This is a genomic window from Streptomyces viridochromogenes DSM 40736 (genome assembly GCF_000158955.1).
Classification (GTDB): domain Bacteria; phylum Actinomycetota; class Actinomycetes; order Streptomycetales; family Streptomycetaceae; genus Streptomyces; species Streptomyces venetus.
The window spans coordinates 5386989-5480035 of record NZ_GG657757.1 but is presented as its reverse complement, the minus strand read 5'-3'; the positions used below and the strand labels follow the sequence as shown (position 1 = coordinate 5480035).

74 protein-coding genes, 2 pseudogenes and 1 riboswitch are annotated in these 93047 nt (G+C 72.4%); of the genes and pseudogenes, 27 read left to right on the top strand and 49 right to left on the bottom strand.

Annotated elements, in window-relative coordinates; all coding sequences use genetic code 11:
- Window positions 1-8: 8 nt before the first annotated feature.
- Window positions 9-863: a bifunctional methylenetetrahydrofolate dehydrogenase/methenyltetrahydrofolate cyclohydrolase gene (locus tag SSQG_RS24210; RefSeq protein ID WP_003992469.1), complete on the bottom strand. Its 855-nt coding sequence runs from the start codon at window positions 861-863 to the stop codon at window positions 9-11.
- Window positions 864-1143: 280 nt separating this feature from the next.
- Here SSQG_RS24210 and SSQG_RS24205 point away from each other — a divergent pair, with 280 nt between their 5' ends.
- The 4 genes from SSQG_RS24205 (at window position 1144) to SSQG_RS24190 (ending at window position 4897) form a co-directional block, all read left to right on the top strand.
- The gene (locus SSQG_RS24205) at window positions 1144-1737 is read left to right on the top strand and encodes a hypothetical protein (RefSeq protein ID WP_003992468.1); all 594 of its coding nucleotides are present in this window, start codon (window positions 1144-1146) and stop codon (window positions 1735-1737) included.
- A gap of 131 nt (window positions 1738-1868) precedes the next feature.
- Window positions 1869-2615 carry an FHA domain-containing protein gene (locus tag SSQG_RS24200; RefSeq protein ID WP_003992467.1) on the top strand — a complete coding sequence of 249 codons (747 nt, stop codon included), beginning with the start codon at window positions 1869-1871 and terminating at the stop codon, window positions 2613-2615.
- Window positions 2612-4174 (top strand): protein kinase domain-containing protein, encoded by a 1563-nt coding sequence (locus SSQG_RS24195; protein WP_003992466.1) that lies wholly within the window; start codon window positions 2612-2614, stop codon window positions 4172-4174. Before SSQG_RS24200 ends, SSQG_RS24195 begins: the two co-directional genes overlap by 4 nt.
- A gap of 129 nt (window positions 4175-4303) precedes the next feature.
- Window positions 4304-4897, top strand: coding sequence for an ALF repeat-containing protein (locus SSQG_RS24190; protein WP_003992465.1), 594 nt, complete (start codon window positions 4304-4306; stop codon window positions 4895-4897).
- Window positions 4898-4991: 94 nt separating this feature from the next.
- On the opposite strand, the gene purH is transcribed toward SSQG_RS24190, so the two are convergent.
- Together purH and purN are read right to left on the bottom strand one after the other, a co-directional pair.
- A complete protein-coding gene (gene purH, locus SSQG_RS24185) occupies window positions 4992-6554 on the bottom strand; it encodes a bifunctional phosphoribosylaminoimidazolecarboxamide formyltransferase/IMP cyclohydrolase (RefSeq protein WP_003992464.1) in 1563 nt (520 codons plus the stop codon).
- The gene (purN, locus tag SSQG_RS24180; protein ID WP_039933522.1) at window positions 6551-7189 is read right to left on the bottom strand and encodes a phosphoribosylglycinamide formyltransferase; all 639 of its coding nucleotides are present in this window, start codon (window positions 7187-7189) and stop codon (window positions 6551-6553) included. Before purN ends, purH begins: the two co-directional genes overlap by 4 nt.
- Before the next feature lie 324 nt (window positions 7190-7513).
- Here purN and SSQG_RS24175 point away from each other — a divergent pair, with 324 nt between their 5' ends.
- Window positions 7514-8317 (top strand): hypothetical protein, encoded by an 804-nt coding sequence (locus tag SSQG_RS24175; protein WP_003992462.1) that lies wholly within the window; start codon window positions 7514-7516, stop codon window positions 8315-8317.
- A gap of 16 nt (window positions 8318-8333) precedes the next feature.
- Here the strand turns inward: SSQG_RS24175 and SSQG_RS24170 are convergent, their stop codons facing one another.
- Window positions 8334-10013 carry a DUF6350 family protein gene (locus SSQG_RS24170; RefSeq protein ID WP_003992461.1) on the bottom strand — a complete coding sequence of 560 codons (1680 nt, stop codon included), beginning with the start codon at window positions 10011-10013 and terminating at the stop codon, window positions 8334-8336.
- A gap of 96 nt (window positions 10014-10109) precedes the next feature.
- Between SSQG_RS24170 and SSQG_RS24165 the strand changes: the two genes are divergently transcribed.
- Window positions 10110-11228, top strand: a complete 1119-nt coding sequence (locus tag SSQG_RS24165; RefSeq protein ID WP_039933521.1) for a helix-turn-helix domain-containing protein — start codon at window positions 10110-10112, stop codon at window positions 11226-11228.
- 72 nt (window positions 11229-11300) lie between these two features.
- On the opposite strand, the gene sucD is transcribed toward SSQG_RS24165, so the two are convergent.
- The 6 genes from sucD to SSQG_RS24135 form a co-directional block, all read right to left on the bottom strand.
- Window positions 11301-12185: a succinate--CoA ligase subunit alpha gene (gene sucD / locus SSQG_RS24160; protein ID WP_003992459.1), complete on the bottom strand. Its 885-nt coding sequence runs from the start codon at window positions 12183-12185 to the stop codon at window positions 11301-11303.
- Between the two features lie 21 nt (window positions 12186-12206).
- Window positions 12207-13388, bottom strand: coding sequence for an ADP-forming succinate--CoA ligase subunit beta (gene sucC, locus SSQG_RS24155; protein WP_003992458.1), 1182 nt, complete (start codon window positions 13386-13388; stop codon window positions 12207-12209).
- Window positions 13389-13905: 517 nt separating this feature from the next.
- Window positions 13906-15321 carry a hypothetical protein gene (locus SSQG_RS38305; RefSeq protein ID WP_158681097.1) on the bottom strand — a complete coding sequence of 472 codons (1416 nt, stop codon included), beginning with the start codon at window positions 15319-15321 and terminating at the stop codon, window positions 13906-13908.
- 224 nt (window positions 15322-15545) lie between these two features.
- Window positions 15546-16715, bottom strand: a complete 1170-nt coding sequence (locus tag SSQG_RS24145) for a VWA domain-containing protein (protein ID WP_003992456.1) — start codon at window positions 16713-16715, stop codon at window positions 15546-15548.
- A 142-nt stretch (window positions 16716-16857) separates the two neighbouring features.
- Window positions 16858-19341, bottom strand: a complete 2484-nt coding sequence (locus tag SSQG_RS24140) for a DUF5682 family protein (protein ID WP_039933520.1) — start codon at window positions 19339-19341, stop codon at window positions 16858-16860.
- A 94-nt stretch (window positions 19342-19435) separates the two neighbouring features.
- Entirely contained in the window at window positions 19436-20566 is a 1131-nt protein-coding gene (locus tag SSQG_RS24135; protein WP_003992454.1) for an ATP-binding protein, read from the bottom strand.
- A gap of 145 nt (window positions 20567-20711) precedes the next feature.
- Between SSQG_RS24135 and SSQG_RS24130 the strand changes: the two genes are divergently transcribed.
- A complete protein-coding gene (locus tag SSQG_RS24130; protein ID WP_039933519.1) occupies window positions 20712-22067 on the top strand; it encodes an SWIM zinc finger family protein in 1356 nt (451 codons plus the stop codon).
- A 142-nt stretch (window positions 22068-22209) separates the two neighbouring features.
- Entirely contained in the window at window positions 22210-23835 is a 1626-nt protein-coding gene (locus SSQG_RS24125; protein WP_039933518.1) for a DUF5691 domain-containing protein, read from the top strand.
- Between the two features lie 404 nt (window positions 23836-24239).
- Here the strand turns inward: SSQG_RS24125 and SSQG_RS24120 are convergent, their stop codons facing one another.
- On the bottom strand, window positions 24240-24656 hold the full coding sequence (locus SSQG_RS24120; protein ID WP_003992450.1) for a cobalamin B12-binding domain-containing protein: 417 nt from the start codon (window positions 24654-24656) through the stop codon (window positions 24240-24242).
- Window positions 24657-25246: 590 nt separating this feature from the next.
- On the opposite strand from SSQG_RS24120, the gene SSQG_RS24115 reads away from it, so the two are divergent.
- Together SSQG_RS24115 and SSQG_RS24110 are read left to right on the top strand one after the other, a co-directional pair.
- Window positions 25247-26110, top strand: a complete 864-nt coding sequence (locus SSQG_RS24115) for an esterase/lipase family protein (protein ID WP_003992449.1) — start codon at window positions 25247-25249, stop codon at window positions 26108-26110.
- 140 nt (window positions 26111-26250) lie between these two features.
- On the top strand, window positions 26251-27903 hold the full coding sequence (locus SSQG_RS24110) for a M23 family metallopeptidase (protein ID WP_003992448.1): 1653 nt from the start codon (window positions 26251-26253) through the stop codon (window positions 27901-27903).
- Between the two features lie 52 nt (window positions 27904-27955).
- On the opposite strand, the gene pcrA is transcribed toward SSQG_RS24110, so the two are convergent.
- Entirely contained in the window at window positions 27956-30436 is a 2481-nt protein-coding gene (pcrA, locus tag SSQG_RS24105) for a DNA helicase PcrA (protein WP_003992447.1), read from the bottom strand.
- A gap of 290 nt (window positions 30437-30726) precedes the next feature.
- Window positions 30727-30898: riboswitch (cyclic di-AMP (ydaO/yuaA leader) on the top strand.
- An 8-nt stretch (window positions 30899-30906) separates the two neighbouring features.
- Between pcrA and SSQG_RS24100 the strand changes: the two genes are divergently transcribed.
- Window positions 30907-32076, top strand: a complete 1170-nt coding sequence (locus SSQG_RS24100; RefSeq protein ID WP_003992446.1) for a C40 family peptidase — start codon at window positions 30907-30909, stop codon at window positions 32074-32076.
- A gap of 131 nt (window positions 32077-32207) precedes the next feature.
- Entirely contained in the window at window positions 32208-33143 is a 936-nt protein-coding gene (locus SSQG_RS24095) for a tellurite resistance/C4-dicarboxylate transporter family protein (protein WP_003992445.1), read from the top strand.
- On the opposite strand, the gene SSQG_RS24090 is transcribed toward SSQG_RS24095, so the two are convergent.
- A complete protein-coding gene (locus SSQG_RS24090; RefSeq protein ID WP_003992444.1) occupies window positions 33121-33474 on the bottom strand; it encodes a hypothetical protein in 354 nt (117 codons plus the stop codon). The genes SSQG_RS24095 and SSQG_RS24090 overlap by 23 nt on opposite strands.
- 424 nt (window positions 33475-33898) lie before the next feature.
- On the opposite strand from SSQG_RS24090, the gene SSQG_RS24085 reads away from it, so the two are divergent.
- A complete protein-coding gene (locus tag SSQG_RS24085) occupies window positions 33899-34966 on the top strand; it encodes a C40 family peptidase (protein WP_003992443.1) in 1068 nt (355 codons plus the stop codon).
- 10 nt (window positions 34967-34976) lie between these two features.
- Here the strand turns inward: SSQG_RS24085 and SSQG_RS24080 are convergent, their stop codons facing one another.
- Window positions 34977-35720 carry a LuxR C-terminal-related transcriptional regulator gene (locus SSQG_RS24080; RefSeq protein ID WP_003992442.1) on the bottom strand — a complete coding sequence of 248 codons (744 nt, stop codon included), beginning with the start codon at window positions 35718-35720 and terminating at the stop codon, window positions 34977-34979.
- Window positions 35717-37012: pseudogene (locus SSQG_RS24075) on the bottom strand (PspC domain-containing protein). Before SSQG_RS24075 ends, SSQG_RS24080 begins: the two are co-directional and overlap by 4 nt.
- Before the next feature lie 178 nt (window positions 37013-37190).
- Between SSQG_RS24075 and SSQG_RS24070 the strand changes: the two are divergent.
- Both SSQG_RS24070 and SSQG_RS24065 read left to right on the top strand, forming a co-directional pair.
- Window positions 37191-38675 carry a PspC domain-containing protein gene (locus SSQG_RS24070; protein ID WP_003992440.1) on the top strand — a complete coding sequence of 495 codons (1485 nt, stop codon included), beginning with the start codon at window positions 37191-37193 and terminating at the stop codon, window positions 38673-38675.
- Window positions 38662-38904, top strand: a complete 243-nt coding sequence (locus SSQG_RS24065; RefSeq protein ID WP_003992439.1) for a hypothetical protein — start codon at window positions 38662-38664, stop codon at window positions 38902-38904. Before SSQG_RS24070 ends, SSQG_RS24065 begins: the two co-directional genes overlap by 14 nt.
- Before the next feature lie 66 nt (window positions 38905-38970).
- Here the strand turns inward: SSQG_RS24065 and SSQG_RS24060 are convergent, their stop codons facing one another.
- The 3 genes from SSQG_RS24060 to SSQG_RS24050 form a co-directional block, all read right to left on the bottom strand.
- Window positions 38971-39495, bottom strand: a complete 525-nt coding sequence (locus SSQG_RS24060) for a DoxX family protein (protein WP_003992438.1) — start codon at window positions 39493-39495, stop codon at window positions 38971-38973.
- 104 nt (window positions 39496-39599) lie between these two features.
- A complete protein-coding gene (locus SSQG_RS24055) occupies window positions 39600-40880 on the bottom strand; it encodes a hypothetical protein (protein ID WP_003992437.1) in 1281 nt (426 codons plus the stop codon).
- 373 nt (window positions 40881-41253) lie between these two features.
- The gene (locus SSQG_RS24050; RefSeq protein ID WP_003992436.1) at window positions 41254-42048 is read right to left on the bottom strand and encodes a class II aldolase/adducin family protein; all 795 of its coding nucleotides are present in this window, start codon (window positions 42046-42048) and stop codon (window positions 41254-41256) included.
- 190 nt (window positions 42049-42238) lie between these two features.
- Between SSQG_RS24050 and SSQG_RS24045 the strand changes: the two genes are divergently transcribed.
- Window positions 42239-42712 carry a pyridoxamine 5'-phosphate oxidase family protein gene (locus SSQG_RS24045; protein WP_003992435.1) on the top strand — a complete coding sequence of 158 codons (474 nt, stop codon included), beginning with the start codon at window positions 42239-42241 and terminating at the stop codon, window positions 42710-42712.
- Between the two features lie 30 nt (window positions 42713-42742).
- Here the strand turns inward: SSQG_RS24045 and guaA are convergent, their stop codons facing one another.
- The gene (guaA, locus tag SSQG_RS24040) at window positions 42743-44323 is read right to left on the bottom strand and encodes a glutamine-hydrolyzing GMP synthase (RefSeq protein WP_003992434.1); all 1581 of its coding nucleotides are present in this window, start codon (window positions 44321-44323) and stop codon (window positions 42743-42745) included.
- Between guaA and SSQG_RS43730 the strand changes: the two genes are divergently transcribed.
- Complete coding sequence (locus SSQG_RS43730) at window positions 44244-44933, top strand: chorismate mutase (RefSeq protein WP_338117287.1); 690 nt, start codon at window positions 44244-44246, stop codon at window positions 44931-44933. The genes guaA and SSQG_RS43730 overlap by 80 nt on opposite strands.
- Before the next feature lie 530 nt (window positions 44934-45463).
- Here SSQG_RS43730 and SSQG_RS24030 read toward each other — a convergent pair.
- Window positions 45464-46594, bottom strand: coding sequence for a hypothetical protein (locus SSQG_RS24030; RefSeq protein WP_003992432.1), 1131 nt, complete (start codon window positions 46592-46594; stop codon window positions 45464-45466).
- Between the two features lie 215 nt (window positions 46595-46809).
- Here SSQG_RS24030 and SSQG_RS24020 point away from each other — a divergent pair, with 215 nt between their 5' ends.
- On the top strand, window positions 46810-47793 hold the full coding sequence (locus SSQG_RS24020; protein WP_003992431.1) for an LAETG motif-containing sortase-dependent surface protein: 984 nt from the start codon (window positions 46810-46812) through the stop codon (window positions 47791-47793).
- 176 nt (window positions 47794-47969) lie between these two features.
- On the opposite strand, the gene SSQG_RS24015 is transcribed toward SSQG_RS24020, so the two are convergent.
- The 7 genes from SSQG_RS24015 to SSQG_RS23985 form a co-directional block, all read right to left on the bottom strand.
- A complete protein-coding gene (locus SSQG_RS24015) occupies window positions 47970-49757 on the bottom strand; it encodes a GMC family oxidoreductase N-terminal domain-containing protein (RefSeq protein ID WP_039933514.1) in 1788 nt (595 codons plus the stop codon).
- A 106-nt stretch (window positions 49758-49863) separates the two neighbouring features.
- On the bottom strand, window positions 49864-51492 hold the full coding sequence (locus SSQG_RS24010) for a succinic semialdehyde dehydrogenase (protein WP_003992429.1): 1629 nt from the start codon (window positions 51490-51492) through the stop codon (window positions 49864-49866).
- A 144-nt stretch (window positions 51493-51636) separates the two neighbouring features.
- Window positions 51637-53241, bottom strand: a complete 1605-nt coding sequence (locus tag SSQG_RS24005; protein ID WP_003992428.1) for a serine/threonine-protein kinase — start codon at window positions 53239-53241, stop codon at window positions 51637-51639.
- 150 nt (window positions 53242-53391) lie between these two features.
- Complete coding sequence (locus tag SSQG_RS24000; protein ID WP_039933512.1) at window positions 53392-54633, bottom strand: serine/threonine-protein kinase; 1242 nt, start codon at window positions 54631-54633, stop codon at window positions 53392-53394.
- A 105-nt stretch (window positions 54634-54738) separates the two neighbouring features.
- Entirely contained in the window at window positions 54739-56430 is a 1692-nt protein-coding gene (locus SSQG_RS23995) for a serine/threonine-protein kinase (RefSeq protein ID WP_003992426.1), read from the bottom strand.
- A 165-nt stretch (window positions 56431-56595) separates the two neighbouring features.
- Window positions 56596-59097: a protein kinase gene (locus SSQG_RS23990; RefSeq protein WP_003992425.1), complete on the bottom strand. Its 2502-nt coding sequence runs from the start codon at window positions 59095-59097 to the stop codon at window positions 56596-56598.
- A 153-nt stretch (window positions 59098-59250) separates the two neighbouring features.
- Window positions 59251-61293 (bottom strand): serine/threonine-protein kinase, encoded by a 2043-nt coding sequence (locus tag SSQG_RS23985; protein WP_003992424.1) that lies wholly within the window; start codon window positions 61291-61293, stop codon window positions 59251-59253.
- Window positions 61294-61442: 149 nt separating this feature from the next.
- Between SSQG_RS23985 and SSQG_RS23980 the strand changes: the two genes are divergently transcribed.
- Entirely contained in the window at window positions 61443-62486 is a 1044-nt protein-coding gene (locus SSQG_RS23980) for a serine hydrolase domain-containing protein (RefSeq protein ID WP_003992423.1), read from the top strand.
- Between the two features lie 28 nt (window positions 62487-62514).
- On the opposite strand, the gene SSQG_RS43535 is transcribed toward SSQG_RS23980, so the two are convergent.
- Window positions 62515-63699 (bottom strand): glycerol-3-phosphate dehydrogenase/oxidase, encoded by a 1185-nt coding sequence (locus SSQG_RS43535; protein ID WP_003992422.1) that lies wholly within the window; start codon window positions 63697-63699, stop codon window positions 62515-62517.
- Window positions 63700-63808: 109 nt separating this feature from the next.
- A pseudogene (locus SSQG_RS43530) lies at window positions 63809-64174 on the bottom strand (FAD-dependent oxidoreductase); the annotation flags it as partial.
- Window positions 64175-64497: 323 nt separating this feature from the next.
- On the opposite strand from SSQG_RS43530, the gene SSQG_RS23970 reads away from it, so the two are divergent.
- Window positions 64498-65706 carry a nucleotide sugar dehydrogenase gene (locus tag SSQG_RS23970; protein WP_003992421.1) on the top strand — a complete coding sequence of 403 codons (1209 nt, stop codon included), beginning with the start codon at window positions 64498-64500 and terminating at the stop codon, window positions 65704-65706.
- A gap of 285 nt (window positions 65707-65991) precedes the next feature.
- On the opposite strand, the gene SSQG_RS23965 is transcribed toward SSQG_RS23970, so the two are convergent.
- The 4 genes from SSQG_RS23965 to SSQG_RS23950 form a co-directional block, all read right to left on the bottom strand.
- Window positions 65992-67116, bottom strand: coding sequence for a GuaB3 family IMP dehydrogenase-related protein (locus SSQG_RS23965; protein WP_003992420.1), 1125 nt, complete (start codon window positions 67114-67116; stop codon window positions 65992-65994).
- A 105-nt stretch (window positions 67117-67221) separates the two neighbouring features.
- Complete coding sequence (gene guaB / locus SSQG_RS23960) at window positions 67222-68724, bottom strand: IMP dehydrogenase (RefSeq protein ID WP_003992419.1); 1503 nt, start codon at window positions 68722-68724, stop codon at window positions 67222-67224.
- A gap of 162 nt (window positions 68725-68886) precedes the next feature.
- Window positions 68887-69474, bottom strand: a complete 588-nt coding sequence (locus SSQG_RS23955; RefSeq protein ID WP_003992418.1) for a sigma-70 family RNA polymerase sigma factor — start codon at window positions 69472-69474, stop codon at window positions 68887-68889.
- 535 nt (window positions 69475-70009) lie between these two features.
- Complete coding sequence (locus tag SSQG_RS23950; RefSeq protein WP_003948568.1) at window positions 70010-70621, bottom strand: response regulator transcription factor; 612 nt, start codon at window positions 70619-70621, stop codon at window positions 70010-70012.
- 380 nt (window positions 70622-71001) lie between these two features.
- On the opposite strand from SSQG_RS23950, the gene SSQG_RS23945 reads away from it, so the two are divergent.
- Window positions 71002-71331, top strand: coding sequence for a WhiB family transcriptional regulator (locus SSQG_RS23945; RefSeq protein ID WP_003992417.1), 330 nt, complete (start codon window positions 71002-71004; stop codon window positions 71329-71331).
- A 75-nt stretch (window positions 71332-71406) separates the two neighbouring features.
- Here SSQG_RS23945 and SSQG_RS23940 read toward each other — a convergent pair whose 3' ends face one another.
- Window positions 71407-72303, bottom strand: coding sequence for a LysR family transcriptional regulator (locus SSQG_RS23940; RefSeq protein ID WP_003992416.1), 897 nt, complete (start codon window positions 72301-72303; stop codon window positions 71407-71409).
- A gap of 80 nt (window positions 72304-72383) precedes the next feature.
- On the opposite strand from SSQG_RS23940, the gene SSQG_RS23935 reads away from it, so the two are divergent.
- The 3 genes from SSQG_RS23935 (at window position 72384) to SSQG_RS23925 (ending at window position 74738) form a co-directional block, all read left to right on the top strand.
- Window positions 72384-73052 carry an MOSC domain-containing protein gene (locus SSQG_RS23935; RefSeq protein ID WP_003992415.1) on the top strand — a complete coding sequence of 223 codons (669 nt, stop codon included), beginning with the start codon at window positions 72384-72386 and terminating at the stop codon, window positions 73050-73052.
- Window positions 73053-73146: 94 nt separating this feature from the next.
- Window positions 73147-73920 (top strand): SDR family NAD(P)-dependent oxidoreductase, encoded by a 774-nt coding sequence (locus SSQG_RS23930; RefSeq protein WP_003992414.1) that lies wholly within the window; start codon window positions 73147-73149, stop codon window positions 73918-73920.
- A gap of 110 nt (window positions 73921-74030) precedes the next feature.
- Entirely contained in the window at window positions 74031-74738 is a 708-nt protein-coding gene (locus SSQG_RS23925) for an ester cyclase (RefSeq protein ID WP_003992413.1), read from the top strand.
- Between the two features lie 229 nt (window positions 74739-74967).
- Here SSQG_RS23925 and groL read toward each other — a convergent pair whose 3' ends face one another.
- The 3 genes from groL to SSQG_RS23910 form a co-directional block, all read right to left on the bottom strand.
- The gene (gene groL, locus SSQG_RS23920; protein ID WP_003992412.1) at window positions 74968-76593 is read right to left on the bottom strand and encodes a chaperonin GroEL; all 1626 of its coding nucleotides are present in this window, start codon (window positions 76591-76593) and stop codon (window positions 74968-74970) included.
- 115 nt (window positions 76594-76708) lie between these two features.
- Complete coding sequence (gene groES / locus SSQG_RS23915; protein WP_003974211.1) at window positions 76709-77017, bottom strand: co-chaperone GroES; 309 nt, start codon at window positions 77015-77017, stop codon at window positions 76709-76711.
- A 226-nt stretch (window positions 77018-77243) separates the two neighbouring features.
- Window positions 77244-78122 carry a polysaccharide deacetylase family protein gene (locus tag SSQG_RS23910; RefSeq protein WP_003992411.1) on the bottom strand — a complete coding sequence of 293 codons (879 nt, stop codon included), beginning with the start codon at window positions 78120-78122 and terminating at the stop codon, window positions 77244-77246.
- Window positions 78123-78285: 163 nt separating this feature from the next.
- Between SSQG_RS23910 and SSQG_RS23905 the strand changes: the two genes are divergently transcribed.
- A complete protein-coding gene (locus SSQG_RS23905) occupies window positions 78286-79455 on the top strand; it encodes a THUMP-like domain-containing protein (RefSeq protein WP_039933509.1) in 1170 nt (389 codons plus the stop codon).
- A gap of 3 nt (window positions 79456-79458) precedes the next feature.
- On the opposite strand, the gene SSQG_RS23900 is transcribed toward SSQG_RS23905, so the two are convergent.
- From SSQG_RS23900 to SSQG_RS23885, 4 genes are all read right to left on the bottom strand, one after another.
- Entirely contained in the window at window positions 79459-80739 is a 1281-nt protein-coding gene (locus SSQG_RS23900) for an RNA polymerase sigma factor (protein ID WP_003992409.1), read from the bottom strand.
- A 47-nt stretch (window positions 80740-80786) separates the two neighbouring features.
- A complete protein-coding gene (locus SSQG_RS23895) occupies window positions 80787-81143 on the bottom strand; it encodes a YciI family protein (protein ID WP_003992408.1) in 357 nt (118 codons plus the stop codon).
- Window positions 81144-81271: 128 nt separating this feature from the next.
- Window positions 81272-82327, bottom strand: a complete 1056-nt coding sequence (locus SSQG_RS23890) for an LCP family protein (RefSeq protein ID WP_003992407.1) — start codon at window positions 82325-82327, stop codon at window positions 81272-81274.
- A gap of 163 nt (window positions 82328-82490) precedes the next feature.
- A complete protein-coding gene (locus SSQG_RS23885) occupies window positions 82491-83558 on the bottom strand; it encodes a LacI family DNA-binding transcriptional regulator (RefSeq protein WP_003992406.1) in 1068 nt (355 codons plus the stop codon).
- 185 nt (window positions 83559-83743) lie between these two features.
- Here SSQG_RS23885 and SSQG_RS23880 point away from each other — a divergent pair, with 185 nt between their 5' ends.
- Window positions 83744-86056: a glycoside hydrolase family 3 N-terminal domain-containing protein gene (locus tag SSQG_RS23880; RefSeq protein WP_039933508.1), complete on the top strand. Its 2313-nt coding sequence runs from the start codon at window positions 83744-83746 to the stop codon at window positions 86054-86056.
- A 9-nt stretch (window positions 86057-86065) separates the two neighbouring features.
- On the opposite strand, the gene SSQG_RS23875 is transcribed toward SSQG_RS23880, so the two are convergent.
- From SSQG_RS23875 to tsaB, 4 genes are read right to left on the bottom strand one after another with little or no spacing between them, the layout of a single operon-like run.
- Entirely contained in the window at window positions 86066-86323 is a 258-nt protein-coding gene (locus SSQG_RS23875) for a hypothetical protein (RefSeq protein WP_003992404.1), read from the bottom strand.
- Complete coding sequence (gene tsaD / locus SSQG_RS23870) at window positions 86320-87417, bottom strand: tRNA (adenosine(37)-N6)-threonylcarbamoyltransferase complex transferase subunit TsaD (RefSeq protein WP_003992403.1); 1098 nt, start codon at window positions 87415-87417, stop codon at window positions 86320-86322. Before tsaD ends, SSQG_RS23875 begins: the two co-directional genes overlap by 4 nt.
- Complete coding sequence (gene rimI, locus SSQG_RS23865) at window positions 87410-87904, bottom strand: ribosomal protein S18-alanine N-acetyltransferase (protein WP_425315020.1); 495 nt, start codon at window positions 87902-87904, stop codon at window positions 87410-87412. The genes tsaD and rimI overlap by 8 nt, the downstream gene beginning before the upstream one ends.
- Before the next feature lie 8 nt (window positions 87905-87912).
- A complete protein-coding gene (gene tsaB / locus SSQG_RS23860; protein ID WP_003992401.1) occupies window positions 87913-88566 on the bottom strand; it encodes a tRNA (adenosine(37)-N6)-threonylcarbamoyltransferase complex dimerization subunit type 1 TsaB in 654 nt (217 codons plus the stop codon).
- Window positions 88567-88834: 268 nt separating this feature from the next.
- Here tsaB and SSQG_RS23855 point away from each other — a divergent pair, with 268 nt between their 5' ends.
- Window positions 88835-89389, top strand: coding sequence for a hypothetical protein (locus tag SSQG_RS23855; protein WP_003992400.1), 555 nt, complete (start codon window positions 88835-88837; stop codon window positions 89387-89389).
- Between the two features lie 57 nt (window positions 89390-89446).
- Here SSQG_RS23855 and SSQG_RS41915 read toward each other — a convergent pair whose 3' ends face one another.
- The 4 genes from SSQG_RS41915 to alr form a co-directional block, all read right to left on the bottom strand.
- Complete coding sequence (locus tag SSQG_RS41915; protein ID WP_167545796.1) at window positions 89447-89614, bottom strand: hypothetical protein; 168 nt, start codon at window positions 89612-89614, stop codon at window positions 89447-89449.
- A gap of 144 nt (window positions 89615-89758) precedes the next feature.
- Complete coding sequence (tsaE, locus tag SSQG_RS23850) at window positions 89759-90277, bottom strand: tRNA (adenosine(37)-N6)-threonylcarbamoyltransferase complex ATPase subunit type 1 TsaE (RefSeq protein ID WP_003992399.1); 519 nt, start codon at window positions 90275-90277, stop codon at window positions 89759-89761.
- A complete protein-coding gene (locus tag SSQG_RS23845) occupies window positions 90246-91499 on the bottom strand; it encodes an alpha/beta fold hydrolase (protein WP_003992398.1) in 1254 nt (417 codons plus the stop codon). The genes tsaE and SSQG_RS23845 overlap by 32 nt, the downstream gene beginning before the upstream one ends.
- Window positions 91500-91705: 206 nt before the next feature.
- Complete coding sequence (gene alr, locus SSQG_RS23840) at window positions 91706-92869, bottom strand: alanine racemase (protein WP_039933506.1); 1164 nt, start codon at window positions 92867-92869, stop codon at window positions 91706-91708.
- Window positions 92870-93047 lie beyond the last annotated feature (178 nt).

Sequence of the window (93047 nt, the reverse complement as noted above, 5' to 3'; positions counted from 1 at the left end):
CGCCCCGCTCAGCCGACACTGCGCTCCGCCGCCTCGACCACGTTGACGAGCAGCTGGGCGCGGGTCATCGGGCCGACCCCGCCGGGGTTCGGGGAGATCCAGGCCGCGACCTCGGCCACGTCGGGGTGGACGTCACCCACGATCTTGCCCTCGGCGCTGCGGGAGACGCCGACGTCGAGGACGGCCGCGCCCGGCTTCACGTCCTCCGCGCGGATCAGATGGGCGGAACCGGCCGCGGCGACGATGATGTCCGCGCGCTTGAGGTGCGCCGACAGGTCACGCGTGCCGGTGTGGCACTGGGTCACCGTCGCGTTCTCGCTGCGCCGCGTCAGCAGCAGCGGCATCGGCCGGCCGATGGTCACACCACGGCCGACCACCACGACCTCGGCACCCTTGATCTCCACGCCGTAGCGGCGGAGCAGGGTGAGGACGCCGTTGGGGGTGCAGGGCAGCGGCGCCGGCTCGTTGAGGACCAGCCGGCCGAGGTTCATCGGGTGCAGGCCGTCCGCGTCCTTGTCCGGGTCCATCAGTTCGAGGACGCGGTTCTCGTCGATGCCCTTGGGCAGCGGCAGTTGCACGATGTAACCCGTGCACTCCGGGTCCTCGTTCAGCTCGCGCACGACCGCCTCGATCTCCTCCTGCGTGGCGGTGCCGGGCAGCTCCCTCTGAATGGAGGCGATGCCGACCTGCGCGCAGTCGCGGTGCTTGCCGGCGACGTACTTCTGGCTGCCGGGGTCGTCCCCGACGAGGATCGTGCCGAGGCCGGGCGTGACGCCCTTCTCCTTCAGCGCCGCCACGCGGGCGGTCAGATCGGACTTGATCGCGGCTGCGGTGGCCTTGCCATCGAGAATCTGGGCGGTCATGGCCCCATCCTCGCGGATGACCCCGCCACGGTTCCAATCCGGCCGCAATCCGGGCACCAGGGTGTCCGTCCTCACGTATCCACCCAAGATCAGTGATGTTGCACTTGCACAACACATCGGGAATGCGGCTGGACAAGCCCGTCAGTGGTGCAGAACGATGACATGACAAGTGCCGCGGGCAGTTCAACGGGGGGACGGTCGCAAACTTAAGAACTCTCCTCCGTGCGGATGCCCCGCGTCGTCCCCGCACTAGAGAAAACCCAACGGAGGAAAGTTCGCCATGAGCTACGGCGACCCGAACAACCCCTACGGCGCGCCCCAGGGCCAGCAGCCGCCGCAGCAGCAGCAGCAGCCGGGCTACGGCTACCCGCAGCAGCAGGGACAGGCGCCCGGTTACGGCTACCCGCAGGCCCCGCCGGTCTCCCCCTACGGGGCCGGCCCCGCCGCCCCGACCACGATGCCCGGCTCGGTTGGTGCGGCCCGCGTGATGATGTGGGTCATCGTCGGCCTGCAGGTCATCGGCGTGGTGCTCTTCGCCTTCGCCGCCGTGGCCCTCAACGCCGCGAAGGACGACGAGTCCCTCCAGGACAACACCGCCTTCCAGGACCTGGTCGGCCAGTCGACCGGTGTGCTGTGGGGCTACGTGGTGTTCGGCGTGGCCTGGCTGGTGTTCGCGGCCGTCCTGGCGACGAAGTTCAAGAGCGGCGGCAACGGCGCCCGGGTCACCATCCTGGTCTTCGCCATCATCACGGCCGTCCTCGGCCTCTACCCGTTCGTCATCGTCGGCCTGGTGCACACGATCCTGGCCATCCTGGTCGCGGTGTTCGTCGGCAACGCGAACGGCAAGGCCTGGTTCAACCGCCCCAAGTACTGAACCGACCGGGCGAGCGGACCAGTTCACGCCAATCACACCCAAGGGCCGTGTCTCACCCGTACGAGGGGGGCACGGCCCTGGTGCGTCGCCCTAGTCTGACGTCCGTAGCTGTCAGGCACGGGGAGAGCACCTTGTACAGCATCATCGTGGTACCTCCGCCGACCACGGAGGACGAACCGAACCGCCGCCAGATCAGACTCGCGCCCGGCGAACGCCTCACTTTCGGCCGGTCCGCGCACGACAACGACCTCCACATCACCCACGACGGTGTCTCCCGACGGGCCGGCGAGATCACCGCGCACGGCGCCTTCTGGATCCTCAGCAACCTCAGCCGCGAACAGACCTACGTGGTGGAGAACCCGGAGGGCGCGGGCGAACACGTCAAGGTGGCGCCCGGCCGGCTGGACGCGCCGATCCCCTTCGAGTTCTCGCGGATCGTGCTGCCCGCCGCCGGTGACCTGCTGACGCTCCAGGTGTGGGCGCCGCGCCACGACTACCTCAGCGGCACGGGCGGCCTCGACGGCAGCACCACCGCACCGGCCTTCTCGCTCGACCGCAGCAAGCGCTACTTCGCGGTCCTGGCGGCCCTGTGCGAACCCCGCCTGCGCGGCACCCCGCACGCCCCGGTGCCGACCGTCGACCAGGTCGCCGACCGGCTGCGCGCCGCCTGGCCGGCCGCGTCCCGTACGTCGGTGCAGTGGAACATCGACTACCTCGCCGTGAAGCTTCGCCTCAAACCCGGCCCGGAGAGCGCGGACCCGGGCCCGCGGCTGAACGGCAAGAAGGAGTCCCTGGTCTCCCTGGCGCTCCGCTTCGACCTGGTCCGCGAGGACGACCTGGCCGTGCTGGCCGCCCCGCCGGGCAGGGTGGCCCGGTGACCGAGCCCTACGCCCTGCCCGTGCCGAAGGGCTACAGGGTCGGCGTCTGGGAGGTGCGCGAACCCCTCGCGACCGGCGCGTTCGGCAGTGTGTACGCGGCCCGGCGCATCGGGGGGAGCACGGAGCTGCCCCCGACGGCCGCCCTGAAGTTCCTGCCCACCGGCACGGCCACGCCACGCCGGCTCAGCCACCTGCGGGACCTGATCGAGCGGGAGGTCGAGCTGTACCGGCGGCTGAGACATCCGCGCTTGGTGCGGATGTACGAGACGCTGACGGTCGACGACCCGGACCGCCCGGAGCTGGACGGCGCCACCGTCCTCGTCCTGGAGCGGGCCGAGGGCTCCCTGTCCGCCCTGCTCGCCGCGACGCCCCGGCCCGAGGCGGGCCCCGCGCTGCTCGCGCAGATCTGCGAGGGCCTGGCCCAGCTGCACGACGCCGGGTGGGTGCACGGCGACCTGAAGCCGGCCAACGTGCTGCTGATGGCCGACGGTTCGGTCCGCCTCGCCGACTTCAACATGGCGGCCGAACTGGAGGGCACCCACGCCTACACACCGGCCTTCTCCACGCCCGACTACACCCCGCCCGAGCTCCTGTGGACCGAGATCGGTGAACGAGGCCGCCGCATCCGCCCGTCGGCCGACGTGTGGGCCTTCGGCGTCCTCGCCCACCTGGTCCTCACGGACACCTTCCCGCTGCCCGGCGCCACCCCGACCGCCCGCCGCGACGCGGCCGCCGCCTACGCCCGCGGCACCGACGAACTGCGCCTGTCGCCCGAACTCCCCGACGAGTGGCGGCAGATCGCGTCCGCCTGCCTGACCCGCACCCACGAGGACCGCATCACCGGCGACGCCCTGCTGCGCCGCGTCCGGGCGGCTGCCGCCGGCGTCGCTCACCGCCCCTTCCGGCTGCCCCTTGCGCGCCCGGCCCGCCACCGCCTCCGCCGTACTCTGGCCGCGGTGGGCGCGGCGTGCGCCGCCACCGCCCTCGCCGCCCTCGCCTACGGCATCAGCGTCTGGGCCGACGGCACCCACGGCGGCAGCGGCTCCGGCGCGACCGCGGACGTCTCCGCCGCCGACTACGGCGCCTCCGAGCTGCGCACCGACCGGGGCATCCCGCCCGCCTACCGTCTGCTGATCGTGGAGACGGCGCACGACTGCGGCCGGCGGGAGGTCACTCCGGTCCTGATCGCCGCCATGCTGAAGGTGGAGAGCGACTTCGACCCGGACCTCTCCGACCCCGCCAACGACGAGTACGGCATCGCCCGCTGGACCCCGCGCGTCCTGCGTTGGTGGATGAACGAGGACGGCACACCCGGCGAGACCGTCCCGCAGCCCCCGTTCCCGCCCGCCGAGTCCATCCCGGCGATGGGCCGCTACCTGTGCTGGATCGCCCCGCGCCTGGAACCCGAGGCACGCGGTGACCGCCGGGTGCTGATCGCCGCCGCATACCGGACGTCGTACAAGACGGTGAACAAGGCGGGTGGCGTTCCCCCGCGGACCCGCGCGTACGCCGACCGCCTCGCGCGCTACCTCAAGGAGTACACGGTTCCCGGAGGCTGAGCGGCGGTGGTCGGAAAACGCGCTGCTCCGCGCGGCGGGAGATGTGAGGATGTCCGCACCCCCGGCCCGGGCATCCGCCCCACGCCGCCGGGATCGCCGAACTCCTCCTACCTGAAGGCAGGTTCACATATGAGACGCACCGCCGGTGCCCTGATAGTCGCCGCCGCCCTGACGCCGGCCCTCCTCCTCGCCACACCGGCCGTCGCCGCCGGCCCGGCCTCCTCGGCCCCCGCGGTGACGGCCGCCGCGGTGACGGACGGCACGCCGGTGGACGAGATGTCGGAGGACGATCTCCGTGTCGCGATCGCCCGCATCCTGGCCGACCCGGACTCCGGCCGGGGCGTCAAGCGGGAGGCCAACAAGGCCCTCGACGGCACCGTGGAGGACATGCGCGCCTTCCTGAAGACGGGCTACCGCCTCGCCCAGGCCGAGGACGACCGCGTCGCCATCGTCCGCATCCTCGCCGACCCGGACTCCGGCCGGGGCGTCAAGCGGGAGGCCAACAAGGCCCTCGACGCGAACACCCCGGAGGCCCTGCGCGCCTTCCTGGAGACCGGCTACCGCCTCGCCCAGGCCGAGGACGACCGCGTCGCCATCGCCCGCATCCTGGCCGACCCGACGATCAGCGACGCGCTCCGCGCGGCCGCCGAGGAGGCCATCGACGGCACTCCGGAGGAACTGCGGTACTTCCTGGAGGTCGGGCGCTACGAGGTCGACGGCTGAGACGGCTGAGCCGTACGGAGCGGGCCGGCCGTGTCGCCGGCCCGCTTCCGCCGTCAGGGGACGTCGTCAGAGGAACGCCGTCAGGGAAGCGCCGTCAGTGGAAGAAGTGGCGCGTCCCGGTGAAGTACATCGTGACGCCGGCCTTCCGCGCGGCCTCGACGACCAGTTCGTCGCGGACCGATCCGCCGGGCTGGACCACGGCCTTCACACCGGCCTCGGTGAGGATCTCCAGGCCGTCGGGGAAGGGGAAGAAGGCGTCGGAGGCCGCGTAGGAGCCCCGCGCACGCTCGGCGCCCGCCCGCTCCACCGCCAGCTTGGCGGAGTCGACGCGGTTGACCTGACCCATACCGACACCCACCGAGGCACCGTCCTTGGCGAGCAGGATCGCGTTGGACTTGACGGCCCGGCAGGCCTTCCACGCGAAGGCCAGCTCGCTCAGCTCCTCGGCGCTCAGCGCCTCTCCGGTCGCCAGCGTCCAGTTGGCCGGGTCGTCGCCGTCGGCCTGGAGCCGGTCGGTCACCTGGAGCAGCGCGCCGCCGTCGATGGGCTTGACCTCGACGGGCGCCGAAGGCCCCTCGGGGCAGCGCAGCACACGGATGTTCTTCTTCTTGGTGAGGGCCTCCAGCGCGCCGTCCTCGTAGTCCGGCGCGACGATGACCTCGGTGAAGATCTCCGCGACCTGCTCGGCCATCTCCTTGCTGACCGGGCGGTTGACGGCGATCACGCCGCCGAACGCCGACAGCGGGTCACAGGCGTGGGCCTTGCGGTGCGCCTCGGCGACGTCCGAACCGACCGCGATACCGCAGGGGTTGGCGTGCTTGATGATCGCGACGGCTGGCTCGGTGTGGTCGTACGCGGCACGGCGGGCGGCGTCCGTGTCCGTGTAGTTGTTGTACGACATCTCCTTGCCGTGCAGCTGCTCGGCCTCGGCGAGGCCGCCGGTGCCCGAGACGTACAGGGCCGCGGGCTGGTGCGGGTTCTCGCCGTAGCGCAGGGTGTGCTCGCGCTCCCAGGTGGCGCCGAGGAAGTCGGGGAACTCCGACTCGTCCACGGGCGCGTAGGAGGAGGCGAACCAGGAGGCGACGGCGACGTCGTAGGCGGCCGTGTGCTGGAAGGCCTCGGCGGCGAGCCGCTTGCGGGTGGAGAGGTCGAAGCCGCCGCTCCGCGCGGCCTCCAGCACGTCGGCGTACCGGGCCGGGCTGGTGACGATCGCGACCGACGGGTGGTTCTTGGCGGCGGCCCGGACCATCGACGGACCGCCGATGTCGATCTGCTCCACGCACTCGTCGGGCGAGGCACCGGAGGCGACGGTCTCGCGGAACGGGTAGAGGTTGACGACGACGAGGTCGAACGGCTCGACACCCAGCTCGGCCAGCTGCCGCTGGTGGTCCTCCAGGCGCAGGTCGGCGAGGATGCCCGCGTGGACCCGGGGGTGCAGGGTCTTGACGCGGCCGTCCAGGCACTCGGGGAAGCCGGTGAGCTCCTCGACCTTGGTGACGGGGACGCCGGCAGCGGCGATCTTCGCGGCGGTGGAGCCGGTGGAGACGAGCTCGACCCCGGCCTCGTCGAGCCCGCGCGCGAGCTCCTCAAGACCGGTCTTGTCGTAGACGCTGACGAGCGCCCGGCGAAGGGGCCGCTTGTTGCTCTCGGCGGTCACTGGATAACTACCTTTCGTCCCTCAATGCGATAGCCGTTGCGGGCGATCCGCCCCACGACCTCGACGAGCAGCCTTCGCTCGACTTCCTTGATGCGCTCGTGCAGAGCGCTCTCGTCGTCCTCGTCCCGGACCTCCACCACGCCCTGCGCGATGATCGGGCCGGTGTCGACGCCGTCGTCGACGAAGTGGACGGTGCAGCCGGTGACCTTGGCGCCGTACGCGAGCGCGTCCCGCACGCCGTGGGCTCCCGCAAAACTGGGCAGCAGGGCGGGGTGGGTGTTGACGAACCGCCCGCCGAACCGCGCGAGGAACTCCTTGCCGACGATCTTCATGAACCCGGCGGAGACGACGAGGTCGGGTTCATGGGCGGCGACGGCCTCGGCGAGGGCGGCGTCCCACTCCTCGCGGCCTTCGTAGTCCTTGACCCTCCGCACGAAGGTCGGCAGTCCGGCGCGCTCGGCGCGGGCCAGTCCCTCGATGCCCTCGCGGTCGGCGCCGACGGCCACGATCTCGGCCCCGTACGCCTGCGCGCCGACGGCGGTGATCTCATCGAGGAGCGCCTGCAGGTTGGTGCCGGATCCGGAGACCAGCACGACGAGGCGCTTGGCGCGCGGGGCCACGGGCTTGGCGGCCACGGTGGGGGCCTTTCTCGGGGGAGCGTCTGTCCGGGCGGCCGACGCTTGACGTGGGGCGTGGCGTTTGTACATTCATACGAATGCTTCGCGCCCCCGGATACGGGGAAGCCTACGAACCGGTCGACCGTCAGCAACGATACCGGCACTCCGGACGGCCCCCACGGGACGGGGGCGCGGCCGGAAGGTAGCGTCTGGGCGGAGCCGGTTCGGGAACGTCGTCCGGATGTGGTGCGTTCAGAAGGTGACGGACCCGGACGACACCTTTCAGTCCCGTTCACTCGCCTGTCCCTCGCTCCTACTCACCAACGGGAAGACGCTCACTTGATGCCGGACCGCAGCCTGCGACTCCTCACGTATCCCCCGCTGTCCGCACAGGGAGGGAAGCGCGGCGCCGTGCTGCTGCGGGAGCGCCCCAGCTCGCCGCCCGACGCGCCTTCCGGCGGTGACCGCGGGGACGGGCGGGGGCGCGGCTCCCAGGAGGACAACCCGTTCGCCCCGCCGCCCGAGGGCACCCCGGACCGGCCCTGGCAGCCGCGACACCCGTCGGGCGACGACTCCCAGGACGGTGCGGGGCAAGACGGCTCCCGAGGTGACGGCGCGGGCGGCCGCTCCCCGTGGGGCGGTCAGTGGAGCGACCGGCAGCCCGGCCGCTCCTCCGGCGGCTTCGGCGAGCGCCCGCGCGGCGGCCCCGAGGGGCAGGGCGGTCCGCAGGGAGGCTCGAACCCGCGCTGGGACCCGACGGATCCCGCCCAGCGCCGCGCGCGCTACGCCCTGCTGTCGGGCATGTGGGCCTTCTTCTTCGCCCTGTTCAGCTGGCCGTACGTGGCGCTGCTGCTCGGTGCGCTCGCCCTCTACTGGGGCATCAGCTCCCTGCGCGCCAAGCCCCGCAGGCCCGACCCGGACTCCCCCGCCCCCGAGCAGCACGGCCGTCCGCAGACGACGGCGGCGGTGAGCGGCCTGGTCACGGCGTCTCTGGCCATCGCCCTGGTCGCCGCGACCTTCACGGCCCAGCTGGTCTACAGCGACTACTACACCTGTACGAACGACGCCCTCACCAACGAGGCCAAGCAGTCCTGCACGCATCTGCTGCCGGACGAGCTGCGGGGGCTGCTGGGGACGAACGACTGACGGGTCTCCGCCGCCCTCAGAGACTGTCCCGCTCGGGGGCGTCGTCCGGCGCGGGCAGGAAGCCGTACGACTTGGGGCCCGGGTCGGCCGGCAGGAAGTCGTACGGTTCGAAGTCGGTGTCGTCCCGCGCGTAGGGCTCTTCTTGTCGGGAGTCCGAGGTTCGCTGTGCCGTGCCGCCGCCCGGCAGCGGGGTACCGCCCGCGGGGGTTCCGGTGCGTTCGAACCGGTCCCGGCCGTGGCGTGAGCGCTCGCGGGGTCGACCGCTCCGCTGGGCGCCGCTCGCAGGCCTCCCGTCCCGTCCCCCGGCCGTTGCCGACCCCTCCGTCCGGGGCGCCCGGCACCGCCAGGCCCGTACTCCGAGTGCCGTCGGGACCGCCACCAGCACCAGCCAGGCCAGCGCCGCCGCCCCGACCTGCCACCACACCGGCCCGAGGCGGGCCAGTACGGCGACCCCGAGCGGCCCGCCCGACAGCGCGGCGAGACCGGTGAGCACGGCCGCGCACAGCACCGCGGCCAGTCCGGCTGCCCGAGCGGTGCGCCACGGAGACCAGACGGCACCCCGTCCGCCGCCGGGCCGCGTCCCGCCGCGCTCCCCCGCGACCGCCCCCTTCGCCACGACCCGGCCGACGACCACCCCGGCGACCACCGGCACGACTCCGGCCACCCAGTGCACCGGCTGCCCCTCGCCCGCCTCCGGCACCGCCGCCAGCAGCGGAAACGGCGGCAGGAGCGGCGCCGGGGCGGAGGACAGCGGGCTGACGACGTGACCGGCGCCGAGGGCGAAGCCGGGGCCGAGGGCGTAGGCGGCACCCCACACCGCCGCGTTCGGCAGCAGGGCCGCGCACAGCAGCAGCACGGCGACCCGCCCCGACCACCCCTCCGTCAGCGCCAGCAGCGATCCCTGAGCCGTCGCACCGTGCCCCACCAGCGACACCGCCACCAGCATCACGCCGCCCCCGAGGAGCACCGCGAGCCCGGCCGCCACGGCCCGGGTGGCGACACCCGGGCGTCCGTCGGGGCCGACCACCAGCGGCCGTACGCCCGTCGGCAGCACGCCCAGCAGCCGCCGCAGCGGACCGCCCGGACGGCCGTACGCCGACCACACGCCCGTCCCCGCCGCCACGACGGCGACCAGCGGGACGCACACCCCCACCCACACCCACGACGGCCGCAGCGCACCGCCGGCGGCGTACAGGGCGGCGAGCGCGGCGACGGTGACGTACCCGAGGACGACACCCGTCCACGCCGTACGGGCGGGGACCGGCGGCGGCCCGGGGAGTACCTCGACGGCCTCGAACTCCTCGCCGAAGCGGTCGTCCGCATCCCCCCGCCCGCCGTCGGCAGTGTCCCGCGCCGCCCGGTGCAGCAGCCAGACCGGCAGCGCGAGCAGCAGCAGGGGCGGGATGCCCACGGGGGTGGCGGCGCCGGAGAGCGTGTCGGTGCGGACCAGCTCGGCCCCGTGCGCCAGCAGCCACAGCGCCGCCGCGACGTGCATCGCGCCGCCCGGCCCGCTGTCGGGATAGGGCGAGCTGATCCACAGCAGCAACACGAGCACCGCGAACGAGGCGAGCCCCAGGCCCGCCGCGACCGCACCACCCACGAGGGCGTCGACCAGTCCGGGCGAAGGGGCGCGCAATCGGGTGAGCAGGGGCGACGGCGAACGTCGGCGAGCGGTCATCTCGATCACGCCCGCCATGCTCCCAACGACACGCGCTTTCACGTCGTAACAGACGAACCACCGTTGTGTCGCCCAATATACGTTTATGTACTTTTCCGTACGGAGGGGCGCCCCGTGACGCAGAGCCCTGCCCTCCCGCTCCCCCCGCCCGACGAGCGCCGACGCCTGCGCGAGGCCGCCTCGTTGACACGGGCTCAGCTGGCTTCCCGGGTGGGCGTCACCAGCGAGACGGTGCGCGGGTGGGAGACCGGCCGCTCCACGCCGCGCGGCCGGAAAGGGAGGAGGTACGCGAGGCTGCTGAAGTCACTGGGCGCGGGAAAGGAACTGACGACCTCCCACATCTTTGCCGCCGGCGCTGACGGTCCGGCACGACGGCGTCGTGGCTGGGTCCGCGCCCGCGCCGTGGGCCCTCGGCGGTACGGCGACGCCGCCGACGCCCTGACTCCTGATCAGGCCTTCGACGCGCTGTACTCCTTCTGCGCCCCCGCGCTCGTCCGGCAGACCTACCTGCTGACGGGCCGCCGCGAGCTGGCCCGGGAGTCGGTCGAGCGTGCCTTTCACATCGCCTGGCAGCGGTGGCCCGAGGTGGCCCGCGATCGCGACCCGGCGGGGTGGGTGCGCGCGGTGGCGTACGACTGCGCCCTCTCCCCGTGGCATCGGTTCCGCCTCCGCCACCGGCACCCCGAACCACCGCCCCCCGACGCGTTCGACCGCGCGCTGATGGACACCCTGCTGAGACTCCCGCCCTCGTACCGCCGCACTCTGCTGCTGTACGACGGAGTCGGTCTCGGCCTGCCGGAGACCGCGGCGGAGACGGAGGCCAGCACCCGCGCGGCCACGAACCGGCTGGTGCACGCGCGTGAGGCGGTCGCCGAGCGACTGCCGGAACTGGCGGATCCGGAGGTGCTTCACTGGCGGCTCGTCGAACTGGCCTCCATCGAGCGGCTGCGGGCCGCCAAACCGCTGGTCGTGCGGCGCAGCGGGGAACGCCGGGCCCGCCTCTGGACCCGGGCCGCCATCGCCTTCACGGTGGCCCTGATCGGGACCACGGTGCTCACCGTGCGCACGGCCCCGGCCCGCTACGAGCCCCCGGTGCCGGCCGGGGAGACTGTTCAGGGCGTGCCCCCGCGGGTCGCGCCCGGGCCGCTGTCGGAGAAGGAGCAGAAGCTGCGGAAGAAGCTCCGCAAGGAGCAGCAGCGCGGGCCGGACCGGTTACTGCCGCAGCCGAGTTGACGGCGGACCGCGCAAACAGCGGTGGGCCCGTCCCCTTCGAGGGGACGGGCCCACCAGTGGTCAGGCAGTCGCTCAGCCGGCGAGGATCTCCCGCGCCAGCTTGGCCGTCTCGGTCGGCGTCTTGCCGACCTTGACGCCGGCGGCCTCGAGGGCCTCCTTCTTCGCCTGGGCGGTGCCGGAGGAGCCGGAGACGATGGCGCCGGCGTGGCCCATGGTCTTGCCCTCGGGCGCGGTGAAGCCCGCGACGTAGCCGACGACCGGCTTGGTCACGTTCTCCTTGATGAAGGCCGCGGCCCGCTCCTCGGCGTCGCCGCCGATCTCGCCGATCATGACGATCAGGTCGGTGTCGGGGTCGTCCTGGAAGGCCTTCAGCGCGTCGATGTGGGTGGTGCCGATGATCGGGTCACCGCCGATGCCGACGCAGGTGGAGAAGCCGATGTCACGCAGCTCGTACATCATCTGGTACGTCAGCGTGCCGGACTTCGAGACCAGACCGATGCGGCCCGGCTTGGTGATGTCGGCCGGGATGATGCCGGCGTTCGACTGACCGGGGGTGATCAGGCCGGGGCAGTTCGGACCCACGATGCGGGTCTTGTTGCCCTTCTTGCCGGCGTAGGCCCAGAAGGACGCCGTGTCGTGCACCGCGATGCCCTCGGTGATGACGACCGCCAGCGGGATCTCGGCGTCGATGGCCTCGACGACCGCGTCCTTGGTGAACTTCTCCGGGACGAAGATGACCGAGACGTCGGCGCCGGTCTTCTCGATGGCCTCCTTGACGGAGCCGAAGACGGGTACCTCGGTGCCGTCGAAGTCGACGCTGGTGCCCGCCTTGCGGGGGTTCACGCCACCGACGATGTTGGTGCCGGAAGCCAGCATGCGCTTGGTGTGCTTCTGGCCCTCGGAGCCGGTCATGCCCTGGACGATGACCTTGGATTCCTTGGTGAGGAAGATAGCCATGGTGTTGTGTGACCTCGTCCCTTACTTCGCGGCAGCAGCCAGCTCGGCGGCCTTGTCGGCCGCGCCGTCCATGGTGTCCACGCGCTGCACGAGCGGGTGGTTGCGGTCGTCCAGGATCTGACGGCCGAGCTCGGCGTTGTTGCCGTCGAGACGGACGACCAGGGGCTTGGTGACCTCCTCGCCCTTGCTCTCGAGGAGCTCCAGGGCCTGCACGATGCCGTTGGCGACGGCGTCGCAGGCGGTGATGCCGCCGAAGACGTTGACGAAGACGGACTTGACGTCCGGGTCGCCGAGGATGATCTCCAGGCCGTTCGCCATGACCTCGGCGGAGGCGCCGCCGCCGATGTCGAGGAAGTTGGCGGGCTTGACGTTCTTGTGGGCCTCACCGGCATACGCGACGACGTCCAGGGTGCTCATCACGAGACCCGCGCCGTTGCCGATGATGCCGACCTCGCCCTCGAGCTTCACGTAGTTCAGGCCCTTGGCCTTCGCTGCGGCCTCGAGCGGGTTGGCCGCCTCCTTGTCGTGGAGCTCCTCGTACTCGGGGTGGCGGAACTCGGCGTTCTCGTCGAGCGACACCTTGCCGTCGAGGGCGATGACGTCACCGGAGGCGACCTTCGCGAGCGGGTTGACCTCGACGAGGAGGGCGTCCGACTTGACGAAGGTGTCCCACAGCTTGATCAGGACGTCGGCGACCTTGTCCGCGACCTCGGCCGGGAACTTGGCGGCGGCCACGATCTCCTGGGCCTTGGCCTTGTCGACACCGTCGATGGCGTCGATGGCGATCTTGGCGACGGCCTCCGGGCGGGTGGCCGCCACCTCCTCGATCTCCATGCCGCCCTCGACGGAGGCGATGGAGAGGAAGGTGCGGTTGGCACGGTCCAGGAGGAAGGAGACGTAGTACTCCTCCAGGATCTCCGGAGCCGTCTCGGCGATCATCACCTTGTGGACCGTGTGGCCCTTGATGTCCATGCCGAGGATGTTGGTCGCATGCTCGACGGCCTCGTCGGTGGTGGCGGCGAGCTTCACGCCACCGGCCTTGCCACGGCCGCCGACCTTCACCTGGGCCTTGACGACGGACTTGCCACCGAGGCGCTCGGTGGCTGCGCGGGCCGCCTCAGGCGTGTCGATGACTTCACCGGCCAGCACCGGTACATCGTGCTTGGCGAAGAGGTCCCTCGCCTGGTACTCGAACAGGTCCACGCGCTTCCGTCCCTATCAGTGATCTCGCGGTTCGTTGTCTGCGTGGGCGTGCCGCGAGGGCAACGTGACGTCCGCCGTCTGTCAGTCACAAGGGAGGCGCACACGGTGTCCGAGCGCGCGGCATGTCCGTCTCGCAGGTTATCGCTGCTTGCAGGAGGCCCCTAAATCGAGGGTCACACCTGAGCGGTGATACCTGTCACATGATGCCGCGCTCTCCGGCACGGCGTGCCTGGGGTGAGGGGCCTCACCGGGCTGGGGTTGACCCGGTGAGGCCCGCCGAACACCCCCGAAGGAGCACGAAGGTCCAGCTCAGGGCCCTGCTCTTCGGGGTGTGGGTCGGCTGGTCCCCACCCCAATGGGGACCAGCCGGCCCGATCCGCGAGATGTGGCCTCAGGCGAGCGACGGCTTTCGATCGCCCTGGGCTGATGGCTCGCGGAGTCGGTGGGGTGAGGGTGCGGTGGGCACCCTTCGCCGGTGCCGCTGCCGTCGGCTGCGGGGAGCGGCGGTCCGTCCGCGCTAGCCGGGGAAGAGGGGGATGTCCCGGTGACTGTCCCGGGTGCCGGCCGCGTGGGAGCGGGCCGCGGCATCGGGCACGAGCCTCAGCGGCACGCGCAGGCTCAGGGTGACGGCGTGCGCGTCGCCGTGGCGGGGGGCGCCGTTGTCGACGGTGGCCCGGTTGCCGAGCGTGCCGTCGGGGCGGTCGGGGTGCGCGGGGGCGCCCGGGGCGTGCGCGCTGTGGGCGGCCGACGGGTCTGCGGACGGGGCGGCGTTGCGTGCCCGTCTGTCGCGGTGCGAGAGGTTCACGAGGTATGCGCCGCCAGCACGGGCGGGACGGTGCACGTCGCCGTGCGCCGTGGCCTCCGTCCCGGCATCGGCGCACTCCACCGCGGTCGCCGCCGGGTCGGCCGAGGCGGGCACGTCGGCCGACGGTGTCGTCACCCGGCCCGGGGCCGGGTCGTACGTGACCGGGGTGGGGAGTGGGACGGCCGGGAGATCAAGCCGGCCAGGGGCAGGGGGCTCTCCCTGGTGAGGGGCCTCAGCCGTGGGAGGCGCGGGCAGGAGGCCGGACAACGCGGGGAGTTCGACGAGCGACGGCAGCTTGGGCAGGACCGGCGGGTCCGACAGCACCGGCAGCTTGGGCAGGACCGGCGGGTCGGGCAATACCTGCGGGTCGGGCAGCGCGGGCAGCTTGGGCAGGAGCGGCGGGTCGGACAGCACCGGCAGCTTGGGCAGGACCTGCGGGTCCGACAGCACCGGCAGCTCGGGCAGGACCGGCGGGTCGGGCAATACCTGCGGGTCGGGCAGCGCGGGCAGCTTGGGCAGGAGCGGCGGGTCGGACAGCACCGGCAGCTTGGGCAGGACCTGCGGGTCCGACAGCACCGGCAGCTCGGGCAGGACCGGCGGGTCGGGCAATACCTGCGGGTCGGGCAGCGCGGGCAGCTTGGGCGGGACCGGCGGATCGGACAACACCGGTACGTTGGGCGGCGGCGGATCGGATGGGGCCGGCCGCGTCGGTGGCTCGGGGAGCTGCGACGGGGAGGGCGACGACGGTTCCTTGGTCCGTGCCTCTCCCAGCCCCCGGCCCGCGGCCTCCCCGGCATCACCGACCACCCGCACGCCCCGCTGCCCCACGGCTTCCAGGCTGTGCCCCCTGCCGGCCCGCTCGGAGACGGGCCGGACATCCGCCGGCCCCCGCCGGCCGATCGGGGCGTGCGCGTCGGGCCGGGCCGGGGACCGCTGGTCCGTGACGACCCGCCCCACCGCGCTGTCCGTCAGGCCCCGCACACCCTCCGCCGCGGACGCCCGCTCACCGCACAGCAGCCCGATGACGAGCACCCCGCCCACCAGCAGCACCACTTGGAGGGCACGCCGCCCGGCCGCCGTGCGCAGCATGCGCAAAGCGGCACCGGGCAGGGCTGCTGACCAGGTCAAGAAGGGGAGCTTCCTCCCGTGCGACGGAACAAGCGCGGAGCGCTCCACACGTCACGAGCAACGCGTCGGCCCACCGCGGTACTGCCCGGCGCAGCACGACGCACCGCCGAGCAGGCGCCGATCCTCGCACGGGAGTGCGCCGGTTGCGCAAGCCCTTGCGAACCGATGGGGCGTCATGTCCGTTTTGCTGCCCCCGAGTCGGACGACGACGCGCCTTCGGCTCGTCACGCCGCGTCCGGTATCGGCAGCGGCCGCTTCTCGATCGCCGCCGCCATCACCTCCGGGAACAGATCGGGCGTACAGGCGAACGCCGGTGCCCCCAGGGCGGCGAGCGCGGCCGCGTGCTCCCTGTCGTACGCCGGCGCCCCCTCGTCCGAGAGCGCCAGCAGCGTCACGAACTGCACCCCCGACGCCTTCATGGCCGAGACCCGCTTGAGCATCTCGTTCCGGATCCCGCCCTCGTAGAGGTCACTGATGAGCACGACCACCGTCTCCGCGGGCCGGGTGATCTGCGATTGGCAGTAGGCGAGCGCACGGTTGATGTCCGTGCCGCCGCCCAACTGCGTCCCGAACAGGACGTCGACGGGATCGTCGAGCTGGTCCGTGAGGTCGACGACCGCCGTGTCGAAGACGACGAGTCGCGTGCAGATCGTCCGCATCGAGGCGAGCACCGCTCCGAACACCGATGCGTACACGACCGATGCCGCCATGGATCCCGACTGGTCGATACAGAGGATGACCTCCTTCTTCGTGGACTGGGTCGCCCGCCCGTACCCGATGAGCCGCTCCGGCACGATCGTTCGGTACTCGGGCAGGTAGTGCTTGAGGTTGGCCGCGATGGTGCGGTTCCAGTCGATGTCGTGGTGGCGGGGCCGGTTGATCCGCGCACTGCGGTCGAGGGCACCGGTGAGGGTCGCCCGGGTGCGGGTGGCGAGCCGCTTCTCGAGATCCTCGACGACCTTGCGCACGACGGCCCGTGCCGTCTCCTTCGTCGTCTCCGGCATGGCCTTGTTGAGCGACAGCAGCGTTCCGACGAGATGCACGTCGGCCTCCACGGCCTCCAGCATCTCCGGCTCCAGCAGCAGCGTGGCGAGACCGAGCCGGTCGATGGCGTCCCGCTGCATGACCTGCACGACGGAGGACGGGAAGTACGTCCGGATGTCCCCGAGCCAGCGCGCCACGGACGGCGCCGACGCTCCGAGCCCCGCCGAACGATCCCGGCCGCCCCGCGAAAAGTTGTCCCCCTTGCCGTAGAGGGCGGTGAGCGCCCCGTCCATCGCCGCGTCCTGCCCCGACAGGGCGCAGCCGGTGCCGTCCGCCGCGTCACCGCCGAGCACGAGCCGCCACCGCCGCAACCGCTCCTGCGCCGGGTCCGTCCCCACCTCGGGCGTCATCCGTGTCCTCCCCTGCTCAGCCGTTCCCACAGTGGGATCACCGGCACGGTCGTGGCCGGCCGGCCTTCCGCTCCGGGTCCGTTCCTGACGGCGCCCTCCCCCGCCGTCACCCTCGTCGCCGCTTTCCTCGGTCCATCGGTCGTCATCCGGTAACCCCCGCCAAGTCCTCGCCTGCCGTCTCCGCCACCTCGTCCAGTCCGAGCAGCAGCCGCACGACCGGCAGCACGGCGTCCGCGCGCTCCTGGTCGAGTTCTGCCGCGAAACCGGGTATGCCGGAGCCGGCCGGTGCCGCACCGCCCCCGGCTGCCGGTCCACGCCGGACCAGTTCGCCGAGGGTGCGGCGCACCCCGGGTTCGTACGCCGAGAACGTCCGCCGCAGCAGGGGCAGCACGTCCGTGAATGCCTCCGCCGGCACCCCGGTCAGCCACGCGTCGACCAGGCCGAGCAGCCGCTCGTCGTGGACCAGGAGCATCCCGCCGCCGGAGCCTCCTCCGACGAAGCCCTCGATCCACGCGGCGGCGTCCGCGGGCGGCGTGCCCGGGGAGAGGACGAGCCCCATGAGCCGCGCCGCCTCCTCCTGCGTCAGCTCCCCGTCGTCGAGCAGGAGCCGCACGGCCCGCCCCCGGATCACGCCGGGCACGGTGTCCCGCGCGCACAGCACACGCAGCACCGACTGCCACCGGGTCCTCAGACGGCCCTGTGCCGCCGCGGGGGCGTCCCCCAGAAGCCCCACGGCCCCGTGCACGGCGTCGACATGACGCCGCATCTCCTCCGCCGCGTCCGCGTCGAGCGCGGCGCACGCCGGGGGCAGGCCGACGAAGACCCGCTCGGCCAGCCCCGCGGCGACCTCGCCCAGAGCCCCGGTGTCCGTGCCGCGCACATCGCCGTAGCGCAGGGAGCGGACCAGGGCCGGCAGCGCCTGGGCGAGGTGGCCGACGTCCGCGTCGAGGGCCGCCCGGTCGGCGAGGATCCGCATCACCGTGGGCAGCGCCTCGGGCAGTTCGGCCAGCAGGCAGCGCTCGGCGAGCGCGGTGACGTCGGCGAGGCCCCGCGCGGCGACCGCGTCCGCCTCTGCCTTCGCGGTCGCGGCGGACAGGACGGTCGTCCCCCACACTCCGGCCTCGGCGACCCGCACGGACAGCTCAGGCTCCCAGCGCAGCCGCCAGGTCTCCCGGAACGTGCCCGTGCTGCCCCGCGAGGCGGCCGGTTCGCCCCAGGCGATCCCGAGCAGCCGCAGCCGGTGCAGCAGCCCGCTGCGGGCGGCGTCGGTCTCCTTGCGCAGGTCGAGCTCCAGCTCCCGTTCCAACGCCTCGGGTTTCAGCCGCAGGCGGCGCTGGAGCCGGGCGAGGTCCCGCTGCAACGGGACCGCCGGTGCCGTCGACGGCACCTCCCCCAGCACGTCCCCCACGACCAGCCGGTCCCGCACCAGCGCCAGCGGCACGTCCGAGCCCTCGCACATCACCGCCCGCACCGCGTCGGTCGTCTCGCTCAGGCCGGGCAGCGGACGGCCGCGCATCGCGGCGAGCGTCTCGGCCAGCCGCACGGCCTCGATGACGTGCGCGGAGGAGACGATCCGGTCCTCGGCACGCAGCAGTCCCGCCACCTTCGTCATCCACCGCTCGACCGGCCGGTCCGGGGCGCTGAACAAGTGCCCGTACCAGCCCGGCGATTCGATGCCGGCCCCGTACCCGCTGGCCCGGGACAGCCTGCGGTGGGTCCATGGCACCCAGGTCATGTCCGTCTTGACCTTGGCCAGTCCCTTCAGCAGCGCCCGGTCGGCGGCGACGGTGGTCTTCTGCCGCAGCGCGGGCACGTGCCAGGCCCCGCAGACGACGGCCACACCGTCCTCGAACTCCCGCTGCGCGGCCCGCACCTGGAGCCGCATGTAGGCCTCCCGCACCAGGTCCCGGTCGTGTCCCCCGCTGCCGTAGGTCTCCCGCAGGGCCGCCATGGCCTCCTCCAGCACGGTGAACGGCGCGAGCGCGTCCCCCTTTCCCGCGCCCCGGTGCTCCACGACGTCCTCCCACCACCGCTCCGGGTCGTCGTAACCAGCGGTCCGCGCCAGCACACCGAGCGGATCGATCCGCACGTCGTCAGGGTCAGGGGCGGAATCGGGAGTGGGGTCGGGCGCGGAACGCGGAGTGGGTACGGGCCCGGTGTCGCCCGCGGCGGGGTCGGTCGCGGTGTCGCCCGCGGCCTCGGCCTCGGCGGTGTCGGCGTCGGCCTCGGCGTCCAGGGGGCGTTCACCCACCACTTCCGCCTCGTCCTGCTGCCTCCCCCAGGCCAGCGTGTGCGTGGCCGGCAGGTCGATGAAGCGGGCCGGGACGTCGTGCTCCAGGGCCCAGCGGACGGCGACCCACTCCGGGGAGAACTCCGCCAGCGGCCAGAACGCCGAGCGGCCGGGTTCGTCCACCGCATGGGCGAGCAGGGCGACCGGTGGCCGCATCTCCTCGTCCGCGGCGAGCGGAACCAGGGTGTCGGCCTCCGGCGGCCCCTCGATCAGCACGACCCGCGGCCGGACCTCCTCCAGCGCCGCCCGCACGGCCCGCGCCGACCCCGGCCCGTGGTGCCGCACCCCGAGCAGCAACGGCCCCGCTCCGGCCCCCCGCCCCACAGCACTTGCCATGCTCGTCACTTCCTCCCCCTCTCATCCCTGACGTCCCAGCCGATCCCGCCGCCAACCGCCGTCCCGCCGCCCAAGGGCCCCCGCCCCCTATCGCTCACACGCTCACCTCCCGGCAGGCCCGGTAGAAGTCCTTCCAGCCGTCCCGCTCACGGACGACCGTCTCCAGGTACTCCTGCCAGATGACCCGGTCGGCCGCCGGGTCACGGACCACCGCGCCGAGGATGCCCGCGGCGACGTCGCTCGGCCGCAGCACACCGTCACCGAAGTGGGCCGCCAGGGCGAGCCCGTTGGTGACGACGGAGATCGCCTCGGCCGTGGACAGCGTGCCGCTGGGCGACTTCAGCTTCGTCCGGCCGTCGCCGGTGACGCCGTCGCGCAGCTCACGGAAGACCGTGACGACACGGCGGATCTCGTCGAGGCCGTCGGGCGCGGCCGGCAGGTCGAGGGACCTGCCGATCTGGTCGACGCGGCGCGAGACGATGTCGACCTCGGCCTCGGGGCTCTCCGGCAGGGGCAGCACCACCGTGTTGAAGCGGCGGCGCAGGGCGCTGGACAGGTCGTTGACCCCTCGGTCCCGGTCGTTGGCGGTGGCGATCAGGTTGAAGCCGCGGACCGCCTGCACCTCCTGGCCCAGCTCCGGTATCGGCAGCGTCTTCTCGGACAGGATCGTGATGAGCGTGTCCTGCACGTCCGCCGGGATACGGGTCAGTTCCTCGACGCGGGCCGTCATGCCGTCGGCCATGGCCCGCATGACGGGGCTGGGCACGAGGGCGTCACGGCTCGGGCCGTGGGCGAGCAACCGCGCGTAGTTCCAGCCGTACCGGATGGCCTCTTCCGGTGTGCCGGCGGTGCCCTGCACCAGCAGCGTGGAGTCGCCGCTGACCGCCGCGGCCAGGTGCTCGGACACCCAGGTCTTCGCCGTGCCGGGCACGCCGAGCAGGAGCAGGGCGCGGTCGGTGGCGAGCGTGGTGACGGCGACCTCGACGATGCGGCGCGGACCCACGTACTTCGGTGTGATCACCGTGCCGTCCGGCAGCGTGCCGCCGAGCAGGTACGTGGCGACGGCCCACGGCGACAGCTTCCAGCGGGCCGGGCGCGGACGGTCGTCCTGTGCGGCCAGCGCGGCGAGTTCACCGGCGAAGGCGTCCTCGGCGTGCGGTCGCAACGTATGTGTCGATTCCGCCTCCCCCGCTTCGACGGACGTCGACTCAACGGACACAGTCATGGCAAAGTCCCCCTCCAGCTCAGCCGGTTCGGATCTGGCATCCACGTTGCACCACACCACTGACAATGCGTTCTGACCTGCGAAAACGCTCTGCCGGGACGGCTCGCGGACCCGATTGTCAGTGGTGGGATCTACCTTCGGTGACATGACTCAGCAGGGGGTGCGCTGGACCGCGGACCAGGTGCTGGCACTGGCGCCTGACACCGCGTCACGCAAAGCGGGAAGCAAACTCGGCGCGGCGGGGCCGTGGTCCGAGGCGGGGAGTTCCGACGAGGGGACGGTGTGGGGACTGTGCAAGGGCAGCGGAAGCAAGCCCTATCAGACGGTGGTCGACATCGCGGACGCCTCCGGGCCCGCGTACAAGTGCAGTTGTCCGAGTCGCAAGTTCCCGTGCAAGCACGCCCTCGGCCTGCTGCTGCTCTGGGCCGGCGGCGACGGGGCGGTGCCACGGGGGGAGGCGCCGGAGTGGGCCGGCCAGTGGATAGCGGGGCGGCGCAAGCGCGCGGAGGAGAAGAGGTCCGGGGAGAGTCCGGGTTCGCCGTCCGGGTCCGCTGATCCGGAGGCGGCGCGGCGCCGGGCGGAGCGCCGGGCCGAGCGGGTCACGGCGGGCGCGGTGGAGCTGGAGCAGCGCCTGGCCGATCTGCTGCGCGGCGGCCTGGCGACGGCGGAGCAGTCCGGGTACGGCCTCTGGGAGGAAACGGCGGCCCGGATGGTCGACGCGCAGGCGCAGGGCCTGGCCGGCCGGGTCCGGGAGTTGGGTGCCATCCCGTCCACGGGACCGGGCTGGCCGGTGCGGCTGCTGGAGGAGTGCGCGCTGCTGCATCTGCTCGGCCAGGGCTGGTTGCGCCGCGAGCGGCTGCCGGAGGGCCTCGCCGCCACGGTCCGTTCCCGGATCGGCCTGCCGGCCTCCGCGGACGGCCCGCCACTGCGGGACCGCTGGCTGGTGCTCGCCCAGTACGACACTGCGGACACACGCCTGACGACCCGCCGGATCTGGTTGTACGGCGCCGACTCCCACCGCACGGTGCTGCTCCTCTCCTACGGCGCCGCAGGCCGCGCCCCGGAGCTGGCACTGCCGGTGGGCCTGGCTCTGGAGGCCGAGGTGTCCTCCTTTCCGGGGGCCGGGCAGTTGCGAGCGGCGTTGGGCGAACAGTTCGCACCACCGGCACCGGCGGAGACACGGCCGCCGGGTGTGACGACGTCCCAGGCGGTGGCCCGTTACGGCGACGCCCTGCGCGACGATCCGTGGCTGGAGTCGGTCCCGGTGACGCTGGACCGGGTCGTGCCCACCCCGGACGGCGACTCGTGGCAGCTGGCGGACGTCGACGGGGACGCGGCGTTGCCGCTCACGCCGGCCGCGCGGTCCCGGCCCGGTCTGTGGCGGCTCGTCTCCCTGTCGGGCGGCGCCCCGGTCAGGGTCTTCGGCGAATGCGGCCACCAGGGTTTCACCCCGCTGACGGCCTGGCCCGAGGGCCCGGGCGAGGCGGTCGGGCTCTGCTGAGCACGTGCCGCCGACGGCAGCGCTCTCGCCCCTTCGGCCCAACTCGCACTTCTCACGAATGCACGCATCTTTCAGGCATCACGGGACAACCGATCAGGGTGAGTCTTCAACCACCCCCGGGCGCCCCGCGGAAAGGACCCGTATGAACAGGACTTCCGCTCCTGTGGACGCGCCCGCCACGGGCGCCTGGGAGGGGCTCGTCACTACAGCACTGCTGGGCACGGACCGGCGTACCCCGCCGGGCACCGGGCCGGGCCAGGAGGCGCCGGTGGCCCTGCTGGACGCGGCGGCCGTGGAGACCGTACGGCGACGGGCCGGTCTGCGTCCGGCGCGGGCGGCGGAGCGTCCGCAACCGGCCCCGGAGGATTCACGTCCGCCGCTTCCGCCGGCGGCCGCCCGCAGACTGGCGATGCTGCTGGCCGATCGTCCTGGCGCATCCGGCGGCGGACGCCGGGGCACCGCGCCCGACCTGATGGAGCTGCTGCCCCAGTGGCTCGCGGCGGCGAACGCCCATGGTTTCGCGCCGCCTCCGCAGGTGCTGCCCGCGCTGCTGGACGCGGCCCGGGGGCGGACCGACCTGCGCCCGGCGGCGCTGCAGTTCGCAGGTCCGAGGGCCTTGTGGCTGGCGCGGCTGAACCCGGACTGGCGGTTCGCCCTGCGCTCGACACCGGGCGGCGGAGCGGCCCTGCCGCACCTCAGGGACGACGGAAGCATCCGGCAGTTGTGGCAAGATGGCCTGTTCGCCGAACGGGTCGCCCTTCTGTCCGCCCTGCGCTCCCGCGAACCCGCCGCCGCTCGGGAACTGCTCGCGACGACGTGGGCGACGGAACGGGCCGAGGACCGGCTGATGTTCCTGGACTCGCTGCGCACGGGCCTGTGCCCGGACGACGAGCCGTTCCTGGAACAGGCCCTGACCGACCGCAGCCGCAATGTCCGGGCGACGGCGGCGGAATTGCTGTCGGCGCTACCCGGTTCGGCGCTCGCCGCGCGGATGGCGCTCAGGGCGGAGGCGTGCGTGGCGATCGACCGCACACTGAGCGCTCCGGCCATCGCCGTCGAGGCGCCGCACGAGTGCGATCCGGGCATGGAGCGCGACGGTGTCGTGGCGAAGGCGCCCGCGGGCCGGGGTGAGCGGTCGTGGTGGTTCGGCCAGCTGGTGGAGGCGGCCCCGCTCGGAACCTGGTCGCCGCGGCTGGGCGGGCGGACGCCCCGGGAGATCGTCGCGCTGCCGGTCTCGGACGACTGGCAGGGCGAGCTGCACGCGGCGTGGTGCCGGGCCGCCGTGCGTCAGCGGGACGCCGAGTGGTCGCGCGCCCTGCTGGGAGAGCCCTCGGCGCCGGAAGCGGGCGGTCCTGGCGCGGTGTCCCTGGCGGAGCGCGCCAAGCTGCTCGGCACGCTGGACGCAGCCGAGCGGGCCGAGTGGGTCGCCGGTTTCATCGCGGCGCACGGACTGTCCGAGGCCTTCCAGCTGCTCGGGGTGTGTGCGGTGCCGTGGGCGGCGCCGCTCGGCCGGGCGGTGGTGGACGCGCTCAACATCGCTCGGGACGCGGGGAGTTATCCATGGAGTTTCAGCGGGGTCATGGGCCTGGCGGAACGCTGCCTCGACCCGTCCGAGGCCGGCCGTCTCGACGCGCTGCTGGCCGTACCGGACGACGAACCGGAGAACGCGTCGCCCGGAGCCGGCGGCTACTGGGCGGAGTCCTTCCAACGCCTGTCCACGACACTGCGGCTGCGCGCGGCGATGACCGAGGAACTGCGCATGCCGTAGCTCCGGCCGACACACCCACCGACGCCCGCCCCGACCCGCCCGGCGCTGGGCCGGTAGCCCCGTGGGACCACGGGCCCGTCACCTCGGTGAGCCGGGGGCCTGTCACCACGATGGACCCCGGACCCGTCGCCCCGGTGGGCCGCGCGCCCGTCACCGCGGCCCGCCGCGGGTCCACCACCCGGCTCGGGCCCTCTGCCCGGCCCGGCCACACACCCGTCACCCAGCCCGGCGCCCCGGTCGGCGGCACGCAGTTCGCCCAGCCCGGCGCAGCGCCCGCCACCCCGATCGGCGACACGCCCGTCACCCAGCCCGGCGCCACACCCGCCACCCCGGTCGGCGACACGCCCGCCGCCCCGGCCGACCGCAGCCCTGCCGGCCCGTCCGCCGGAAGCCTGCTCCGGCGCCTACGCCTCAGCCGGCTGCCGGGCGTTGGCGCGGACCCAGTCCACGATCGACGCGGTCGTCGCGCCGGGCGTGAAGATCTCCGCGACGCCCTTCTCCTTCAGCAGCGGGATGTCCCCCTCGGGGATGATCCCGCCGCCGAAGACCAGGATGTCCTCGGCGTCCCGCTCCCGCAGCAGCTCGATCACGGCGGCGAAGAGCGTGTTGTGCGCGCCGGAGAGGATGGAGAGGCCGATCGCGTCGGCGTCCTCCTGGAGCGCGGTGTCGACGATCTGCTCGGGAGTCTGGTGGAGCCCGGTGTAGATGACCTCCATACCGGCGTCGCGCAGGGCCCGCGCGATCACCTTGGCCCCGCGATCATGGCCGTCGAGCCCCGGCTTGGCCACCACCACGCGGATCGGACCGGCTGCCACACCCATCACTGCCTCCATGAAGCGATTACATCCATCCGTACCGACAAGTACCGCACACATCGCGCAAGCGGTACACGCCGCACCGCACGGACACCCCGCCCCGAACCGTCCGGGCAAGTGAACGAACGTTATCTCCAGCATCCCGCAACCGGCAGTTTCGCGGTGCGGAGCGAGGGGGAAATCACACGCAGGGACACGTTCGCCGCGCACCGTTCCGAGCTTCCGCGGCATCGGTGCCGCGCTCTTCCGCGGCACACGGACCGCATCGGGACCGAGCGCAAGGGGAGCCGCGACGAGGTCGCCGTACCACCGCCCCACCCACCACGCACAGCGGCGGTACGGCACTTCGGCGAGGGCACGCGGGACACGCAGGGCACGCGCAGCACGCAGGGCAGACACGGCGCAACAGCGGGGAGCCTCGTCGCCACACCGACAGGGGACCCCGTCGCTTCACTGGCGTCACACGCGCCACACGGCGCGCTCCGTCCCCGCGGCTCACGCCGCTCGCGCGGTCGTCGTCGGCCGTCTTCGCAGCTGCTTTCCACGAGGGCACACGGGGGGCTGTGGCCCTCACGCGTGCCGACAGGAGGTCGGCCATGAAGGTCACCGGGGCCGTTCTGCCCTTTCTCCCGTTCTGCCGGCGTCTGTTGCCGAGCCGGCCGGCCGGACTCTCCATGGCGCTGCTGAAGGCCACCGCCCTGGAGATCGCGATCCTGGCCGGGCATCTCCTCCTCTATCCCTCCGGCATCGCCCAGGAGCGACGGATCCCCGCCCCGGCACTGCCCACGGACGGCACCGCCCAACTGCCGACGGAGGCCAAGCCCCCGGTCGTCCTGCTGCACGGCTTCATCGACAACCGCTCGGTCTTCGTCCTGCTGCGCCGCAGTCTCGCCCAGCACGGCAGGCAGCGGATCGAGTCCCTCAACTACTCGCCGTTGACCTGCGATCTGCGCGTCGCGGCCGAGCTGCTCGGCCGGCATATAGAGGAGATCTGCGAACGCACCGGCGCCGAGCAGGTGGACGTGGTCGGGCACAGCCTCGGCGGCCTGATAGCGCGTTACTACGTGCAGCGGCTCGGCGGGGACAGCCGCGTCCGGACCCTGGTCACACTCGGCACGCCGCACTCCGGAACCCGGGCGGTGCCCCTGGCCGACGCGCACCCCATCGTGCGCCAGATGCGCCCCGGCTCACCGGTGCTCGAGGAGCTCACTCGACCGGCGCCGGGCTGCCGCACGCACTTCGTCAGCTACTGGAGCGACCTTGACACCGTGATGGACCCGGTGGAGACGGCCCGCATCGACCATCCCGATCTCTCGGCGCAGAACGTACGAGTGACGGGCATCGGCCATCTCGCCCTGCCCGTGCACCCCACCATCGCCAACGGCATACGGCAGGTCCTCGACACGGCACGCCCGGGTGAACCGTCCACCGGCCACGCCGACGGTCTGACGGTGGCCTGAAACCACCCACGCCACCGTCCACGTCCCGCCGCACGGACTCGTCATACAACCGACGCTCAGCACTCCAGCCCCGATCAACCTCGAACAAACTTCGAACACAGGGCCAAACCCGCGCCCGCAGTCCGCCAAAACACGGCCGAATGCCCGTTTCCTGTGCGCGCGAAACCTGCCGAAGATTGTCGTGCCCGCGTACCGCCGGGTACAGTCGCCGCACTGCTCTGGCAGCCCCTGTTGTCGAGGCGAAAGAGAAGTTGGTGAACGACCGTCACCCGTCGGGGACCATGACCCCGGCTCCGGCTTCCGACGCCGACTCGGCGCACTACGCGTCGTACGGCACCCAGGAAGCCCAGTACGGCGACTTCACCACGTACGGCGACTACGCCGCCACCGGTTTTGACGCCACAGGCACCGACGGCAGCGGTTTCGCCGCCACCGGCCACACCACCGCAAGCTTCGCCACCGACCCCCTCTTCGGCGATCTGCCGGACAGCGGTCATCACACGGGCGCGTACGACACCGGCCACTGGCCCACCGGCACCCACGAGAACGTGCACTACGACGCGTACGCGGCCCAGCACCACGCCGCCGCCTACGACACCGGCGTGTACGACACGACGAGCTGGACGACCGGGCAGCCGCTCCCGGTCATCCCGCCGCAGGCCACCTCCCCGGACGCGACCGGGCAGTGGGACACCGGCGCCTGGCATCAGCCCGACCAGTCCGGCAACCCGGCCGACCAGACCCAGCAGTGGGACTGGGGCACGCAGTCCTTCGACACCGGCGCCTACGACGCCACCCAGTGGAACGCCGACGGCACCGCCGCGGCGGCCCCCGAGGCGTACGAGCAGCACGGCGAAGCCTTCGACCAGCTCGAGACCGCGACGTTCGAGCAGGTCGGCTACGACGAATCCACCGGTGCCCTCCACCTCGACCCCGCCGCGGACGGCGGTGAGCCGGCGACCACCGGTGAACTGCCCACCGTGGCCCCCCTCCTGGACGGCCAGGAGGAGGCCACCCCGCCCCCGGGCTCACGGACGGCCTCACGTGCCGCGTCCCGTTCCCGCCGCCGTACGCCCCCCAAGCGGTCGGCGCTGATGACCATCGCGGTGCCCTCCGCATGCGTGATGGGTGTCGCCGGGATCGCCGCGGCCTCCGTCGGCAGCCTCACCGAGGACAGTGCCGCGGAGGCGCACACGACCGCGGCGGACGCGCAGCCGGTCAAACCGGCCGCCGCCAACAACAAGCTCGACACCCAGCTGAAGAGCCTCTCCGCCGGTGCCGACGACTTCGCCGACCGGGCCAGCCGTACGCAGGAACGCATCGACCTCAAGGCCCAGCAAGCGGCCGAGCGGAAGCGGGCGGCGGAGGAGGCGGCCCGCAAGGAGCGGCTGCGCCCGAAGTTCGCCATGCCGGTCGCCCGCCACGGACTCAGCGCCCAGTACGGCCAGGCCGGCATCAACTGGATGTCCCTGCACACCGGCATCGACTTCCCCGTCTCGTACGGCACGACCGTGATGGCCGCGACCGACGGCACCGTCCGCACCCAGTGGAACAGCGCGTACGGCAACATGCTGATCCTGACCGCGAAGGACGGCACGGAGACGTGGTACTGCCACCTCTCCACCTACACGGTCCCCTCCGGCACGTCCGTGAAGGCGGGCGATCCGATCGCCCGCTCCGGCAACTCCGGCAACTCGACCGGCCCTCACCTGCACTTCGAGGTGCGCCCGGCCGGCGGCTCGCCGATCGACCCCCTCCCGTGGCTGCGCAGCCACGGCGTCGACCCGACGTAACGTCTCGGCAGCCCCCGCCGCGAGTGCGAGCGGGGGCCGGCATCCGACCGGGCTAGAGCTTCTCCACCGGCGCGTACCGCAGCAGTAGCCGCTTCGGTTTGGTGTCCCCGAAGTCGATCGTCGCCTCGGCGTTCGCGCCCGTGCCCTTGACCGCGACGACGGTCCCGAGCCCGAACTGGTCGTGTGTGACACGGTCCCCGGCCGCCAGCGCCACGACCGGCTTCTCGGAGGTCCGGCGCGTGGCGAAACCGGAGGCGCCCGACGCCGACGAACGCGAGCGGGACGACGACAGCGAGGCCGCCACGGCCGAGACCGGGCCGGAAGACGCGGGCGCGGTCGCTCCCGTCCGCTTCCACTCCAGGTGGGCCGGCGGAATCTCCTCCAGGAACCGGGAGGGCGGGTTGTACGACGGCTGGCCCCAGGCGCTGCGCATCGTCGACCGCGTCAGGTACAGCCGTTCCCGTGCGCGTGTGATGCCGACGTAGGCCAGGCGGCGCTCCTCCTCCAGCTCCTTGGTCTGGCCGAGGGCGCGCATGTGCGGGAAGACGCCGTCCTCCATGCCGGTGAGGAAGACGACCGGGAACTCCAGGCCCTTGGCGGTGTGCAGGGTCATCAGCGTGATGACGCCGTCGCCGTCCTCCTCGTCCGGGATCTGGTCGGAGTCGGCGACCAGGGCGACCTGTTCGAGGAAGTCGGCCAGGGTGCCCTGCTCGTCTTCGCCGCGCTCCTGCTCGAACTCCATGGCGACGGCGGCGAGCTCCTGGAGGTTCTCGATCCGGGTCTCGTCCTGCGGGTCGGTGGAGGCCTGCAACTCGGCGAGGTACCCGGTGCGTTCCAGCACGGCCTCCAGCACGGTGGCGGGTCCGGCGCCGGACTCGACGATCGTGCGGAGGTCCTCCATCAGCGCGTTGAACCGCCTGACCGCGTTGGTGGAGCGCGCGGCCATGCCGTACGCCTCGTCGACGCGCTTCAGGGCCTGCGGGAAGCTGATCTTCTCGCGCTGGGAGAGGGCGTCGATCATCGCCTCGGCGCGGTCGCCGATGCCCCGCTTGGGGACGTTGAGGATCCGGCGCAGCGGCACCGAGTCCTCCGGGTTGGCCAGCACGCGCAGGTAGGCCAGGACGTCCCGGACCTCCTTGCGCTCGTAGAAGCGGACACCGCCGACGACCTTGTAGGGCAGGCCGACGCGGATGAAGATCTCCTCGAAGACACGGGACTGGGCGTTGGTGCGGTAGAAGACGGCGACGTCGCCCGCCTTCGCCTCGCCCGCGTCGGTCAGGCGGTCTATCTCCTCGGCGACGAACTGCGCCTCGTCGTGCTCGGTGTCGGCGACGTATCCGGTGATCTGCGCGCCGGTGCCCGCGTTGGTCCACAGGTTCTTGGGGCGGCGGGACTCGTTGCGCTCGATGACCGCGTTGGCGGCGCTCAGGATGGTCTGCGTGGAGCGGTAGTTCTGCTCGAGCAGGATCGTCGTCGCGTCCGGGTAGTCCTCCTCGAACTGGAGGATGTTACGGATCGTCGCCCCGCGGAAGGCGTAGATCGACTGGTCGGCGTCACCCACCACGCACAGCTCGGCGGGCGGGACGTCCTCCGGGCCGGGCGGTACGTCGACGGGGTGCTCGGTGGTGCCGACGAGTTCGCGGACGAGGGCGTACTGGGCGTGGTTGGTGTCCTGGTACTCGTCCACCAGCACGTGCCGGAAGCGGCGGCGGTAGTGCTCGGCGACGTCCGGGAAGGCGCGCAGCAGGTTGACCGTCGTCATGATCAGGTCGTCGAAGTCGAGGGCGTTGGCCTCGCGCAGTCGCGACTGGTACATCGCGTAGGCCTGGGCGAGGGTCTTCTCGAAGCCGTCGCTCGCCTGCGCCGCGAAGTCCTCCTCGTCGATCAGCTCGTTCTTGAGGTTGCTGATCTTGGCGCTGAACGACTTCGGCGGGAAGCGCTTGGGGTCGAGGTCCAGATCGCGGCAGACCAGGGCCATCAGGCGCTTGGAGTCGGCGGCGTCGTAGATCGAGAAGGAGGAGGTGAAGCCGAGCTTCTTGCTCTCCCGTCGCAGGATGCGCACGCACGCGCTGTGGAAGGTCATCACCCACATGGCGTTCGCGCGCGGGCCGACGAGCTGCTCGACGCGCTCCTTCATCTCGCCCGCGGCCTTGTTGGTGAAGGTGATCGCGAGGATCTGGCCCGGGTGGACGTCCCGCTCGGCGAGCAGGTGGGCGATGCGGTGCGTGAGCACGCGGGTCTTGCCGGAGCCGGCACCGGCCACGATGAGCAGCGGGGAGCCGGAGTGGACGACGGCGGCGCGCTGGTTGTCGTTCAGCCCCTCCAGGAGGGCGGCGGTGTCCACCACCGGGCGCGGGGCGCCGTCCCGGTAGTGGGTGTCCCGGTCCGGCGGCACGTCGAACTTCCCGCCGAACAGATCGTCCGGAACCGGCTCCGGTACGTGATCGTCCTCGGGCGGCGGCGGGGGCTCGTCCGCGGGGCCCCGCTGGGCCTGGAGGTCCGCCAGGAAGCTGTCGTCAAAGAGGCTGCTCATCGCTCTCCGAGTCTAGGGCGCCCCACTGACAGCCCGCCGCCGCCCTGTGAACATCGCCGAAACGACCCCCTCGTCACCCTTCAGGACCGGCCGATCACGCCCCGCGACGATCCCCATAATTCCGGATGATTCGCAATCAATCCCCACCAGTCGATCACTTTCAGCAACGCTCCGGGATAAGGTCACGAAAATGTATCGGGCATATCACCCATCAACCTTCACAGGGGCCACACGAGTTGGCTACCGTGCGGGCAGGCCGCACGACCCCCACCGGCGAACGTCGCCGGGCCGCGCGGCCTCCGCCGAGTCCGGTGTGCCGTAGCGGCAGCCGGAGCCGGGGACCCACCGAGACCTTGGGGTGAATCGGCCCGACTCCCTTCCCGGAGATGGCCGTAGGGCAACCCTTCCGAACCACCCGCCCGAACCCGACAGCTAACCCGGTAGGCGGAGCATGGAAGGAGTCGCCTCCCTTGGCGTCGCACCGCAAGTCGCGTCCCTCCGGTACGCGCGTAGCAGGCATACGGACCCCCGCCCTCGCGACGGCGGCCCTCACCTCCGTGGCCCTGCTGTCCCAGTCGGCCAACGCCGCCCCCACGGCCGACGACAAGCCCAGCCTGGAAGAAGTCGAGAAGAAGGTCGACGACCTGTACCGCCAGGCCGAGTCGGCGACCGACAAGTACAACGCGGCCAAGGAGAAGACCGCGAAGCAGCGCAAGCGCGTCGACAACCTCCTCGACGACGTCGCCCAGCGCACCCAGAAGCTCAACGAGGCCCGCGAGGAGCTGGGTTCCTTCGCCGCCGCCCAGTACCGCACCGGCGCCTCCGCCCCGGACACGGCGACGTTCCTGCTGGCGGACACGCCGCAGGACTACTTCGACCAGACCCAGCTGATGGACCGGATGACCGGCCGCCAGAAGGTGGCGGTCGACGACTTCGTCACCCAGCGGTCCGAGACGATGAAGAAGCGCCAGGAGGCCACCGAGAGCCTCGCGACGCTCACCGAGTCGCAGGGCGACCTGAAGACGGCCAAGTCCACCGTCCAGCGGAAGCTGGCCGACGCCCGCGAGCTGCTGTCGAAGCTGACGGCCGAGGAGAAGGCGCGGCTCGCGGCGATCGAGAAGAAGAAGCAGGAAGAGGCCGCCCGCAAGGCCGAGGAACTGGCCCGGCAGCAGGCGGCGCAGCAGAAGGCTCGGGAGGAGGCCGCCGCCCAGCAGCAGGAGAGTGGTTCCTCGTCGTCCTCGGGCTCGTCCTCCTCCTCGGCCCCGGCGGACTCCTCGTACGGCACCAAGGCCGACAAAGCACTCGCCTTCGCCCGTGCCCAGATCGGCAAGCCGTACGTGTGGGGCGCCATCGGCCCCGAGTCCTACGACTGCTCCGGCCTCACCCAGGCCGCCTGGAAGGCCGCGGGTGTCACCCTGCCGCGCACGACCTACGACCAGGTCAACGCCGGCACCACGGTCTCCCTCTCCCAGGCGCAGCCCGGTGACCTGGTCTTCTTCTACGACGACGTCACCCACGTCGGCATCTACATCGGCAACGGCATGATGATCCACGCCCCGAAGCCCGGCGCCTACGTGCGCGAGGAGTCGATCTACTACGACGGCGAGTCCGCGATCCACAGCGTGGTGCGGCCGGCCTGAGAGGTCCTGGTTCGAAGCCCCGACCCGAGGTCCCGCTTCGACGTCCCGGTTCGAGAGGTCTCCTACGTTTTTGAGGGGCACGCGCGCGTGCCCCTCTCGTAACGCGCGCGGCGCTCTCTAGCATCGGCGCTATGTCCGGCCCCTCCCCCTTCGCCACCTTGTGGGCGATGTACGCGCTGGCGACCGGCACACTGTCGGTCGGTCTCGACTCGGCGGGGTACGAGGTCCTCTCCCGTATTTCCCTCCTCCTGGCCTGCGGGGCCTGGCTGGTGTCGGTCGCCGACGTCCTGCGGCGGACGACCTGGCGGACGGAGACGCCGGCCGCGGTCACCACCCTGGCGGCGACCGCCGTCCTCGGCACCGCTTTCTCCGCGGCCGGCCGGCAGGCGCTCGCCGAGGCGTTGCTGGCGGTCGGCGCGCTGCTCTGGGCCGCTCTGCTCGTCGTGGAGGACAAGGAGCGGGGCGGGAGCGCGTTCCTGCGCTGTGTGGTCACCCAGGGGCTCGCCGTGCTCGCCGCCACGCTCGCCGCGGTCGTGTCGGCGGCCTGGCTCGCGCAGGCGGCCCTGGTGGTCTTCTGGCTGGGGCTGCTGCTGTGCGGCCTCGCCCTGCCCCGTTCCGACCCACGGCAGGTGGCCAGGGGGGCCGGGGACCACTGGCTGGCCGGCGGCGCACTCGCCGTCTCGGCCCTCGCCGGGGCGAAGCTCCTCAGTGCTGACAGCGCACGCCTGTATCTGTGGAACGACGAGAACCGGAGCGTGCTGCGCACGACCACCGTCACACTGCTCGTGCTCGCACTGACCTGCTGCGTCGCCCTGCTCGTCGCCGAACTCGTGTGGCCCCGGCACCGCTACGACGTGCGGCGCTGGGCGACCGTGTTCGGCGCGGCCGCGTCGGCGGCCGCCACCCTCGCCGTCGCCGCCGCCCTCGACGTCACGTGGCTGGACGGCCTCGGGGAGGCACTGCTGTGGATCGCGGTGGCGGCGTGGCTCGGGTGCGCCGCCTGGACGGTCACCTCGGCGCGGGCCGGCGACCGGCCCGGCGGGGTCAGGTCCAGAGCACGGCGATGAAGACGTTCGCCGCGGTCAGAGCCCCGACCAGGCCGAACAGGCCCTTGTCCACCTTCTCGTCGTCCCGCTTGACGTAGACCAGGCCGAGGATCACGATCAGCAGGGCCAGCTTCACGCCGATCTTCACGTTGTTCACGGACTGGTCGTCGGCCTGGTTGAGGCCGACCAGGATCACCCCGGTGACCAGCATCGTCAGCGCGCCGTGCAGCATCGCGGGGGTGTAGCGGGCGGTGCCCTCGCCCATCGCCTTCATCTGGGTGAGGAACCCGCCCAGGAGCGACGCGATGCCGATGATGTGGAGGCCGACGACGAGGTGGATGAGTATGTCCATGAGGCCGGAGCCTAATGAGGGGCCTCGGAGCCGCCCGACACCGGCCCGTCTCCTGCATATATGCGCCCCATAGCACCCGGCCGCCGTCCTCCGCCCGTGATTTCGGCGCATCGGTCATCACGCTGAGTTAAGTCGACGGCGCCAGGGCGAGATCACGACCGCATACGGTCACCGTCGGTCCTCTCGGGACACTTCCGCGCACCCGCCACCGGCCCGCCGCAGTGAGGTTTAGCGTCCTCCCCCAGGTGACCGGCTCCCCACCGCCGCCCGGGCCAGGGGCGGCAGTCGGGCACCACCGCCGAAAAGGTCCGGCGGCGGTCCGCTTCCCCTGTGCGGGCCGTCGCCGGACGCGCAGGCCGCCCGTCCGCTCCCCCAGGCGGCCGCACGCACCCACCGGCGGTCGAGGAAAGGACGTGGCCTCCAGGTGGCAGCGCACCGCAAGCCCCGCCAGCGCTCCGCGAGCGGCAACACGGCCCGTACGGCCGCCACGATCGCTCTCGCCGGCGCGGCGACCGCGACGGCGTTCGACGGCACCGGACACGCCGAACCGGAGCTCACCCCCGGTCAGGTCAAGTCCCGGGTGGACGAGCTGTACCGGGAGGCGGAGGTCGCCACCGAGAAGTACAACGGCGCGAAGGAGAAGGCCGAGGCGGCAGGGCAACGGCTGAAGGACCTCCAAGACCGTGCGGCCCGCAAGGAGGACCGGCTCAACACGGCCCGCGAGGCCCTGGGTTCCGTCGCCGCCGCGCAGTACCGCGAGGGCGGCCTCGACCCCGCGCTGCGGCTCGCCCTGTCCGACGACCCCGACCGGTATCTCGAGAACGCCGAGTTCGTCGAGCGGACCGGCAACCGGCAGAAGGCCGCCGTCTCGCGGGTACGGCGGCAGCTCCGCGAGATCGAGCAGCTGCGCGGCGCCGCTCACATCGAGCTGACCTCGCTGAAGTCGCGGCAGCAGGAGCTGAAACGGCACAAGAAGACGATCAGCGCCAAGCTGGGCTCCGCACGGCAGCTGCTGTCCAGGCTCAGCGCGCAGGAACGTTCCAGGATCGGTGAAGCGCCGGGCACGAACCGCGCCTCACGTTCCTCGACCGGCCCGCGCGACAACCTCGCGGCCCCCGGATCCGCCGCGTCCCTGGCACCCAACTCCCGCGCGGCCGCCGCCGTGTCCTACGCCTTCCAGAAGCTCGGCAGCCCCTACGTCTGGGGCGCGACCGGCCCGAACGCCTTCGACTGCTCGGGCCTCGTCCAGGCCGCCTACCGCTCCGCGGGCGTCTCGCTGCCGCGCACCACGTACTCCCAGATCGACGCCGGCCGCCGCGTCTCCCGCTCCGAACTCCTCCCCGGTGACCTGGTCTTCTACTACGCCGGCATCAGCCACGTCGGCATCTACGTGGGCAACGGCCGGATGATCCACGCCCCGAACCCCTCCGCCCCGGTGCGGGTCGCACCGCTCGACGAGATGCCGTTCGTGGGAGCCACGCGGGTGGTGTGACCGGGGCAGGTCACACCAGCCGGCGAGCCGTCGCCCACCGCGTCAGCTCGTGCCGGTTGGAGAGCTGGAGCTTGCGCAGGACCGCCGAGACATGCGACTCGACCGTCTTCACCGAGATGAACAGTTGCTTGGCGATCTCCTTGTACGCGTAGCCCCGGGCGATGAGCCGCAGCACCTCCCGCTCGCGCTGGGTGAGGCGGTCCAGGTCCTCGTCGACCGGCGGCGCGTCCGTGGAGGCGAAGGCGTCGAGGACGAACCCGGCCAGCCGCGGGGAGAAGACCGCGTCGCCCTCCTGCACCCGGAAGACGGAGTCGACGAGATCCGTGCCGGTGATCGTCTTGGTGACGTACCCGCGTGCCCCGCCGCGGATCACACCGATCACGTCCTCCGCCGCGTCCGACACGGACAGGGCGAGGAAACGGACCGGCTGCTCGGTGTCGGCCATCAACGCGGCACAGCGGCGCAGCACTTCGACCCCGCCGCCACCGGGCAGGTGCACGTCGAGGAGGACCACCTCGGGCCGGGTCGCCGTGATGACCGTGACCGCCTGGTCGACGTCCGCGGCCTCGCCGACGACCTCGACACCCGTCTGCTCGGTCTGCCCGATCTCGGCCTGGACGCCCGTACGGAACATCCGGTGGTCGTCCACGAGGACCACGCGCACGCGACGCCCGCCGGTGCCGCCGCCTGTGTCCACGGGCCCGGCCGCCTCCGCCGGTCCCGCCGTACCGTTCGCCTCGGTCGGGTCGCTCATGACGTCTTCTCCGCCCTCTCCATCTCCAGCTCGACCTCCGTGCCGCCGTCCGGCACCGCGCGAAGTCGCGCGGTCCCGCCGTTGCGCTCCATGCGGCCGATGATCGATTCTCTGACACCCATCCGGTCGGCGGGTATCGAGTCGAGGTCGAAGCCGGGGCCGCGATCCCGGACGGACACGAAGACCGTCTTCCCCTCGACCTCGGCGTAGACCTGTACGGCGCCGCCCTCGCCACCGTACTTGGCGGCGTTCACCATCGCTTCTCGCGCGGCCTGCATCTGTGCGCCGACCCCCTCGTCGAGCGGGCAGTCGCCCACGACCACGACCTCGATCGGCACGCCGTGCTTGTCCTCCACCTCGGCCGCGTTGCGCCGCACGGCGTCGGCGAGGGTGGTGGGCTCGTCGGCCTCGTCCTTGCCGGTGCCCTCGGGTTTGTAGAGCCAGGTGCGCAGATCGCGCTCCTGGGCGCGGGCGAGGCGGCGCACCTCGTTCGCGTTCTCCGCGTTGCGCTGGATCAGCGTGAGGGTGTGCAGCACGGAGTCGTGCACATGGGCGGCGACCTCCGCCCGTTCCTGAGCGCGGATACGCATCAGGCGCTCCTCGGAGAGGTCCTGCGTCATGCGCACGAGATACGGCCCGGCGAGGAGCGTTATACCGACGAGGACCGCGAGCGCCGCCTGGAGGACGGAGCCGAGGTGGGCGGCGGAGCCCTGCAGGACGAAGATGCCGGAGACACCGGCCGTCACCAGCAGCACCCCGCCCACGGCACGCAGCAGCGTGACCGTGCGCCGGCGGCGGCCGACCTCGACCCAGCGGGCCCGGCGGGCGTTGTCCGCCTGCCGCCAGACCAGGGCGACGCCCGCGCCTACGAGCACGGCCGGCCACAGGTAGGCCCGGGCTCCGCCGCCGAGGTTGACGTTGCCCACGAAGACCATGGCCACGACGACCATGAGGAGGAGGGCCACCATCTGGCCCTTGTCCGGTCTGCGGGCGACGAGTCTGCGGCGGCCGTCCGGCGAGGTCTCCGTGGTGACCAGCGACGGCGGTTTCTGGGTCTCGACTCCGCCGACGCCGAGCGGGACGAAGAACCAGAAGGCGGCGTACAGCAGCGCACCGAGGCCGTCGGCCATGAAGAGGCCGACGAAGACGAGCCGGACCCAGATCACGGGCAGCCCGAGGTGCACACGGCGAGCCCTCGCGCGACCCCGCCGAGCCAGCGTCCGTCACTGCTGCGGTAGAGCTTGCGCGGCGGCCGCGGTTCGGGCGAGTGGCGCTGCTGCGGCTTCCGACATGCCATTGATGGTCACACGGCCGGAAGACGGGAGCATCAGGGTCGACCCCGGAGACTCCCCTGATCTCCGGGAACCGGCCCGTCGCACGCTTCCCGAGCCGTCCCTCAGGGCCGATATCAGGGTCCGGCCAGGGTCATTCCGACTCCCGTCGCGCCACCGCGCCCGTCACCATGGACCCATGACCGATCACGAGCACGCCGCGACGGGTCCGGGACCCGGCTCCGGCCCGCGCCCCGCACCGGGCGCCGGGCCGCAGGGTGCCGCGCCCGCCGCGGGCGCCGCGCCCACGGACTCCCCCGCGCCTCCACGCGCACACGGGCGGGCGGACGCGGGAGAAGAGGGGGGAGCGCCCGACGCGGCAGACCCGGCCGGGGACGTCACCGCGTCCGGGCTGCCCCGGAAGTTCCGGCGCGATCGCCGTCACAAGATGCTGGCCGGTGTCTGCGCCGGGCTCGGGCGGCAGTGCGACATGGACCCGGTCATCTTCCGGATCACCCTCGCGGTGCTCTCCGCCACCGGCGGCATAGGTCTCCTCTTCTACGGTTTCGCCTGGCTCTTCGTCCCGTACGACGACGAGGACGAGAACGAGGTGCGCAAGCTGCTGACGGGCCGCGTCGACGGCCAGGCCCTGACGGCCGTGCTGTTCGCGCTGGTCGGCTGCGGGGTGTTCCTGACCCTGCTGAACAACGGCGGGGTGCTGACCTTCGCCGTCGTCCTCTCCCTCCTCCTCGCCGGCGCGGGTTACTGGTCCCGCAGGCGCGACGCCCCCGGCCCGGACCCGCTGGCCGCCCAGGCGGCCGCCGACGCGCCGCCGGAACCCAAGGCGCCGCCGGTGCCCGCCGCCTTCCCCTCCTGGTGGCGCGACCCCATCGTCAAGGACGGCAGGCACTTCGGCGGCACGGGCTACCTGTGGGGCCCCCGCGACTACCGCGATGTCGACGTCGCGGCAGCCATCAACATCAGCCTCGGCCTGGTGCCCGGCACCCGCGAGGACATACCCGCCCCGCACACCCGGCCGCCCAAGCCTCGCGGGCCCCGCTGGATCGGCGGCTGGATCTTCCTGCTGGCCCTGTTCGCGGGCCCCATGGGCACGAGCCTCACCTGGGACGAACGCCCGCTCGGCACCAGCCTGCAGACCGGTCTGGCCTGCGCGCTCGCCGTCTTCGGCCTGGGTATCGCGGTCAGTGCCTTCCTGGGGCGGACAGGCGCGGGCTCGATACTCCTGGCGATCATCACGGCGGGTCTGCTCGCCGGTTCGGCGGCACTGCCCAAGGACATCGGCACGCAGTGGAACCGCACGACCTGGCAGCCCGCCACGGTGGCGGACGTACGGGACCGGTACGACCTGGGCACCGGCGTCGGCACCCTGGACCTGACCCGGCTGGACCTGACCGGACAACAGACCGTGACAACGGGGGCCGACGTGGGCGTGGGCCGGGTGAAGGTGCTCGTGCCCGAGGACGTGACCGTGCGGCTGAACGTCGACGTAGGGGTCGGAGACCTCCAGCTGCCGGGCGACGACCCGAAGGACGTGGACGTGAAACCGGGCCGGCACAAGGAGATGACCCTCTCCCCCGCCGAGAACGTCAAGAAGACCGGCACGATCGACCTGGACCTCCAGGTCGGCATGGGACAGGCGGAGGTGACCCGTGCTGCGTCATGAGCTCCAGCCCGGAAAGCTGGTCGCCGGCGCGGTCCTCACCGTGACGGGCGTCCTCTACGCGGGTGACGCGGGCGGCGCCTGGGAGATCCCCTGGTTCGTGGCGATCCCCCTCGTCACGGGCGGGCTGTGCCTGGCCGGCGCGGTGGCGTTCCTGACGGGCCGCGTACGCCGGCGGCGCACGGCGGGCCGTACCCCCGTCGAGGAGCCGGGCCCGGACGCGGCCGCCTGACTCCACCCGGCACCACCTGCCACCACCTGACGGCGAGCCACGTCCGACGGCTGCCGTCGGGCTCTGTCAGTAGCCCGCCCTCTGCCGTCGTCGCGACCGCAGTGCGGCATCGAGGGAGAACACGGGGGCGCCCGCCAGGAGGAGGGGAGTCCAGGCCATGAGGTAGGCGAGGTCGTTGCCGTAGTAGTACGGATCGGAGGCCCAGCTCACCGTGAGCCACAGGCTGAGGGAGATCAGTGCGCCGCCGAATGCGGCCAGTCGGGTGAGCAGCCCGAGCAGGGTGCCGATACCGACGGCCAGTTCTCCGAAGGCGATGGCGTAGCCGAAACCGACGGGGTTCTTCAGGGAGAGGTCGACCAGGGCGGGGATGGCGGAGGAGTCGCGAACGGCCCGCATCATGTCGCCGATCGAACCAGCACCGGCGTCCTTCATGAAGGCGCTGTCGGTGAGTTTGTCCAGGCCGGCGTAGATGAAGGTGACGCCGAGGAAGATACGCAGAGGGAGGAGGGCGTAGCGGGCGGCGCTGTCACGCCAGCCGCCGCCGCCTTGATAGTAGGAGGAGTGCGTGTCCGTCCGCATACTGTGAGTCATCGCCGCTAGCCGCCTCTCGCCCGCCGATGCCGAGACCCCTCAGAGAACCATACGTATGACGAACCGGACCCGCTCAATCCTGCTGCTGCGGCTTTTTCTTACTGTCACTCCGTCACATCGACCGCGTAACGGTTCGTCTCGGCTCCGGCCGCCGTGACCACCTGCACCTCCACCCGCCCGGGCTCCACATCCGCCGGCACCGGCACCGTCAGCAGGGTGTCCGTCGGGTTGCTGAAGCCGCCGGGGACGGGCACCAACGGCACGTGGACGTGGACCGTGCCGACCCGGACGACCATTCGGGCCAGCCGGTCGGCGCCCTGCGCACCCGGCGGCACGAACCCGGCGCCGCGGATCTCGATGTCGTCACCCGTGCGGATCGGCCCGTCCAGGTCGCCCGCCTCGCGTGACCGTACGACGGAGAGGATGACCGGCCGGCCGCCCTCCGCGTACTTGCCGGCCAGGTACGTCATGGCCGACACCAGGACCACCACCGCCAGTCCCCACGGCAGGTCGGGCAACTGGTCCGGCCGCCTGGCCAGCCGTACCGCCACGAAGACCAGGGCGACACCGCTGATGACGACGTACTGGATGTCGGCGAAGGTGCCGCGCCCCGCGTCGTCGGTCAGCAGGTCGGCCGCTCGCGGGCGGTCGGCGCGTACCTTCTGCAGCCGTTGTGCCAGCACCCGAAGGCCGACCACACGCCGTACGAGGACGGCGACCCCGCACACCACGGCCAGCACGGTCACCAACCCGGCCCCGCGGGCGAGTTCCAGCCCGGAGACGAGCGCGTCCCGTTCCCCGTGCCGGGAGGCGGCGGCCAGCCGTCCCGCCAGGACGAGCACCGAGTAGGCCACGAAGAGCACCCACGCCGCGGCGACCGTACGGGAGGTGGACAGACGGTGGTCCTCACCGATCACGGGTGCGAGCGCGCCGCCCTTCGCGCGGTGGAACCACGACGCCGCCGTCAGCACACCGGCGACGGCCAGCGCGGCGGCCAGCCCGGCCGTGCGGGCCGCCGTCCAGCCCGCGCCGACCGCCGTGAGGGACTGCCCCAGCAGCAACAGCACGGCGGCCGCCCAGACCGCGGCCGTGGTGCGGCGCCACAGGCCCGTCAGCCAGGCCCGGCCCTCGGCACGTCCGCGCTCGGCGACGAGTCCCGCGGACTCCGCCAGCTCCTCCGAGACCCACTGGCGGGAGGCCGAGGCGGAGTGGGCCACCGCGGCCGGCAGGCCCTGCCCGGCGGCGAACTCGTCGCGTCTGCGCAGGAACGCGGCGACGGCCCGTCGATGTCCCTCGCGAGCCCCGTGCGGGCAGTCCCCGCAGGCGCACCCGCCTCCGTGCGCCCCGCCGGGCGCATCACCGTGCCCGCCCGGGTATCCGCTCACAGCGCCACCGGAGTACCCACCGGCGTACCCACCGCCAGGGCCGCCGGCGTACCGGCCCGTATAGGCGCCGACGCCCGTACTCGTACCCGTGTCCGCGTACGCACCCGCATCCGCGCCGCCCTGTCCCGCCTCGCGCACCGCCACGCCCGACGCCCGCCTTCCCGCGACCCAACCACCGCCGGCCTTCCGGACCCCGGAAACACCGCTGTGCAACTCCCGTGCGACGAAAGCGAATTGTGCCCTATACCACCCGGTCCACGTCCGTCCCGAGTGGTCAACACGGGTGAAGTTCGACGTGCCGTGTTGACCCGGCTGCCGGAATTCCCTTATGACCGAGCTCGTCCAGCGTGACCACAACGTACGTCTGCGCCGCCTAGCCCAGCAGGTCCGGCTCGCTGCGGCTGACCTCCTGCCACATCGGCTGGTAGTTGATCCACGCCACCAGGTCGCCGCCCAGCTGCTCCCGCGTCGCCACCGCCATCCGGTGGTCGATCCGGACCGGCCGCCCGGCGGCCTGCGCCGTCAGCTGTACCTGGCAGGAGCGTTCCATCGACACGAACCACCAGGCGGCCGCGTCCACCGAGTCGCCGACGGTCAGCAGCCCGTGGTTGCGCAGCACGAGCGCCTTGCGGGAGCCCAGCACGGCCGCGATGCGCCGCCCTTCCTCGGCGTCGACGGCGACGCCGGTGTACGAGTCGTACAGGGTGTGGTCCTCGTAGAAGGCGCAGCTCTCCTGTGTGATCGGTTCCAGGAGCTCGCCGAGGGCGGAGAGCGCCCGGCCGTGCACCGAGTGGCAGTGGGCGACGGCGACGACGTCGGGGCGGGCGGCGTGCACCTGGGCGTGCACGGTGAACGCCGCCTGGTTGACGTGGTAGGCGCCTTCGACGACCTGGCCGTCCTGGTTGGCGAGCACCAGGTCGCTCACGGTGACGTGCCGGAAGGGCATCCCGAAGGGGTTGACCCAGAAGCAGTCGGTGAACTCCGGGTCGCGGGCGGTGATGTGTCCGGACACGCCGTCCTCGTAGCCGAGGCGCCCGAAGATCCTCAGGGCGCCCGCGAGCCGTTCCTTGCGGTGCCGGCGTTCGTCCTCGACCGACTCGTGCATCGGCGGCATCGCGAACCGCAGCCGGTCGGTGGGCAGGGGCAGGGGCGGGGTGGGCCCGTGCATAGGTCCTCCAGCGTCGTTCCGCGTACGGGGCGGAAATTACCGTCGGTGAGGCCGGGAAGAACAGAACCGTTTCGTAAAGATGGAAACGAGCGCCCCCCTTGAGCACCCACGCATACCCGTGTGCCCCCAAGCTCCCGGACCCCACGAATAGCCGACAGTGGATGTCGGGTTTCGGCGCCAGACTCTCCCCATGACAGCGAACTGGGCGACCTTCGTCACCGCCGAACCCGAGCTGGCCGGCATCGTCGAGAAGCGCTTCGGCGCCTACACGCACCACGTCCTCGCCACGCTCCGCAAGGACGGCTCGCCCCGCACCACCGGCCTGGAGGTGCGGTTCCTGGGCGGCGAACTGTGGTTCGGCATGATGCCGGACTCGCTCAAGGCCCTCGACCTGCGCCGCGACCCGCGCTTCGCGCTCCAGGCGAACCCCGGCGAGGGCACAGGCATGGGCGGGGGCGACGTCCGCATCGGCGGCCGGGCGATCGAGGTCGACGACGCGCGGACGAAGGCCCGATACGCCGAAGAGGTGGAACCGCCGGAGCCGTTCCACCTCTTCCGCACCGAGCTGACGGAGGTGGTGCGCACCTACGTCGAGGACGACACGTACCTGGTCGTCCAGGTCTGGAAGCCCGGCACCGCCCTGCGCACGATCAAGCGCACTTAGGGACCCTGGGGGCCCTGAGGGCCCCGGGGCCTACTCCCACTCGATCGTCCCCGGCGGCTTCGAGGTCACGTCGAGGACGACGCGGTTGACGTCACGCACCTCGTTGGTGATCCGGGTGGAGATCTTCGCGAGGACGTCGTAGGGGAGGCGCGACCAGTCGGCCGTCATGGCGTCCTCGGACGAGACCGGGCGCAGGACGATCGGGTGGCCGTAGGTCCGGCCGTCGCCCTGGACGCCGACGCTGCGGACGTCGGCGAGCAGGACCACCGGGCACTGCCAGATGTCCCGGTCGAGGCCGGCCGCGGTCAGCTCCTCGCGGGCGATGGCGTCGGCCTCGCGCAGCAGGTCCAGGCGCTCCTTGGTGACCTCGCCGACGATCCGGATGCCGAGGCCGGGGCCGGGGAACGGCTGGCGCTGGACGATCTCGTCCGGCAGGCCGAGCTCCTGGCCGACCATGCGGACCTCGTCCTTGAAGAGCTTGCGCAGCGGCTCGATCAGCTTGAACTCGAGGTCCTCGGGCAGGCCGCCCACGTTGTGGTGGGACTTGATGTTGGCGGTGCCGGTGCCGCCGCCGGACTCGACCACGTCCGGGTAGAGGGTGCCCTGGACGAGGAACTCCACCGCCGGGCCCTGGTCCGCGATGATCTCGGCCTGGGCCTGCTCGAAGACCCGGATGAACTCACGGCCGATGATCTTCCGCTTCTCCTCGGGGTCGGAGACCCCGGCGAGCGCCTTGAGGAACCGCTCCTCGGCGTCCACGACCTTCAGCTGCACGCCGGTCGCGGCCACGAAGTCCTTCTCGACCTGCTCGGTCTCGCCCTTGCGCATCAGGCCGTGGTCGACGTACACGCAGGTCAGCTGGGAGCCGATGGCCTTCTGGACGAGGGCCGCGGCGACGGCGGAGTCCACGCCGCCGGACAGCCCGCAGATGGCGCGCCGGTCGCCGACCTGCTCGCGGATGGCGGCGACCTGCTCCTCGATGACGCTGCCGGTCGTCCAGTTCGGGGTGAGACCCGCGCCCCGGTACAGGAAGTGCTCCAGCACCTGCTGTCCGTGCGTGGAGTGCATCACCTCGGGGTGGTACTGGACGCCGTAGAGCTTCTTCTCGTCGTTCTCGAAGGCGGCCACGGGCACGACGTCCGTGGAGGCCGTGACGGAGAAGCCCTCGGGAGCGGCGGAGCAGGCGTCGCCGTGCGACATCCAGACGGCCTGCTCGGCGGGGGTGCCCTCGAAGAGGGTGGAGGACACCTTGGAGACGTGCAGGCCGGTGCGGCCGTACTCGCGGGCGCCGGTGTTGTCGACGGTGCCGCCGAGGGCCCGCGCCATCAGCTGGAAGCCGTAGCACATGCCGAAGACCGGGACGCCGGCCTCGAAGATCTCGCGGTCGAGGCTCGGAGCGCCTTCCTCGTACACCGACGAGGGGCCGCCGGAGAGGATGATCGCCGAGGGGTTCTTGGCGAGCATCTCCCGGACCGGCATGGTGCTCGGCACGATCTCGCTGTAGACCCGCGCCTCGCGGACGCGACGGGCGATGAGCTGGGCGTACTGCGCGCCGAAGTCGACGACCAGAACGGTGTCGGCGGCGCTGGCAGCGGGAGTCGCTGATGACACGGGGTGCCTTCCGGCGGTGGGGCGGGGGTCTTGTGCCACCCGATTCTACCGGGGTGCCACCGGGCGTTTTCCGGGCGCCGGGGAACGGGGCCGTCTCAGGATGCGAGCCGTGTTGGACACCTTTGGGGCGCGGGGCATACTTGCCCCATGCTCACGCACCAGACGTTCGTCTTTACCTATGGCACCCGGCCCGCCGGCTGCCATGGTCGTGCTGCTTGAGCATCTGACAAGCGACTTCCCAGGCGCCCCGGGCCGACAAGGCCCGGGGCGTCTGTCGTCGTCCGGGCCTTGCCGCTCCGGGGCACCCCCGACGAGCAGGGAGACCCTGATGAACGCCACCGACGTGACCGGCGCCCGTACCCCCGAGGCCGCCGACGTGATCACCGGCGCGCGGGAGCGCATCGACGCGCTCGACGACCGGATCATCGGCCTGATCCAGGAACGGGCGGCGGTCTCCGCCGTCATCCAGGACGCCCGGATCTCCTCCGGCGGCCGGCGCGTGAACCTCTCCCGCGAGATGGAGGTCCTCGGCCGCTACAGGGAGGCGCTGGGCAAGCCGGGCACGGCCCTCGCGATGACCATGCTGGAGCTGTGCCGGGGCAGGATCTGACGTCAGGGCCGACCGGCGGGGACAGAATCCGCGTTCCCGGGACAGACGTACGCACCCCCCTCACCCGTACGGCGCGTGACCGCCCCCGTGCCGCCTCGTTGGTCCCGGTGTCCGCGCCAGCCAGGCGCGGGCCCGAGAGAACCACGCGTGGCTCGCTGGAGTGATGAGACGTACGGATCGCTCCGTGCGTCGTGGGACCTCGCTCCAGGGAAGTGACCGGACGGCAGGGGACAGCAGCCCGGTCACCAAGAGAACGGCCGGCTCCGGGGACGCCCGGAGCCGGTCGGCGGACCTTGCAAGAACGCACGAGGCCGGGTCGGACTGCCAGAACTCGAGACCAGCGGCGCAACCCCCCGGCGCCGCTTCCCGGCACCGGCGCAGCCCTGACGTCGGTGCTGATCAGAGGAAGGGCCCCGCGGCTCCATGCCGCGGGGCCCTTCGCTCCGCGTCGGCCGTCGTCATTCGCTCCGCGTCGGCCGTCGTCGTTCGCTCCGCGTCGGCCGTCGTCGTTCGCTCCGCGTCGGCCGTCGTCAGGTGCGCGACACCGTGCCGCAGGCGTCGCCGTCGTCCAGGCTCCTGCTGCGGTCGTAGGGATCGGTCGTCGGGCCGGTGGGACGGGTCGCCTCGGCCCGGCTCAAGGGGAACTCCGGGTGCAGGTAGCCGTCGTGGACGTCGCAGGAGGAGTTGCCGATCTCCTCGTCGTACTTCAGGAGAAGCAGCCGGCCCGCCGTGACGCGGTACCGCGCGGGGTCGGCGAGTTCGACGTCGACGGCCCGGCGGACGATGGTGCGGGCGACCTCGGTGGAACCGTCCGCGCGCGTCACGGGGTAGACGAAGGTGTAGTCGGCGTGCACGGCGACGCCCCCGTGTGAGCCCTTCCCGAGCGTCATGCGCCCGCGCGTCTTGATCACGTCGCCCACCAGTCGCACCCGGTCGGGGTCGAAGCGGCTGAACAGGGTCAGCGGGTCGTGCTCCCTGCTCGGTGAGCGCAGGGCGGTGTCGAGGTCGTCGACGGTCCCGGGCTGCTGCGGGTCGAGCACCGAGAGCGCGGCCTCGGGACGTTCGCCGCGCACCGTCGCCAGGTCGAGGTTGGCGCTCACCAGCAGCTTCTTCGCGAGCTTCAGGGCCTGTTCCACGCGCCCCTTCGACACCGCGCCGACGGCCTTCGCCTCGGGCAGGACGATGCCGGCCTCGCCGTCCGCCCAGCGCAGGGCCGGGGAGCCGGCGAACGGCTCGTCCAGGGTGGGGGTTTCGGGGTCCGACGCTCCGGGCGGGGCGGTGGGCGCCGCGGTTTCGGCGGGCAGGGGGTCGGCGGCCTGGGATGTCCCCGTGCCGAAGGGGTCGCCGGGCAGCAGCGACGGCTTCAGGGCCACCAATGCCACGGCGACCGCGGCAGGCACACCGAGAACGGCCCACAGCTTGCGGCGCCGTGCGGTCCTGACGTTCCTCTCCTGCCGGACGGGATCGGTCCGCCACCCCGGCGGCGTCTCGCCCCGGGCGTCCTGCTGCCGCAGCCGCTCGGTCACCATCCGGGCCCGCGCGGACGGTTCCTTCGGTGCGGAGGCGCGGATGTCCCGCTCGGTGTCACGGGTGAACTGCTCCCAGACGTCGTCGGGGATCTCCGAGGCCGATGGTTGGTCATCGGACGGCTTGTCAGACACGAAGCAAAGATCTAAGCGTGCGGTGAGCGCCTGCACAAGAAGGTCATGGATGTGACTCAACCCACATAAGAATCCCGTGAGTGCCAGCACAACCATTCACAGGTCTCACGGATCAAACCTGCCGAACCAAGGGCCACTCCCGCGCCCCACACGCGGAGGCCTCCCCCAACGTTCGTACCGCACCCCGCGGTACGCCCGGACTCTCCGAGGTCTTCATGAAGCTTCGCCGCGCCATGGCAGCAGCGGCCGCCACGGCGGTCATAGCCCCGGTGGCACTGCTCGCGGCACCGGCCGCGTACGCGACCGACGAAACGACGCCCACGCCGAGCGCGTCGGTGAGCGAGTCCGCTCCCGAGACGTCGCCCTCGCCGTCGGTGACCGAGTCCGCGCCGGCGGAGACGACGCCGACTCCGAGCGCGTCCGTGAGCGAGTCCGCTCCCCAGACGTCCAGCTCGCCGAGCACGTCCGCGAGCCCGTCCACCCCGGCGCCGAGCACCTCCGAGCCGGAGGAGTCGGAGTCCCCGGACCCCGAGCCCTCCGTGTGCAAGGACACCAAGGTCGACGTCAGCATCACCGGCCTGCCCGGCAAGATCGCGGCGGGCAGCGGCTGGCACAAGTTCTCGCTGAGCGTGCTCAACAACTCCGACTCCACGCTCAACGACCTCGACTTCTTCGCCGGCGCCTCCGCCGACAAGGACGGCAACGAGCTGTTCGCCAGCAAGCAGGTCCAGCTCCAGGCCTGGGACCCCCAGGACAAGACCTGGGTCGACCTCAACGAAGGCGGCTTCGCGGTCGGTTACGTCGGCTACACCGACGAGCTGAAGCCCGACTACGAGGTCGACATCCCGCTGCGCCTCAACGTCACGAAGTCCGCCCCGGTCGGCGCCGGCTTCTCGCTCGGCGCGACGATCTACGGCGACAACGACGCCGAGTGCACCGGCTTCGGTCAGATCTCCTACAAGTTCCAGATCGTCTCCGCCGGTACGGACACCAACGGCACCAAGCCGCAGGAAGGCGGCAAGGCGCCCGTCACCGACCAGAAGCCGAGCGGCAACACGCCGGAGGTCACCGGCAGCCTCGCCGAGACCGGCTCCAGCTCCGCCCTGCCGATGATCAGCCTCGTCGGCGGTGCCGCGGTCGTCGCCGGTGCCGGCGCGATCTTCGTGGTGCGTCGCCGCAAGGCCGGCGTGGAGGCGTAAGCCACAGCGGCCGGTAGGCCGTAGCACCAAACGGAAGAGGGACCTGCGCTCGGAGGGGGGCGCAGGTCCCTCTTCTGTGTTCCGGGTCCTTCTGTGTGCCGGGTCCTTCTGTGTGCCGGGTCCTTCTGTGTTCCGGGTCCTTCTGTGTTCCGGGTCCTTCTGTGTTCCGGGTCGGGTTACTTCTTCGGCGGTACCGTCGGCATCCCCAGGAACGGCAGCCGCAACGCGCCGAACGCGTCCGCCGGGACCGCCGGGGACTTCGGCTCGACCGGCTGGAGACGCTCGTAGGCCGTGCCCTGCCTCGGGCGTGGGTCGGGCTCGCCCTTGTTGGGCCAGTACGACATCGCCCGCTCGGCCTGGGCGGTGATGGTGAGGGACGGGTTCACGCCCAGGTTCGCGGAGACCGCGGCGCCGTCGACGACCGAGATGCCGGGATGGCCGTACAGGCGGTGGTACGGGTCGATCACGCCGGTCTCGCGGGAGGCGCCGATCGGGCAGCCGCCCAGGAAGTGGGCGGTCAGCGGGGTGCCCATCAGTTCGCCGACGTTGGAGCCCGCGAAGCCGTTGATCTCGGCGGCGAGTGCCGACGCGCTCTCCGTCGCGGCCCTGATCTGCTTGGGGTTGGGGGCGCCGTGCCCCTGGCGGGCGGTGAGCAGGCCCCGGCCGGCGCCCGACGGTTTCAGGTACGTCGTCAGGGAGTTGTCCAGCGACTGCATCACCAGGCCGATGATGGTCCGCTCCGACCAGCGCCGGTTGGACAGGGAGCGCAGCACCAGCAGGGGGTGCTTCGCCGCGTGGGCGAGGAAGCCCAGGACGCGTGAGGCGCCCGAGCCGCCGCCGGCGTAGGGGACCTGGAGGATGGACAGGCCGCCCATCGAGTTGGAGCCCTTGCCGTAGCGGACCGGCTCGATGTGGGTGTTCTCGTCGGGGTGGATCGAGGACGTGATGGCCACACCGCGGGTGAAGTCGGCCTTCGGAGCGCCGTGTGCCTTGCGGTAGCGCCGGTCGTCGGTCTGGGCGCCGACCAGGGCCTCCGAGTTGGTGCGGGTCAGCTCGCCCAGCTTGTTTGAGACGTACCGCAGCTGGCCGCCGGTCTTCATCCGGTGCAGCAGGGTCTGTGTGCCGTACGTGCCGGCGGCGAGGACGACCTGGCGGGCGGTGTAGGTCCGGCCCTTCGCCTTGCGGCGGTCGTCCGTGGGAAGGGTGGCGACCGCGTATCCGCCGCGCGAGTCGTCGGTGACCGAGACGACCGTCGTCAGCGGGTGGACGACCGCGCCGGCCTTCTCGGCGAGGTACAGGTAGTTCTCGTTGAGGGTGTTCTTGGCGCCGTGGCGGCAGCCGGTCATGCACTCGCCGCACTCCGCGCAGGCCCTGCGGGACGGCCCCGCCCCGCCGAAGTACGGGTCGGGCACCTCCTGTCCGGGCTTCGCCTTCGCCGCCCCGTCGGCGTCCTCGCCGTCGCCGAAGAAGACACCGACGGGGGCGAGGTGGAAGGAATCACCGCAGCCCATCCGCTCCGCGGCGGCCTTCAGGTGGACGTCGGAGGGGGTCATGGTCGGGTTCAGCCGTACGCCCAGCATGCGCCGGGCCTGGTCGTAGTACGGCTTCAGCTCGTCCTGCCAGTCGGTGATGTCCCGCCACTGCGGGTCCTCGAAGAACGGCTTCGGCGGGACGTAGAGGGTGTTGGCGTAGTTGAGGGAGCCGCCGCCGACGCCGGCTCCCGCCAGGACCATGACGTTGCCCAGGAGGTGGATGCGCTGGATGCCGAACATGCCGAGCTTCGGGGCCCACAGGTAGTTCTTGAGGTCCCAGGAGTTCTTCGGGAGGGACTCGCGGGTGAAGCGGCGGCCTGCTTCCAGGACGCCTACCTTGTAGCCCTTCTCCGTGAGGCGCAGGGCGGTCACCGAGCCGCCGAAACCGGAGCCCACGACTATGACGTCGTAGTCGTAAACGTCCTGGCGCACGTGTTCTCCTCGTCGAGTGTCGTGTGCGGGCGATCCGTGGTTGCTCGCGCCCACGCGGCGGAGCCGCACATCGATACAGCCCCGCGCCCCTTGAAAAGTAGGCCGGTTACCGGAACCTCAGTGCCTTCATCAGGCGGAGACTGCGGCTCATGAACTGGGCGTACTTCTCGTCGTCCATGCCCAGGGAGGGAGCCATCGGGAGGACTCGCTGGTGGGCGACCGTCTGCGCCTCGGTGTACTTGAGGATGCCCTCGGAGCCGTGGCGGCGGCCGAGGCCCGAGTCCTTCATGCCGCCCATGGGCGACTGGACGCTGCCGTAGGCGGGTGCGTAGCCGTCGTTGATGTTGACCGTGCCGGTGCGCAGGCGGGCGGCGACCTCCTGGCCGCGTCGGCCGTTCCTGGTCCACACCGAGGAGTTCAGGCCGTACGCCGTGGCGTTGGCGCGCTCGACGACCTCGTCCTCGTCCTTGAAGCGGTAGATCGAGACGACCGGGCCGAAGGTCTCCTCGGCGCAGACGGACATGTCCGTGCCGACCCCGTCGAGGATCGTGGGCTCGAAGAAGTACGGGCCGATGTCGGGGCGGGCCACACCGCCGGCGACGACCTTCGCGCCCTTCGCCACCGCCTCCTCCACGTGCCGGGTGACGGTCTCCAGCTGGCGTTCGCCGACCAGGGAGCCCATCTCGGCGCCGTACGCCAGGGACGTGCCGAGGCGCATCGCCCGGGTACGGGCGGCGAAGCGCTCCAGGAAGGCGTCCGCGATCGACTCGTGGACGTAGAGGCGCTCGATGGAGATGCAGAGCTGGCCGGCGGAGGAGAAGCAGGCGCGGACCGCCCCGGCGGCGGCCTTCTCGATGTCGGCGTCCTCCAGCACCAGCATGGCGTTCTTGCCGCCGAGTTCGAGGGAGACGCCGACCAGCCGGGCGGCGGCGCCCTGGGCGACCTCGCGGCCGGTGCGGGTGGAGCCGGTGAAGGAGACGTAGTCGGCGTGCCGGACGACCTCCGGGCCGACGACGGGGCCGTCGCCGAGGACCACCTGGAAGACATCGGCGGGCAGGCCGGCCTCGATCAGCAGGTCACGCGCCCACAGGGCGGTGAGGCAGGTCTCGGTGTCCGGCTTCATGACGACCCCGTTGCCCGCGACGAAGGCGGGGAGCGCGTCGCCGACCGACAGCTCGAGGGGGTAGTTCCAGGGGGCGATCTGGCCGACGACCCCGCGCGGGTGACGCAGTTCGGTGACCTTGGTGAGGGTCGGCATGGCACCGGCGTGCCGCTTGGGCTTGAGGTAGGCGGCGGCCCTGCGGCCGTAGTGCCGGGCGGCGACCGCGACGGCCTGGACCTCCTCGTGGGCGTGCAGGCGGGCCTTGCCGGTCTCCAGCTGGATCAGGTCGAGCACCTCGGCCTGGCGTTCCAGCACCAGGTCGTGGAAGCGGAGCAGGACGGCGGCGCGCTGCCGTACGGGGGTCTGCGCCCACACGGTCTGGGCGGCACGGGCCAGTTCGAAGGCCCTCGCCACGTCCTCGGGCGTCGACTCGGGGAGGTCGGCCAGCTTCTCGCCCGTGAACGGCGAGTGGTTGGCGGTACGACCGGAGCCGACCACGCCCTTGGTGAGCTGGGCGACCAGCTCGGGGGTCACCACGTCGGCGGCGGTGCGGGCTCCCTCCGGGGCGGGGGCGAGGGGGTTGGTGCCGGTCTGTGCCGTGCCGGTCTTCTCCGGGGCGTGCGCGTCCGTCATGAGGCGCAGGGTATGCCTCGGCGGAGCCTTTGGGTACCCGTCGGTAATACGGCTTCACCGAGTGCACACACGACGCCAGTGGCTGCTGGCAACGAACGCCCTGATCAGGGCGTTGTGCGGTGCGGGCCGGTGTGATCCGGCCTTTTACGATCCAGGACCGATACCGAGCCGGTCGCGGGCGCCCTCGAAGACCGAGACGCCTTCCTTCTCCTCCGGCGTGCCCTTCGGCATGTCGACGCGCAGTTCGTACACGCGGTCGTCGTCGGTGCGGATCAGTACCCGCATGACCCGCCTGGGGGCGTCGTCCAGGTGGTAGGTGGTGTCGGTGGTCCCGGCCCGGTCCGTCGGGGAGTCCGGCGCCTTGCCCACCTTGTCCGCCTTGTCCCACTGGAGGAGGCGGACCTGGATCGTGCCGCCGCGTGGGTCGCCGTAGAGCACTGTGCGGGGCTGGTCGGTCGCACTGCCGGTCCGGTCGAGCGGGCGGTAGTGGGGTGGGAGATGGAGTACGGCCGCCATGTCCGGCTCGGGATGCGGGATCCAGGTGTCCGTCGTCCCGGCGGCGGTCTGTTCGGCGCTCTCCGCGCTGCTGGTGTCGGCGAGGTGGGTGGCGGTGCCTATGCCGCCGGCGAGCAGTGCGCTGAGGAGGGCCAGGGGGGCGGGCCGGAAGAGGCTGTGGCGCTTGGGTGCTGCCGGGTCGTGCCGTGCCGTCGAGTCGTGCCGTGCTGTCGGGTCGGTGTCCGGCGGATTGGTCTTCGACGGGTCGGGTTCCGACGGGCCGGCGGCCTCTTCGGGGTGCTCCGGACCGGTGTCCTGCGTGAACTCCCGTGTCCGCTCGGCGTCCTGGTGCTGCTCCTCGGCCGGCGACGGCCCCGCCACCGCTGCCAGTTGCTTCGCGACCTCCTCGGCGTCCGGCCGCTCCCCGGGGTCCCGCACGAGCAGCCGTGCGATCAGCGGCCCGAGTGGTCCGGCCTGCTTCGGGTCGGGCGGGTCGGCGGCGAGGACCGCGGCGAGCGTGGACTCCGGCGTGGTCCGGCGGAACGGGGACGAGCCCTCGACGGCGGCGTACAGCAGGACGCCCAGGGACCACAGGTCGGAGGCGGGGCCGGCGATACGGCCGGACATCCGCTCGGGGGCGACGAACTCCAGCGAGTCGCCGAACCCCCCGCCGGAAGCCGGGGTCTCCTCCCCCGACTGGTGGGCGATGCCGAAGTCGGTGAGGACGACCCGGCGGTGCGGGCCGAGCAGCACGTTGGCCGGTTTCACGTCCCGGTGCACGATGCCGACGGAGTGCGCGGCACGCAGCGCACCCACGACGGCGAGGCCGATCCGGGCGGCCTCGCGCGCCTCGACCGGCCCGCGCCCGAGCACCGCGTGCAGGGACTCGCCCGGCACCGACTCCATGACGATCCAGGGAAGCCGGTCGAGCGTGTCGACCGCTTCCAGGCCGTCGCGTGCGTCCGGCTGCTCCGCCTCGACGACCACGTCGTGGATGGTGACGGCGGCGGGGTGGTCGACACGGGCGGCGGCGCGGGCCTCGCGGTAGAGCAGATGGGCGGCCCGCCGGTAGCTCTCGTCGTCCGGGTCGCCCGGCAACCGGGGTTGTCTGACGGCGACTTCGCGCTCGGCGAGCTCGTCATGGGCCCGCCAGACGGTGCCCGTCCCGCCGGAGCCGATGCGCTCGATCAGCCGGTAGCGCCCACCGACCAGCCGGCCCCGGGCGTCGCCCACCCCGCCCCCGTCGTTGCTCATGCCCCATCAGTACCCCGCGGGGCGGCTCCTTGTCGACGCGGGGCCGTTTCCCTGCCGGTGCCGGGTCGTGTCAGGTCCCGTCGATGTCCAGGTGCGCGATCGTCGTCTCCTCGTACTCGCCGTCGTCGTCGCCGGCGGCTCAGGCGTCCGCTACGGCGGCATCTCGGTCGCGGACCCGTGCCGCGCTGCTGGGCTCGTCCCGGCGGGGCTGGTCCCGGCGGCGCTCGGAGTGGCGGCTCCGGGTGAGGTCGTGCGGCTCGGGGAGGGGGTGCCGGTGCGGGGTGTCTCCGGCGCCGAAGTCGTCGGCGCGGGCCCGCCGTCCCCGTCCCGGTGCATGAGCAGCGCCGCCGCGGACACCCCGGCTCCGGCCATCGCGGCGACCAGCAGCGCGGCCACCAGCATGCCCCGCGAGGACTGCCGGGCGGGTACCTCCGACGCGGGCGGAGACGGGGGCGGCTGCGGTTGCCAACCGGGGGCGGCCTGCCGGGCCGTCGCCTGCCGGCCCGCCGCGCCCCGTTGTTCCGCGGGCGGGTACTCGGGCGGCGGCGACTGCGGCGTGCGGCCCGTGTCGCGGAACGCGCGCAGCATCCGTTCGGCCCGGTCCGCGTCCAGCCGCCGGTCCGGGTCGCGTTCCAGCAGGCCCTGTACGACGGGCAGGAGCGGCCCGGCCTGTGCGGGTGGCTGGATGTCGCCGACGACCACCGCGTGCAGGATGCCGCCCAGCGAGTCGCGGTGGAACGGCGACTCGCCGCTGAGGGCCGCGCACATCAGCGCGCCCAGCGACCACAGGTCGGACTCGGGACCGGTCCTGGCCCCGGACATCCGCTCCGGCGCGGTGTACTCGGGCGAGCCGACGAAGGAGCCGTTCTCGGTGAGCGTGGGGGAGCCGGGGACCTGGGCGATGCCGAAGTCGGTGAGGACGACCCGGTCGGTGCCGGCCTCCAGCAGCACGTTCTCCGGCTTGAGGTCGCGGTGCAGGACCCCGGCAGCGTGCGCGGCGCGCAGCGCGCCGAGCAGGTCGATGGCGATGCGCGCGGCCTCGGCGGCGTCGACCGGGCCCTGGCCGGCGAGACGGTCTGCGAGCGAGCCGCCCTCGATCAACTCCATGACGATGTAAGGGCGTTCGTCGTCCTCGACGACGTCATGGACGACGATGATGTGCGGATGGCTCAGCTGGGCGACCGCCCGGGCCTCGCGCAGCGTACGGTCCCGCTGCCGGCGGGCGTCCGCCGCGGAGAGCGTCTCGTCGTACGGGAGTTCCTTGACCGCCACGCCCCGGCGGAGCAACTGGTCGGTCGCCCGCCAGACCACGCCCATGCCACCGCGCCCGAGCCGCGCCTCGAGCCGGTAACGGCCCGCGATGACACGCATGTTGTGCCCCTCGGTCACCATGCGGCAATCATGCCCCACCGGACGGATCGGCTCCGGGTCGGCGCTCGCCAGTGGCCGAAACAGACGGCCCGCGTCAGAAGGGCCGGGCGTCAGGAGGCGCCTGCGTCAGGAGGTCTTCTCCTGCCAGCCCTGGAGCAGCAGGGTGAACTGCTTGCGGGCCTTCGCCCAGTCCCGCGCGGGCGACGACATGTAGAGCGCGTACTCGGTGCCGTCGCGGGCTATGTACGTCTCCTCGATGGCGCGGCGCGGGCCGGGGAACGGGGTGTCCTTCGCCCGCGCGGTCCAGGTGTACTCCCACAGGGCGCCGCCCCGGTCACGGTAGACGTTGCGCTCCAGGGTGACCCGCTTGTAGTCGGCGAGATCCTGCAGTTGCTGCTCCAGGTCGAGCTGGTGCGCGTACGGGTCGCCGAAGTCCGGGGAGGTGTCGACGGCGATCCGGACGAAGTGCCGGCCGCCGTCGGGCGTGTAGTCGATCTGCTTGAGTTCGCCCTGCGGGCCGAAGGGCTTGCGCTTCCAGCCCTTGGGCAGGGAGAGGCTGAAACCCGCGGGGTCGTCGTGGCGGACCCAGTTGCCGGATCCCGATCCCCCGGACTGCTGTGTGCTCATGGGATTCGGGGAGCCTGAGGCGGCGCCCGGCGTCTGCCGGTCCTCGTTCCACTGCTGGAGCACCACGGCCGTGGTCCCGCCGATGATGGCCGCGAGCGCGACCACGAGGGCGACGGTACGCAGCCTGCGGCGCCGACCCGACCGGGTCTGCTGCGGCACGGACGGCTGCCGGGCCGTCGCCGACGGGCCGACCGTGGTGGGGCCGGTCGCCGGAGTGCCGGTGACGGGGGTCCCGGTGGCCGGGGTGCCGGCGAGCGGCGGGAGCGGTGTGCGGGTGTGCGATCCCGAGCCGGTGCCGACCGTGCCCGTACCGCTGTGGACGTCTCGGTACGTGCCGCCGTACTGCGTCGGCACATACGCCTGTGCCCCGCTCGGGCGTCGCCCCTCCGCCGCCTCGGCGAGCAGGTGCTCGGCCTCGGACACGTCGGGCCGGGTGGCCGGATCCTTGCGCAGCAGGGCGCTGATGACGGGGCCGAGCGGACCGGCGTGCTGCGGCTCGGCGGCTTCCTCCTCGACCACGGCCTGCATGGTGGTCAGCGGTGTGGTGCGGCGGAACGGCGAGCGGCCCTCGACCGCCGTGTAGAGCGTCGCGCCGAGCGCCCACAGGTCGGAGGACGGGCCCGGGTCGTGGCCGCGCACCCGCTCGGGCGCCAGGTAGTCGACCGAGCCGACGACCTCTCCGGTGCGGGTGATGGTCGTGTCGCCCTCGATCTGGGCGATGCCGAAGTCCGTGAGCAGGACGCGTCCGTCGCGGCCGAGGAGGACGTTGCCCGGCTTGATGTCGCGGTGCAGGACGCCGGCGGTGTGCGCGGCGCGCAGGGCCCGCAGCACCCAGAGGCCGATGCGGGCCGCCTCGCGCGGCTCGACACGCCCCTCCTCCTTGACCGCGTCCGCCAGGGAGCGGCCCTCGACCAGCTCCATGACGATCCACGGGCGGCCGTCGTGCTCCAGCACGTCGTGCACGGTGACGACCGCGGAGTGGTTGATCCGTGCGGCGGCCCGCGCCTCCGCCCGGGTGCGGGCCAGCAGGATCGCCTGCTCGCTCTCGGAGACGTAGAGGGCTGCCGTCAACTCCTTGATGGCGACGGACCGGTGCAGCACTTCGTCATGGGCGCGCCACACCCGGCCCATGCCGCCGCTGCCGATCGAGTCGGCGAGCCGGTAGCGGCCCGCGACGATCTGGCCCTGCATCTGATTCACGTTGCCCCGCAATGGTCTTGACAGGGTCAGCGTAAGGACCCGCCCTTCCCCAGGGAACAAGCGGGGTACCACGGTGACCGCACTGTGACGGTTGTCGCCTGTCGGGACGGGAGGCAACCAGAGGTTGAACTACGCGTACAGTCGGCGCGCCGGTTCTCAGCCCGTCGCCTTGTAGGTCGCCGCCGCCTGCTCGTACAGCCGCGTCACCTCGTCCCGTTCGGCTTCCGGGCCGCGCACCTGCACCACGTGGTACCGACCGCCGATCAGCATGGCGAGGTTGCGCACGTACAGCTCGCCGCCGTCACCGCCGGTCCAGGTGAACTGCCCCTCGGCCATGGTGCGTCCGCCCACCTCAATGGTCTTCAGCCCGGTGGAGGTGGCCCAGCTGGAGTCGCGGTACGGCTGCAGCTCGCGCTCCTTCTCCCGCTGGTAGTCCATCGGATCGCCGCCGTACCGCGACGCGCTGTCCCGGCCCGGTACCACGATGAGCTCGAAGTCGCCCTTCGCGTACACGACTTGGCCGCTGCCGTTCCGCGGGGTGCGGTCCCAGCCCTTGGCCACGGCGACCTGGAAGCGGGCCGAGTCCTTGCGCAGGGTGAAGCCGTCGGCGACCTCGGGTCCGGTGGTCTGCGTCTCGGTGGAACCGGCCGACGTCGACGGGCTCCGCTCCGGCTCGGGCGATGTCTGATCCGGCCTGGGCTCGCTGCTGGCGTCGGGATCGGGCGCCTGGCTGACCTCGCCGGCGGCCCCGGTGCGGTCCGTGCCGTTCGCGCCGTCGGTCCGCGACTTGGGCATGAACAGCATGGCGTAGGCGATCGCCGCGGCCATCGCGAGCAGGACGCACAGCAGCAGGGTGCGGCCGAGGCGGCGCGGCGACCGGGATTCCTTGGCGCGTTTGTGCCGCCCGTGGTGCGCGGGCAGCCCGGCCCGCCGCCTGCGCACGAGCTCGCCGCGGCGGCGTACGACGGGCAGCCGGCCGGCGTCGGCGGGCGGTGCCGCGACCACGTGCACACCGGCGTCCGGTTCCGGCGCCGAGCGCACGAGCGAGCGCAGCCAGCCGCGCAGTTCCTCGAAGTCGAGGCGCTCGGTGGGGTCCTGGCGCAGCAGCGACTCCACGACCGGCCGGAGCGGCCCGCACTCCTCGGCGTACGCGGGCGGTTCGGAGCACACCATCTGCACCAGTTCGGCCGTCGACTCCTCCGGGTAGGGCGCGTGTCCCTGGACGGCCCGGAAGAGCAGCGCACCGAGGGCCCACAGGTCGGTGGCGGGACCGATCGGCGCGGCCAGCTGCCAGTTCTCGTGCACGGGGCCGGCCTGCTCCGGCGCCCAGCGCTCCGTCACGGGCCCCACCACGGCCATGCGTGCCTGCCGGGCCCGCTCGGCGGCGAGTGCCGTGGCCGGGCCGCGCCGAGGAGCGGGGGTGTGCGCGACCAGGTCGTCCCACCGGGTGGGAGCACTCGGGTCGGCGGTGTCCGCGGCCGGCGGGAGGGCCGCCTGGTCCTGGCTCGGCGGTGTGGGTGTGCCGCCGGGGCCGCTTCGGGGGGTGGCGCCGTGCCAGCCGGTCGTCCGGGGGGCGCCGCGCACGCCGTAGGGGTCGGCTATCTGTCCCGGCGGGACCGCGCCGGACCCCGTGTTCTGCCCGGGGACGTACGGCGACTGCGCCGAGCCGTTGCTGTGGGGCGCGGGCCCGCTGTCCGGGGCGGGCCGGGCACCGGGCAGCACCGCCCGGCCGTTCTGCTGCGCCTCCTGGACCCGGGCGGCGGCCCTCGCGCCCGCCCGGTAGGCGGCGATGGCCCCGGCGCGCGCGGCGCGTGGGTCCGCGCCGTCGTCCGGACTCCTGCGGGCGGGCACGACCGAGCTGCCACCCGTCGTGCCGCCCCCGGCCGCCGGCAGCCCCCTGGACTCCCGGGCCTCTATGGCGGCACGCCGCGCGGCCTCGGGGTCGCCCGAACCACCGGCGCCGCCCGGGCTGCCGACGCCGTGGGGCGGCCCGGAGGGGCCGTTCTCCGGCCCCGGACCGGGGCCGGGCTCGTCGAAGGCGGGAGGCGGAACCGGGTCGTACCCGCACAGCGCTTCCTCCGCGGCGCCCACCGCCAGCCCGGTCAGCATGATCCGGCCGTCGTCGCAGACGAGGACCGTCCGCGGGGTGATGTTGCGGTGCACCCAGCCGTGGGCGTGCAGCACCCGCAGCGCCATGAGGACGTCGGAGGCCACCTCGGCCGCCCGGTAGGGCGTCAGTGGCTTCTCGGCGAGCAGCGCCGCCAGCGGACGGGCGGCCACCAGCTCACTGACGATCCACAGCGAACCGCCCTCGGCGAAGACGTCGAAGACCTGGTCGAGCCGGGGATGGTCGGGGATGGCCGCGGCGGCCTGGGCGGCCTCCACCGCGCGCCGTACCACCGGGTCCGTGGGCCGCCGGAGGCCCGGACGCCCGCCGGGCCGACGGGCGCCGGCGTCACGCGCCGTGAATCCGTCGGGCAGCCCCTCCGCGTCGAGGACCTCCGCCTCGACCACTTCCGGCAACGGCACCTGCCGGACCAGGACTTCCTGCCCGCTGTAGGTGTCGAAGGCCCGGCTCTCGGTGAGTTCGTACTCGTCGGACGGCGGCAGCGGCAGGCGGTAGCGGTCGGCGAGTACCCGACCCGCATAGTCGTCCACGATGCCTCCCCCGCCAGCCTGGTCCGTCACATCCGTGCGCTCCACGGCCCGTTCCGGCTGCGCACGGTCCGCAAATATTTACGATACGTGCCGCGGGCAACCCGCATCGTGAGGATGCCAGATCTGCCTCCCCAAACCCGGCACCGCTCATGCTCAGGACTTGGGTTCGAAGGTCTTCGTCAGCGTCCGCCACGCCGCCTTGCGCAGCTCACCGCTCCAGTCGGCCGCCTTCGCCGTGTACATCAGCGCGTAGCCCTGCCGGTCGTCGACGACGAAACCCCGGTCGATGGTCCGGTACCGGGTGCCGCCGTCGGCGTAGGTGAACTCCCAGTCGGCCGTGTTCCAGCCGCGGTAGGCCACCTTCTCTATGCGGATCTTCCGGTACTGCGCGCGCTGCATGTAGCGCTCCTGGTTCTTCCAGTCCGCCACCGGGTCGCCCTTGGGCGTGGACGTCCAGGCGATGAGGAGCTTCTGCCCGTCGGGCCCGGTGAACCGGTCGCCGGCGGCACCCGTGGACTGGAACTTCCATCCCTTGGGCAGGCCGATCGAGTACCCCTGGTTCCCCTGGTGCGTCGACTCGGCCGCGGTGCCCTTCCCGGCGGACCCGCCCTCCGACTCGCCCGAAGACCCGCCCGTCGGCGTGCCGTTCGAGGAGGGGGCCGACTCCTCGGGCGGCGACGCCGCGTTGTCGGTGCGCGTGCCGTCGCTCTCGTCGCGCTTGGTGTCGGCGCCGCTCGACGCGGTGGCGACGGTCCTGCCGCCGTTCTTCTGGCCGGCGGCACCCTTCGAGCCCTTGTCGTCCCCGCTGAGGACGACGGCGAGCACGGTGCCGACCACGGCGAGCGCCACGACCACCGCGATGATCAGCAGGGTGCGCCGTGGCACCACGTCGGTGAGCGGCGCCCTCGGCACGGGCCTCGGCGGCAGGTCCGGCGGCGGCACCACGGGCCATCCGGAACTGCGGCCCCCGGAGGCCGTCTTCGCCTCCTGCGCACTGTGCTCACCGGCACCGGCACCGGCAGCCGCACCCGAGGTCGTCCCCGGTCCGGGCTTGGCCGCGGACGCGCCGGCGGTCCCGGCCCGGCCCGTCCCGCCGTCGGACCTGGACGACGCCGTACCGCTCTCGGCCTCGGCACGGGCGGCGGCCGACGCCCCGGCCGTTCCCGCCGCGGCCTTGCGCACGGAACGCAACGCCCCGCGCAACCGCTCCCCGGCCTCCTCGCCCCGCTTGCTCCCGGCGCCCGCCGAACTCCCCTTGCGCGAGGAGCGGTCCGGCTGCGCCGGCAGCGGCACGACCTTCGTCGCGTCGAGCGGCTCCGGCTCGGCCCGCTCGGGCGCGTGGAGGACCGAGTTCAGCATGGCGCGGGCGCCCGCGTCGTCGAGCCGCTCGGCGGGATCCTTGGTGAGCAGGCCGCGGATGACGTCCGCCAGCGGGCCCGCGTTCTTGGGCTCCTCCAGCGGCTCGGTCATCACGGCCGTGAGAGTCGCTATGGCCGACCCCTTGTCGTACGGCGGCGCGCCCTCCACCGCCGCGTACAGCAGCCCGCCGAGCGACCACAGGTCGGCCGCCGGGCCGGGCTTGTGCCCGCGCGCCCGCTCCGGGGAGATGTAGGAGGGCGCTCCGACGAGCATGCCGGTCGAGGTGATGGACGGGTCGCCCTCGACCTGGGCGATCCCGAAGTCGGTGAGCACGACCCGGCCGTCCTCGGCGATCAGCACGTTCGACGGCTTCACGTCGCGGTGCAGGATGCCCTCGCGGTGCGCGGACCGCAGCACGTCCAGGACGGCCAGCCCGACCTCGGCGGCGCGCTTCGGTTCGAGGAGGCCGTCCTCCCGGATGACCTCGGCGAGCGACTTGCCCTCGACGAGTTCCATCACGATCCAGGGCCGGTCGTCCTCCTGGACGACGTCGAAGACCGTCACGGCGCTGTTGTTGCGGATCCGCGCGATCGCCTTGGCCTCGCGCAGCGTCCGCGTGATCAGCCGCCGCTTCTCCTCCTCGTCGATGTTCGACGGGAACCGCAGTTCCTTGACGGCGACCGTCCGTCCCAGGGTCTCGTCCTGGGCCCGCCACACCGTGCCCATGCCTCCCCGGCCGAGCACCTCGCCGAGCCGGTATCGCTCCGCGAGGAGACGATCCCTGTTGTCCTGACGAGTGTCCTGACGGGATGTGCCCGCCCGCTCCGCCTCCGACATGCGTCCCCTCATACAACCCGCCCTGACAGAGCCTCCATTGTCTCTCACCCGACAAGTGCCCAGCGCCCTGGGGCCCGCCCACCGGGAACCCGGGTGCGGCACGCCCGGCGCCACCTTGCATGATGGGCCCGGACCAGGGAGGAGGCCGCATGCCGCCGTTTCGGACATTGCTGGCGCTGCCTGTGGCCCTCGCCCTCCTCGGCCTGCCCCAGGCCGACTCCTCGGCCCTCCCGGCGCGGCCCGCGGACGCGGTGCTCCCGCTGCTGGTGACCCGGGGCGGAGCTCCCGCCGCGGCCCTGCTGGCCCGCGAGGGGAGTACCACCCGCTATGCCCACGCCGGGCGGGGAATCGCCCGGTCGGACCACTTCCGCGCCGGCAGCGTCACGAAGACGTTCATCGCGACGGTGGTGCTGCAACTGGCCGCCGAGCACCGGCTGTCGCTGTCCGACACGGTGGCGGAGCACCTGCCGGGCCTGGTGCGGGGAGCGGGCAACGACGGCCGCGCGCTGACCCTGCGTTCCCTGCTCACCCACACCAGCGGCCTGTACGACTTCACCGCGGACACCCGCGGAAGAGCGCCCGTCACCCCCCGTGAGGCCGTACGGATCGCGGTCACCCATCCTCCGGGCACACCAGGCCGCTTCTCCTACTCCAACACCAACTACGTCCTGCTGGGCCTGGTCGTCCAGCAGGTCACCGGCCACTCGTACGCCACGGAGACCGAGCGCCGCATCCTCACCCCGCTGCGTCTGACGGGCACCTCGTTCCCCGGATCCCGCTCCTCACTGCCGTCCCCGCACGGCCGCGCCTACGACTCCGACGGACACGACGTCACCTCGCTCGACCCGCGCGTGGCCGGGGCCGCGGGCGAGTTGGTGACCACGCTCGCCGATCTGGACCGCTTCTACGCGGCCCTGCTCGGCGGCCGGCTGCTGCCCCCGCGCCGGCTGCGCGAGATGCGCGACACCCGTGCCTCACACGGCGCGTACGGCATGGGCCTGTTCCCCGAGAGACTGCCGTGCGGCACCACGGTGTGGGGCCACAACGGCTACATATCCGGCAGCTATGTGCGCGTCGCGGGCACCGCCGACGGCCGACGGGTCCTCACCCTCCGCGTGAACACGGACGCGATATCGGACCCGGAACTCGAAGCCGAGGTGCTCGCGGCCGAGTTCTGCCCGCGCGCCTCGTGACGGCGCAGGGCGCCTGCGACGGGGGTGCCTACAACGGCACGATGTCCGGCGCCCCCAGCCGCGCCGCGTCCGCCGTGAGGTCGTCCGGCTGGCGCTGCGACTCCCGTTCGGCCTCCACCCGCTTCTCGTAGTGCTGGACCTCGCGCTCGATCTGGTCCTTGTCCCAGCCCAGGACCGGTGCCATCAGCTCGGCGGCGTCGCGGGCGCTGCGGGTGCCCCGGTCGAAGGTCTCGATCGAGATGCGGGTGCGCCGGGTCAGTACGTCGTCCAGATGCCGTGCCCCCTCGTGCGAGGCCGCGTAGGCGATCTCGGCGCGCAGATAGTCGTCGGCCGCCGGCAGGGGCTTGCCCAGCGACGGATCGTCGACGATGAGCTCGAGGAGCTCCTCGGCCATCGCCCCGTACCGGTTCAGCAGGTGTTCCACCCGCACCACGTGGAGGCCGGTCCGGGCGGCGATCCTGGCCCGCGCGTTCCACAGCGCCGGGTAGCCCTCGGCCCCCAGCAGCGGCACCTCCTCGGTGACACACTCGGCGACCCGCATGTCGAGCCCGTGCACCGCCGCGTCCACCGCGTCCTTGGCCATGACCCGGTACGTCGTGTACTTGCCGCCCGCCACGACGACCAGCCCGGGAACGGTATGCGCCACGGTGTGCTCGCGCGACAGCTTGCTGGTGGCGTCCGACTCGCCCGCGAGCAGGGGGCGCAGCCCCGCGTACACGCCCTCGACGTCGTCCCTGGTGAGGGGCACCGCGAGCACCGAGTTGACGTGTTCCAGCAGGTAGTCGATGTCCGCGCTGGAGGCGGCCGGGTGCGCCTTGTCGAGGTCCCACTCGGTGTCGGTCGTTCCGATGATCCAGTGCCGGCCCCAGGGTATGACGAACAGCACGGACTTCTCCGTGCGCAGGATGAGCCCGGTCGTGGAGTGGATGCGGTCGCGCGGCACGACCAGGTGGATGCCCTTGGACGCCCGGACGTGGAACTGGCCGCGCTCTCCGACCATGGCCTGTGTGTCGTCCGTCCACACTCCGGTCGCGTTGACGACCTGCTTGGCGCGGACCTCGTACTCCCCGCCTCCCTCGACGTCCTGCACCCTCGCGCCGACGACCCGCTCGCCCTCGCGCAGGAAGCCGGTCACGGGCGCACGGTTGGCCGCCTGTGCGCCGTACGCCACCGCCGTGCGCACCAGGGTCGCCACGTAGCGGGCGTCGTCCATCTGGGCGTCGTAGTACTGCAGTGCCCCGACGAGCGCGTCCTTCTTTCAAGCAGGGCGCCACGCGCAGGGCGTGAGAGCGGGTCAGGTGGCGGTGCATCGGCAGGCCCCGGCCATGGCCGCGGGCCATGGACATGGCGTCGTACAAGCGCGACGCCCCGAGCCGGCGTACAGGCGCTCCCAGCCCTTTGTGCTGCAACGGGTACAGGAAGGGCACGGGTTTCACCAGATGCGGGGCGAGCCGCTCCAGCAGCAGGCCGCGTTCCTTCAGGGCCTCTCGTACGAGCGCGAAGTCGAGCATCTCCAGGTAGCGCAGGCCGCCGTGGATCAGCTTGCTGGACCGGCTGGAGGTGCCCGAGGCCCAGTCACGCGCCTCGACCAGCCCCGTGGACAGGCCCCGGGTCGCGGCGTCGAGGGCGGTGCCGGCACCGACCACGCCTGCGCCCACCACCAGCACGTCCAGCTCGCGCTCGGCCATAGATGCGAGTGACTCGGCGCGCTGCGCCGGCCCGAGTGTCGCTGTCCTCACCGCTGCCTCCCGCTCATCGGTCGCGCCGGCCGCACCCGTCGGGTGAGACCCCGTCCGTACCCCCCATGCCCAAATTCTGACCGGGTTGCCCGACTTCAGCCACCACGGGCCGTCAGCCTGTGGACAACGCTCACGGAACACTCACCGAAACTCGGCGGGGCAATGCCGCATAACGGTCATATTTACTCCTAGTCTGACATTGCACTCGCCCGTCTTGTCCACAGGGCTTGCGCACCTGTCCCACTTCGGCTATCGGGAAGGACGGCCACGCCATGCCCGCAGATCTCGCCGTCATCGGACTCGGACCGTACGGCCTGCCCCTGGCCCAGGCCGCCGTCGCCGCCGGCATCCCCACCATCGGCTACCGGACCGGCCCGGAGGCCGGCTCCCTCAGCCCCGCCGAACAGCGCCGGATGCTCTCCGCGGGCTTCAGGCCCACCACGAACGCCGCCGAGCTCGGCCGGGTGCGCACCGCGGTCATCTGCGCGCCGACCCCGCGAGCCGCGGGCGGCGGGCTCGACCTCGCGCAGGTGGAGGCCGCCGCCCGTACTCTGTCCGCTCACCTGCGCCCCCACACGACGGTGATCCTGGAGTCACCTGTGTACCCGGGGACGACTGAGGAATTCCTGCGCACCCTCCTCGAAGAGGGATCGGGTCTGCTGGCCGGCCGCGACTTCCACCTGGCCTACTCCCCCAGCCGCGTCGACCCCGGCAACCGTGACTTCACCCCCGCCAACACCCCCAAGGTCATCGGCGGCCTCACGCCGGCCTGCACCGAGTCGGCCGCCGCCTTCTACGGACGGCTGACCGACAAGGTGGTACGCGCGCGTGGACCCCGGGAAGCGGAGACCGTGCAGGTGCTGGAGGCCAACTACCGGCACGTGAACATCGCCCTCGTGAACGAGATGGCCGTCCTCTGTCACGACCTGGGCGTCGACCTGTGGGACGTCGTCCGGTGCGCGGAGACCAAGCCCTTCGGGTTCGAGGCCTTCCGTCCCGGCCCCGGCGTCGGCGGCCACACCGTCCCGCAGGACCTGACCGCGCACGGCGGCCGCACCCTGCGCATGGTGGAACTCGCCCAGCAGGTCAACAGCCGTATGCCCGGCTACGTCGTCCAGCGCGCCGCCGCGCTCCTCAACGAGCACGGCAAGTCGGCCCGCGGTGCGCGCGTGCTGCTGCTGGGCGTCACCTACAAGCCCGACCTCGCCGACCTGTACGACACCCCCGCCCAGGAGGTCGCGCTGCGTCTGATGGAACTGGGCGCCTCGGTCAGCTACCACGACCCGTACGTCCCCGAGTGGAGCGTCCTCGACCGCCCCGTCCCCCGCGCGGACTCCCTCTACGAGGCGGCCGCCGACGCGGACCTGACCATCCTCCTCCAGCAGCACCGCACCTACGACCTCCACGGCCTGTCGGTGAAGGCGCAGCTGCTGCTGGACACGCGGGGGGCGACGCCTGCGGGGGCGGCGCATCGGTTGTGAGGGGGGCGCGCGTCGGGTGAGTGAACCTCTGAGGGAGGGGGCATGCGGCGCACGGCGCGGGTACCTTACGGAACCAGGTGGAGCCCACCGCAGTGGCCACCGCAGCGGGCTCCGGGCGATTCACGGAGTGTCCACCCCCAGGTTTCGTAGGGGTGGCCGCTCATCGCCCGTAGATCCACAAGACACACCTCCTCCGGAGCCCCGCCCAACGCACCCCCGGGCACGCAAAAGGGCCGGTCACCCCACCCGCAGGGGAGCGACCGGCCCTTTCCCAGACCTTGAGGCCTACCGCCGGTGCTGCGAGTCCGCCACCGTGACCTCGACGCGCTGGAACTCCTTGAGCTCGCTGTAGCCGGTCGTGGCCATGGCGCGGCGCAGGGCGCCGAAGAGGTTCATCGAGCCGTCGGGCGTGTGGGACGGGCCCGTGAGGATCTCCTCGAGGGTGCCGACCGTGCCGAGGGCGACCTTCTTGCCGCGGGGCAGCTCCTCGTTCACGGCCTCCATGCCCCAGTGGTGGCCCTTGCCCGGGCCGTCGGTCGCGCGGGCGAGCGGGGAGCCCATCATGACCGCGTCGGCGCCGCAGGCGATCGCCTTCGGCAGGTCGCCGGACCAGCCGACACCGCCGTCCGCGATCACGTGCACGTACCGGCCGCCGGACTCGTCCATGTAGTCACGGCGGGCCGCGGCCACGTCGGCGACCGCCGTGGCCATGGGGACCTGGATGCCCAGCACGTTGCGCGTGGTGTGCGCCGCGCCGCCGCCGAAGCCGACCAGCACACCCGCCGCGCCCGTGCGCATCAGGTGCAGGGCCGCCGTGTACGTGGCGCAGCCGCCGACGATCACCGGGACGTCGAGCTCGTAGATGAACTGCTTCAGGTTCAGCGGCTCGTGCGAACCGGAGACGTGCTCCGCGGAGACCGTCGTACCGCGGATGACGAAGATGTCCACGCCCGCGTCGACGACGGCCTTGGAGAACTGGGCCGTGCGCTGCGGGGAGAGCGCGGCGGCGGTGACGACGCCGGAGTCGCGCACCTCCTTGATGCGCTGCCCGATCAGCTCCTCCTTGATGGGGGCCGCGTAGATCTCCTGGAGGCGGCGGGTCGCGGTGTCCTCGTCCAGTTCGGCGATCTCGTCGAGCAGCGGCTGCGGGTCCTCGTGGCGCGTCCACAGGCCCTCGAGGTTCAGCACGCCGAGGCCGCCGAGCTCGCCGATGCGGATCGCGGTGGCCGGGGAGACGACCGAGTCCATGGGGGCGGCCAGGAAGGGCAGCTCGAATCGGTAGGCGTCGATCTGCCAGGCGATCGAGACCTCCTTCGGGTCCCGGGTACGGCGGCTGGGGACGACCGCGATGTCGTCGAAGGCGTACGCCCGGCGGCCGCGCTTGCCGCGCCCGATCTCGATCTCAGTCACGTCTGTGGCCTTTCCCTGATGCGTTGCAGCGTCTTCCAGTATCGCCGACGGGCATGGCGAGGGCGGCCCCGGATCCTTCCGGGGCCGCCCCATCAGGCCTGATGCCTACTGACGGCTGTAGTTCGGCGCCTCGACCGTCATCTGGATGTCGTGCGGGTGGCTCTCCTTGAGGCCCGCCGAGGTGATGCGGACGAAGCGGCCCTTGGACTCCATCTCCTCGATGGTGGCCGCGCCCACGTAGCCCATGGTCTGGCGCAGCCCGCCGACGAGCTGGTGCAGCACGTTGGCCAGCGGGCCGCGGTAGGGCACCTGGCCCTCGACGCCCTCGGGCACGAGCTTGTCGTCGGAGGCCACCTCGGCCTGGAAGTAGCGGTCCTTGGAGTACGACTTCGCCTGGCCGCGGGACTGCATCGCGCCGAGCGAGCCCATGCCGCGGTAGGACTTGAACTGCTTGCCGTTGATGAAGAGCAGCTCGCCGGGCGACTCCTCGCAGCCCGCGAGCAGGCTGCCCAGCATGACCGTGTCGGCACCGGCGGCGAGCGCCTTGCCGATGTCACCGGAGTACTGCAGACCGCCGTCGCCGATCAGCGGGATGCCCGCGGGACGGGCGGCGAGGGAGGCCTCGTAGATGGCGGTGACCTGCGGGACGCCGATGCCGGCGACCACGCGCGTGGTGCAGATCGAGCCGGGGCCCACGCCCACCTTGATGCCGTCGACACCGGCGTCGATCAGGGCCTGCGCACCGTCGCGGGTGGCGACGTTGCCGCCGATCACGTCGACGGACACGGCGGACTTGATCTTCGACATCCAGCTGAGGGCGTTGCTGTTGTGGCCGTGCGAGGTGTCGACGACCAGGAAGTCCACACCCGCCTCGGCGAGCGCCTGGGCGCGCTCCAGCGCCTCGGGGCTGGCGCCCACCGCGGCGCCGACCAGCAGCCGGCCCTCGGCGTCCTTGGCGGCGTTCGGGTACTTCTCGGCCTTGACGAAGTCCTTGACCGTGATCAGGCCCTTGAGGATGCCCGCCTCGTCGACGAGCGGCAGCTTCTCGATCTTGTGGCGGCGCAGCAGTTCCATGGCGTCGACACCGGAGATGCCGACCTTGCCGGTGACCAGCGGCATCGGCGTCATGACGTCACGCACCTGGCGGCCGCGGTCGGTCTCGAAGGCCATGTCGCGGTTGGTGACGATGCCGAGCAGCTTGCCGGCCGGGTCGGTGACGGGGACGCCGCTGATGCGGAACTTGGCGCACAGGGCGTCCGCCTCGGCGAGGGTCGCCTCCGGGTGCACCGTGATGGGGTCGGTCACCATGCCGGACTCGGACCGCTTGACCAGGTCGACCTGGTTGACCTGGTCCTCGACCGACAGGTTGCGGTGCAGCACGCCGACGCCACCCAGGCGGGCCATCGCGATCGCGAGGCGGGACTCGGTCACCTTGTCCATCGCCGCCGACAGCAGCGGGATGTTGACCCGTACGTTGCGGGAGATCCGGGACGAGGTGTCGACCGCGCCCGGCAGCACCTCGGATGCGCCCGGCAGCAGCAGCACGTCGTCGTAGGTCAGCCCGAGTGTCGCGAATTTACCGGGCACTCCGTCGACGTTTGCAGTCATGACACCTTCCCCAAATGGCCTTGATCGGTGCGGATGTCCATGCTAACGGGAAGCGAGGCTGTCTCATTCCACGGTTCCGGTCGGCCCCCGGCTTCGTATATTCGTACGGAAGCGGCGCGCCGCCTGTTCAACCAAAGGCCACGGCAGGCCTGCTGCTCGGCCCTACTGCTCGGCCAGCGCCCGCAGCCTGCTCAGCGCCCTGTGCTGCGCCACCCGGACGGCACCGGGTGACATTCCCAACATCTGGCCCGTCTCCTCAGCCGTGAGGCCCACCGCGATCCGCAGCAGCAGCAGCTCCCGCTGGTTCTCGGGGAGGTTGGCCATGAGCTTCTTGGCCCACTCCGCGTCGCTGCTCAGCAGGGCGCGTTCCTCCGGCCCCAGGGAGTCGTCGGGCCGCTCCGGCATCTCGTCGGAGGGCACGGCCGTCAAACCGGGGTGGCGCATCGCCGCGCGCTGGAGGTCGGCGACCTTGTGGGCGGCGATGGCGAAGACGAACGCCTCGAAGGGGCGGCCGGTGTCCCGGTAGCGGGGCAGTGCGAGGAGCACCGCGACGCAGACCTCCTGGGCCAGGTCCTCCACGAAGTGGCGGGCGTCGCCCGGGAGGCGGGACAGACGGGTGCGGCAGTAGCGCAGCGCCAAGGGGTGGACACGGGCGAGCAGGTCGTGCGTGGCCTGCTCGTCTCCGTCGACGGCGCGGTGGACGAGCGCACCGATCGCCCCTTGGGCATGGACCGCCTCGTCGTCGCGCATCGGTCCATGGTGCCTTGCGGCCGTCGGGCCCGTGACACCACGCCCGTTGTTGTGCACCGAAGCGTTATGAGCAAGTGCGCCGGAACTCATCTCCTGCGCCCTCCCCTTCCGCTCGACCGACTCGTCCCCGAGGAACTCCACACCCTCAAGGATGCGGCATCAGCCGCGAAACGAGCAGCGGGCACCGGGCGGACCCCCGGCCCACCCCCGCCCACCTGGCTTTCCGTGCCTTTGCCGCGATCCCCGCGACACCGGCGATCTCCGCGACACCGGCGGTCGCCGCTGGAGCCTGCTGTTCGGATCGTCCCGGGAACGCGCGCCCTCGGGTGCGCCGTCCCGGGCTCCCGGCATGGCCCGGACAGGGCGGCATCCCCACCCGCGTCGTCGTCGGCAGCCGGCCCGCGCGCACGTGTGTGCGACTCGCGCGGGGGCATTCGCGTGCCCCCACTCCCCGTTCCGCACCGGCCGCCGCATGGCGGAGCCGGCGCTGACGAGGTGCCGTCGTTCTCCCGCGACCCGATCCGAACGACAGGCCCTAGCGCACCAGACCCCACCGGAAGCCGAGCGCGACGGCGTGGGCACGGTCCGAGGCGCCGAGCTTCTTGAACAGGCGCCGGGCGTGCGTCTTGACGGTGTCCTCGGAGAGGAACAGCTCACGGCCGATCTCCGCGTTGGAGCGGCCGTGGCTCATCCCTTCGAGGACCTGGATCTCACGCGCCGTGAGCGTCGGCGCCGCGCCCATCTCGGCCGAGCGCAGCCGGCGCGGGGCGAGCCGCCAGGTCGGGTCGGCGAGGGCCTGCGTCACCGTCGCGCGGAGCTCCGCGCGGGAGGCGTCCTTGTGCAGATAGCCGCGGGCGCCGGCGGCGACCGCGAGCGCGACACCGTCCAGGTCCTCGGCGACGGTGAGCATGATGATGCGCGCACCGGGGTCGGCGGACAGCAGCCGCCGGACCGTCTCGACGCCGCCCAGACCGGGCATGCGTACGTCCATCAGAATCAGGTCCGAGCGGTCGGCACCCCAGCGGCGGAGGACTTCCTCGCCGTTGGCCGCCGTCGTCACGCGCTCTACGCCGGGCACGGTCGCGACCGCGCGCCGGAGCGCCTCTCGGGCAAGCGGGGAGTCGTCGCAGACGAGGACGGAAGTCATGACCGCCCTCCGCAGCTGATGCGCGTCACCTTGAGCCTCCAGGCTGGTACGAAATCGTCACCTGTGCGGTCGACCGTCTCGGACTCCGGCCCGAGCACGTGTTCCTTCAACCGCCTCGCACTCTCAACGACGGTCACTCGAAAGAGTTACGGGGCCGTCCGCCATCTTCGGCACTCTACGTGAGGGGACGGACACGGTGGAGATATGCACAGCAGACCCTCGAACTTTCATCACAACCTATGCCCCATTCAGACCCATTTCTTCCGCTTTGCCAGTGTCTGGAGCTAGATTCGCAATGAGTCATATTTTCATCTCCTTAGATCGTAGTTGTACGGTCGTGGACACCGGATCCGCCCAGAACGGCTACAAGGGGTCACGTAATGGCAGATTTCTCCCGCCTTCCCGGACCGAACGCGGACCTGTGGGACTGGCAGCTGCTGGCTGCCTGTCGTGGGGTGGACAGCTCGCTCTTCTTCCATCCGGAGGGCGAACGCGGTGCGGCTCGGAGTGCTCGCGAGAACTCGGCCAAAGAGGTCTGCATGAGGTGCCCGGTACGCGCCGAGTGCGCTGCCCACGCGCTGGCGGTGCGTGAACCGTACGGCGTGTGGGGCGGGCTGACCGAGGACGAGCGCGAAGAGCTCATGGGGCGGGCGCGCAACCGGCTGGTGTCGGCGTCGACATCCAGCGGGCACGCCACGTCGAACAACTGAAGGAACGTTTCTGCGCAGGCAGGCAGGGAGGCGCGCACGCGTGCCGTCGGGTTCTCGGCGGCGGGGCCGCCGCCGTCAGCGGTTCGCTGCCCGTGCCAGCTGGTCGAGCGTCGCCGCCACCGCCGGGACCTGCGCGAGATCGGGCAGGGTCAGCGCCACGATCTCCCGTCGCACCGTCGGCTCCAGCGTCACGGTCCGTACACCCCGCGGCCGTACGGACTCGACGGCCAGCTGGGGGAGTACGGCCACGCCCAGACCTGCGCCCACGAGGCCGGCGACCGCCGGGTAGTCGTCGGTCGCGAAGTCGATGCGCGGGGTGAAGCCGGCCGCCGCGCACACCTCGACCAGCTGGCCGCGGCAGCGCGGGCAGCCGGCGATCCACGGCTCCCGCGCGAGCTCGCCGATGGCGACGGACCGCGCGCCCGCGAGCCGGTGCCGTTCCGGCACGAGGGCGACGAGCCGGTCCGCCAGCAGCGGCCGTACGACGAGGTCGTCCCACTCCTCGGCGCCCGCCGCCCCCTCGTAGCGGAAGGCGAGCGCCACGTCGCAGTCGCCCTCGCGCAGCATCCCGACCGAGGCGGGCGGCTCGGCTTCCTCCAGGAAGACGCGAGTGCCGGGGTGGGCGTCGCGCAGGGCGGCGAGGGCCGTCGGCACGAGGGTGGAGCTGCCGCTGGGGAAGGAGACGAGCCGGACTCGTCCCGCGCGCAGCCCGGCGATGGCGGCGACCTCCTCCTCCGCTGCCGTGAGCCCGGCGAGGATCCCGGCGGCGTGCCGCACCAGGGCCTCGCCGGCCTGGGTCAGGCGCATCTCGCGTCCCGTGCGGATCAGCAGGGGGGTGCCGACGGAGGTTTCCAGGGCCTTCATCTGCTGGCTGACGGCGGGCTGGGTGCAGCCCAGTTCACGCCCGGCCGCGGAGAAGGAGCCGGTGGCGGCGACGGCGCGCAGGACGCGGAGATGACGAGCTTCGATCACCCTTCGAGGATAAGCGACCCTTTGACCCTTCTCCGAATAATGCGTCGACGCTTTGGGGGTCGCTCCCTTACGGTGCGGCCATGAGGCTTCTGTCAGTGAATCTGGGCCGTGCCAAGGCCGTGCCGTACACGGACAACCCGGCGGGCGTGACCGGGATCGACAAGCAGCCGGTGGACGGGCCGGTGCGGGTGGCCGCGCCCGGGCCCAAGGGCGTCGGGGGAAGCGGGCTGGCCGGGGACGCGGTGTGCAAGCTGGAGCACCACGGCGGCGACGACCAGGCGGTGTACGCGATGGCGCGCGAGGACCTGGACGAGTGGGAGCGCGAGCTGGGCCGGTCGCTGGCGCACGGGGCGTTCGGTGAGAACCTCACGACCGAGGGCCTCGACGTGTCCGGCGCGCGGATCGGCGAGCGCTGGCGCGTCGGGCCGGCGGTGGTGCTGGAGGTCACCAGCGGCCGGATCCCGTGCCGCACGTTCCAGGGCCACCTGGACGAGAAGGGCTGGGTGAAGCGGTTCACGCGGCGGGGCGCGCCGGGGGCGTATCTGCGGGTGATCGAGCCCGGGGAGATCCGGGCGGGCGACCCCGTCGAGATCGCGCACCGGCCGGACCACGACGTGACGGTGGCTCTCCAGTTCCGGGCGGTGACCGTCGAGCGGACACTGCTGCCGCGCCTGCTGCCGGCGGGCGAGGCACTGCACCCGGAGGTGCTGCGGCAGGCACGGGAGTACGTGGCGAAGCACGGGGTCTGACAGCGGCTCACCGCGCCCGTCTCCACGGACCCTTCACCGGGGAAGCCCCTGATCGGAAGCGGACGTACTCGGTCCAGGTCACTAACCTTGCGCCATGACAACGGCTCTGATTACGGGATCGACGGCAGGCATCGGGGCCGCGTTCGCGCGGCGACTGGCGGCCGACGGGCACAACCTCGTCCTGGTGGCCCGCGACACCAAGCGGCTGCGGGAACAGGCGACCGAGTTGCACGACCGGCACGGCATCGAGGCGGAGGTACTGACGGCCGACCTGGCCGAGGACAAGGGCATCGAGGCGGTGGCCGACCGGCTCGGCGATCGCAGGAACCCCGTCGACCTCCTGGTCAACAACGCCGGTTTCGGCAACAAGGGCCGCTATCTCGACGTGTCCATGGCCGACGAGTTGCGGATGCTGAAGGTGCACTGCGAGGCGGTGCTGCGACTGACCTCGGCGGCGACCGAGGCGATGCGCGAGCGCGGCCGCGGCGGGGTCGTCAACGTCGCCTCGGTGGCCGCGTTCGTCCCCCGCGGCACCTACGGCGCGTCCAAGGCCTGGGTCGTGCAGTTCACCCAGGGCGCCGCACGCGACCTGGCCGGCAGCGGGGTACGGCTGATGGCGCTGTGCCCCGGCTTCGTGCGCACCGAGTTCCACGAGCGGGCCGGCATGGGTACGGACAACATCCCGGGCTGGATGTGGCTCGACGCGGACAAGCTGGTGACGGCGGCCCTGCACGACCTGGCCCGGGGCAAGACGCTGTCCATCCCGGACCCGCGGTACAAGGCGCTGATGGGGGCGACGAAGCTGGTGCCGCGGGGGATGCTCGGGGCCGTCTCGTCCCGGACGGGACGGAAGTACGGACCGCGGTAGGACTCTTCGGCCGGGCCGGGTGCCGGCACCGCCGCTCAGGAGGCGACGAGAGACCTCCGTGGGGACAATGGTGCTGTTCAGCCGGACCCAGGGAGGCCGGAGGCGAGGTCATGACCTTCGTACAGCTCATCGAATGCAGGACCAGTCGGCTCGACGAGATGAACCGGCTGATGGACAGGTGGGTCGAGCAGACCAAGGGCAAGCGGACCGCGATGCACAGTGTGGTGGCGAAGGACCGGGCCGACGCGTCGCACGTCGTCGAGATCGTGGAGTTCCCGTCGTACGAGGAGGCGATGCGCAACTCCGGGCTGCCGGAGACCGACCGGATCTTCCGGGAGATGGTGGCGCTCTGCGACGGCGAGCCGACCTTCACGGATCTCGACGTGGTGCGCGACGAGCAGCTGTACGCGGCCACCGCGCGCCGGTTCTTCGAGCTCGTGGCCGGGCAGGGCGAGGCGCCCCCGTTCAACGACGTGTTCATCGAGGACTACCACGACCACGATCCCGCCAACCCGCAGGACGTCATCGGGCTGGACGCGCTGCGGCGCGAGGTGGAGGTGTGGCGTGGCGGGTTCGACTTCTCGTTCACGATCGAGGACCAGGTCGCCCAGGAAGACCGGGTGTGCACCCGCTGGTCCTGGAAGGGGCACCACAAGGGCGACTTCCTCGGGATTCCGCCGACCGGCAAGGACGTCACCATGACCGGGACGACGGTCCACCGGTGCACCCCGGACGGGAAGATCGCCGAGGGCTGGTGGCAGTACGACCGGCTGGGGCTGATGCAGCAGCTCGGGGCACTGGACCCGCTGGAGTTGTGACCGCGCGGCGCTTGTGCACACCGGCCGTAGTTCCTAGGGGTGACCGCGGAGTCCGGTGGGGCACACGGAATCCCGGCCTTCGTCGGACACGGCGGCAGCGGCGGCGGATGCGCGCGCTCGTACTCCTCGTGCCAGACCGTGAGCGTGGTGATCAGTAGGCAACGGCGAGGGCCCGGCACCCCGTTTCCGGGGTGCCGGACCCTCACTCAGGCTCTGGCGACCTTGGTCGTCAGTGGGCGTGGCCGTGGCCGTGGCCCGCGGCGGCCGGCTCCTCCTCTTCCTTCTTCTCGACGACCAGGGTCTCGGTCGTGAGGAGGAGGGAGGCGATGGAGGCGGCGTTCTCCAGGGCGGAGCGGGTGACCTTCACCGGGTCGATGACGCCGGCCTTGACCAGGTCGCCGTACTCGCCGGTGGCGGCGTTGAAGCCCTGGCCCTTGTCGAGCTCGGCGACCTTGGAGGTGATGACGTAGCCCTCCAGGCCGGCGTTCTCGGCGATCCAGCGCAGCGGCTCGACGGCGGCGCGGCGGACGACCGCGACACCGGTGGCCTCGTCGCCGGTCTTGCCGAGGTTGCCCTCGAGGACCTTCACGGCGTGGACGAGCGCGGAGCCACCACCGGAGACGATGCCCTCCTCGACCGCGGCGCGGGTCGCGGAGATGGCGTCCTCCAGACGGTGCTTGCGCTCCTTGAGCTCGACCTCGGTGGCGGCACCCACACGGATGACGCACACGCCGCCGGCCAGCTTCGCGAGGCGCTCCTGGAGCTTCTCGCGGTCCCAGTCGGAGTCGGTGGACTCGATCTCGGCCTTGATCTGGGCGACGCGGCCCTGCACGTCGTCCTTGTTGCCGGCGCCGTCGACGACCGTGGTGTCGTCCTTGGTGACGGTGACGCGGCGGGCGGAGCCGAGGACGTCCAGACCGACCTGGTCGAGCTTGAGGCCGACCTCCTCGGAGACGACCGTGGCGCCGGTGAGGACGGCCAGGTCCTGCAGCATCGCCTTGCGGCGGTCGCCGAAGCCGGGGGCCTTCACCGCGACGGCGTTGAAGGTGCCGCGGATCTTGTTCACGACGAGGGTGGACAGCGCCTCGCCGTCGACGTCCTCGGCGATGATCAGCAGCGGCTTGGAGGCGTTGGCCTGGATGACCTTCTCCAGCAGCGGCAGCAGGTCCGCGATGGCGGAGATCTTGCCCTGCGTGATGAGGATGTACGGGTCGTCCAGGACGGCTTCCATGCGCTCCTGGTCCGTCACGAAGTACGGCGACAGGTAGCCCTTGTCGAAGGCCATGCCCTCGGTGAAGTCCAGCTCCAGACCGAAGGTGTTGGACTCCTCGACGGTGATGACACCGTCCTTGCCGACCTTGTCCATCGCCTCGGCGATGAGCTGGCCGACCTGCTGGTCCTGGGCGGACAGCGCGGCGACGGCGGCGATGTCGGACTTCTCGTCGATCGGGCGGGCCGACGCGAGCAGGTCCTCGGAGACGGCGGCGACGGCGGCGTCGATGCCCTTCTTCAGGGCGGCCGGGGAGGCACCGGCGGCGACGTTCTTCAGGCCCTCGCGCACGAGCGCCTGGGCGAGCACGGTCGCGGTGGTCGTACCGTCACCCGCGATGTCGTTGGTCTTGGTCGCCACCTCCTTGACCAGCTGGGCACCGAGGTTCTCGTACGGGTCCTCGACCTCGACCTCGCGGGCGATGGTCACACCGTCGTTGGTGATGGTGGGAGCGCCGAACTTCTTGTCGATGACGACGTTGCGGCCCTTGGGGCCGATCGTCACCTTGACCGTGTCGGCAAGCTTGTTGACGCCGCGCTCGAGGGCGCGACGGGCGTCCTCGTCGAACTTCAGGATCTTCGCCATGGGAGCGTGAGCCCTCTTCCGGAATCTGGGTTAACGGCACTGCGCCCCTGGACGCCCGGCTTCTTGTCGATCGCGGGGGCCAGGGGCGCAGCTCAAAGCAATGTGCTTGGGTGAATTACTTCTCGACGATCGCGAGCACGTCGCGGGCCGAGAGGACGAGGTACTCCTCGCCGTTGTACTTCACCTCGGTGCCGCCGTACTTGCTGTAGAGCACGACATCGCCGACGGAGACGTCGAGCGGAAGACGGTTGCCGTCCTCGAAGCGGCCCGGGCCCACGGCCAGGACGACGCCCTCCTGGGGCTTCTCCTTGGCGGTGTCCGGGATGACCAGGCCAGAGGCGGTGGTCTGCTCGGCGTCGAGCGGCTGGACCACGATGCGGTCCTCGAGCGGCTTGATGGCAACCTTGGAGCTGGTGGTCGTCACGATCCGACCTCCCCCTTCGGAGATCTCACGGGGTTAACTGTCTGAGGTGGCGACCAGGTGGATCCGTCGTCGCGGGTGCCGGACCTGCCCGTCGCTGTGTTGGCACTCTCCAGGGGGGAGTGCCAGAGCCGAGACTATGACCGTGATTAGCACTCGGTCAAGCGGACTGCTAATTGTCGGCGGCGCGTCGGCCAGGCGGTCCTCCCGACGGCGGCCCTCCGGGGCCTCACAGGTAGTCCTCCAGCCGCCCCACCGCGTACCCGTCGGCCGTGACCCTGTTCAGGAAGCGGCGGATCATGTCCGGCATGGTGCCCTTCCACTGCTGGCGTCCCCGGAAGTGGGTGAGCACGATGTCGCCCGGGCGCAGTTTTCCGTCTCCCTCGCGGTACTCCCAGTGGTCGACGAAGACCTCCTCGGCCCACAGGGGCACGTACCGGATGCCGCAGGACTTGGCGGCGCGCAGGGTCGCCCTGTCGTAGTTGCCGTAGGGCGGGCGGAAGAGGGTGGGGCGGGTGCCGTAGCGCAGCTCGAGGTACCGCTGCATGCCGCAGATCTCGCGCCTCTGCCCGCGGTAGGTCAGGCCCGGCAGGTAGCGGTGCCGGACGGTGTGGTTGTTCAGGGCCACCCCTCGGTTCTGCATCTTCTTGAAGTAGCGGTAGTCGTCCTTGACCAGCAGGCCGCTGAGGAAGGCGCTGTACGGGATCTTCAGGTCGTCCATCATCCGCAGGAACTCCGGGTCCTTCTCGACGCCGTCGTCGACGGTGAGGAAGACGACCTTGTCCCGGGTGGGGATCGTGGTGAAGACGGGCGGGAGGTTCAGCCTCCGGTGGCCTGTCACCTCGAAGCCCTTGCGGGTCTTGATCCTCGGCTTCTTCGTGGGGGCCGGCGGGGCGCTCAGCGGGACCTTCTTGAGGCCCCAGCGGCGCGCGGCGGCGACCCGGACGGCGTGCGCGGCGCGCAGCCTGGTGGCGTAGGAGTCGAGCGCCCGGGCGGCGGGCGCGTCGATGGGCTGCTGGCCGCCGGCCGGAGTGATCCGCTCGTCCGCGTCCTGCGTGCAGCCCGCGGCGATGGCGGCGAGGGCGAGCACGGTGAGACCGATCCGCACACCGCCAGATGCCCGCCTTTTGTCATTTTGTACGACCGCTCGCATGGTGTCGGATCCTCGCAGCCGACCGGCTCGGAGCGCCCCCGACACCGCGACCGGCGGCACACGATCCACCGACTGGCCCACACACCTTCCTCCCGGCGCCGTGGCCGACAATGAACCGGTGAACGACCTCGCCCTCCTCCTCACCCCCGAAGGCCGTGCCCTCCTCGAGGAGGTGCGGGACACCGACCCGGCTCAGGAACTGGCCGTCGCGACCCGGTTGCGGCGGGAGCACCCCGCCGAGCTGGTGTCGGCGGCGCTCGGCCAGGCGCGGCTGCGGCAGCGGGCGGCGGTGAAGTTCGGGGCCGAGGACGCGGGGCGGATGTTCTTCACGCCGAACGGGGTGGAGCAGTCGACCCGGGCGAGCGTGGCGGCCTACCGGGCGCGGCGGTTCGCGGACCTGGGCGTGGCCTCGGTCGCCGACCTGTGCTGCGGCATCGGGGGCGACGCGATCGCGCTGGCCCGGGCGGGGATCCGGGTGCTGGCCGTGGACCGGGACCCGCTGACGGCCGCGGCGGCGCGGGCGAACGCCGACGCGCTGGGGCTGGCCGGCCTGATCGAGGTGCGGGAGGCCGATGTCGCGGAGGTCGACACGGCCGGGTACGACGCCGTGTTCGTCGACCCCGCCAGGCGCGGCGGACGCGGCCGGATCTTCGACCCGGAGGCGTACTCGCCGCCCCTGTCCTGGGCGGTGTCCGCCGCCCGCCGCGCTCCCCGTGCCGCCGCTCTGAAGATCGCCCCCGGCGTCCCGCACGAGGCGGTCCCCGAGGACGCCGGGGCCGAGTGGATCTCCGACGGCGGGGACGTGAAGGAGGCCGTGCTGTGGTTCGGCACCGAGCCGGGGGCGGTCCGTGCCACCCTGCTGCCGGGCCCGCGCACCCTGCTCTCCCGGGGCCTGCCCGACCCGGACGTCCGCCCGCCCGGCCGGTACCTCTACGAGCCCGACGGCGCCGTCATCCGCGCCCACCTGGTCGCCGAGGTCGCCGACGAGGTCGACGGCGGCCTCCTGGACGCGACCATCGCCTACGTCACCTCCGACGCCCTGCGCCCGACCCCGTACGCCACGGCCTACGAGATCACCGACCACCTCCCCTTCAACGTCAAGAAGCTGAAGGCCCTGCTGCGGGAGCGTCAGGTCGGCAACCTCACCGTGAAGAAGCGGGGTTCGGCGGTCGAGCCGGAGGAACTCCGCAGGAAGGTCAAGCCGCAGGGCCCGCACGCGGCCACGGTGTTCCTGACCCGGGTCGCGGGAGCACCGGCCATGCTCATCGGCCACCCCGTTCAGGTGTAGCCGTCAGGCCTGCTCAGCCGCCCTGCGCGTCAGCAACTCCCGCTCGCGTTCGTTCCGGGTGAGGGACGCCGCCCGCTCGAACTCCGCACGGGCCTCCGCCGGGCGGCCCAGGCGGGCGAGCAGGTCGGCGCGGACGCTGGGGAGCAGGTGGTAGTCGCGCAGGGCGGGTTCGGCCGCGAGGGCGTCGACGAGGGTGAGGGCGGGGCCCGGGCCCTCGGACATCGAGACGGCCACCGCGCGGTTGAGTTCCACGACCGGGGACGGGGCGCGGGCGGCCAGGAGGCCGTACAGAGTGGCGATGCGGGGCCAGTCGGTCTCCTCGTAGGTGTACGCGTGCGCGTGGCAGGCGGCGATGGCGGCCTGGAGGAGGTACGGGCCCGGGACGCCGGAGGAGGTGGCCTCGGCCCTGCCCAGCGCGGTGACGCCGCGGGCGATGAGCATGCGGTTCCAGCGGGCGCGGTTCTGGTCCCTGAGGAGGACGGGTTCGCCGGAGGGGCCGGTGCGGGCGGCCGTGCGGGACGCCTGGAGCTCCAGGAGCGCGGTCAGACCGTGCACCTCGGGTTCCTTCGGCATGAGGCCCGAGAGCACCCGGGCCAGGCGCAGGGCGTCCTCGCACAGGGAGGGGCGCAGCCAGTCGTCACCGGCCGTGGCGGCGTACCCCTCGTTGAAGATGAGGTAGATGACGTCCAGGACCGAGCCGAGGCGGGCCTCGCGGTCGGGGCCGTAGGGCACCTCGAAGGCGATGTTCCGGGTCGCCAGGGTGCGTTTGGCCCGGACGACGCGCTGGGCGACCGTCGGTTCGGGGACCAGGAAGGCGCGGGCGATCTCGGCCGTGGTCAGGCCGCCGAGCAGGCGCAGGGTGAGGGCGGTGCGGGCCTCGGTGGACAGGACCGGGTGGCAGGCCGTGAAGACCAGGCGGAGCAGGTCGTCGTCGATGTCCTCGGGGTCGGCGGGCTCCTCCGGCGGGGCCGCGTCGGGCAGGGCCCGGCCGATCTCCGCGAGCTTGCGGGCGTAGTTCTCGCGGCGGCGGACGAGGTCGACGGCGCGGTGCCGGGCGGTGGCCATGAGCCAGGCGCCCGGGTTGTCCGGCACCCCGTCCCGCGGCCACCGCTCCAGCGCGGCGACCAGCGCGTCCTGCGCGAGTTCCTCGGCGATGCCGACGTCCCGGACGACGCGGGTGACGCCGGCGATGATGCGAGGCGACTCCATGCGGAAGACGGTCTCGATGGCCTCGGCGGCCCGGTCGGGCCGGGGCGCCGGGGGCGGGGTGGGCTGCGGGGTCACGGTCCACCATCAGACACCCCTGGCGCCGCCCGGCCAAGCAGGACGGGTCAGTCCTCGGCGATCTGCCGGACCTCCGCGGTGATCGTCCAGTAGTCCTCGTGCAGGGACAGGAACCGCTTGGTCCACTCGATGGCCTCGGCCTTGTCCTTGCACTGGCTGATCGAGTACCCGCCGATGACCTCCTTGGTCTCGGTGAACGGCCCGTCGGTGACGGACAGCTGCCCGCCCTCCCAGGTCACCCGGCTGCCGTCCGCGGTCGGGGTGAGCCCGGCCGTGTCGAGCATGACCCCGGCCTTGGTGATCTCCTCCAGCAGCTTGCCCATCCGCTCCATGAGTTCGGGGCTCGGGCCGTCGGCGGGGGCGTTCTTCTCGTCGATGCGGATCAGGGTGAGAAAGCGCGGCATGGTGACTCCTCGGGCTTCGGCGAGCGGGGCCTCTCCCCGCTCTCACCCCTGCGTCGATCGGGAGACGCCCGGATCGACACGGTCGACGCATTTCTTCGAAGATTTTTCCCGGACGGCGTCGCCGCAGGTCAGCGCAGCGACTCCCACAGCTCCCGCGCCTCCGGCTCCTCGGCCACCACCCGGTTGGGGTCCGACGGTGCCCGCATCACCGGCATCGTCACCGTCCGCACCTCGCTCGCCGTGAGGCCCCTCAGGCTCTGTCCGAGCCGGGTCAGCTCGGCGAGGGAGTCCAGGCCGGTGTCGGTGGTGAGGCCGGCGGTGACCGTGTCGGCGACCCGGTACACCTTCGCCGGGTCGGTGAACAGGTCCTGGGCGGCGATCCGCTCCAGCAGGGCCTTCACCAGCGTCTGCTGGAGGCCGATGCGGCCGAGGTCGCTGCCGTCGCCGACGCCGTGCCGGGTGCGGGCGAGGGCGAGGGCCCGGGTGCCGTCGAGGTGGTGGGTGCCGGCCTTCAGGCGCAGGTGGCTGTCGAGGTCGTCGATGTCCTCGTCCGTGGTGACGGTGACGCCGCCGAGCGCGTCCACGAGCCTCGCGAAACCGGAGAAGTCGATCTCGACGTAGTGGTCCATCCGGACGCCGGTGATCGACTCGACGGTCTTCACCGCGCAGACCGGACCGCCCACCGCGTAGGCGCTGTTGAACATGGAGCCGTACGCGACGGACGTCGACCCGCCGGACGGGCGGGGGCAGGACGGGCGGGTGACCAGGGTGTCGCGCGGGATGCTCACCACCGTCGCGGCGGTCCGCCCGGCGTCGAGGTGGACGACCATGGCCGTGTCGGAGCGGGCACCGGAGCTGTCACCGCCGCCGAGCCTCCGGTTCTCCTCGCCGCTGCGCGAGTCGGAGCCCAGCACGAGGATGTTGAGCGCACCGCCGGGCAGGGCCGGTGCCGAGGACGACGGCGTGGCCACCGGCTTCGGCGGGCGGTCGTCGCCCAGCGCGTTGTCGATGTCGACGCTGGTGATGTTGTTGTCGAGATGCCGGTAGGCCCAGCCCGCCGCCCCGGTGGCCAGCACCAGCAGGGCTGCCAGCGTGAGGCCGGCGGTCCGCAGCACGGTCGGCCGCCGGCCCGTGTGTCCGCCCTCGTCCCCGTCCGAGTCGTGTCCCGTCACGGGCAGGAACATAAGTCCGAATTATTACCGGCAGGGACCTCGGGGCGCGTTTTCTTCGGAAATTCTCAGGCTTCCGGGCCCGGTCTCACCTCAGTGCCACCGGTACGAAAGTTTCGGTGGTGTAACCGATTGACTTCGGAGGGGTGGGGAGACGCCTGATCCACTCGTCGATACGTCAGCTTCCGGCCACCGGCCCCGCCGTACTGCTCCGCACCACCAGGCTCGTCGCCAGTTCCACCCGCGTGGCGGCCGGAGTGCCCTCCTCGCGGCCGAGGTCCAGGACCAGCTTGGCCGCCGCCTCGGCCATCTCCGTCAGCGGCTGCCGTACGGTCGTCAGCGGCGGCCCGACCAGGGGCGCCACCGGCAGGTCGTCGAAGCCGACCACGCTCAGGTCCTCGGGGATGCGCAGCCCCAGCTCGCGGGCGGCCTCGTACAGCCCGAGCGCCTGGAGGTCGTTCCCCGCGAAGACCGCGGTCGGCCGGTCGGGGCGGCGCAGCAGCTCCAGGCCCAGCCGGTAGCCGGCCTCGTGGTGGAAGTCGCCGTTCGCGATCAGCGCGGGGTCCACCGGCAGCCCGGCCGTCTCCAGGGCGGCCCGGTAGCCGTCGACACGGGCACGGCTGCACATCATCTGCGACGGCCCGCTGATCGCGCCGATCCGGCGGTGCCCCAGCTCGACCAGGTGCCGGGTGGCCGCGAGGCCGCCCTGCCAGTTGGTCGCGCCGATCGACGGCACATCGGCCCCCGGGTCACCGGCCGGGTCCATCACCACGAACGGGATGGAGCGGCTGGTCAGCAGCGCCCGCTGCGACTCGTCGAGCCCGGACAGCACCAGGATCACGCCGTGCGGGCGGCGGGCGGCGACCTGGTCGGCCCAGGTCCGGCCGGGGGTGAGCCGCCCCGCGCTCTCGGACAGCACCACGCTGAGCCCCGCGTCCCGGGCGACGTTCTCCACGCCCCGGATGACCTCCAGCGCCCAGGCGCTCTCCAGTTCGTGGAAGACCAGGTCGATCAGGGGCGAACGGGTCGCTTCGGCGCGGCGGCGCCGGTAGCCGTGGGCGCGCAGCAGTTCCTCGACGCGGGCCCGGGTGGCGGGGGCGACGTCGGCCCGGCCGTTGAGGACCTTCGAAACAGTCGGCGCCGACACACCGGCCTCACGGGCGATCTCGGCGAGCGTCGCGGTCTGCGCGGTGCGCCCCTGCGTCCGGGTTTGCGTCCGGCTTTCAACGGGCTCCGGGGAAGTCATGGCGGCGATCGTATCCCTGCGGGCCCCCTTGACGAAGTCCTCATGGCGCCATAGGTTCCCGGAACATTCGACGTGTATAACGAAACATTCGTGAAACCGGGCGCGGGAGACGATCGTCAGCACCGTTCACGCGCTCGTCAGCACCATCCGTCAGAGGGCCGTCCCGTCCACCCGACAGGAGCTTCATGACCACCGCGCCCTGGCGTGACCCCGCCCTGACCGCCGCCGCCCGCGTCGACGACCTGCTCTCCCGGATGACCCTGGAGGAGAAGACCGCCCAGCTGTACGGCGTCTGGGTGGGCGCCGCGACGGACGGCGACGGCGTCGCCCCGCACCAGCACGACATGACCGCCGACCACGACTGGGACGAGCTGATCACCCACGGCCTGGGACAGCTCACGCGCTCCTTCGGCACCGCCCCCGTGGACCCGGCGCTGGGCGCGCAGGCCCTAGCCCGCGCCCAGCGCCGTATCAGCGAGGCGGGCCGCTTCGGCATCCCGGCGATCGCGCACGAGGAGTGCCTGGCCGGCTTCACCGCCTGGCGGGCCACGGCCTACCCCGTCCCCCTGGCCTGGGGCGCCACCTGGGATCCTCCGCTGGTCGGGGAGATGGCCCGGCGCATCGGCGACGACCTGCGCTCGGCCGGCGTCCACCAGGGCCTCGCGCCGGTCCTGGACGTCGTCCGGGATCCGCGCTGGGGGCGCGTGGAGGAGACCATCGGCGAGGACCCGTACCTGGTCGGCACGATCGGCACGGCGTATGTGCGGGGCCTGGAGTCGGCCGGGGTCGTCGCCACGCTCAAGCACTTCGCCGGGTACGCCTCCTCGGCCGGAGCACGCAACCTGGCGCCCGTGCGGGCCGGTGTCCGCGAGTTCGCGGACGTCACCCTGCCGCCCTTCGAGATGGCGGTGCGCGAGGGCGGGCCCCGCTCGGTGATGGCCGCCTACACGGAGACCGACGGCGTCCCGGCCTCCGCGGACCCCGAGCTGCTGACCCGCCTGCTGCGCGAGGAGTGGGGCTTCACCGGCACGGTGGTCGCCGACTACTTCGGCATCGGCTTCCTCCAGACCCTGCACCGCGTCGCCGGCACCCCCGCCGAGGCGGCCCACGCGGCGCTCACGGCCGGCATCGACGTCGAACTGCCCACGCTCAAGTGCTACGGGCCTCCGCTGCTGGACGCCGTTCGGGCGGGCCGCATCCCCGAGGAGCTCGTGGACCGCGCGGCCCGCCGTGTCCTGCTCCAGAAGTGCGAACTGGGCCTGCTGGACGAGGACTGGGCCCCCGAGCCGGCCACCGCGGTCGACCTCGACTCGACGGGCAACCGCATCCTGGCCCGCCGCCTGGCCGAGGAGTCCGTCGTCCTGCTCGACAACCCCGACGGCCTGCTCCCGCTGGCCCCCGACACCCGCATCGCGGTGGTCGGCCCCCGGGCCGCCGACGCCCTGGCCATGCTGGGCTGCTACTCCTTCCCGTCCCACGTCCTGCCCCACCACCCCGACGTGCCGGTCGGCATCGAGATCCCGACCGTCCTGGACGCCCTGCGCACCGAACTCCCCGACGCCAAGGTGACGTTCGCGCAGGGCTGCGACGTCACGGACCCGGACACCACGGGCTTCGAGGAGGCCGTCGCCCGTACCGCGGAGGCGGACGTGTGCGTGGCGGTCCTCGGCGACCGGGCGGGCCTGTTCGGCCGGGGCACCTCGGGCGAGGGCTGCGACGCGACGGACCTGAGGCTCCCGGGCGCCCAGGGCGAACTGCTGGACGCGCTGCTGGCCACGGGCGTCCCCGTGGTGCTGGTCCTGCTGACCGGCCGCCCCTACGCCCTGGGCCGCTGGCACGGCCGCCTGGGCGCGCTCGTGCAGGCCTTCTTCCCCGGGGAGGAGGGCGGCCCGGCGGTGGCGGGAGTGCTGTCGGGCCGCGTGAACCCGTCGGGCCGCCTCCCGGTGAGCGTCCCGCAGGTCCCCGGCGGCCAGCCCTGGACGTACCTCCAGCCGCCCCTCGGCCTCGCGGGCGAGGTCAGCAACCTCGACCCGACCCCGCTGTACGCCTTCGGCCACGGCCGCTCCTACACGACGTTCGCGTGGGAGGACGGCACGGGCGGCGCGGAGCCGGCGGAGCTCGGCACGGACGGGACGTACGACGTGTCGGTGACCGTCCGCAACACGGGCGACCGCGAGGGCGCGGAGGTCGTGCAGCTGTACCTGCACGATCCGGTGGCGTCGGTGACCCGCCCCGACATGCGGCTGATCGGCTACCAGCGGGTGACGGCGGCGCCGGGCGAGGCGGTCCGGGTGACGTTCCGCTTCCACGCGGACCTGTCGTCCTTCACCGACCGCTCGGGCCACCGGGTGGTCGAACCCGGCGCCCTGGAACTGAGGCTGGCGGCGTCGAGCGCGGACGTACGGCACACCGCGCATCTCACCCTCACGGGCCCGGTCCGGGTGCTCGGCACCGACCGGCGGCTGCGGTGCGAGACGGAGGTCGGCGGCGTGGAGTGACCGGCCCGCTCAGCCCAGGCCCAGCGACTCGAACCGCCACCGGTGCACCGCCCTGGTGACCAGCTCCCCGTCCGGCTCCGGCAGCTCGGGCAGCTCTGCGTCGTACGGGGCGTCCCACCAGGTGATGACGAGGACCCGGTCCTGGGGAGCGCGCAGGGTCTCGCGGCGCAGGGGCTCACGGGGGAGCTCCTGGGCGCGGGCCCAGGTCAGCAGGGCCTCCCCGCGCCCGGCCACGGCCCGCGCCTCCCACATCAGGGCGACCGTCACGAGTAGAGGTTCTCCTTGCTGACCTCGTGCACATGGTCGTGGCCGTGGTGGTGGCCCGGGACATGAGGTTCCGTCACCGGCAGCGAGGAGTCCGCCGGCAGGTCCCAGCTCGACGCGGCCCGGTTGCGGGCCACCATCTCGGCGCCGAGCGCGGCGACCATCGCGCCGTTGTCCGTGCACAGCTTGGGCCGGGGCACGCGCAGCCGGATCCCGGCCGCCTCACAGCGCTCCTGGGCCAGGGCCCGCAGCCGGGAGTTGGCGGCCACCCCGCCACCGATCATCAGGTGGTCGACGCCCTCGTCCTTGCAGGCCCGGACGGCCTTGCGGGTCAGCACGTCCACGACCGCCTCCTGGAAGGAGGCCGAGACGTCCCGCACCGGGACCTCCTCCCCCGCGGCCCGCTTGGCCTCGATCCAGCGCGCCACGGCCGTCTTCAGCCCCGAGAAGGAGAAGTCGTAGGCCGGGTCGCGCGGGCCGGTGAGACCGCGCGGGAAGGCGATGGCGTTCGGGTCGCCTTCGCGCGCGTACCGGTCGATGACCGGCCCGCCCGGGAAGCCCAGGTTCAGCACCCGCGCGATCTTGTCGAAGGCCTCACCGGCCGCGTCGTCGATGGTCGCGCCCATCGGGCGGACGTCGGAGGTGATGTCGCTGGACAGCAGCAGCGAGGAGTGGCCGCCGGACACCAGCAGCGCCATGGTCGGCTCGGGCAGAGCGCCGTGCTCCAGCTGGTCGACGCAGATGTGCGAGGCGAGGTGGTTGACGCCGTAGAGGGGCTTGCCGAGGGCGTAGGCGTACGCCTTCGCCGCGGAGACACCGACCAGCAGGGCGCCGGCGAGCCCGGGACCCGCGGTGACGGCGATGCCGTCCAGGTCCCGCGCGCTCACCCCGGCCTCCTTCAGCGCACGGTCGATGGTGGGCACCATCGCCTCCAGGTGCGCCCGGGAGGCGACCTCGGGCACGACACCGCCGAAGCGGGCGTGCTCGTCGACGCTGGAGGCGACGGCGTCGGCCAGCAGGGTGGTGCCGCGGACGATGCCGACGCCGGTCTCGTCGCAGGAGGTCTCGATGCCGAGGACGAGTGGTTCGTCAGCCATTGATCTCGGTTCCTTGTACGGAAGTTGAAGGGTCTGTCAGGCGCATCACCAGGGCGTCCACGTTCCCCGGCTGGTAGTAGCCGCGCCGGAAGCCGATGGCCTCGAAGCCGAACCGCTCGTACAGCTTCTGCGCGCGGATGTTGTCCACCCGGCACTCCAGCATCACCTCGGCGCACTCGAAGGCGGTCGCGGCCCGCAGGAGTTCGGTGAGCAGACGGCCGCCCAGCCCGGTCCCCCACTGCTCCCGGGTGACGGCGATGGTCTGGATGTCGGCCTGTTCGCCGGAGGAGGCGAGACCGGCGTACCCGACGATCCGGTCCCCCGCCTCGGCCACCAGGTACTTCCGGGTCGCCTCGGGCCCGCGCGCGTGGGCCAGCTCGGACCAGAACATGCCCCGCGACCAGGCGTCGTCGGGGAACAGCTTCCGCTCCAGCTCCAGCACGGGGTCGATGTCCCACCAGCGCATCTCGCGCAGCACAGACGTCATGGGCTCGGTCACTTGGGGGTGACCACCTTGTAGTTCTTGGGGACCTGGGCGTCGGGCCGGCGCAGGTACAGCGGCCGGGGCTCGGGGAGGTCCCCGCCCGCGGCGAGCTTCTCGGCGGCCAGCCGGGCGAGGGCGGCGGCGGACACGTGCTCGGGCTCGTACGCCCTGGGGAAGGTGTCCGGGTAGAGCAGGGCGCCCGCGCCGACCGCGGGCAGGCCCTCGACCTGTTCGGCGATGTCGGCGGGCCGGTCGACGGCCGGGTCGCCGACGCGGGTGCGGGAGTCGGTGTAGCGCGCCCAGTACACCTCCTTGCGGCGGGCGTCGGTCGCCACGACGAACGGGCCCTCCAGGTCGGCGGCGTAGGCGAGCGCGTCCAGTGTGCACACGCCGTGCACGGGGACGCCGAGCGCGAGCCCGAAGGTCTCGGCGGTCATCAGTCCGACGCGCAGCCCGGTGTACGGGCCCGGGCCGATGCCGACGGCGATCCCGGTGACGGCGTCGAGCTTCAGACCGGCCTCGGCGAGCACCCGGTCGATCGCCGGCAGCAGCAGTTCCCCGTGCCGCCGCGCGTCCACCTGACTCGACGAGGCGATGACGTCGCGGCCGTCGTGCAGTGCGACGGTGACGGCGGGTGTGGCGGTATCCAGAGCGAGCAAGAGCACGCAAACAGCCTACGGCTCCCCGGGGCCCGTGTCGGACGTAACGTCGTCCGCCCGAAGGGCGGGCCCCGCGGCGCACGGTGCGTGCGATCGCAAGGCGCCGGAGCGTGCGGGCCGCACGGCGCGGGGCAGGCGGTACGTCCGACACGGGCCCCGGGACCCGGCACGGTCGGGCCTGCCGGGTCGTCACCTGCTGCTACCGTCACCTTCCGTCACGGCACGGCGGACACGGCGTGCACGGCAGGGTGGTACGACGCGGAGGTGGACGACGGTGGCAGTCAGCAGCTCGGGGATCGTGGCCGGGCTCACCGCCGCGGCCCTCGCCACGGTCGGCTACCTCGCCCACCAGGCGTCGCAGACCGTCCCGGCCGGTCTGGGCAGGCCGCAGGCGGGTGCCTCACCGGCGGCGTCGAAGGCGCCCCGGGTCAAGAAGGACCCGTCCGCGCTGCCGGACGCTTCCGGCAGCGGCGCACGGGTCGTGTACTCCCTGCGCGGCGACCGGGTGTGGCTGGTCGGCTCCGACGAGGTGGTCACCCGGACGTTCGAGGTCGACCCGAGCCAGGTGGACCCGCCCCCGGGCAGCTACGCGGTCACGTCCCGCTCGAACACCATCACCGGCTCCGACGGCGTCCCCGTCGAGCACGTCGTGCGCTTCACCAGCGTGCAGGGCGTGGTCATCGGCTTCAGCGCGGCCGTGGGCGGGGCGACCGCGGCGTCCCCGCCCGCCGGGCAGGCACGCACGGGCGGCATCCGCGAGTCGCGCGTGGACGGCGACGCGATGTGGACGTTCGCGACGATCGGCCGCAAGGTCGTGGTCGTCCGCTAGGGCCTGTCTGACGGGCCCCACAGTGCCTGCCGGGCCCCAGTGCCTGCCGGGCAGGCCCTAGGCGGCCTCGCGGTGGTCCTCGGCCGGCTCGGAGAGCTCCGGCTCGGGAGCGCGCGGGGGTGTGGAGACCAGCACCGCCGCCTCGCCCGCCGCCAGCAGATCACGCATGGACACCCCGGCGACCGCGAACGGCAGCGGCCGGCCCTTGCTCTGTGTAGCCGACATGGACGCCTCCTGAAGGGCGGGGGCGGAGGTAGTTAGGTACACCTAACTACGGACTGGATACCATGTGACCACGTCCGGGACACCGGACGCAACATCTTGCCGACGCCTTGTCGGAACGTTCATCAAAACACCACGCGGCCGGAGCTACGCCGCGAGCACGCTCAGGTCGGCCGACGCCCAGCGTTCCCCCAGACCGGTGATCGTCATCTGCCGGACCTCGTCGGTCGTGTCGCCCACCGCCCGGTGGATGACGACCTGGAGCCGGTCCTCGGTCAGTTCCTCGACCTTGCCCTCGCCCCACTCCACGACGACCACGGACTCGGGCAGGGAGACGTCGAGGTCGAGGTCCTCCATCTCGTCAAGACCGCCGGAGAGCCGGTACGCGTCGACGTGGACCAGCGGCGGCCCGTCGCCCAGCGACGGATGCACCCGGGCGATCACGAAGGTCGGCGAGGTGACGGCCCCGCGCACGCCGAGCCCCTCGCCCAGCCCACGGGTCAGCGTCGTCTTGCCCGCCCCGAGCTCCCCGCTGAGCATCACCAGGTCACCCGCGCGCAGCAGTTTCGCGAGCCGGCGGCCCAGCTCCCGCATCTGCTCGGGGGAGGTGACGACGATCTGGACGGATCCGGGCTCAGCCGGGTTGTGCGGTGCTGGTGCTTCCATAGCCCTTCACGGTAGCCCCTGCGGGCACGGCACCCGTGCGGGTGAGCAGGTCGGCGAGGCGGTCGGTGACCACTTCCGGGTGCTCCAGCATCACCAGGTGCCCCGCGTCCGGCACCAGCACCAGCTCGGCGTCCGGCAGCAGATCGGCGATGGCCTCGCTGTGCTCACTGGGCGTGACCAGGTCCTGCACCCCCGCCAGCACGAGGACCGGCAGATCGGCGAAGTAGGCGAGCGCCTCGCTCTTGTCGTAGTCGTTGAACGCCGGGTAGTACTCGGCGACCACGTCGATGGGCGTGCTCTCGATCATCCGCTCGGCGAAGCGGGCGATGGCCGGGTCGACGTCCCGGGACGCGAACGAGTACCGCTTGATGATCCCGGTGAACAGGTCAGCCGTGGCCCGGCGCCCCTTCTCCACCAGCTCGGCCTGTTGCCCCAGCGCCTTCAGCACCCCGGGCAGGACCCGCCGCACCGCGTTGACGCCCGCGACCGGAAGCCCGTAGTTCACCTCGCCGAGCCGTCCCGACGACGTCCCCACGAAGGCGACCCCGACGACCCGCTCCCGGATCAGCTCGGGGTACTGGTCGGCCAGCGCCATCACGGTCATGCCGCCCATCGAGTGCCCGACCAGCACGATCGGCCCGTCGGGCGCGGCCGCGTCGATGACGGCCTTCAGGTCACGGCCCAGCTGCTCGATGGTGACCGCCTCGTCCCGCGCCTGGGCCACGCCACGGCCGGAGCGGCCATGGCTGCGCTGGTCCCAGTGCACGGTCCGTACGACGCCCCTGAGCGCCGCCCGCTGGAAGTGCCAGGAGTCCTGGTTCAGGCAGTAACCGTGACTGAAAACGACCGTGACGGGGGCCGGGGACTTGCGTCCGAACAGCCTCCGGCGGCGCGGGCCGGTGGCGGGGGCGGCCTCGGGATCGACGTCGTCGACCTCGTAGTACAGCTCCGTGCCGTCGTCGGCGAACGCCTTGCCGGGCATGCCGCGCAGCGAGCCGTAGGGGCCCGCCGAGTCGAGCGCGAGCCGCGCCTTCTGGCGCATGCCGCGTCCGACGGTCATGCGTTCCAGGGCGACACCGGCGGCCGCGCCCGCGGCCACCACGCCTATCGCGACGCCCGCGATGCCGGTCGCCCGGCGCCAGCCTCCCGCCGCACCTGCGGCGGAGGCCGCGACGGCCGCGGAGGCGGCGTGCGCGACGACCTCCGCACTGCTCTCGCTCACGTACCGCTCCTCTTCGCCGGGCTGCTCATCGGACTACCGCTGCTGGTGGTGGTCCTGTCGGTCTTGCTGTCGGTCTTGGTGCTGTTCGGTGCTGCTGTGGTGCGCGTGACTGCCGTGCTTCGGGTGACGAGTTCCCCCTCCGAGTCACCTGTCCCGTCGCACATTCACACAGACGCAATCACATGGACACATTCACGGAGACCCGTTCACGGAGACGCATTCACATAGACGCGGGGAACGCGCGTTCCGATCCGCGTCACGACCTCGTAGGCGATGGTTCCGGCCGCCTGGGCCCAGTCCTCGGCGGTGGGCTCGCCGCGGTCCCCGGGCCCGAAGAGCACCGCCTCGGCGCCCGCCTCGGGCTCGTCACCGCCCAGGTCGACCACGAACTGGTCCATGGCGACCCGCCCGGCGATCGTGCGCCACTTGCCCTCGACCAGGACCGGGCCGGCGGAGGAGGCGTGCCGCGGGATGCCGTCCGCGTAGCCCAGCGGCACCAGGCCGAGGGTCGTCTCGCCGGGTGTCACGTACTGGTGGCCGTAGCTCACGCCGTGTCCGCCCGGTACGTGCTTGACCAGGGCGAGCGAGGCGGAGAGCGTCATCACCGGGCGCAGCCCGAAGTCGGCCGGGGTGCCGAGCTCGGGGCTGGGCGAGATGCCGTAGAGGGCGATGCCGGTCCGGACGAGGTCGAAGTGGCTCTCGGGGACGGTGAGGGTGGCGGGAGAGTTGGCGATGTGCCGGACCTCGGGGCGGATCCCTTGCTGCTCGGCGTGGCCGACCATCTCCCGGAAGAGGCCGATCTGGGCCGCGATCGAGGGATGGCCGGGCTCGTCGGCGCAGGCGAAGTGCGACCACAGTCCCGTGACGCGCAGCAGCCCCTCGGCCTCGGCCCGCAGCGCCTCGCGGACCAGCTCGGCCCAGTCGTCACCGGGCTGGCAGCCGTTACGCCCGAGCCCCGTGTCGGCCTTGAGCTGCACGCGGGCGGGCCGCCCCGCGAGCCGGGCGGCCGCGGTGACCTCGTCGAGGGCCCACATCCCGCTCACGGACACGTCGAGGTCGGCCTCGATCGCCTCCCGCCAGGGCCCCCCGGGCGTCCACAGCCAGCACATGATGCGGCCCGGCAGCCCCGCGGCCCGCAGGGCGAGGGCCTCCTCGGGAGTGGCCGTGCCCAGCCAGTCCGCCCCGGCGGCGACGGCCGCCCGGGCACACTGCACAGCCCCGTGGCCGTACGCCTCGGACTTCACCACAGCCATCAGGGCCGCGCCCGGCGCATGGGCACGCAGGGCACGCACATTGGCCCGCAGGGCGGCCAGATCGATCTCCGCCCGCGCCCGCAGGGGCGCGGTGGACGGAACTGTTCTCTCGCTCATCGCGCCCAGTGTCTCAGAGCGCCCGAACGCCCCCTAGGCGGCGGCCCCGGTAGGCCGACGACGCACCCGGCCCACCCCCACCCAGCCCGTCCGGCGCTGGAGGACGAGGCCGTCCAGGCCGGAGCTGGGGCCCGGGGGAGGCAGCCCCCGAGCTCGGGACGGGATGGGGCGGGAGGGG

Coding starts and splice junctions, on each gene's coding strand:
- rimI (WP_425315020.1), bottom strand. CDS start 87,904: ATGACGTCTGTGCTGCGCGAGATGCGCTGGTGGGACATCGACCCCGTG.
- SSQG_RS23895 (WP_003992408.1), bottom strand. CDS start 81,143: ATGCCGCGCTTTCTCACCCTGATCCGCATCGACGAGAAGAACGCCCCC.
- SSQG_RS23885 (WP_003992406.1), bottom strand. CDS start 83,558: ATGACTTCCCCGGAGCCCGTTGAAAGCCGGACGCAAACCCGGACGCAG.
- SSQG_RS24070 (WP_003992440.1), top strand. CDS start 37,191: ATGACCGATCACGAGCACGCCGCGACGGGTCCGGGACCCGGCTCCGGC.
- tsaE (WP_003992399.1), bottom strand. CDS start 90,277: ATGGAAGCACCAGCACCGCACAACCCGGCTGAGCCCGGATCCGTCCAG.
- SSQG_RS23955 (WP_003992418.1), bottom strand. CDS start 69,474: ATGCGCGACGACGAGGCGGTCCATGCCCAAGGGGCGATCGGTGCGCTC.
- SSQG_RS41915 (WP_167545796.1), bottom strand. CDS start 89,614: ATGTCGGCTACACAGAGCAAGGGCCGGCCGCTGCCGTTCGCGGTCGCC.
- SSQG_RS24170 (WP_003992461.1), bottom strand. CDS start 10,013: ATGGCGGGCGTGATCGAGATGACCGCTCGCCGACGTTCGCCGTCGCCC.
- SSQG_RS24140 (WP_039933520.1), bottom strand. CDS start 19,341: ATGGCAAGTGCTGTGGGGCGGGGGGCCGGAGCGGGGCCGTTGCTGCTC.
- SSQG_RS24050 (WP_003992436.1), bottom strand. CDS start 42,048: ATGCACGGGCCCACCCCGCCCCTGCCCCTGCCCACCGACCGGCTGCGG.
- sucD (WP_003992459.1), bottom strand. CDS start 12,185: ATGGCTATCTTCCTCACCAAGGAATCCAAGGTCATCGTCCAGGGCATG.
- pcrA (WP_003992447.1), bottom strand. CDS start 30,436: ATGAGCAGCCTCTTTGACGACAGCTTCCTGGCGGACCTCCAGGCCCAG.
- SSQG_RS24110 (WP_003992448.1), top strand. CDS start 26,251: ATGCCCGTTTCCTGTGCGCGCGAAACCTGCCGAAGATTGTCGTGCCCG.
- SSQG_RS24120 (WP_003992450.1), bottom strand. CDS start 24,656: ATGGGTGTGGCAGCCGGTCCGATCCGCGTGGTGGTGGCCAAGCCGGGG.
- SSQG_RS23890 (WP_003992407.1), bottom strand. CDS start 82,327: ATGTTCCTGCCCGTGACGGGACACGACTCGGACGGGGACGAGGGCGGA.
- SSQG_RS24090 (WP_003992444.1), bottom strand. CDS start 33,474: ATGGACATACTCATCCACCTCGTCGTCGGCCTCCACATCATCGGCATC.
- alr (WP_039933506.1), bottom strand. CDS start 92,869: ATGAGCGAGAGAACAGTTCCGTCCACCGCGCCCCTGCGGGCGCGGGCG.
- SSQG_RS24190 (WP_003992465.1), top strand. CDS start 4,304: ATGAGACGCACCGCCGGTGCCCTGATAGTCGCCGCCGCCCTGACGCCG.
- SSQG_RS23970 (WP_003992421.1), top strand. CDS start 64,498: ATGCCCGCAGATCTCGCCGTCATCGGACTCGGACCGTACGGCCTGCCC.
- SSQG_RS24130 (WP_039933519.1), top strand. CDS start 20,712: ATGACTCAGCAGGGGGTGCGCTGGACCGCGGACCAGGTGCTGGCACTG.
- SSQG_RS24080 (WP_003992442.1), bottom strand. CDS start 35,720: ATGAGCGACCCGACCGAGGCGAACGGTACGGCGGGACCGGCGGAGGCG.
- SSQG_RS24210 (WP_003992469.1), bottom strand. CDS start 863: ATGACCGCCCAGATTCTCGATGGCAAGGCCACCGCAGCCGCGATCAAG.
- guaB (WP_003992419.1), bottom strand. CDS start 68,724: ATGACTGCAAACGTCGACGGAGTGCCCGGTAAATTCGCGACACTCGGG.
- SSQG_RS43535 (WP_003992422.1), bottom strand. CDS start 63,699: ATGGACGACGCCCGCTACGTGGCGACCCTGGTGCGCACGGCGGTGGCG.
- SSQG_RS24115 (WP_003992449.1), top strand. CDS start 25,247: ATGAAGGTCACCGGGGCCGTTCTGCCCTTTCTCCCGTTCTGCCGGCGT.
- SSQG_RS43730 (WP_338117287.1), top strand. CDS start 44,244: ATGAGCTGGGCGTACTGCGCGCCGAAGTCGACGACCAGAACGGTGTCG.
- SSQG_RS23945 (WP_003992417.1), top strand. CDS start 71,002: ATGGCAGATTTCTCCCGCCTTCCCGGACCGAACGCGGACCTGTGGGAC.
- SSQG_RS24000 (WP_039933512.1), bottom strand. CDS start 54,633: ATGGTGACCGAGGGGCACAACATGCGTGTCATCGCGGGCCGTTACCGG.
- tsaD (WP_003992403.1), bottom strand. CDS start 87,417: ATGGCTGACGAACCACTCGTCCTCGGCATCGAGACCTCCTGCGACGAG.
- SSQG_RS24205 (WP_003992468.1), top strand. CDS start 1,144: ATGAGCTACGGCGACCCGAACAACCCCTACGGCGCGCCCCAGGGCCAG.
- SSQG_RS23985 (WP_003992424.1), bottom strand. CDS start 61,293: ATGTCGGAGGCGGAGCGGGCGGGCACATCCCGTCAGGACACTCGTCAG.
- SSQG_RS23930 (WP_003992414.1), top strand. CDS start 73,147: ATGACAACGGCTCTGATTACGGGATCGACGGCAGGCATCGGGGCCGCG.
- SSQG_RS23980 (WP_003992423.1), top strand. CDS start 61,443: ATGCCGCCGTTTCGGACATTGCTGGCGCTGCCTGTGGCCCTCGCCCTC.
- SSQG_RS24060 (WP_003992438.1), bottom strand. CDS start 39,495: ATGACTCACAGTATGCGGACGGACACGCACTCCTCCTACTATCAAGGC.
- SSQG_RS24020 (WP_003992431.1), top strand. CDS start 46,810: ATGAAGCTTCGCCGCGCCATGGCAGCAGCGGCCGCCACGGCGGTCATA.
- SSQG_RS23925 (WP_003992413.1), top strand. CDS start 74,031: ATGACCTTCGTACAGCTCATCGAATGCAGGACCAGTCGGCTCGACGAG.
- SSQG_RS24125 (WP_039933518.1), top strand. CDS start 22,210: ATGAACAGGACTTCCGCTCCTGTGGACGCGCCCGCCACGGGCGCCTGG.
- SSQG_RS24005 (WP_003992428.1), bottom strand. CDS start 53,241: ATGAGCAACGACGGGGGCGGGGTGGGCGACGCCCGGGGCCGGCTGGTC.
- SSQG_RS24095 (WP_003992445.1), top strand. CDS start 32,208: ATGTCCGGCCCCTCCCCCTTCGCCACCTTGTGGGCGATGTACGCGCTG.
- SSQG_RS24135 (WP_003992454.1), bottom strand. CDS start 20,566: ATGACTGTGTCCGTTGAGTCGACGTCCGTCGAAGCGGGGGAGGCGGAA.
- SSQG_RS24145 (WP_003992456.1), bottom strand. CDS start 16,715: ATGACGCCCGAGGTGGGGACGGACCCGGCGCAGGAGCGGTTGCGGCGG.
- SSQG_RS23935 (WP_003992415.1), top strand. CDS start 72,384: ATGAGGCTTCTGTCAGTGAATCTGGGCCGTGCCAAGGCCGTGCCGTAC.
- SSQG_RS24175 (WP_003992462.1), top strand. CDS start 7,514: ATGCCGGACCGCAGCCTGCGACTCCTCACGTATCCCCCGCTGTCCGCA.
- SSQG_RS24010 (WP_003992429.1), bottom strand. CDS start 51,492: ATGACGGACGCGCACGCCCCGGAGAAGACCGGCACGGCACAGACCGGC.
- SSQG_RS24045 (WP_003992435.1), top strand. CDS start 42,239: ATGACAGCGAACTGGGCGACCTTCGTCACCGCCGAACCCGAGCTGGCC.
- SSQG_RS23995 (WP_003992426.1), bottom strand. CDS start 56,430: ATGCAGGGCCAGATCGTCGCGGGCCGCTACCGGCTCGCCGACTCGATC.
- groL (WP_003992412.1), bottom strand. CDS start 76,593: ATGGCGAAGATCCTGAAGTTCGACGAGGACGCCCGTCGCGCCCTCGAG.
- SSQG_RS23950 (WP_003948568.1), bottom strand. CDS start 70,621: ATGACTTCCGTCCTCGTCTGCGACGACTCCCCGCTTGCCCGAGAGGCG.
- SSQG_RS23880 (WP_039933508.1), top strand. CDS start 83,744: ATGACCACCGCGCCCTGGCGTGACCCCGCCCTGACCGCCGCCGCCCGC.